Here is an 84,824-nt window from a genome sequence, read left to right on the forward strand (position 1 = left end):
AGAGGCGCTGATCCGTCGCGCTTCCGAAATCTGTATCGATGCCGGTGCCGACTTCATCAAGACCTCCACCGGCAAGGTGCCGGTCAATGCGACCCCAGAAGCGGCACGCATCATGATGGAAGTGATCAAGGCCAAGAATCCGAAAGTCGGCTTCAAGCCAGCTGGTGGCGTGAAAGACGCAGCCGTTGCCGGTCAGTACCTGGCCATGGCCGAAGAGATCCTCGGCAACGACTGGGTGTCCGCCCGTACCTTCCGCTTTGGTGCATCCAGCCTGCTGGCCAGTCTGCTGGCCACTCTGGGGCATGGCGACAAGCCGGCCAACACCAGCGGTTACTAATAGGTTGATGAGAGGGCGGACTGCAGTCCGCCCTGTTAGCCCCCACCATGCGGTGTGCGGGCAAGGATTCAGGCTTGTGTAACGCCAGCAATGGCGGAGGGAATGAAAGATGTTTTTGCCTCAAGAAATTATTCGCAAGAAGCGCAACGGTGAAGCGCTCAGTACCCAAGAAATTCAATTCTTCGTTCAGGGCATTACCAATAACACCATCGGTGAGGGGCAGATTGCCGCGCTGGCGATGGCGGTCTACTTCAAAGACATGACCATGGATGAGCGGGTTGCCCTGACCTGCGCCATGCGCGACTCCGGCATGGTGCTAACCTGGGATCACCTCAATCTGGGTGGCCCGATTGTCGACAAACACTCCACCGGCGGTGTGGGTGATGTGGTCTCTCTGATGCTTGGCCCAATGGTCGCTGCCTGTGGCGGTTTCGTGCCGATGATCTCCGGTCGTGGTCTGGGCCATACCGGCGGTACCCTCGACAAGCTGGATGCCATTCCCGGCTACCAGACCTCGGTCGACAACGATCGTTTCCTGAAAGTGGTGAAAGAGGCGGGGGTCGCCATCATCGGTCAGACCGGCGATCTCGCCCCGGCTGACAAGCGTATCTATGCAGTACGGGACATCACTGCCACCGTCGAATCCATCGCCATGATCACCGGCTCCATCCTCTCCAAGAAGCTCGCCTCCGGGCTCGAAGCGCTGGTGATGGATGTGAAAGTGGGCTCCGGCGCCTTTATGCCAACCTTCGAAGCCTCCGAAGAGCTGGCCAAGAGCATTGTGGCCGTGGCCAACGGTGCCGGTTGCCGCACCTCTGCGCTCTTGACCGACATGAACCAGGTGCTGGCCTCCAGCGCCGGTAACGCGGTGGAAGTACGTGAAGCGGTGCGCTACCTGACCGGTGAATACCGCAACCCGCGCATCCACGAAGTGACCATGGCGCTGTGCGCCGAGATGCTTATCTCTGCAGGCTTGGCCAGCGACGAGCGCGATGCCCGTGCCAAGCTGCAGGCGGTGCTGGATAACGGCAAGGCGGCCGAGATCTTCGGTCGCATGGTGACAGGTCTCGGTGGCCCGGCCGATTTTATGGAGCGTTACGACGCTTACCTGCCCAAAGCCGCCATCGTGCGCCCGGTCTTCGCGGCCAACAGCGGTTTCGTGACCGCCATGGATACCCGCGAGCTGGGTCTGGCCGTGGTCGCCATGGGCGGTGGTCGCCGCGCTGCCGGTGACAAACTTGATTATGCGGTCGGTCTGACCGACTTTATCCGCCTGGGTCAAAGCGTCGATGCTGACAAGCCGATCGCGATGATCCACGCTCAGACTGAAGAGCAATATGCTCAGGCTGCCAGCATGGTGCAGGCGGCTGTCCGGATTGGTGGCGAGCGGCCGGAGGCACTGCCTGAAGTGTACCGCCGTATCACCCTGGCCGATTTGTAACAAGGGGAAGACCCATGAAACGTACCTTTATTCTGATGATGGACTCTTTCGGTATTGGCGCTGCTGCCGACGCCGACAAGTTCGGAGATGTGGGCGCCAACACCCTTGGCCATATCGCCAAGGCGTGTGCGGCAGGTGAAATTGAAGGCCGTGGTGCCCTCAATCTGCCCAACCTCAACAAGCTGGGTCTGGGCCACGCCTGCGAGCAGGCTTCCGGCTACTTCCCGGAAGGGCTGAAGAAAGATATCGAGGTGGTCGGTGCCTACGGCTTTGCTCAGGAGCTCTCCTCCGGCAAGGACACCCCGTCCGGTCACTGGGAGATCGCCGGCGTGCCCGTGCTGTTCGAGTGGGGCTACTTCAAGGATCACCACAACAGCTTCCCGCAGGAGCTGCTGGACGCCATCGTCGAGAAGGCTGGTCTGCCGGGCTATCTCGGTAACTGCCACGCTTCCGGTACCCAAGTGCTGGACGATCTGGGCGAAGAGCACATGAAGACCGGCAAGCCGATCCTCTACACCTCTGCCGACTCCGTGTTCCAGATTGCCTGCCACGAAGAGACCTACGGCCTCGAGAAGCTCTATGAGCTGTGCCACATCGTGCGCGAGTTGCTGGAGCCCTACAACATCGGCCGCGTGATTGCGCGTCCGTTCGTAGGTACTGGCAAGGGCAACTTCAAGCGTACCGGCAACCGTCACGACTACTCAGTGCTGCCGCCGGCGCCGACTGTGCTGGATTACATGAAAGAAGCGGGTGGCCAGGTGGTCTCCATCGGCAAGATCGCCGACATCTATGCCCAGCAGGGCATCACCAAGCAGGTGAAAGGGACCGGTCTGACCGAGTTGTGGGATCGCACGCTGGAAGAGGTGAAAGCGGCCGGTGACAACACCATCGTCTTCACCAACTTTGTGGACTTCGACTCCTCCTACGGCCACCGCCGTGATGTTGCCGGTTATGCCGGTGCGCTGGAGTATTTCGATTCCCGCCTGCCGGAGCTGTTTGAGCTGCTGCAGGATGGCGACGTGGTGGTGCTGACTGCCGACCACGGCTGCGACCCGACCTGGGGTGGTACCGACCACACCCGCGAATACATTCCGGTGCTGTTCTTCGGCAAGCCGGTCAAGGCCGGCTCCGTTGGTCGTCGCGAGACCTTTGCCGATATCGGCCAGAGCATCGCGGCTTACCACGGTCTGCCGAAACTGGCATACGGTACCAGCTTCCTGTAATTTACCCGCCCGCCACTTCGGCGGCGGGCAATTTATAAAACAATAAAACTCAACCTAGTGTGAAGGAATCAAGAGAATGGCAACTCCTCATATCAATGCGAAAGATGGCGCCTTTGCTGATACCGTGCTGATGCCGGGCGACCCCCTGCGCGCCAAGTACATCGCTGAAACTTTCCTGGAGAACGTCGAGCAGATCTGCGACGTGCGCAACATGTTCGGTTTCACCGGTACCTACAAGGGCCGTCGTATCTCCGTCATGGGTCACGGCATGGGTATCCCCTCCTGCTCCATCTACGCAAAAGAGCTGATCACCGATTACGGTGTGAAGACCCTGATCCGCGTGGGCTCCTGTGGCGCTGTGCGTGAAGATGTGAAACTGCGTGACGTGGTGATCGGTATGGGGGCCTGCACCGATTCCAAAGTAAACCGTCTGCGCTTCAAAGATCACGACTTCGCTGCCATCGCCGACTTCGACCTGGTTGCCAATGCCGTGCAGGCCGCCAAGAACAAGGGCGTTGCCGTGCGCGTCGGTAACATCTTCTCCGCCGACCTGTTCTACACTCCGGACCCCTCCATGTTCGACGTCATGGAAAAATACGGCATCCTGGGTGTCGAGATGGAAGCCGCCGGTATCTACGGCGTGGCCGCAGAGTACGGTGCCAAGGCACTGACCATCTGCACCGTCTCCGACCATATCCGTACCGGTGAGCAGACCACCTCTGAAGAGCGTCAGCTGACCTTCAACGACATGATCGAAATCGCACTGGATTCCGTCCTGCTGGGCGACAAGTAATTCCTTCGCGAATAAGAAACGGCGGCCTTCTGGCCGCCGTTTTTGTATCTGCTCTCTGGTTGCGCCATCAGTTTTCCGGAGGTGGCGAGGGGGGCGTACTCTTTTTCTTGTGCTTGCGCACCCGCATGTAGTTGCGGCGTACCCCGTAGGAGATGAGCACCCCGGCCAGCAGGGCGACCAGCAGCATCAGCCGCTGTTTCTCCTGCACCACCTTGAGCCGGGTGTCCTTGTCTGCCAGCATCTGCTGTTCTTCCAGGGTGATGCGCAGGAAGCCGATGGTCTGCTCGCCATCCCGGATCTCCTGCACGAACTGGATCCGCCCCTTGCCCTGCTCCGGCAGCGACTTGTTATCGCTGCCGATGGGCAGCAGGCTCTCCAGCGGCACCGCCTGCTCAGACTGGGCGAGGGGAATGCCGCGTCCGTCGTAGAGGGTGGCATCGAGGATCTCCGGCTCCGCCGCCAGATCCCGAGCCAGCCGCTCCAGTTCGCTGCTCTTCTCCTCCTTGATCCAGCGTTTCATGTCTCGGGCGGCATAGGCGACCAGCGCCTGCGCCCGGTTGCGCGCTTCGCTGTGCAGCGAGGCCTGGCTTTCACCCTGCATATGAATAAGCACACCGAGCACCCAGCATCCGAGCAGGATACCGGCACCCAGGCTGAGAACACGTTTGATGGGAAGATGACGCTGCAAGCGTGAGACCTCATGGTAACAAGGAGTGGCGGGATCTTGGCGCTTGCCTGTACAAAAAGCAATACGCTACTCTGGGCCAGCATTGTTAACCCCCTGATCACCAAGGAAGGCGTATCCCTTATGTTGTTGTCCCGGCTCCCCCCTCTGTTATCCGATTGGCCCGCGTTGTTGTCCGGCTCACCCTGTTGGCAGCTCAGCGCAGATGCGTTGCAACCGACAGAGACCCCGCAGACGAGCGGCTGGTTGGTGCTGTTTGGCAAGGGGCTGGGCGCCTCCCATCTGGCGCGTCTGTCGCCACTGTTGGCTGCACAGGAGTTGGCGGCCACCCTCTATCCTCCTACCGAGGTGGCGGGCGTGCCGTTGCTGCTGCTTGGCTGCGATCGCTTCTCTGCCGAGTTGGTGGCCGAGCTCAAGAGCGGTGAGTGGGAGATCGATCTCTGCCATCTGCCCGCGCTACCGACCCTGAACGAGCCCGGCCTGCTGGTGATGGATATGGATTCCACCGCGATCCGCATCGAGTGTATAGACGAGATTGCCCGCCTTGCCGGGGTAGGCGAGCAGGTGGCGGCAGTGACGGCTGCGGCGATGCAGGGCAAGCTGGAGTTCTCCGACAGCCTGCGCAACCGGGTGGCCCTGCTGGCAGGGGCGCCGGTCACCATTCTCGACGAGGTGGCGGCATGGATGCCCTGGATGCCGGGCTTGCAGCTGATGGTCGATACCCTCAAACAGGCGGGGTGGCGTGTTGCCATCGCCTCCGGCGGTTTTACCCGTTTTGCTGGCCAGTTGCAGCGTGAGCTGGGGCTCGATGCCATCTTCGCCAACGAGCTGGCGGTGGAAGGGGGTCAGCTGACCGGCAAGGTGAGCGGGCGCATCGTCGACGCCAGCGTCAAGGCAGAGGTGTTGCAGCAGCTTGCTCAGGAGTACGGCATTGCTGCCGACCAGACCGTGGCCATCGGCGATGGTGCCAACGATCTCAAAATGATGGGGGTCGCGGGCCTTGGCATTGCCATTCACGCCAAGCCGCTGGTGCGGGCGCTGGCGGCGGCCACCCTCAATCATCACGATCTGGAGGGGGTGATCTGCCTGCTGGCGGCGCGGGCTTGCAGCGAGCAACGCTGGGACAAGCGCTGACAGTGTTTCAAGGAGGAAACCCATAAAAATGGAATTGTTGCAGCAGTCTCTGTTTATCCCCTGTGGTGGCCATCAATTGCATGTTCGCCACATCAAACCCCGGGTCGCCGTGCATGGAGAGCCGATCCTGATGGTGCATGGCGCCATCGAGAATGGGCGGATCTTCTATACCGAATCGGGCAAGGGGCTAGCCTGCTTTCTGGCCCGTCACGGCTATCAGGTCTATGTGGCTGATTTGCGGGGGCGGGGGCTCAGCACTCCTGCCATCGCCGAGCAGGCAGAGCACGGTCAGCATGAGCTGATCACCGAGGATCTGCCCGCCCTGCAGCGCTGGATTGCCGAGCGCCATCATGGCTTCAAGGTGCACTGGGTGGCCCACTCCTGGGGCGGTGTCATCATGGCCTCGACCCTGGTGCGCTTCCCCGAGCTGGCGGAGCAGGTGGCCAGTCTGCTGTTTTTTGGCACCAAGCGCGGCGTGTCGGTGCACAATCCCGAGCGCTGGCTGAAGGTGGACCTGATCTGGAATCGGCTGGCCCCCTGGCTGGCTCGCCGCCGTGGTTTTCTGGCGGCTCGCACTCTGAAGATCGGTGCTGACGACGAGCCGCTGCGCTATTTGCAGGAGACCATCCCCTGGGTCAAGTGCGGCCCCTGGCAGGATCCTCACGACGGTTTTGCCTATGACGAGGCGGCGGCACGGGTCAACTGGCCACCGCTCTGGATGATTTCGGCCAAAGCGGACAAGGTGCTGGGTCACCCGACCGATGTGCGTCGCTTCAGCGACGAGATGGGTTCGGCCACGCGTCACACCCGATTGGGGCGGGACAATGGCAACCGCCTCGATTATGACCACATCAACATGCTGACCGCTCCGCAGGCCCAGGAGGATCATTTTCCCCAGATCCTCGACTGGCTGCTCAACCCGCAGGCGGCATGACAAAAAAACAGGGCGCCTCGAGCGCCCTGTTTCATTTCTGTCTGTTTCCGGATCTTCAGTTCAGCGGCGGCGTGATACCAAAGCGGAACAGGGTGGCCTGGGTGGTATCGGTCAGTTCGCCCACCCCCACCACGCTCCACAGCTCCTCTTCCAGCTTGCGCGCCTTGTGGATGGCGAACTTGGCGATGTAGTCCAGCTCGTTGGCGATGAAGTTTGTGTCGGGCCGTCCGGTACGGGAGATGCCGACCAGCACCGAGTAGAACTCCCCCTGTTGCTGCGCCAGCTCGATGAACTGACGCTTCTCTTTGAGGTTGGCAAAGCTGCTGGCCAGCCGGCTGCTGAAGATGGGCAGGCCGGCCTTGGTCTGGATGCTGGCGATATAGACCTCATCTTCTCTCGGTTTGTCCTCCCGCTCGATGGCGCGCAGCGGGTTCATCAGCAGCTCCTTGAGCAGCTCCCCCTGAAACAGCGGATAGAGGTTCTCCTGCTCCGGCAGCTCTGCACAGGCTTGCAGCAACCGCTGCAGACTGCGCGGTTGCATCGACTTGCCAATGGAGGCCGGTTTGGGCGCGCCTTTCAGCTTGTTGACGTAGACCGGCGAGTTGAACAGGTGGTGGGTGTAGATGTTGCGCAGTGCCCGCGCCAGCCCACGATAGCGGCGCTGCTCCTGCGCCGCCTTGAGCTTGTTCTGGTTGCTCTCGATCAGCAGACTGAAGAATTGGCGGCCGGTATGGCGATCCGAATCCCCTTCGATGCAGAGGTGCAGCACGGTGCGGGTCATGTTGAGGCTGACCAGCCGGTAGGAGAGGCGCTGCAGATCCATGCTCTTGGAGAGCTCCTGCAAGCGGGGCAGGGCGATGGTCACCACATCGTTCTTCTCGCCGATAAAGGCATCTTCCAGCTCGATTTGCAGGCCGTGAGTCGAGATGTCGCGGGTCCAGCCGATCCAGGATTTGCCGTTGTGATGGATGGCGACCGCGGTCTTGTGGATGTAGCGCGACTCCTTGCGCAGCTGAACATAGTGCAGGGTCTCGATCTCGAACGGAGCCACCCCCTGTTCGTGACCAAAGCGTTGCAGCTCGTTGGCGTTGTTGCTGACCCCTTCCTGATGGAACTCTTCCCGCTGGGACTCCAGGCCGATCTCCTGCAGCAGGCCGCAGTAGCCGATCTGCTTGAGCCGCTCGAGCAGCAGGATATCTTGCAACTGCGGGTTGTCCTGCCCCTGCAGTTGTCCCACATCCGCCTCGACCAGATCGCATGCCTCCAGCGTGAACTTGTAGACACGCCAGCTGGGCCGGCGTGAGCCCACTTGGAAGAAGAGGGCGGTGAGGCCACTCTGACGCAGCTCCTCGGCGGTGGCGGAGAAGAAGTAGATGTGGCTGCGCACCGTGTGGGTAAAGCAGTAGATGATGGTCTCGGTGGTGGTGCCGGGGGTCGGGCAGAGCCGTTTCATCCGCTCTGCGCTAAAAAGCCCCGCGAGGGCATCGCGGTTTTTCTCATCGCGCCAATACTCCAGCAGGTGCTGGTTGTTTTCCGTACGCAGGGCAATCTCGAGATTGGGGCTGTCGCCGGTGCCGAAGAAGAGCGGCATGCCGGTCATCCGCGGCAGGTAGAACTGCTCATACCCCTTGATGATGGCGGCGGAGAGCAGATAGTCGACGCTGACCCGATAGCGGATCTTGTTGGCGTCGATAAAGTCGCTGAGGAAGGCATCGAAGGCGGGCTGTTCGCCGGAGCGCACCAGCCGCAGCCAGTATTTCCCCTCTTTGCTCTCTTCGCCGAGGATCTGATAGCCGACCGGCTGGTGCAGCACTGGATTAGGGGTGTCCCGCTCCAGTCCGGTAAAGAAGACCTCTACTTGGGCGCCGGTGTGATAATTCGGCAGATAGGGCACCGAGACCCGCATGCCACCCAGCGAGAGATCGGAACTCTTGGCGAACAGCTTCTCCCCGTCCTGAAACTTGATCAGCACCGGTGAGCTGAAGTGCATCCGCTCCTGGCGGCGGCCATAGTAGCTGGCAAAGGCGATGGTGTTGACATCATATTGCCGGAAGGGGCTGGCCGGGGGAGACAGCTGACCATCCACGCGGGCGTTGTGGTGCTGTTTTTGCCACTGTTGCAGCGCCTCGTAGACACCGAGGGTATAAATATCGCGGTAGAGATAGCACTGGGACTGGAACAGGGCTATCGCATCGGCGGGCATGAAGTGAGTGATGCCGTCAAACTCATGCACCAGGCACTCATCCTCCAGCTCATCGCGCATGTCGATGACCCTGCGGCAGGGGGAGCACTTGCGCTTGAGCTCCATCTTGATCAGAAAACGGCTGTTGCTGTTTTCCTCTTGTGTCATGCGGTTGAAGATCTCCTCGAAATCTTTCTCCCGCAGCAAGGGGACGAGTTGTTCAATCAGATGTTGCTGGTGTTCTGAATCCATTTGTTCCTGCCACGGAAAGTCACTTTTCCGATTCTGGGTTTGATCTGTCGGTCGCAAACAAGTATATCAAGCAGGAATTCATCCTGTCCCCGAGTTATCAATGGCCAAAAATAAAACTGCTTATGTTTGTTCCGAATGTGGTGCCGACTTCACACGCTGGCAAGGTCAATGCAGCGAGTGCAAGGAGTGGAATACCATCACCGAGGTGCGCCTCGGCTCGGTGAGCCCCGCTGGCAAGAGTGCCCGTTACACCGGTTATGCCGGCGCGGTCGGCAGTCAGGTACAGACACTGGCAGAGATTGCCACCACCGAAATTCCCCGTTTTACCTCAGGTTTCAAGGAGCTGGATCGGGTGCTTGGTGGCGGTGTGGTGCCAGGCTCGGCCATTCTGATCGGCGGCAACCCGGGGGCGGGCAAGTCGACCTTGCTGCTGCAGACCATGTGTGGTCTCGCTGAACGGATGAAAACCCTCTATGTCACCGGCGAGGAGTCGCTCCAGCAAGTCGCGATGCGGGCCAACCGCCTTGGGCTACCCACCGACAAGCTGCGGATGCTCTCCGAGACCAGCGTCGAGCAGATCTGCCTGATTGCCCAGCAGGAGCAGCCGCAGATCATGGTGATTGACTCCATTCAGGTGATGCATGTGGCGGATGTGCAATCGTCCCCCGGTTCTGTCTCACAGGTGCGCGAAGCGGCGGCGCTGCTGACCCGCTATGCCAAGCAGAATCATGTGGCCATCTTCATGGTGGGTCATGTGACCAAGGATGGCAGTCTGGCGGGCCCCAAGGTGCTGGAACACTGCATCGACTGCTCTGTGCTGCTTGATGGTGGCCATGACTCCCGTTTTCGGACTCTGCGCTCCCACAAAAACCGCTTCGGCGCGGTCAACGAGCTGGGGGTTTTTGCCATGACCGAGCAGGGGATGCGCGAGGTGAGCAACCCCTCCGCCATCTTCCTCAGCCGAGGGCAGGAGCAGGCGCCCGGTTCCATCGTCATGGTGATCTGGGAGGGCACCCGGCCGCTGCTGGTGGAGTTGCAGGCGCTGGTGGACTACTCCCAGCTCTCCAACCCGCGCAGGGTGGCGGTGGGGATGGATCACAACCGGCTCGCCATGTTGCTGGCGGTGCTGCACCGTCACGGCGGGTTGCAGATGGCGGATCAGGATGTCTTCATCAACGTGGTTGGCGGGGTCAAGGTCGAGGAGACCAGTGCGGATCTGGCGCTGCTGCTGGCGATGGTCTCCAGCTTCCGGGACCAGGCGCTGCCCAAGGATCTGGTGGTGTTCGGCGAAGTGGGCCTTTCCGGTGAAATTCGCCCTGTGCCGTCCGGCCAGGAGCGGTTGCAGGAGGCGGCCAAGCACGGTTTCCGCCGTGCCATCGTGCCGCACGCCAATGCCCCCAAGCATCCCATCGAAGGGATGGAAGTGGTGCCGGTCAAGAAGCTGTCTGAGGCACTCGAGGCGCTGTAATCCCTCAGCATTGCAATCGATACAACAGCCCATAAAAAAGAGCGCCTCGGCGCTCTTTTTTATGGGCTGGAACCTGCCATCAGGGCTGGCTATGTTCCAGATGTTCGCTCAGCAGTTGTTCCAGCTCGCGGTGGAGCAGCTCTTCGTCGCCGACGTTAAGCTCGATCATCCGCTTGAGATGGGTAGCACTGTCGATATCGATGTGGTGGCAGTAGAAACCCAGCTTCTTGCTGGCTTCGTGGGTCAGCTCGACCTGCATTTTGATCTCGATATCGCTACCGCTCAGGATAAAGCTGAGCTGGTACTCCTTGTTGTCACGGCTCTCCCAGTCGTCGGGGCGGATCAGCAGGGCTCCCTGCAAGGAGACGTCGACAAGCTGGGTCTGCCACTTCTGTTCCCCCTGGGTGAGTTCTGCCATGGTCAAGTAGAGGATCCGTGCAAAACGGCGGCGCTCAGACATGCTCATCTCCTGTATGCAATAAGTGTGGACGCTAGGGTCATTGCTCTGAGTGTAATCCACCTTGGTTGCCAGTATCTTGAACTTGCTCCGAAAATGGCATTCAGGCTTGCTGGGTACTCAAGGATTCCACCACATGAAGCGCCTTGACCAGGCGGTCTTCCTGTTTGAACCGCTCTTCCAGAACTGGGCCCAACTCGTTGAGATCATCATCCAGTAGCAGCAATTGGGCCTCGTCGGCATCACTGTATTTGTCGTTGAACTCGAGGGCGAATTCAGTGCTGTTACGAATATGGGGATAGATGCGTTTGGCCAGCTCCAGTGTTTCGCCGCTGGCTTGCTCGAAGGCGGTGACGACGTGGTGGTAGATCTCGAAATGGCCTGCACTGACATAGTCGACCAGGCGGTCGCAAAACTGATGCAGCTCTTCTGTTTTGGGCAGGCTGCGTTGCTTGGTCCGCGCCGGAGTGAGGCCTGCCAGCTGCATGTATCCAACCAGCAATGCTTGCCTTGCATCCAGCCAGTCGTCGATAGCTTTATGCTTGCCTGCCAGCGCCTGCTTGGTCTGTTCCAGTTTCGTCAACATAATCCCTATCCCTCCATGGGGCAAAGGCTGGCCGATTGTTCGGTATTCCGAGCCGTTTGAGCAGTGACACAACCTATAACTAGGGAAAATCTGGGCAAGCGTCAATAGCCATGGGGGGATAATGTTAAGTGGCGAAGAAATAGTCAGTGGATTGTGTCTGCGTGCTAGCAGGTTTCAGGCCTGCTCACGGTTTTTCGCGTGTGGAATGTGACTATTTCCGCAGATCTTGATGAAAACCCCAGCGTTTGACGCGTTCGGCTCGATAAAGGCTTTGCCTGTGCGTTTTTTTTTGCATAGAGTGACCCAGCGCTAAATGCCCGATCATAAAGGAAATGTTATGAACAAAGCTCAACTTGTCGATGCGATTGCCGCCAAAGCAGATCTGAGCAAAGCTCAGGCCAAAGTGGCTCTGGAAGAGATCATCAATGGTATTACCCAGAGCTTGAAAGAAGGCGATGCTGTGCAACTGGTCGGTTTTGGCACCTTCAAGGTCACCCACCGCGCAGGCCGCACCGGTCGTAACCCGCAAACTGGTAAAGAGATCCAGATTGCTGCTGCCAACGTGCCTTCATTCGTGGCTGGCAAGGCTCTGAAAGACGCCGTCAAGTAAGTCCGAAAGTCTGTTTTGTCCAATGCCAGTCAGCTCGCTGACTGGCATTGTTTGTATGGGATTCTCCCATCCTTCCTAGTTAGTCCTTCCTGACTTTTCCTTCTGTCAGCCTCGTTGCGGCTGAGGCCTTATGCCGTCTGCGGGTTGGATGGCAGCGGCCAGATCCGCTCATAGGCCCAGGTAAAGACCATGATGTAGACGAGGTAGAAGGCGACGAAACCGAGATCCAGCATCAGGGCGTCCCACACTCCCAGATCGAGCCAGAACATGACGCAGGGGAGGGAGAGCATCATAAAGCTCGCCTCATAGCCAAACGCGTGCAGGAAGCGGTCCAGTGGTCGCTTGTTGGTGCGCCCGCAAAGTTTGAGCAACCCCTTGTCGAACAACAGGTTCCAGCCATAGGTCCAGGCGGTGGCGACGATGGAGAAGAAGATGGCCAGCGAACCGACCTCGGCGACGCCCTGACCGAACAGCTGGCTGATCAGCGGTGCGACCAGTGCCAGCCCGATGCCTTCGTAGAGAACCAGATAACGAAGTCGATCCGGGGTGGTGCGTAGTTGGGTACTACTCATGGGTGATGTGCCTCCTGTGGGAGGCGCATTCTAATAAGGGAGTGGTTAAAAGAGAAGCATCGGCCCGTCATGACTGACGTTGAGGGGCATGATGATGCCCCCTCATTTGCGATACATCTCTATTGCCAATTTGGGCGTTAGCCCTGAGTGGTCAAGTCTGCGACTCAGGCGCCGGTTGGCGTGACCCGGGTCAGCATGGCAAAGCCCTCTTCCACTTGAGTGAGCTCTACCTTGACCTCTCCCAACTCGGCGAGCGAGGCAACATGGGTGCCGCCACAGGGGATGGTGACCTCCTGGCCTTCCAGCATGCAGTGCCAGTAACGGGAATCGATGATCGCCTCGCCAGCGCGGCTGCGGCGAATCTCGCTCCCGGCGGCGATCCAGTCGGCCAGCTGCTGGTTGGCCTTCTCTTCAATCAGCGCCAGATCTGCCAGCAGCGCCTCGCTGTTGACCCCTTTCTTGCGTAGGCTCTTGCCGATGCGGTACTGCTCCCGCGATCCGCAAGGCTCGACCCGAGAGCTTTGAATAGCAAGACGATCGAAGTCGGGCTGGTCCAGTGCATCACGCTCGCTTACCTCCTTGCGCCAGTAGGGGATGAGTACCCGGTTGAGGGCTAGTGCCGCCAGATGGCAGCCGCTATGGCCCAGACTCAGGGCGTGGCGGGCAGCGCTATCTACTTGTAATTCGACCTGGCTGCCAACGGCCAGCTCATGGTCACCGGTCAGCGGGTGGACCACCACGAAACGCCACCCTTCAGCCCCCCGTTTTACCGGAATGGCTGTATCGACAAACAGCTTGCCATCTGGGCTGATGGCCCCCATCCGGCAAGGGCCAATGGCGGCTTCGCCCCCTTCCCAGCGAGCATGGCCCACGTCCCCCGGCTGATCGGGCCAGAGGTGACTCTGGGGATGAAAGGGGGTGAGGTCGGTGACCAGCAGCGTGGTGTCACCGCGCTGGCAGCAGACCACGCTGGCCTGCTCTTGATGATGGCCCAGTACGAAGCTGGCTCGGGTGTGTTCCATGGCAAGGCTCCCGCAACGATAAATGAGAAAAGAAAGCGGCAGCATACGCCAAAGTGCGAAGAGGCTCATTAACCAGAGTTAATGAGCCTCTCTTCTCGGTTTTACGGTTCGCTAGATCATGGCGACCAACAGATAGGCATTGAGCCCGATTACCAGCGCAACGATAAGGCGTCCTACCGCCTGGGTGACGGGGTGGTTACGATGTTGCCCCATCAGTGCCCGATCGCCGGTCAGCATCAACAGCGGGATCAGGGCCAGCGCGATGCCAAAGCTCAGGATCACCTGACTCAACACCAGAATTTCGGTGGTGTTGAGCCCCATGGCGATTACCACGAAGGCGGGAGCCATGGTGATGGCGCGACGTAGCCAGAGCGGGATGGTAAAGCGGACAAAGCCCTGCATCACCACTTGCCCGGCCAGGGTGCCCACCACGGTAGAGCTGATGCCGGAGGCGACCAGCGAGAGGCCAAACAGGGTGGCTGCCGCCTGACCCAGCAGTGGAGTGAGGGTCTGGTAGGCGGATTCCAGCTCCGCTACCTGCTGGTGGCCCGAGCTGTGGAACGCGGCGGCCGCCATCGCCATCATCGCCAGATTGACGAAGCCGGCGATGGTCATGGCAATCGCCACATCGACCCGGGTGGTGTGCAGCCGCTGGCTGACCGAGCCCTGATCCTGTGTGTGCTGGGTCAGTGCCGAGTGCAGATAGATAACGTGGGGCATCACGGTGGCACCGAGCACACCGGCGGCCAGATAGACGGCATCGCTATTGGGCAGACCAGGGAAGAGGGCGCCCTCCAGCAGGCTGGGCAGATGGGGGCGGGAGAAGATCAGCTCGACGATGTAGGCCGCCGCGACAAACAGCAGCAGGCCACCGACTACGAACTCCAGCGGTTTCTGACCACGAGATTGCAGCATCAGGATCCCCCAGGTCACTACGGCGGTGATACAGGCTCCTTCAAGCAAGGTCACGCCAAGCAGCAGCTTGAAGCCGACTGCGGCGCCGATAAATTCGGCGAGATCGGTGGCCATGGCGATGATCTCTGCCTGCACCCAGTAGGCCCAGACCGCCGGTTTTGGCAGTCGGTCGCGGATGTGCTCCGCCAGATTCTTGCCGGTGACGATGCCAAGTTTGGCCGAGAGGGTCTGCACCAGCATGGCCATCAGGTTGGCCCATACCACCACCCAGAGCAACTGGTAGCCAAAGGTAGAGCCCGCCTGAATATTGGTGGCGAAGTTGCCCGGGTCGATATAGCCGATGGCGGCGATAAAGGCTGGCCCGAGCAGGGTCAGTTTTAATTTGCGGGCTGGAATCGTAGTCGTCAGTGCGGGTTGCATGGCATCACCCTCCATAAGGATATGGAGAGAGAATAGATCTAAGTGATAATCATTATCAATTGTTGTTTCTGATGATTTCCATCGGGAAAAACATTTAAGGCAGTCAGTTGCAGTGAGGGATGTGATTTCGTACAATACGCCGCCCTAGAAAAGCAGCGACTAAACACCTTTATGTTCCTTGCCTCCGAGGTCTGGCTGCACCTGGGCGGAGGCTGAATTAATCCGTAAGGAGCTAAAATGCGTCATTACGAAATCGTCTTCATGGTTCATCCGGACCAGAGCGAGCAAGTTCCCGGCATGATCGAGCGTTACACCGGCGCCATCACCACCTCCGGTGGTACCATTCATCGCCTGGAAGATTGGGGCCGTCGTCAGCTGGCTTACCCGATCGACAAACTGCACAAAGCCCACTACGTTCTGATGAACGTAGAAGCAGAGCAAGCCGTTATCGATGAGCTGGAAACCAACTTCCGCTTCAACGATGCCGTTATCCGCAACATGATCATGCGCACCAAGCACGCCGTGACTGAAGTTTCTCCGATGGCCAAGGCCAAAGAAGAGCGCTTCACCCGTCGTGACGACGAGCGCCGCGAAGAAGCTACTGAAGCTGCTTCCGAAGAGTAATTCTGGATCACTGACTAGAGGATAAAGGCCATGGCACGTTATTTCCGTCGTCGTAAGTTCTGCCGCTTCACCGCCGAGAACGTTACCGAGATCGACTACAAAGATATCGTTACTCTGAAAAACTACATCACTGAATCTGGCAAGATCGTACCGAGCCGTATCACCGGTACCCGCGCCAAGTATCAGCGTCAGCTGGCACGCGCCATCAAGCGTGCTCGTTACCTGGCTCTGCTGCCGTACACCGATCTGCACAACAAGTAAGAATCGGCCCGGCACTTAAGCCTAACTCAACGAAATTTATAGAGGAAAGGTAATGCAAGTTATCCTGCTCGACAAAATCGCCAAACTGGGCGGTCTGGGTGACCAAGTTTCCGTGAAATCTGGTTATGCCCGTAACTACCTGATCCCGCAAGGCAAAGCTGTTATGGCCACCAAGGCCAACATCGAAGCTTTCGGTGCTCGTCGCGCTGAGCTGGAAGCCAAACTGGCTGCCAACAAAGCTGCTGCTGAAGAGCGTGCTGCCAAGCTGGCCGAACTGGCTTCCGTGGTTATCGCTTCCAAGTCTGGCGACGAAGGCAAGCTGTTCGGTTCCATCGGTACCCGTGACGTGGCTGAAGCCATCACTGCTGCCGGCGTAGCCGTTGCCAAGAGCGAAGTCCGCATGGGCAACGTTCTGCGTAACACCGGTGACTACGAAGTTGCTGTTCAGCTGCACGCTGACGTTAAAGCAACCGTACAGATCCAGGTTGTTGCCCTGTAATAGCGCTTCGCTTTTGCAGAAAAAACCCGCGCTTTTGCGCGGGTTTTTTATTTTCCGGCCCGAGGGTAGAGTGAAGGTCTGTTCCACTGGAGGAGATCCCTATGGCTTGGGTAGAAGGTCGCGTCATCGAACGCATCGAATGGACACCCACCCTGTTCTCCCTGCGGGTAGCGGCCGAGCTGGCCCCCTACAAGGCAGGCCAATTCACCAAGCTGGCCCTCGAGCAGGGCGATCGCCGCATTCAGCGCGCCTACTCCTTCGTCAATCCCCCCTCTTCGCCATACCACGAGTTCTATCTGGTCGAGATCCCGAGCGGTGAGCTGACTCCGTCCCTCGGCTCGCTGCAAGCAGGCGATACCCTGCTGGTGCAATCCCAGGCGACCGGCTTTCTGACGCTGGATGAGGTGCCCGCCGGGCGCGATCTCTGGCTGCTCTCGACCGGCACTGCCATCGGCCCCTTCCTCTCCATGCTGGCCGATAGTGAGGCGTTCAACCGTTTCGAGAATTTGGTGCTGGTGCATGGGGTACGTAAAGGCGAGGAGCTGAGCTATCAGGATTTGAACGCCAGCTTTGCCGAGCAATATGGCGAGCGCTTTCGCTATGTCCCCTTTGTCAGCCGCGAGCCCTGGCCCGATGCAATGGCAGGGCGGATCCCGGCGGCGATTGCCAATGGTCAGCTGCAGCAGCGGGTGGGATTGGAGTTCTCACCCGAGCTGAGCCAAGTGCTTATCTGCGGTAATCCGGAGATGGTGAAAGAGACCCAGCAGACCTTGCTGGCGCTGGGGTTGGCCAAGAATCTGAGGCGTGCGCCGGGCAATATCAGTGCGGAGAATTATTGGTAAACAATCAGCACAGGGGCGCCAAGCCCCTGTTGCATCAGGAGAGGGCGTTCAGTTCTTCTTGCTGTTGCCCTTGTTTTTATCCTTCTGTTTGTCGTGACCTTGCCCGGGGTTATTGCCGCTGTGGATACTGCGGTTGTAGTGATCCCGGTACTTGCCATCCATCTTGTCGCAGTTGAGTTTGATCCGGCTGTCGCCAATGCCAAGATCCAGGCAGTTGTCCTGCCACCAGTCGTACTCTTTGTCATCCCAGTCGAGATTGATCTTGATGTCATCACCGGAGATCTTGATGCTATCGCCATTTTTGCTTGGCGGTGCCGCAACCGCGATGCCATGCGCCATCAGCAGGGAGAGCAGCAGGGCGCCACGCTGGATAACGGGGTTGTGTTTGGCTTGGGTCATCGCAAGGGGACTCCTGTCGTTATTGGCCACTCTGCGAGTTGGCAGGGATCTGGTTGGTTTGCGGTGGCTGGTTGCGGTTCTCTTCATCTTCCAGATTGAATTTGACCGCCCTGCAGTCGGCCGGGGCGGTTTCGCCGACCCCCAAGTCGAGGCAGTCGTTCTGGGTCCAGCCAAACTGCTTGTCATCCCAGTCCAGGTTGAATTTAAGCTCATCGACGGAGAATTCGGAGCCACTGCTCTCTTGATATTGCTGTGTCGCTGCGGCGCTGCCGGTAACCAGAAGAAGGGAGAGTAGCAAAGTGGTCTTACTGTTCATGATGGCCTCGGATAATTGCAACGGTGGATGAGTGTACAGACCGGAGCTGAACCCGGGCGGAACTGTTCCCCATCTCACTACATGATCAAGTCAGGGAGGGATTGTATCGCTTTTCTGCTGCCGATTTGTCCGTTTTGGTCGCACTCTGGGCAGCTGGTCGCCAATCTGAAGGAATTCAGTCATTTGCCCTTCTCTGGGCGAGTCTGGCGACTATAATCGGCAGCCAACTTTTCCTGCACAGCACACCCCTTCATCATGACCACACAGGACTCCTCTACATTGCGCTACCCCAAGGGGTGGTTTGCTCTGACGACGGTATACAGTTTCACCGGGTTGGCTATTCTGGCCTCCATTATCTTCTCCCTGCTGCTGTTCCTCTCCATCGATGACAACCCGCTGATGAAGTGGCTGTTCGGCGGCTTGGCCATCATCTTCGAGCTGGGCAAGTTTTACGTCTGGTACGAGTACGGCGAGCGCAAGGCGCGGCGGGATTTGAGTGGCGCTTTTTGGTCGCTGTTGTTCTACAGCGTGCTGGCGGCCATCTCCATCGGCGGCAGTATTGGTGGCATCAACAGCGCCACCAACACGGTACTGAGCCAGCAGGCGCGCCACGAACGGGAGCTTGCCCGTTTCGACGAGCAGATCGCCAGCATCGAGCGGCAGATCCAGCTCAACGAGGAGGCGGCCCGCAAATATATCGAGCTGGAGCGTATCTCCAGTGGCGTCTCCTCGTTGCAGCACGCCAACACCAAGCTGCGCTTGCAGCAGGATGAGCTGCGTCAGCAACGCGATGCCAAGCCGGTCAACGAACAATCTTCCATGCTGGGGCTGATGAGCAGTCTGGCGGACGGGGTAGGGATGAGCATCAGTCAGGTGCAGTTCCTGCTGGTCTGCTTCCTCTCGGTGCTACTCGACGTGTTCGGTGCCTTTTTCGTCAGCCTGATCGGCGAGGAGAACCGCTTTCGCCGGATGTGGCGCTGGCAGCAGGATCAAGCTCGCAGAGAGGCGCAGGCAGCGTTGGCGATGGCTGCCCAGCCCGAGCCCATCATGCCCCCCGAGCCCGCCCCCGAAGTGCTGGCACAGGTGCGCGGTGCGCTGGTGAGCGGTGAGCTCAAGTGCAGCAAGCGCTCGGTGGCACAGGCGCTGTCACTCTCGCTGGAGGAGGTGGACCGGGTGTTCCACCATCTGCTGTCGCAAGGGGTGCTGGGGCAGGGGAGCAATCGACACTACTACCTCAATCCGGCGCTGGAGCAGCAACCCGGATAGTGAGAAGGCCACCGAAACTCGGTGGCCTTTTTCGTTATCGAGTGGCTGTGGCACTCAGTGAGTCAGCACCATCATCAGGCTGAGGAAGGCGGCCAGCCCGCCACCGATGCCGATGATCCAGTAAAACCCCTTGGCCCCCTGTTTGAGCGGGATGCGGAAGTAGAGCAGGAATGCCCACCACCCCAGCGCCAGCAACAGAGGAATAAGAAACATTCGAGCCATGGTCTCCTCGCTGTTATTCTGTTGACCCTCGATGCATCAACAGGATGGCTTGTGCAATGACGCAACTACAGATTACCGCATTCGGCGACCCCTCGGTACTCAAGCTCAACCCCTCTCTCGACAAGGTGCCTGCCGATGGCGAAGTGCGGGTGCGCATCTGCTTTGCGGGGGTTAACCCCATCGATGCCAAGACCCGGGCCGGTCTTGGCTGGGCGGCGGCCCAGAACAAGGACAAGCTGCCCTGGACACCGGGTTATGACGTCTCCGGCGTGGTGGAGAAGCTGGGCCCCGGCGTGACCTCGCTGGTCGAGGGGGATTTGGTGTGCGGCATGGTCGGTTTTCCCCTCGCTGCCGGTGGCTACGGGGAGTCTGTGGTGGCAAGCGAGAGTGAGCTGGTCAAGCTCGACGGGGTGAGCCTGCAGCAGGGGGCGGCGTTGCCGCTGGCCGGTCTCACCGCTTGGCAGGGGCTGCTTGAGCACGGCGGCCTCCAGAGCGGTCAGCGGGTCTTGATCCTCGCCGGTGCCGGTGGCGTCGGCCATCTGGCGGTGCAGTTTGCCAGTGCCTATGGCGCCGAGGTGGTGGCTACCGCCAGCCCCGACAACCATGGCTTCCTGCACGCTCTGGGGGCGAGCTGGATGGTGGATTACCACGACGCAAACTGGCCAGCAGCTGTGGTGGCAGAGGCCGGCCAGGTCGATCTGGTGCTGGATCTGGTAGGCGGCGAGAGCGGCAAGGCGGCGCTCGCCTGCGTCAAGTCGGGTGGCCGCCTGGTGACTGTGCCTACCATTACCGCCCAGCAGATCAAGGATGCTGGGGCTGCGGCGGGGATCGAGGTGGTCGGCATGCTGGTGCACCCCGACCAGAAGCAGCTGGGGCAGATGTTGGTGCTGCTGCGTCAGGGGGAGGTAAAGGTTACCCTTGCCGGTGAATTCCCCCTGGCCGAGGGGGCGCTGGCTCATCAGGCCATCGAAGGGGGCCATGTGCGCGGCAAGCTGCTGCTGCGGATGCCTGCGGCCGATGGCCTGCCCGGATGAATGGCATTACCGAGATGGGGCTGGGGTGGCTCTTTTTAAGCGCATTCACCTCCGCTACCCTGCTGCCCGGCAGCTCCGAAGTGCTGCTGGGGGCCATGGCGGCCAAGGGGGAGTGGAGCATGACGAGCCTGTTGCTGTGGGCGACGCTGGGCAATACCCTCGGCTCCATGACCACCTGGTGGCTCGGCTGGCTCGCCACCTTCAAGAAAAAACCGGAAGATTTTCAAGGCCGTGGGGAACAAAAAGCCTTAGGCTGGCTCAAACAACATGGTCACTGGTGTCTGCTGCTTGCCTGGACGCCGGTGGTCGGTGATGGTCTCTGTCTGTTGGCCGGTTGGCTGCGCCTCTCCTTCTGGCGCTCTCTCATTTTGATCGGGCTCGGCAAATTGTTCCGTTATGCCCTGGTTTTTCTGCTGGCCAGTCACATTTTCTAGCCTGTTTTTGTCACTCACGAGGTTACCGTGAACAAAGTCATACCTTTAACGATTCTGCTGGGCTTCACCCTGCCGGTGCTGGCGGCACCGACCCTGATCGCCGAACAGGGCAAGGAGGAGGGCAAGCTCGCCATCCCCTACCAGATGTACAAGCTGGACAACGGCCTGACCGTGATCCTGGCCCCCGACCGCTCCGATCCGCTGGTGCACCTCGATGTGACCTATCACGTCGGTTCATCCCGCGAGACGGTCGGCAAGTCCGGTTTCGCCCACTTCTTCGAGCACATGATGTTCCAGGGTTCGAAGCACGTTGGTGATCAGGAGCACATGCGGATCATCAACGAGGCCGGTGGCGATATGAACGGCACCACCAACAAGGATCGCACCAACTACTACGAAACCGTGCCGGCCAACCAGCTGGAAAAAGTGCTCTGGCTGGAGGCGGATCGGATGGGCTTCCTGCTCGATGCAGTGAGCCAGAAGAAGTTCGAGATCCAGCGCGCCACCGTCAAGAACGAGCGGGCCCAGCGGGTCGATAATCAGCCATACGGGCTGGTGAGCGAGAAGGTAGGGGAGGCGCTCTATCCGCGTACTCACCCCTACTCCTGGCAGCCTATCGGTTACGTGGAAGATCTCGACCGGGTCGATGTGAACGACCTCAAGCAGTTCTTCCTGCGCTGGTATGGTCCCAACAACGCCACCCTGACCCTGGGCGGCGACTTTGACAGCAAGCAGGCCCTCGAGTGGATCGAGAAGTACTTCGGCGCCATCCCGCGCGGCCCGGACGTGGCCGAGCCGACGCCAAAGCCGGTGACTCTGCCCGAGACCCGCTACGTGACGCTGCAGGACAAGGTGCACCTGCCGCTGCTCTATATCAGCTACCCCACCGTCTCTCTTGGCGATCCGCAGGAGCCGGCACTCGACATGTTTGCCGACGTGCTGGGCGGTTCCGCCAGCTCCATGCTCTACCAGTCGCTGGTGAAAACCGGCAAGGCGATCGATGTGGGGGCGTCCCACTATTGCGAAGAGCTGGCCTGTACCCTGACCGTCTACGCCTATCCCAATCCGTCGCAGGATGGCAGCCTCAAGACCCTCAAGGGGGAGGTGGACAAGGTGATCGGCGAGTTCGCCCAGCGCGGCCTCAAGCCGGAAGATCTGGAGAAGGCGATCGCCAAGTACCGCGCCTCTGCCATCTGGGGTCTGGATAGCGTCTCCGGCAAGGTGAGCCAGCTCGCCATGGGTCAGGTGTTTGCCCAGGATCCCAACTATGTGTTCAAGACGCTGGATGCCATCGGCAAGGTGACACCTGAGCAGGTGAAGGCCGCCTACGACAAGTTCATCGCCGGCAAGCCTGCGGTGGTGCTGAGCGTGGTGCCCAAGGGCAAGACCGAGTGGCAGGTTGCCACCCCGAACTTTACCCCCGCCAAGCGCGAACTGCCGGATTACAGCAAGCATGACGAAGCGCTGGCCGAACGACCGGTAAAAGACAATTTCGATCGCAGCGTGCAGCCCAAGGCGAGCGAGGCGGTGAGCGTCAAAGTGCCCGCCATCTGGCACGGGAAGCTCGACAAGAACATCGAGATCATCGGCACCAAGAGTGACGAGATCCCGGCCGTCTCCATCATGATCGCCCTGCCGGGCGGTATTCGTGCCGAAGATAAAGGACAGCTTGGGCTGGCCAATCTGACCGCCGCCATGATGGGACAGGGCACGGTGCGCCTGACCGAGGCTCAGCTGAGCGACGAGCTGCAAAAGCTGGGCTCAAGCATTGATGTCTCCAGCGCCCAGTACAACAACCTCATCACCGTCAGCTCGCTGGCGGACAAGCTGCCCCAGACGCTGGCGCTGGTGCGCGAGGTGCTGGAGCGTCCGGGCATGCGGGAGGCGGACTTCGAGCGGGTCAAGGCGCAGTTGCTGCAGGGGATGCAACAGGCCCAGCAACAGCCCGAGTGGCTGGCCGGGCAGGCGTTCCGTGAGCTGGTCTACGGCAAGCAGAACCGCCTCGGTCAACCTACCAATGGGGTGGCGGCCGATGTGGCCAAGCTGACCCTGGCGGACGTGAAGCACTTCTATCAGGCCTACTACAACCCCACCAACGCCAAAGTGGTGGTGGTCGGTGATGTGGGCCAGAAGCAGATCGAGGAGCAACTTGGCTTCCTGACCGAGTGGAAGGGGGCCACGCCGACTCTGGGGGATCTCAAGCTCAAGGGTGAGCAGGCCAAGCCGGGTATCTATCTGGTCGACAAACCGGGGGCGCCCCAGTCGGTGATCCGCATCGGTCGTCGCGCCATGCCGTTCGATACCACGGGGGATTACTTCACCGCCGGGCTGATGAACTTCAATCTGGGTGGCAACTTCAACAGCCGCATCAACCTCAACCTGCGGGAAGACAAGGGTTACACCTACGGCGCCAGCTCCGGCTTCTCCGCCAACCGCGAGGTTGGCACCTTCGCCACCGGCGCCAATGTGCGGGCCGATGCGACTGTGGATGCCATCCGCCAGTTCCTCAAGGAGATGGACAACTACCGCAAGAGCGGCCCGACACCGGTGGAGCTGGCCTATATGCGCAGCGCTGTCTCCCAGCAGGATGCCCTCTCTTACGAGACCTTGGGCCAGAAGGCGGGCTTCCTGCTGCAGATGGTGATGTATGACCTGAAACCGGACTATGTGCAGGCCCAGAACAACCTGATCAAAACGGTGTCGCCCGAGGCGCTGAAGGCCAGTGCCGCCCGTTGGCTCAATCCGGCCGACATGGTGATCGTGGTGGTGGGAGACAAGCAAAAGCTTGAAAAACCCCTGAAGGAGCTTCATCTTCCCATCTATCCGCTGCAGTTGCCGTAACTGACGCTTTATAAAAATCAAGAGCCGCCCCGGATGGGGCGGCCTCACATGAGCCGTGAATATGACTACAACAAGCTTGTCGCTCACCGAGTTGCTGAATGCGTTGGGATCACCGGAGCGCCTCACCGCGCTCAAGGGGATCCGGCGCGGGATCGAGCGTGAATGCCTGCGCATCACGCCGGATGGCCGACTCGCCCAGAGTGACCATCCCCGGGCGCTGGGCTCGGCCCTGACCCATCCCAATATCACCACCGACTACTCGGAGAGTCTGCTGGAGTTCATCACCCCGGCCACCGACTCCATCGACAGCCTGATGGAGCAGCTCGGCGACATCCATCACCATGTGATTCAGCATCTGGGTGACGAGCGGATTTGGCCGCTCTCCATGCCCTGCTTCGTCGGCGGGGAAGAGAGCATCCGGCTGGCCCAGTACGGCAGCTCCAATATCGGCAAGATGAAGACTCTCTACCGTCAAGGCTTGAAGAACCGCTACGGCAGCCTGATGCAGGTGATCGCCGGGGTGCACTTCAACTTCTCCATGCCCGACAGCTTCTGGAGCGAGTGGCAGGATCTGGTGTGCGAAGGGTGCTGCAGCCAGCGCTTTATCTCCGACAAGTACATGGGGCTTATTCGCAACGTCTACCGCTTCGGCTGGCTGGTACCCTATCTGTTTGGTGCCTCTCCGGCCATCTGCGAATCCTTCCTCAAAGGGCGCAAGAGCAACCTGCCGTTCGAGAAGACCGGCAAGGGCACCCTCTATCTACCTTACGCCACCGCGCTGCGTCTCTCCGATCTCGGTTACACCAACAGCGCCCAGGCTGGGCTCAAGATCAGCCACGACAATCTGCCGGCCTATGTCAGCAGCCTGCGCCGCGCCATCAACACCCACAATCCTGACTTTGCCAAGATCGGGGTCAAGGTGGATGGGGAGTATCGTCAGCTCAATGACAACGTGTTGCAGCTGGAGAATGAGCTCTACGCCCCAATCCGCCCCAAGCGCACCCCGCGCAGCGGCGAGAAGCCCTCGGATGCGCTGGATCAGCGCGGCATCGAATACATCGAGCTGCGTACCGTGGACGTCAACCCCTTCACCCCGCTCGGTATCGATGCCGACCAGATCCGCTTCTTCGATCTGTTCCTGGTCTGGTGCCTGCTGCGCCCCTCTCCGGTGCTGAGTGACGAAGAGATTGCCCGCAACCGCCGCAACCAGAACAAGGTGGTGCTGGAAGGACGTCGTCCCGGCCTGACGCTGGAAGATGAGCAGGGCAATGCCATTGGCCTCAAAGAGTACGGCCTCAAACTGTTTGACGAGCTGGCTCAGGTGGCCGACCTGCTGGATCGCTGCTGTGGCCGCAACCGCTATCGCGAGACGCTGGCGATGCACCTCGAGAAGCTGCTCGACCCCGAGCTCACCTACTCCGCCCGCATGCTCAGGGAACTGCTGGAGAGCGGCAAGGACAACGGCTGCTATGGTGACAAGCTGGCGACCCGCTATCGCGAGGAGCTGCTGGCAGGGGAGCTGCAGTACTGGGATGAGGCCTACTTTGTCGGTGAGGCGAAGGATTCCTTGGCCAAGCAGCGCGAACGCGAGCGCAGTGACAGCCTGTCGTTCGATGACTTCCTGGCCGACTACTTCGGTACCACTACCACTACGGCTTGAAGGCGGGTTCGTACCAACCAAAGTGCCAACAAAAAGCCGCTCGAGTGAGCGGCTTTTTTATTTCTCTGAACCTGAGCGATATCAGACGTGGTTGTACTCAGACATGGTTATACATGGCCTCGATTTCACTCTGGTACTTGGCCTCGATGATCTTGCGGCGCAGCTTCATGGTGGGGGTCAGTTCACCCAGCTCCATGGAGAAGGCGCTCGGCAGCAGGGTGAACTTCTTCACCTGCTCGAACTTGGCCAGCTCTTTTTGCAAGTCGGCGATGCGTGCTTCGAAGAACTCCATCACCCGGGAGTGGCGCAGCAGCTCGGTCTTGCACTGGTACTGCAGGTTGATGGAGCGGGCGTACTCCTCAAGCGACTCGAAGCAGGGGACGATCAGCGCCGAGACGAAGTGGCGGGCATCGGCGACGATGGCGATCTGCTCGATAAAGCGATCCTTGCCGATGGTTCCTTCCACCAGCTGCGGAGCCACGTACTTGCCGTTGGAGGTCTTCATCAGCTCCTTGAGACGCTCGGTGAAGTAGATATTGCCCTGGCTGTCGAGCTCACCGGCATCGCCGGTACGCAGGAAGCCATCCTCGGTCATCACTTCTGCGGTCGCGTCCGGCTTGTTGTAGTAGCCGCGCATCACGGTGGGGGAGCGCACCAGCAGCTCGTTGTTCTCACCCAGCTTCACCTCGATGCCGTTCAGTGCCGTGCCGATGGAGCCCAACTTGAACTGGCTGTCTTCGTAGCAGCAGACGGTGGCGGTGGTCTCGGTCATGCCGTAGCCGTACTTGAGGTTAAGCCCCATCGCCTGGAAGAAGAGGTTCACATCGTCGGCCAGACGGGCGCCCGCCACCGGCAGGAAGCGGGTACGACCGCCAAAACGGGCGCGCAGCTTGCGAAACACCAGTCGCTCGGCGAGCCAGCGCTGGCCGTAGAGCAGCGGGGAAGCGGACTTGCCAGCCTGACGGGTGGCAACCATCTGTTTTCCGACCTTGGTCGCCCAGCCAAACAGGGCGCGACGCAGAGCCGGAGCCTGAGCAACTTTGGCCTGGATCATGGCATAGGCCTTCTCGTATAGGCGCGGCACGGCGCACATCACGGTCGGCTGCACCTCGCCAATCACATCCATCACCTTCTGCGGATCGCGGATATAGACGTTCTCGGCACCACAGTAGAGCACGTAGTAGCTCCAGGCCCGCTCGAACACGTGGCTGAGTGGCAGCATGCAGAGCGACACATCCTGCTGATTGAGGTCGAGGCGGCTGTTGTGCATCTCGAAACAGGCGGCGATGTTGCTGAAGTCGAGCATCACCCCCTTGGGCTCGCCTGTGGTGCCGGAGGTGTAGATCAGGGTCAGCAGATCATCCATCCGGTACTGGGTTTCCCGTACTCGCAGTTCCTGCTCGCTGGGCTGATGGTTGCCGGAGACCAGAAATGTCTGGAAGTGGCTCGCCTGCTCGCAGCCGCGCAGGTTGACGCTGCCGTCGAGGGCGATGAGCTGGCGGATCTCGCCGCTTTCAATCAGTTGCAGCGCCTGATCGAACTGGGGTTGTTCGCCAACGAACAGCACCTTGATGCCGGCATCTTTGACGATGTAGCGCAGCTGATCGAGTGTGCTGGTGGGGTAGATAGGGACGCTGACGCCGCGGGCGGCAAGGATGCCGAGATCGGCCTGGGTCCACTCCGGCATGTTGCGGGCATAGATGCCGACCATTTCGGTTGGCTGGTGGCCGGCACGGATCAGCGCCTGTGCGCAGTAGTCCATGGCTTGGCCCAGAGTACGCCAGCCGATGGCGCGCCACTGGCCATCTTGCTGAACCCGCAGGGCAGCCTTGTTGCCAAGCTGGGCAATACGTTCACGCATCAGTCGAACCAGATGAAGCTTCGGCATCAGTTAAACATCCTTTAATTACAGTTGTACGCCCGCGAGGGCACTAAAAATCGGGCTAGAGTTTAAACTCCAACATTACAGCTTACAAGTGTGCGCTGTTTGTCTTGGATCACAAAGAGCGCAAATAGCTCTCCCTTTGTGCAGACTGGCCGATACTGCTAGGAGGCAGAGAGAGGGTTAACGATATGAATCTGTGGGTGAAAGGGGCGTTGGCCGCGGTCGGGCTGATGGTGGTGGGGGGCGCTGCGTTTTGGTTCTTTGCTGGAACGTCATCACAGGGGCCCGCCAATCCCTGGTATCAGGGGGCCGAGGGGTATCAGCAGGCGCAGCAACAGGCGCTGGCGTTGGGCTATCCGCTGCTCTATGTGCTGGAGACCCCCAAGTGCCGCCGCTGCGGCGATCTGGAGAAGAAATTCTGGCAGAGCAAGGAGATGGCTGGCCCGCTTGCCCGGCTGGTGAAGGTGCGGCTCAACCCGGGCAAGGGGGATGGCAGCGAGCAGATCCTGCGCCGCTTTCCCAAAGTCGCCACGCCGCCCGGTATCTATATCCAGCAGCCGGGCCAGCCCCTCAGACCCATCAAGATAGTGGTGGATATCGATCAGATCTGGATGCCGGGAAAAACCTGGCAGCGTGGCTTCTATATGCCGCTCTCCGGTGCCGGATTCGAGGCGGTAGTGCATACCACCCTGGCCTTGCAGGATCCCGCACTGGACAACGCCCCCCTCGATTGAGGGGGGACAAAAGGCTTGGGCGCTACGAACAGGCTGGATCAGCCGAAATCGAACAGTCGCGACATCAGCACCGCATCTTCCCTGTCGTTGCCGGTGCCGTAGTAGTCGGCGCGGCGGCAATATTCGGCAAAACCGGCACTCTCGTAGAGGTTGATGGCGGTCTGGTTACCGGCCCGCACCTCGAGAAACCAGGCCTCTGCCCCGGCTTGCTTGCTGCGCGCCAGATAGGCCTGCAGCAGTGTCCGTCCCAACCCCTTGCCCTGAAACGCCGGATGCACACAGATATTCATTAGCGAGCTGTCACCGGCCACCAGATCCGAGATATAGAAGCCCGCCGGGGAACCATCGACCAGCATCAAGCCGTTGAGATAGCGAGGGCCGAAGCAGGAGAGCAGGTTGGCCTCACTCCACGGCTCCTTGTGAGCGGCTTGCTCGATGGGGTAGACAAGGTCGAAATCGCTCTCGAGCAGGGGACGAAACTCAGGCATGGGGGCTCCGGATGGCAAGATATTGGGCACTGGGGTTGGCAGAGGCGGCATTTGTAAAATCAGGTAAAAAGAGCAGCATCACAGTGGGTCTTGGCGGCATGATGCAGGGTCACGCCGCGTTGGCCGCAAGGTGTTGGCGCAGCTGTTGCCACAGGGCGCGCTTTTGCGCGGCGCTGGGGGTGAGCGGGCAGATCAGCGCATTTGGCCGCGCGGGGTTGGCCTCCGTCAGCCAGAGCAGAGGGGAGGCGCCCGCCGTTTGCATATCGGCAGGCGGCAGCTCGCTGAGCAGTGAGACCTCGTCGGGGGTCATGCCGAGCAACTGGCAGATATCCGCCAGCAGCGTGGTGGCAGGCAGCTGAGGCGCCAGCAACCAGAGTTTGCCGCTAGGCAGCGGAGCGCGGGTGGCCGGTGCCGTCTGGCCGGGTTGTGCGGCATCTTGCTCCAACTCAGGCTCGGGTGCTGCGCCCAGCAATGCCGGACGACGCAGTTGCCAGCTTTGAATGCCCATGCGGGCCAACATGCTCTGACGAACGGGATCTTGCATTTGAGGCGACTCACTCTTGATCTGCATTGGGGAAAATTGTGTTGCGCAGGGTACACTCGAACCGCTTTTGCTGCACCCTTTGCAACGCATCATCTGGCGCATGCGGGCATGGTGCTCATCACGACACTGGCTATGCATGGGCGCAGCACGCTGCCGATATGGTATCGCACTGCCTTTGCGTTTTTTCCTGCCAGAGGCGGGTATTGTGCGGCAAGAGATACCAGAATAAACATCATAACAAGACAAAACCCAAGGTCGAGCAAATGGATATCGCGCCTTGGGGCTAACATCATCCCAGCTTCGGAACACTCTCTATGTCGTCTTTAGCTCAAGCCCAGAATCCTGCGCGTCTTATTCCCATCCAGGAGCGGCTGCCCCGGCTGCTGGCCGCCCTCGGTGAGGGGCTCTACGAACGGCAGGATGCCTTGCGCCTCGGTCTGCTGGCTGCCCTCAGTGGCGAGAGTGTCTTCTTGCTGGGGCCACCCGGTATCGCCAAGAGCCTGATTGCCCGTCGCCTCAAGCTGGCCTTTCACGACGCCCGCCACTTTGAATACCTGATGACCCGTTTCAGTACGCCGGAGGAGGTGTTTGGCCCCCTCTCCATTCAGGCGCTGAAAGAGGATGGCAAATACCTGCGCCTCACCACTGGTTATCTGCCGGAGGCCGAGGTGGTGTTCCTCGACGAGATCTGGAAGGCAGGTCCAGCCATCCTCAACACCCTGCTCACCGCCATCAACGAGCGGCAGTTTCGCAACGGCGACAGCCAGCACCCCATCCCGATGCGCTTGCTGGTGACTGCCTCCAACGAGCTGCCGGCGCCGGACAGCGGGCTGGAAGCGCTCTACGACCGGATGTTGGTGCGGATCTGGATGGACCGGGTGCAGGAGAAAGCCAACTTTCAATCCATGCTGGCCAGCGATGGTCACGCCCACCAGAATCTGCCGGAATCCCTGCAGATCCGGGGGGATGAGTACGAGCAGTGGCAGAACCAGATTGAACAGGTGCGCCTGCCGGATGCCTGTTTCGAACTCATCTATCAGCTGCGTCAGCAGCTCGACAGCCAGCTGGCCCATCGCTGCTATGTGTCGGATCGCCGCTGGAAGAAGGCGGTACGGCTCATCAAGGCGAGTGCCTTCTTCAATGGCCGCGATGAGGTCGCACCGGTAGATCTGCTGCTGTTCAAGGATTGTCTCTGGCATGACGAGGAGTCCCGCACCGCCCTGCTGGAGATGATGACCGAGTTTTCCCGCCTTTACGGCTATCAGCAACTGGCGATGACCCGTCAGCTGCTGGCGTTGCGGGATCAGTTCAAACAGCTCAAACAGAGCGTGGCTCAGCGCCTTTGCACAAAGGCCCGGCAACGCAAGCAGTGGTTTGGTCGGCGGGCCCGGGGTATCGAGATCCCGCTTGCCAATGCCAGACCCTTTGGCAAGCAGGTGCACTTCCATCTGCTCACCCCGGCGCCGCTGGATGGCGGCGATCCCGAACGTCTTACCCGCACCCTGGTGTTCGATCGCACCTTGCTCTCCCATTGGCATCCCAGCGGTGAGGCGCTGGTGGGTTATGAGTTCGGCAACCCGAAAGAGGGGCATTACGAGCTGGTGCTGGACGATGAGCTGCGGCTGCAGGTGCTCGATATCCAGCGCCAGCAGATCCCGTTGGTGCTGATGGAGCGCAACGCCATCCCCGAGGTGGTGCTGGCGCCCTGGTTGCAGTCGCTCGACGAGCAACTGGTCCAGGTCGGCAAGGTGATGCAGGAGCTCAAGCAGCAGCGCAGCCTGTTCGAGCGTCATCAGCAACACCTCTTTATCGACTCACGCTGGTTGCAGCAGGTGGAAGACAGCTTCTTCGTGCTGAACCGGGATCTCGAACTGCTGCGCAGCGAGTTGGTGCAGTGGCGAGAACGGTTGCCAAGGCTGGACGAGTAAGGAGCGCTCATGCTTGAGATCGGCATGCTGGATCTGGGCCTTCTCATGGGAGAGGGTGAGCTGGCGGGAGAGGTGGTGGCGCTGCTGGCGGCCTCACCCAAGATTTCCGAATTTATCAAACGCTCCCCGCTACAGGGCAAGCTGCTGAAAAAGCGCCTGCAGAGTTGGGGTGAGCAGCTTGGTGAGGAGATCCGTCACAAGCCGGTGCCGGTGGCGCTGGAGCAGGAGTACCTGCTCTATCAGGCGCATCGGCAACTGCCGATGACCGAGCTGATTGGTCGCCTGCCCGGCTTGCTGGAGTCGCTGGAGCAGTACAGCTCCTTCGCCGGTGAGGCCCGCTCCTTGGTGCGCCAGTTGATGGCTCACCCCACCGAGGGGCTGCGCCAGCTCTTTATCGAAAAGTGGCGCGCCAGTCTGGTGGGGAGCCTGTTGCAGTTGCAGCAGCAGATCGCCGAAGCGGAGCGGGAGAAGCAGCGTCAGGAGATTGAAGATCAGCTGCTGGCGAGCCGCACCCTGGCCGATGCCCTCGATCCCAACCAGATCTCCGCCGGTGGTCTTTGGGATCTGGCGCAGGGGCACTGGCACAAGCGCAGTCTGGTGCTGATCAAACAATATGCCCGCATGTTGCAGCGCGAGCCCTTGCTGGCGGAGATTGCCAGCCTGCTCGGGCGCAGCGAGCGGGATCGGCGGGCGCAGGAGCAACCTGTGCCGCCGGTGCAGGTGCTGGAGCTGGAGCCCGCTCCCAGCGACGATGTGCCGGACGATCTGGTGGGGATCCATCAGGCGAACGATCTGATGAGGTTACTGCCAAGTGAAGCTGTGATGCTGGGGCTGCCGGAGCTGGAGCTGGAGTTCTATCGCCGCTATCTGGAGCGGCGTCTGCTCAGCTACCAGTCACGTGGCACCTTGCCGCGTCAACGCATCATGCTGCGCACTCCGGAGCAGGGGGGGCAGCAGTTGCAGCAGCGAGGCCCCTTTATCGTCTGCGTCGATACCTCCGGCTCCATGGGGGGTTATCCCGAGGAGTGTGCCAAGGCGCTGTTTCTGGCGTTGCTCAAGGTGGCGATGGATGAGAAGCGCGGCTGCTACCTGATGCTCTTCTCCACCGAGGTGGCGACCCTCGAGATCACCGCGGATACCGGTCTGGACAAGGCGGAGCGCTTTCTCTCCATGAGTTTTCACGGCGGTACCGATCTGGTGCCCTGCCTGGAAAAAGCGCTGGCCAAGCTCGATGATCCCGCCTTTGCCAAGGCGGATGTGCTGGTCATCTCCGACTTTATCGCCCAGAGCCTGCCTCATCCCCTGCTCGATCAGATGAACCGCTATCGCCAGCGCCAGACCCGTTTTCACGCCGTCGCCATGTCCCGCCACGCCAAGCAGGCGCTGCTGCGGGTATTTGACAATAGCTGGCTGCTCGATTGCGGCCTGCGTGGTCGGCTGCTGCGGCGCTGGCAGCATCACTAGTGACCGGGAGGGGGCAACCCCTCTTGAGTTGTTATCCCGCCCCCTCTTTTTCGCTGTGCGTCCCCGCTTTATTCCAACGCGATGATATCGCAGTAAAATGTGACTAGCCTGCCATTCGGGCTCTCTGTCCGGGTGATAGCCTTTACAACCATTGTTACAGGGCAAAAGATGATGATTTTCCGGCATCGGCTTGCCCGATGATCTTTCCCATTGATCCGGAGTGTGTATGAGCCGACTTGCCTTGCTGCTGTTGCTGGCGGCGTTCGGGCTGGCAGCCAAACCCTTGTCCCCCGAGCAGTTGGAAAATGAACTGGGAGGGATGGAGCGGGTCTACCAGCCGATCGAGTTGCTGCGGGAGCGCGTTGCCCGTTTGCAGCGGGACGGCAACGCCTATCCGCCGTCGCAGCAGATGCGGATCAGTCGTCTGGCTTGCTGGGCCCAATCGGCCGATGACATGCAGGAGTCCCGAACCGCCATCGCCAATGCGGAGCGGATGCTGGTCATTGCGCGCGAGCAGGGTGATGACGCCGCCGTGGCGGAGCTGACGATTTGCCGCGGCTGGTTCAATCAGCTGCTCGGCGAGGTAGCGAAGGCTCGTCACGATTACGAAGAGGGGCTGCGGCTGGCAAGAGAGGCCGCCTTGCCAAAGCTGGAGGCGCTGGCGCTGGCCCGCCGGGGGGCCATGCTGTCTTTTCAGGGGGTCTCAGGCCAGGGGCTGATGGATCTCACCAAGGCTCACAGTATCTATGAGCAGCTGGGGTTGCCCACCTGGTATCACCAGGCGCAGCTCGAGATTGCAGCCACATTTCGTCGTATGGGCCTCTATGCCGAAGCGCTCGCCACCCTCAACCGGTTGAGCGAGCATTTTGCCAGGAGCCACGATGGATTTGGCTCGGCAAGGCTAAGTGATCAACTGGCGATGGTCTATCTGCAGACCGGGCGTTATCAGGATGCGCTGGGCGAGCTTGAACGCAGTGCGGCCTTTTATAATCAGCCTCAATATCTGATTGAGCATGCCGAACGCATGGTGATGCAGGCCGAGGCTCTGCTCGGGCTGGATCGCCCCGCTGATGCCGGACGCTTGTTGGCACAAGCGGCGAAGGTGCTCTCTCCCGATGTTGACCCCATCCTCCATGCGCATCTCGAGCTGGTGCGGGCGAGGTTGAGAGTCGAAGAGCAGGAACCTGTGCCAGCCTTGCGTGCGCTTGAGAAGATTGAGCCGATTTTGAAGGTGGAAGGGCACGTGCGCTTTTTGCTCGAGCTCTACTGGGTGCGCAGTCGGGCGCTCGAGTTGCAAGGTGACTATCCGGCGGCCCTGGCCGCATTGCGGGAGCATCTGGTGCAGGAGCAGCGGCTCGATCAGCTGTTACGGGAACAGAGCACGGCCTGGGTTCGCGGCGAGTTCGAGCTGGCCCGTCAGGAGGGTGAGAACGAGCGACTGCGAGTCGAGCAGCAGTTGCAGCAGCAGGAGCTGGAGCAGGTCAAGGAGCGTCGTTTCTGGCTGCTGGTGGTGATGGTGCTCTGCGGGGTACTGGCGCTGCTGACGATGGGGTGGCTGCTTGATCGCAACCGTCGGATGCGTCGTCTGGCCTTTACCGATGAGCTGACCGGCATCAACAACCGCCGTCGGGTGCTGCGGCAGGGCAGCGATATGTTGGCGCAGGCTCGCAGGCAGGGCTCGCCATTTTGTCTGCTGGTGTTCGATATCGATCACTTCAAGCGGATCAACGATACCCTGGGCCATCATCAAGGAGACAGGGTGCTGCAATGGGTCTCTCGGGCGGCAGATCGACAGCTGCGGCACCAGGATCAGTTGGGGCGTACCGGCGGAGAGGAGTTCTTGATCCTGCTGCCGGATACCAGCCTTGAAGAGGCGTGCCGGGTGGCTGAGCGGATCCGTCACTCGGTCGCCAACCGGGCGCTGCCCGGCATGTCGTACCCGGTAACCATCAGTATCGGATGTGCCTCTCTGCGAGACGATGATCAGGATCTGGCGGCCCTGATCCAGCGTGCCGACAATGCGCTGTATCGTGCGAAAGAGGCGGGGCGCAACCGGGTGGAGACAGACGAGTGACGGGCCGGGTATTGTCACTCACCAGGGTGTCATCGCTATTGGGGAGCACTCTGATACGGCGATGATGCTCGTCCCCTGCGCTCGTTCTTGCCTGCGATGACAGATTGGCAAGCCCGAGCGCAGAAGACCGTCAGAAGGGCGTTATGCCCAGGCGCTGCCGCCATTGAGGTGAAGCACCTCACCATTCATGTTGTTATTGCTCATCAGGAACAGTGCGGCCTGCGCATAATCCTCTCCCTCACCCAAGCGTTTCAACGGCAGGCTTTGCGCCACGGCTGCCACTTTTTGTGGGTCATTGCCCAGTGCTTTAAGCAGCATGGGAGTGCGCATGGGGCCCGGGTTGATGACGTTGATCCGACGGGGGGTCAGCTCGGTAACCAGACTGTGAGCCAGCGTTTCAACCGCGCCAGCTGCAACGGCAGGGAGTGCCTTACCTAGTTGTGGGCGGCGCGTCACCATCCCGGACGTGAGCACGATGGAGCCGCGTTCGGTCAGTTTGGGTGCTGCGGCGCGGATCGCATGAACACTTCCCCAGAAGCGGCTGTCCATGTTGATTTTCAAATCCTCGATGGCAGAGGTGAGAAAGCTGCCTGGTCGCATGACGGCGGCGGTGATGACGAGATGATCCAGCGAATCCAGCTGGTTGAAAAAGTGATTGACTGAGTCGACGTCGAGAATATCCAGTTGATGGCCACTGGCACTTGGGCCCAGTTCAGCCAGTGCAGTGGCAAGCTGCTCACGGCTGGAACCGCCGATAATGACCTTGGCGCCTTGCTCGATCGCTTGCTGGGCGGTGGCCAGGCCAAGACCCGAGGTACCACCGATAATGACGATCTGTTGATTGTGCAGGGTGGAATGTTTCATGTAATGACCTCTCCATTATGTAGATACGATTTACATATTTGTAGCTGGATAGGGAAAGTCCAAGTATGAAAATTTATCAAGAGTGGTTGTTGCTGGCATGGGGAGGGGGCCAACTCCACGTGGTCCGGATGCTGCCATCCGATTCGGAGTGTTTGATTTTCTGTTCAGTTGGAACCCGCGGAACGGAGGAGCGGCCAAATTATCATCTCTTGTCAGGCTGGGTATTTTTCACTCGCGCGGGTATAATGTCGCGCAATTTTGCTTTGACTCAGGCGAGAAGACCCATGTAACGCAACCCTCCTCCCTCTCTCCACCAGGTTGGCAATACGCCAGCTGGCGTGGCTTTCGTTGCGTATACATGTGCCGTGAGCGGCATTCCGGATTTATTCCCACGGTGGCTGATGCCACCGCTCAATAGAAGAACGTTGAATTATGTCAGCTGAATTTCTGAGTGAAGTCTCCAAGAGACGCACTTTTGCGATCATTTCGCACCCGGATGCGGGTAAAACCACCATCACTGAAAAAGTCCTGCTGTTCGGACAGGCCATTCAGCGCGCCGGTACCGTCAAGGGCCGTGGCTCGGGTCAGCACGCCAAATCCGACTGGATGGAGATGGAGAAGCAGCGTGGTATCTCCATCACCACCTCGGTGATGCAGTTCCCCTATGCCGATTGCCTGGTCAACCTGCTCGACACCCCGGGTCACGAGGACTTCTCCGAAGATACCTACCGTACCCTGACCGCGGTCGACTGCTGCCTGATGGTCATCGATGCCGCCAAGGGTGTTGAAGACCGGACCCGCAAGCTGATGGAAGTGACCCGGCTGCGTGATACCCCCATCCTCACCTTCATGAATAAGCTGGACCGCGAAGTGCGCGATCCGATGGAAGTGATGGACGAGGTAGAGCGCGAGCTGAAGATCATGTGCGCCCCCATCACCTGGCCCATCGGCTGCGGCAAATCCTTCAAGGGGGTCTATCACCTCTACAAGGATGAGACCTATCTCTATCAGAGCGGTCAGGGCCACACCATCCAGGAGAAGCGGGTGGTCAAGGGGCTGAACAACCCGGATCTGGATGCCGCCGTCGGCGAAGATTTGGCCCAGCAGCTGCGTGACGAGCTGGAGCTGGTGCAGGGCGCCTCCCCCGAGTTCGATCACGATGCCTTTATCGCTGGCGAGATGACCCCGGTCTTCTTCGGTACTGCGCTGGGCAACTTTGGTGTCGACCACATGCTGGATGGCCTGACCGACTGGGCGCCGTCTCCCATGCCGCGCAAGGCCGAGAGCCGCGAAGTGGTGGCGACCGAGGAGAAGTTCTCCGGCTTCGTGTTCAAGATCCAGGCAAACATGGATCCGAAGCACCGCGACCGTATCGCCTTTATGCGTATTGTGTCAGGTACTTACAGCAAGGGCATGAAGATGCGCCATGTGCGCATCGGCAAGGATGTGAACATCTCCGACGCCGTGACCTTTATGGCCGGTGACCGTGAGCAGGCGGAAGACGCCTTCGCCGGTGACATCATCGGTCTGCACAACCACGGCACCATCCAGATCGGCGACACCTTCACCCAGGGTGAAGATCTCAAGTTCACCGGTATCCCGAACTTTGCGCCGGAACTGTTCCGCCGCATCCGCCTGCGCGACCCGCTCAAGCAGAAGCAGCTGCTCAAGGGGCTGGTGCAGCTCTCTGAAGAGGGGGCGGTGCAGGTGTTCCGTCCGCTGATCAGCAACGATCTCATCGTTGGTGCGGTCGGTGTGCTGCAGTTTGACGTGGTGGTTTCGCGCCTCAAGAGCGAGTACAACGTCGAGGCCATCTACGAGGCGGTCAACGTCTCCACCGCCCGCTGGGTGGAAGGGACCGACGTCAAGAAGTTCGAAGAGTTCAAGCGCAAGAACGAGGTCAACCTGGCCCTCGATGGCGGTGACAATCTCACCTATATCGCGCCGACCATGGTCAACCTGCGACTGGCTCAGGAGCGCCACCCTGACGTGGAGTTCCGCCAGACTCGCGAGCACTGATACTGCTTACCAAATCCCGCCAGATGGCGGGATTTTTTATGCATCAAGGAGAGGTGATGGTTGAATCGATGAATCCTGCCTGCTCGGCTCTGGCTGAGAGTTATCTGTTATCCCTGCCCGTGGCTGCACGGGCTCGTCATGTATCAGCGGACTACTTCTGTGCTGATGAACACAATGCCAACCTCTGTGCCGCGCTGGTGGTAGCAGGACGCAAGCGAGCGACCTGTAGCCTCGCTTACTGGTATCTGGAGAAGGGCGAACGGATGCCGGAACAGGGGGACCTACTGGTGGTAACCGACTGGAGTGGTCTGCCCAAGGCGCTGGTTGAAATAGTCTCGGTCACCTTGTGCCCATTCGATGAGGTTGATGCTGCGTTTGCTGCCGAGGAGGGGGAGGGCGATGTCTCTCTGGCTTGGTGGCGCGAGGCGCACAAGGCCTTTTTCGAACACGAGATGAAGGCGGAAGGGAGAGAATTTGATGAGCACGCCACGCTGGTGCTGGAGCGATTCCGGGTAGTGGCGCTGCCGCAGTAAACGAAGCGGCAAGCTAGGGAGACTTCTGCTCGCCGCTATCACCTTAGAGCGCCAGGTCTAACACCATGCAGATCTCGCAATCCCCGTGGCCGGTGCAGCCAAGGGGGCTGGGCAGGTGTTCAAAGCCCAGTGATTCATAGAGGCTGGTGGCTTCGCGCAAGACTTCGGTCGTTTCCAGATAGCAGCGCTGATAACCAAGCGCGCGCGCCTCGTCCAGTGCCTGCAACACCAGCCGCTTGCCAAGGCCCAGTCCGCGCAGGGCGGGCATAAAGTACATCTTCTGCAGCTCGCAGACTCCCTCTTCTCCCGCCAATGGCGCGATACCGCCACCGCCGAGGATGGAACCGTCTGGTCCTTCGATGACCCAGTAGCGACTCTTCTCCCCCTTATAGCTCTGGGAGAGGGTATCGAGATTGGGATCCGAGACCCCATAGCCCTTGTCTGCGGTGAGGCCATATTCGGCCGAGACGGCGCGGATCACCAAGGCGATCTGGGCATTGTCCGCCGCCGTGATGGGGCGGATCCGGTAGCCCCGCTGGCGACGGGCGCGGGAGAGGGCGCTGCGATAGAGCCGCAGCCCTTGCCACAGCTGCTCCCGCTCGGGCAGGCTCAACTGCGCCAGCATCTCTTCCATCGCCCCGTCCATCTCCCGGTGCAACTCCAGCAGCATCCCCTGACCGTTGACGGTGAGGCGGGCCTCCTTGCTGCGGCCGTCGGAGGGGTGCGGGTGCCAGCTGATGAGCTCCCGCTCGGCGAGGCGGGCCAGCGGACGGCTGGCGTTGGATTTGTCGATGTGCAGCTTTTCTGCCAGCTGCTGATTGGTGGCCGGGGCGTTCTCCAGCTCGATCAGCAGGTGAGCCTCGATGGGGGTGAGGGCCAGATTGCCGCACTGCTGGGAGAGCATGCCGAGTTCGCGAACCAGATCGCGCGACAGGGCGCGCAGGGGACGGGGATCCATATCGTGGTTTCCTGTTTAGTTGTGTATGACAACTAAAATAGCGTAAAAGTTGTAATTCGCAACCTTTTGCTGTGATGACTTGCAGAATATGGTGTGAGCGGCAGCCCCGTTGATTGGGCTGCCGTAGGCATGGGGGGCGTCAGGCAGCGGCTCTGATGGCCAGCTCCGGTTGGCGGGAGAAGCAGCGGGCCAGCAGCAACATGGTGGCGACGCCTATGGTGCCCAACACCAGCCAGGGGAGGGCCGGTTGTCCTTGTTGCAGCGAGAAGTCATAGAGGGAGCCGCCGCCCACATAGCCGGTCATACCCCCCAGCGCCAGTCCGAGCCGGCTAAAACCCATGTAGCTGCCCCGGGCTGCCGGATTGGCCAGCCGGGTCATCAGGGTCTCCCGGGCCGGTTCGCAGATGATGATCCCCAGATAGAAGCAGGCCAGCAGTACGAAGATGCCGGAGAGGGTGCTGACGAAGGCGACCAGTCCGATCCCCACCGTCATCAGCAGGATACCCGCCATCAGCCGGCTCTCCAGCCGATAGCGCCGCTCGCTGAAACGGGCGATAGGGTAGAGCAGTGCCAGTGACAGCGCCGTTTCCAGGCTGTACATCCAGCCCACTGCCGTGGTGGTGCCAGAGAGCTGCTTGACCAGAATGGGGAAAATCAGCATCACCTGTACCCACAGCATGTAGTAGCCGCTCAGGATCAGTACCAGTCGGCAGAAGGCGCGATCCGCCAGCACCTGTCCCAACCCTTCCCGCATCGGGGTCGGTTTGACCGAGAGGCGGTAGGCGGGCAGCAGGGTCCAGTTGCAGAGAGCTGCCAGGGTGAATAGCCCTGCCCCCAGCAGGCAGACATAGGTGAAGTCAAAGCGCAGCAGCCAGCTGCCGAGCAGGGCACCGGTGACGGCCCCTGCGCTCTCCAGCATCATCAGCAGGGAGATAAAGCGGCCCCGTTCATGGGGACGGGTAAATTTGATCACCAGTGCGGCCCGTGGCGGGTCGAACAGGCAACCGCCCAGTCCGGAGAGGAAACAGGAGAAAATCAGCATGGCGCCGCTGTCGGCCCAGGCCAGGGTGGCAAAGCCGACGGCGCGCAACAGCATGCCGGTGACAATGAGCGGGCGGGCACCGAAGCGGTCGGCCAGCGAACCGCCAAAGATCCCCAGCCCCTGCTGGGTCAGCTGGCGCAGGCCGAGGGCCAGCCCCACCAGACCGGCCGCCCAGCCGAGTTGATCGACGAAGCGCAGGCTGATCATCGGCATCACCACAAAGAAACCCAGGATCACCAGTGTGGTATCCAGCGCCAGAAACCAGCGCCCCCAAAACCTCGCCCTATCGACCATAACGCCCTCTCATTCACAGATACCTTCATTCTGGAGAGGGTTTAGATATAGTGGTAGACGACAACTACCTATATTTCATATCAGGATTATTTATGTCTATGGATCTGGACGATCTGCAACTGCTGCTGGATGTGGCCGAGCTGGGCAGCTTCAGTCAGGCGGCGGCCATTCGTGGCTGGTCACAGCCGCTGGTGAGCCAGCGGATTGCCCAGCTGGAGGAGAGCCTCGGGGCGCCGCTGTTTCAGCGTCATCGGCGCGGGGTGACGCCGACCCGTGCCTGCGAGGAGTTTCTCCCTGCCGCCCGCTCGGCGCTGGCCACTCTGAGCGAAGGGCGACTGGCACTGCAGGGGGCGCCTGCGCTGCCTTGTATCCGTCTCTCCAGCTTGCCATCCCTCACTTCGGTGGTGTTTGGCTCGTTATTGATGGAGCTGGTGGATGAGCCGTTCGAGATCCGCTGCACCACGGATCACTCCGGCGAGATCATGCAGTCGCTGCTGACCGGGGAGGCCGATATCGGATTTGTACTCAAGCGTCCGCCGGTTGCGGGCCTGCAGATGGAGCTGCTCTGTTGCTCCCCCATTATCGCTATCGCCTCGCCATTGCATACGCTGGCCGGTTGTCACGGCCTCACCCTGGAGGATATTGCCGACCAGCGGCTGGCGCCTCAGGTATGGGGGCCGGGGTGTGACGTCTTTATCCAGCAGTTGCGGCGGCTGCGGCGGGCCGCCAGCCCCCTGCATGCGGTGCAGCCCGCCAGTGCGGCGCGGGATCTGGCGCTGGAACACGGGTTTATCACCCTGATGCCGGAGCTGGCCATCAAGCGGGATCTGGAGGTGGGGCGGCTGGTCAGGCTCGATGTGCGCAATCTGCCGCAAGAGCATTGGGATGTGATGATGGCTTGGCGAGGTGGCAAGCGGCCCAACCCGGCTCGGGAAACCGTGTTGGCCACCGCCCGCACGCTGGCGAAACGGTGGCGCAATGAGTAGAGCGATGCGGGACAAGGCCCGCATCGGGTGGATCAGTAGCTGGCCTTGAGGGTTACGCCACTGAACGCGGAAAACCCTGACAGCTGCACATGCCAGGTGCCCGCCTTGGGATTGGTGAACGAGCAGCTTTCGTTATTGCCCCCCTTGTAGGGGCGGCAGTCATAACTGCTGCTGGTGGGGGCGCTGCCAAAGCGGACGTAGAGGTCGGCATCTCCGGTGCCGCCGTTGCTGCTGATCTGCAGCGACCTGGTGCCCGCCGGTACGTTCAGGGTGTAGTTGAGCTTGCCACCCTTGCTGGCGGCGAGGTTGCTCACCGGCACGCCGTTTTGCAGTACGTTGTCACTCGGTGGCGGTGTGGTGCCGCAACTGGCATCAACCCCGACGGTCTGGAAGGCCCGTGCTACATCCGCCTGATTGTAACCCAGATCGGCGGTCGCCCGGCTGACGCCGCAGGCCCCTTGCTGGTAGTTGGTGTTGGCGCCCCAGTAGAGGCGGTTGGCCAGCAAGAACACTTCAAATGCCTTGCGGGTGTTCCAGCCACTGCTGGTGGCGAGCAGGTAGAAGGCGCGGTTATAGACCCCTGAGCTGTGGTGTACATCCATCCCCTCCTGATAATCCGCGGCATGGCCGATGGATCTGCCATCCCGGGTCGGATCCTCGAAGTAGCGCAGGGAGCCGTTGCCCTTGAAGATCTGGGCGCCGACCAGCCAGTCGTTGCTCCCCTTCATGTAGAACTCGGCCGCTTCCCCCGCCATATCGGAGAAGGCCTCGTTGATGCCGCCGGATTGTCCTGAATAGATCAGCCCGGAGTTCTGCTCGGTAAAGCCGTGGCTCACCTCGTGGGCCGCCACATCAAGGCTCACCAGCGGGTGGAAGGTGGTAGCGCCGTCACCGAAGGTCATCTGGCTGCCATCCCAGAAGGCATTTTCGTAATTCTTGCTGTAGTGAACCCGCATCTTCAGTTTGAAGGTGAGGGGCGCCGTGTTGTACCAGTTGCGGTACATGTCGAACACCACGTTGCCGAAGTAGTGGGCGTCGTTGAGGGGCGAGTAGGCGCCGTTGATCTCCTTGACCCGGTTCTCCGGACAGGTGAACTGGTGGATGGCACCGCCTGAGGTGGCGTGGTTGAGGTTGATGGTATCGACGTTGGGGCTGGTCATCCGGCAGTTGTCATCCACGATGAGCGGGCCAAAGTCGGTGCCGTAAAAGTATTTGCCGGTCTTGATGTTGCCCCCGGGGCCGGTGGCGTCCTTGTGGTTGATCCCCTCCCAGCGTTTGAGCTCCTCACCGCTCTGGGCATCAAGAATGACGAAGGGGCGGCTTGGCTTGTCACCTTCCGCAACGAAGGAGACCTGATAGACCAGTCGGGCCAGACCGTTCTCGTCCTGCATCACGTAAAGCTTGATCTGCTCGTTGCTCCCCTTGCTGCCCGCCTTGGCCTTGCTGGCGGCATCCTGTGGCGAAAGGGTGGCGACCGGGCTTGCCACATCCTGATCGATCTGGCGCAGCATGCGTCCACTGGCCTGTTGCAGCTGGCCGTTCAGGCTCTTGTCAGCCACCACCACCTGACCCATTACCGGGATGCCGTTCCAGACCTGCTCGTAGCGGATCCGCTGCTGGCCGTTGGGCAGCTTGACCACCCGCACCTGACGAAACTCGCCATCTTCCAGCTGCAAGGTACCACTCGCGGCACTGAGACCTGTCATGGCCCGGATGCCGTTTGCCGTTACGTTGATCTCTACCTCTTGCGCCGCCAGTGCGGCGCTTCCCCAGCAGGCCAGCGCAACGGCCAGATAAATTTTATTCATCTCTTCTTTCCTTAAATCGATGAGGTTGATAAACCGACCGAAGGTCGGGCGTTTTGAAGCTAGTGCCGGTGGGGGAAAGTGCCCCCTGTCAAAAGTGACAGCGCAGCACAAAGGGGTAGCAGGATCTGCCAAAGTGCCGTTTGGGGGCATTTATCGGCGTCATGTGGAGAGCATTATCCGGTTTCAGACACCCACCCTCCTCTTTTGAGGGAGGAGAGATCGTGCGCAGTCACCCTCTGCGAAGCCTGCCGGAGGAGGGCCGTAAAAGTGGCTGGCGCGGCCAGTGGCGATTGGCTACATTGGGTGCTGGTTCGCGATTTGATCACTGATTTGAAAGGAGAATCCCATGTTTTCATGGCAGTTGGACGACGAGCTTGCGCTGCTCTTCTTGCAGCCCGATATGGCGAGCGAACTGTTTGCCCTCTGCAATGACAACCGGGAGTACCTCTCCCAGTGGCTACCCTGGCCGCCACTGATCCAGCGCCCCGTCGACAGCGCCCTCTTCATTCGCAGTGCCATCGAGAAGTTCGCCCGGGGTGAGGGGCTCACCACTGCCATCGAGTATCAGGGGGAGGTGGTGGGGGTCATAGGTTACAACAGCATCGATCATGACCTTGGCAAGGTGGTCATCGGTTACTGGCTGGCGGAGCGCTGGCAGGGTAACGGCATCATCACCCGGGCCTGTCAGGCCCTGATCCACCACGCCTTCGAGGAGATGGGGATGGAGAAGGTGGAGATCAGCGCCGCCACCGATAACGAGCCCAGCAGGGCTGTTTGTGAACGGCTCGGGATGCAGCTTGAGGGGGTGACCCGGCGCGCAGAGCGGCTGGGCAACCGGATTGTGGACCATGCCCACTACAGCTTGCTGCGCGATGAGTGGTTAAGGCAGAGGGAGTCCTGATGGCGCTGCCACATATCAAGACGGCCCGCACCCACCTGACCATACTGTCGCCGGATCAGGCCCCCATGATGCTCGACTTCTACCGGCGCAACCGTGCCCATCTCGCCCCCTGGGAGCCGCTGCGCGATGACCATTTCTACACGCTTTCTTACTGGCATAACCGGCTGCAGGATAGCTACAACCAGTTCTTCAACGGCACCGGCGTCAATCTGGTGGCCCTCGATCCGGCTGGCGAGCGGGTGATCGCCACCTGTAACTTCAGCAATATCCTGATGGGGGTCTTCAAGGCGTGTCATCTGGGCTATGCCATCGACCAGCAGCATCAGGGGCAGGGGGTGATGGGAGAGGTGCTGTCAGCCGCCATCGACTATCTGTTTCGGGAGCACGATCTGCATCGCATCATGGCTTGCTATATGCCTGCCAATCAGCGCAGTGGCGCCCTGCTGGAGCGGCTTGGCTTCGAGCGGGAGGGATTCGCGCGGGCGTATCTGATGATCAATGGTCGCTGGGAGGATCACATCCTCACCTCGCTGATTAATCCGGCTCCCTGATCGTCAGATAAAAAAACGGGCCCGCAGTTGCCTTCGGACCCGTCTTCGAATGAGGTGCAGGCTTAGTTGGCCTTGGCATCGCTCACTGCAGCTTCAACCTTGGTAGCGGCTTCGGTAGCAGCTTTTTCTACGGTTGCAGTCGCTTCGGAGGTGGCCTTCTCTACGGTAGAGGTGGCTTCGCTAGCGGCTTTTTCTACAGTGGCAGCAACTTCGGCGGCCGGAGCAGCAGCAGGAGCGGCAGCTTTTTCTTCTTTCTGACCGCAAGCAGTCAACATCAGACCCAGGATACCGGCTACCAGTACTTTGTTCATGTGCATTCCCTCAAAAAAAGATGGAGAGATGGTCTGTGCAACCATCACAGCGCCCACCGTTGCCCGGTATTGAAACAAGAAGCCGGGAGGCAGCAGGCGGGCGCAATATAGCCCCATTAGTTACCGATGAAAACGGATATCACAATGACATTTTTTCGTGCCGTGGATAAAAAGCTCCACTGCAACGACTGATATCAATACAAGATGCCGTCAAATGGCACTAATTGCACAATAAAACACCACTTCGTTGCCATCTTGTGGCGGTTTAACAAGGTCAAGGTTGCTCAAGCGCGGTCGATGGCCCACACCTTAGTCAGACAGCTTCTGACAGGGCAGCCGTTTTCCCTCAAGGTGGCTCTGACGGGCCAGATCCAGCAGCGCCATCACCGCCAGCGCTTCACTTGCTGGCACCGGATTGCTTCCCTCACCCTTGATGGCGGCGCAGACACCGCGATAGTAGGCGCCATAATCCCCCGCCTCACCCACCACGCTCTGCTGCTGTAACTGACCATCCACAATGCGGCTGAGCTGACCGGGTTCACTATCCACGCCCCAATCCGCCGCCGGTGGCCGCTTGCCCAGTTTGAGCTGATCTTCCTGCACATCCATACCGAATTTCACGAATGAGCCCTGGCTGCCGTGAATGACAAAGCGCGGCATGGTGGCCGAGACCAGACAGCTGCCATGCAGAATAACCCGCAGAGCACCGTAACCCAGCACCACATGGAAGTAGTCGTCCGCCAGTGCGCCGGGGCGCTGCTCGGCCAGATCGGCCTGCAGCCAGTCCGGCTGACCGAACAGCTGCAGCGCCTGATCCAGTACATGGGGGCCGAGATCGAACCAGAGGCCGGAACCCGGGCCACCCGCTTCGCGCCAGCGCTGGCGCACTTCGGGGCGATAGCGATCGAAGTGGGATTCGAACTGGGCGATCTGCCCCAGCGTCCCTTCGGCAATCAAACGGCGCACGGTAAGGAAATCCCCGTCCCAACGACGGTTGTGGAAGATGCTGAGTAGTCGCTGCTGCTTTTCGGCCAGCTCGACCAGCGCTTGCGCCTCGGCCAGATCCAGTGCAAAGGGCTTGTCGATCACCACATGTTTGCCTGCCTGCAGCGCCTGGCGGGCTAGAGGCGCATGGGTGTCGTTGGGGGTGGCGATCACCACCAGATCGACGGTCTCATCCCTCAGCACCTCCTCCAGTGAGCCGACCCGGCAGTCGGGCAGATCGGCCTGCACCTTGGCGGCATCGCGGCTTACCACCCAGCTCAGGGACAAGCCCGGGGTGGTGGAGAGGAAGGGGGCGTGGAAGGTCTTGCCTGCAAAGCCATAGCCCACCAGGGCTGCGTTGAGAGTGTGGCTCATCGGGAGTTCTCCGCTGACATCGAGTGAGTGGGGTTGCCATCGCAGGCAATCTGCCGGATGGCCATGTGCTGTAAAGGCGATACAAACGAGAAGGGGGCCGATGGCCCCCTGAGTGTGCCCATCAGAGCACAGGATTTATTGCAAACACAAGCGGCGACCGCGTCGGGTCATCAGCATCACCAAGGGCGGCAGCAGCAGCCACATATGCAGTGCCAGCTGGCTCAGCGGGTCGTGCATCAGGGCGCCGGTCAGACCAACCAGGGCGCCGGAGCCGCTCATCTGGAACAGGCCGAGCAGAGCCGCGGCGGTACCGGCGCAGTGGCCGAACGGTGCCAGCGCCATCCCGGCAGCCGAGCCCAGAATCATGGCAAAGCCGATGCTGGAGAGGAATACCGGCCCCATCATCGCCAGCGGATGTTCGATGTGCATGGCCAAAGTCAGGATGATGGCCGAGAGCATCAACACCAGCAGACCGATGCGCAGGGTGCGTCTTGGCCCCACCTTGGCGATAAAGCGCGGCGCCATGAAGCAGGCCAGGATGTTGAGGGCTGCGTTGGCGGTAAACCAGTAGCTAAAGCCGCTCATGTCCAGCCCCAGTTTCACCATCAGCTGCACTGGTGCGGCGGTGACATAAGCGAGGATCACCGCCATCGCCAGCATGCACAGCGCCGCATTGAACAGGAAGCTGGGGGAGCGCAGCACCGGGCTGTAGCGGGACCAGCTGATGAGGGCTCCTTCACTGCGGGTCTCCTCCGGGCGGGTCTCCGGCATCCGCCACATCAGCCAGCTGCCGACGATAAGCGCATAACCGGCCATAAACCAGAAGTTGGCAGACCAGCCCGCCTTGGCGGTGAGCCAGCCACCGAGCAGGGGCGCCAGCGCAGGAATAAAGCAGATGGCGCCATTGAGGTAGGAGATCATCTGGCCGCTCTTTTTCGGGCCATAGCTGTCACGCACTACCGAGAAGGCGGCGACCGAAGTAGCGCAGGCGCCGAAGCCCTGCAGCACCCGGGCCAGCATCAATTCGCCGAGGCTGGCGGCAAAACCGGCCCCCAGCGCGCTCAGGCCATAGAGCAGCACGCCGCCCAGCGCGATGGGCTTGCGACCGTAGCGATCGGCCAGCGGGCCAACAAGCAGTTGCCCCAGCCCCATGCTGAACAGGAACCAGGTGATGGTGCCCTGCATCAGCGTCACTTCGGCGCCCAGCTGCTCGGCCATCTGCGGAATGGCGGGCAGGTAGATGTCGATAGCCAGCGGACTGAACAGCACCAGTAGTACGAGTAAAAGTATCAATGGCATCTGTCACCTCTTTAGTCAGCCAGGTTAATGAATTGGGGCGCGAGTCTACTGACTCACAGTAATGAATAGAAATGGTATTTAATCACTTTGGTTATTCCATTATGGAAACATGTATTAAAAAGCTGGTTATTCGATGGCGGCACATCCCCCGTAACCCCATCACAGCGGGTGTAATTGACGCTTTTACTAAACGCTTGCGCCGCATAGAATGCGCAGATTATTTTTGCGGAGGTGCTCGATGAACAAGCTTGTCCTGGCAACAGGTAACCAGAAAAAGGTGAAGGAATTGGCCGCCATGCTGGCCGATATGAAGATCCAGGTGATCCCACAGAGCGAGTTTGCGGTCTCCGATGCCGATGAGACCGGTACCACCTTCGTCGAGAATGCCATCATCAAGGCCCGCCACGCCGCCCGCATTACCGGTCTGCCCGCCGTGGCCGATGACTCCGGTCTGGAAGTCGATCTGCTGCAAGGGCGCCCCGGCGTCTACTCCGCCCGCTTTGCCGGTGTGGGTGCCGGCGACAAGGCCAACATCGAGAAGCTGCTCGGCGAGCTGCAAGGTGCCCCCGAGTATCTGAAGAGCGCCCGCTTCTGGTGTGTGCTGGTCTATATGCGCCACGCTGACGATCCCACTCCCATCATCTGTCAGGCGAGCTGGGAAGGGATGATCATCGACGAGCCGCGCGGTCAACATGGCTTTGGCTATGACCCGGTATTCTTCGTGCCGGATCACGACTGCACCGCCGCCCAGATGCCAGCCGAGCTGAAGAACCAGCTGAGCCATCGCGGTCAGGCGCTGGCGAAGCTCAAAGCGGCGCTGGCTGCGGCGCACTGAGTCACTTCGCCACCTTGTCGGTTACACACGGTTAATTACACATAGTCATCTACAATGGGGGCCTTGAGCCCCCGTTTTATTGGAAGCCCCATGCTGCAACTGCCGCCGCTCTCTCTCTATATTCATGTGCCCTGGTGCGTCCAGAAGTGCCCTTACTGTGACTTCAACTCCCATGCCCAGAAGGGGGAGTTGCCTCACCTCGAATATGTCGCTGCCCTGCTGGAGGATCTGGATCAGGATCTGAAGTGGGCGCAGGGGCGGCCGCTCTCCTCGATCTTTATCGGCGGCGGCACTCCCAGCCTGTTGACGGTGGAGGCGATGCAAACCTTGCTGGACGGGGTGCGGGCCCGCATTCCGCTCACTGCAGATTGCGAGATCACCATGGAGGCCAACCCGGGCACGGTGGAGGCGGACAAGTTCGCCGGTTTCCAGCGCGCCGGCATCAACCGTATCTCCATCGGGGTGCAGAGCTTCCAGCAGGAGAAGCTGACCCGCCTCGGCCGCATTCACGGCCCGGAAGAGGCGCGCAAGGCCGCCGCACTGGCCCATGCCATCAAGTTGCCGACCTTCAATCTAGATCTGATGCACGGCCTGCCGGATCAGAGTCTGGATGATGCCCTTTATGACCTGCAACAGGCTATCGACTGCGCGCCGCCGCACCTCTCCTGGTATCAGCTCACCATAGAGCCGAACACGGCGTTTGCCTCCAAGCCGCCCAAACTGCCTGAAGATGACACCCTGTGGGATATCTACGAGCAGGGCCACGCCATGCTCACCGCCAGCGGTTATCGCCAGTACGAGATCTCGGCTTACGCCAAAGAGGGCTATCAGTGCCGTCACAACCTCAACTACTGGCGCTTTGGCGACTATCTGGGTATCGGCTGTGGCGCCCACGGCAAAGTGACTGATCTCGCGCATCAGCAGATCCTGCGTACCGCCAAGGTTAAACATCCGAAAGGGTATCTGGACAAGAGTCGCCCCTATCTGGACGAGCAGTGGCAGGTGACGGCAGACGATTTGCCGCTCGAATACTTTATGAACCGCTTCCGCCTGTTTGAACCGGCCCCCAAGGCGGAGTTCGAGGCTTATACCGGCTTGCCGCTGGAGCGGGTGGAGACGGTGCTGACCATTGCCCAGAGCAAGGAGCTGATCGAGGATTTGGGCGACAGCTGGCAGCTTACCTCCCTCGGTCATCGCTATCTCAACGTGCTGCTCGAACTGTTTATGGATGAGTAAGCTGCCTGTTGAGGCGCAACTTTGAGGCGGTGAGTTGGCGTTGCCAAATCGCCTCTTCTGTCAAAACAATCAGGGCGCCATTGGCGCCCTGATTGTTTATGGTCGGTAGAAACCCGCTCAGCAGCTGACGCGGATCATCTGCTGTTGGCCGGGCTCCCACCGCTTGCCAAATTTGGCCTTGCGCTGGTAACTCCCCTTGCCCTTCTTGTTGCGCTCGACCCGGCTGCGAAACAGCGGATCGGAGAGCAGGGCGTGCAGATGGTTATCCTTTATCTCGCCGCGCTGATGGGCATAGTTGTCCCCTTGCGCATGCTCCTCACGGGGGAGGGCGGGTTGGTTGACCCGAATCTTGGCCATGATGGCTCCTCTTCTTGCTCTTGCTGTGTTGACGCTTGTGTCTGGATGGCGGTTTTCGCAGCGGGCGCCTCTTCAGATGAGTGCCCGGTAACCGGATGCACTGGCACCGGTTAAAAACGCGGCGAGTTTGTCACCAAATCGCCGCTGGTGCAATGAGCGGGCTGGTGCCGTCAGCCAACGTGGTCATGCTCATCGTGGTTATGATGCTCGTGATGAGCGGGTGCTCCCGACTCCAGTGTTTCCAAAATGGCGCAGTGCTCCGCCGAGCGCGGCCCGCCACAGCAGATGTTGGAAAGCTCGCGCAGGTTGTCGCGAAAGCGGGTCAGTTCGATGATCTTCTGCTCCACCTGGGCCAGCTTGGTGTCAGCTACCGCTTTTACCTCCTGACAGGTGACCTTGGCCTTGTTGGTATCGAGATCGAGCAGCTCGCCGATATCGGCCAGCGAGAAGCCCACCGACTTGGCGCGAATGATGAACTCCAGCCGCCGCTTGTCCTGTTCGCTGTAGAGGCGGTAGCCAGATTCGTTGCGGATCCCCGGCGAGATGAGTCCGTTCTTCTCATAAAAACGCAGGGTATCCGCCTTGACCCCGCACGCCTTGGCCAGTTCACCGATCCGGTACATGCTCTCTCTCCCCTTGAATGTATGCCGCCACAAAAACCGGAATCCACTATCACCCCTTTGCCCATGGATTGCCAGCCAAGGGCATAAAAGGGGCAGATAAACATCTCCTGGCGACCCTTTTTCCCATAAAACACTGAAAGTGCAAACGTTTCGAGGAAATCAAGTGGAAAACGTTTAACGCCGCGCCAAATAAGGCTTTGCTGTTTCAAAAAATCCACCACAGGTCACATTTTTTGTGTAGAATACGCGCCCATAACAGAGCGCCGCACCAAGCGGGCATTTCCTAAAACGCTTTTGCCGGATGTCGGGGCGAGAGTGGTTTGCGAAATCCCCCCACTTCCATTTATTTGGGGACTCTCTGTGTTGAGCCTCGCCTCCCATGGAACGGTCCCCGTTATGTTGAGGACGATAGTGTGATGGAACAAGCTCGACCCATTCGCCGTGCACTGCTGAGTGTGTCTGACAAAACCGGCATTCTGGAATTTGCCAAGGCACTCAACGAACGCGGCGTCGCCCTGCTTTCTACTGGCGGTACTGCCAAGTTGCTCGGCGAGGCGGGTCTGCCGGTGACCGAGGTCTCCGACTACACGGGTTTCCCTGAAATGATGGATGGCCGGGTCAAGACCCTGCATCCCAAGGTTCATGGCGGCATCCTCGGCCGTCGGGATCAGGATGACGCCATCATGGCTCAGCACGCTATCTCCCCCATCGACATGGTCGTCGTCAACCTTTACCCCTTCGCCGCCACCGTGGCCAAAGCGGGCTGCACCCTGGCCGATGCGGTCGAGAACATCGACATCGGCGGCCCAACCATGGTGCGTTCTGCCGCCAAAAACCACAAAGATGTTGCTATCGTCGTCAAAGCTGCTGACTATGATCGGGTTATTCGCGAGATGGATGCCAACGGCAACAGCCTGAAACTGGCGACCCGTTTCGATCTGGCCATCGCAGCCTTCGAGCACACCGCCGCCTACGACGGCATGATCGCCAACTACTTCGGCACCATGGTTCCTTCCTACGGTGACAACAAGGAGGGTGACGAGGAGTCCCGTTTCCCGCGCACCTTCAACAGCCAGTTCATCAAGAAGCAGGACATGCGTTACGGCGAAAACAGCCATCAGGCAGCCGCCTTCTACGCCGAAGAGCATGCCGCTCCGGGTTCTGTCTCCAGCGCTACCCAGTTGCAGGGCAAGGCGCTCTCCTACAACAACATCGCCGATACCGATGCGGCGCTGGAGTGTGTTAAGGAGTTCGACGAGCCGGCCTGCGTCATCGTCAAGCATGCCAACCCCTGCGGTGTGGCTATTGGTAGCGACCTGCTGAGTGCCTACGATCGTGCCTACCAGACCGACCCCACCTCCGCCTTTGGCGGCATCATCGCCTTCAACCGCGAGCTGGATGGTGCCACTGCCGCAGCCATCGTGGCCCGCCAGTTTGTTGAGGTGATCATCGCCCCGACCGTCAGCCAGGAGGCCCGCGATGCAGTCGCCGCCAAGCAGAACGTGCGTCTGCTCGAATGCGGGCAGTGGACGGCTCCGGCGCAAGGGTTTGACCTCAAGCGCGTCAACGGCGGCCTGCTGGTACAGGAGCGGGATCTCGGCATGGTGACGCTGGGCGACCTGACCGTGGTCAGCAAGCGTCAGCCGACCGAGGCCGAGCTGCAGGATTTGCTGTTCTGCTGGAAAGTGGCCAAGTTCGTCAAATCCAACGCCATCGTCTATGCCAAAGATGGCCAGACCATCGGCGTCGGCGCAGGCCAGATGAGCCGTGTTTATTCGGCCAAAATCGCCGGTATCAAGGCGGCGGACGAAGGGCTGACCGTGGCGGGCTCCGTGATGGCCTCCGATGCCTTCTTCCCGTTCCGCGACGGTATCGATGCTGCCGCGCAGGCCGGTATCTCCTGCGTGATCCAGCCGGGTGGCTCGATGCGCGATCAGGAGGTGATCGACGCCGCCGACGAACACGGTATGTGCATGGTCTTCACCAACATGCGCCATTTCCGTCATTGATGGGTCAGGGGCTGCCGATGGCGGCCCTTTTGTTGTCTCTTTTCAACTGACTATTTCCACTGACTGACGGCCCGGGTGGCCGTCCAGTGACCACAAATAGAAGCGAGCGATACGATGAAAGTACTGATCATTGGCAACGGTGGCCGTGAACACGCCCTGGCCTGGAAGGCCAAACACTCCCCACTGGTACGTCACGTTTTTGTGGCGCCGGGCAACGCAGGCACCCAGCTTGAGCCGGGTGTCGAGAACGTCGCCATCAATGCGACCGATATCGAAGGGCTGCTGGCCTTTGCCAAAGAGAAGCAGGTCGGCCTTACCATCGTCGGGCCGGAAGCGCCGCTGGTGAAAGGGGTGGTGGATGCCTTCCGCGCCGCCGGTCAGCCGATCTTTGGCCCGACCGCTGCCGCTGCCCAGCTGGAAGGATCCAAGGCTTTCACCAAGGATTTCTTGGCCCGTCACGCCATTCCGACCGCCGAGTACCAGAACTTCACCGAAGTGGAGCCAGCACTCGCTTATCTGCGCGAGAAGGGCGCCCCCATCGTCATCAAGGCCGATGGTCTGGCGGCGGGCAAGGGTGTGATTGTCGCTATGACCTTGCAGGAGGCGGAAGACGCGGTGCGCGACATGCTCTCCGGCAATGCCTTTGGCGAAGCGGGCTCCCGGGTGGTGATTGAGGAGTTTCTGGAGGGGGAAGAGGCGAGCTTCATCGTCATGGTCGATGGCGAGCACGTGCTGCCGATGGCCACCAGTCAGGATCACAAGCGGGTTGGCGACGGTGATACCGGCCTCAACACCGGCGGTATGGGGGCTTACTCCCCGGCGCCTGTAGTGACCGCCGAGGTACATCGACGCGTGATGGAGCAGGTGATCATGCCGACTGTGCGCGGCATGGCGGCCGAGGGCAACGTCTACACCGGTTTCCTCTACGCCGGTCTGATGATCGACGGCGCAGGCAATCCCAAGGTGATCGAGTTCAACTGCCGTTTCGGCGATCCCGAGACCCAGCCCATCATGCTGCGGATGCAGTCCGATCTGGTGGAGCTCTGTCTGGCCGCTTGCGCAGGCAAGCTGGATCAGAAAGAGGCCATTTATGATCCCCGCGCCGCTATCGGCGTGGTGTTGGCGGCGGGAGGCTATCCTGGCGATTACAGCACCAACCACCCCATCAGTGGCTTGCCGGTGGATGAAGTGGCGGGAGAGAAGGTGTTCCATGCCGGTACCCGCCTGGAGGGCGATACCAGCCTGACCGCTGGCGGCCGCGTGTTGTGCGCCACCGCCCTCGGCCACACTGTGGCAGAAGCCCAGCAGCGTGCCTATCAGCTCGCTGGCCGCATCAAGTGGGATGGCGTCTTCTACCGCAAGGATATCGGCTGGCGCGCCATTGCTCGCGAACAGGAGTAACTGACGCACGCAAATGGCCAGCTGATTCAGACCCCGCTACGGCGGGGTTTTTTGTCCCTGTTGACCGCTTTCAACCATCCTCATGGTGCGCGTCAACTGCGTTCAATCAGTTACCAAGCGCAAACAAGCGCGGCATATCTGTCACTATTTGCCACAAAAAACAGCATTTTTCACAAACGTTTCACCATGAGTCATGGCATCATGCTGGTGATGAATTCTTGTTTGGATTCATAAGTACCCCTAACAATTCGAGCATGTCGTTATATAAGGAAATCCCATGTTGAAAACCGTCCGCCCCCTGCTGCTGCCCCTGATGTTTGGCCTGATGACCCTGCCTGCCGTGGCGGGTGATCTGGAACAGCCGATGAAGAAGATTGGCTTCAACTACAAGCAGGCCGTCAAGGCTGATGATGCAGCCACCATGGAGAAGCACATCAACGAGATGAAGGCCCAGCTGGATGTGGCCAAGCAGAAGAACATGCCGGCCGCCAAGAAAGAGAAATTCCTTGAAGGGATGAACGAGGTACAGACCGAGCTGGACGCCAGCCTGGCCGCACTCAAGGCGGGTGATGAGGCCAAGGCGCGCGAACATCTGGCCAAGGTCAACGACCTGAAGAAGGAGTACCACAAATATGCCAAGCAAAAAGGGTGAGCCCTTTCGCTGGGATCCGCTGGTTCGCCTGACCCACTGGGGCTTGGTGGCGGTCTGCATCAGCAATCTCTGGGTTAACGAAGCGGGCGAGGAGTGGCATGAGTGGCTGGGTTACGGCGCCATTGGGCTGATCTCCTTGCGTCTGCTCTGGGGGCTCACTTTCGCCCGTGGCTACGCTCGCCTTGGTGCCCTCATCCCCAGCGGTGAGGATTTTCGCCAGCAAGCGCGCGAGATGCGTGAGCGGCAGCCTCCGGCACCGGGTCATCACGGCAGCGGCAAGCTGGCCGTGTGGGCGCTCTGGCTGGTTGTGCTGGCCACTGCTGGCAGCGGCTGGTTTCAAAATACCGAGACGGGATTTGAACTGGGGGCTGACGAGTGGCATGAGTGGTGCGTGGTGGCGCTGCAGGGACTGATTGGTCTGCACCTGCTGGCCATCGCCTTCACCTCCTGGCGTCAGCACAGCAATCTGGTTGCCCGGATGTTGCCCGCCGGGCGTCGCTCGTCCATCCAGAGCGGCAGCAACGAGCAAACCTGAGGCTCAGCATTAGGCTCCTTGTCTCTGAGTGAGGCGCCTGATCCGGACCCTGCCCAGACCCGCCCATGGCGGGTCTTTTCTATGACCTCATCCAGCTCATCACAGGGCATTGCCCGATCCGCAGATGCAAAAAGGCCGCTCATTATGAGCGGCCTTTTTCAATTTGGTGGCCCTGGGGGACTTGAACCTACGACCAATCGATTATGAGCGTGGGGAAAATGCATTTTACTGTATTTGCGTACAGTATATGATGTTATATAAATCAATACGTTAGATCGTTCCGCTCATTTTGTGACCTTCTCTGGTCTTCCCCTATATTCTCCCTCTGTCATATCCTATAGGTATCCTTTTTCGACCAATCGATTTCTATGATACCTGGATCGATTGGTCGGCCAAGAGCAGGCTAGCCAGGGAAAGGAGCCGCAAACGCCACTCCCCCCTTGGGCCAAAAAAGGTCGCATAGGGTTTAAATATTGAGGTTACAGAGGTTACAAGGTTACATCTCTCTACAGGCCACGGTTTTACAGGGTTTGTTTGTAACCTCACCATAAATAGTCAGAGGTTACAGAGGTTACAAGACCCGTCTTGCCTGCCCTTCCTCTGGCTAGCCTGGTTTGTGGGAGGAAGATGAAAGCGTTCAAATTCACCAAGGCCACGATCGATGCACTGCCCCGCGCACCAGAGGGGAAGCAGGTCGAGTACTGTGATGCCATGGTGCAGGGTTTGAGGCTTCGGGTCGGGGCCACTGGAACCAAGTCGTTTAGCGTGGCCAAGAGGAAAGAGGGGCGCTTTATCAGGGCGACCTTGGGGCGCTATCCGGCATTGACCATCGACATGGCCCGCGCCAAGGCGCTGGAGATCCTGGGAGAGGTGGCCATCACTGGCCAGAACCCCAACGTGATCCGCCGCGAACAGGACAAGCTGAAAGTCACCCTGGGCGAGGCGATAGATGCCTACCTTGCCAGCCGTGGCGACCGGATCAGAGCAGAGACGGCCAAGCACTACCGCGCCGATCTCAACAACTATTCCGGTGACTGGATGACGATCCCCCTGGTCAAACTCACGCGGGAAAAGATCGAAGTTCGCCACAAGGCCATCACCGAAGGGTTGCCCAGTGCCTGGCACGGCGCATCGCCAGAGTTTCGCAAGGCGGGCACCGGCAAGGGCAGCAAGGCGCAGGCCGACCGCTGGGCGCGCACACTGCGGGCCGTGTGGCGCTTTGCCCGTGATCACTATCGGGATGCCAATGATCGGGTCATGCTGCCCGAGCCACCGACCGAAGTCCTGAGCAGCAAGCGACTTTGGCACAACACCCCCAGACGCAACGACCGGATCCGAACCCATGAACTGAGACGCTGGCTGGATGCCGTGGAGCAGGTCAGACAGCACGCTATCGACTGGCGGGACGATACGACCGCCACCGTCTGCGATGCTATCGACATGGCTCTGTTTACGGGGTTACGCCGCGCTGAAGTATTCCAGCTCACCTGGGATCGGGTCAGCATGAGCGGCGGTTACTTCTGGATTGACCAGACCAAGAATGGTGATCCGCTGGAGCTTCCGATCACCGATACCCTGCTCACCATTTTCCGCCGCCGTTGGCACTGGAACCTGAAACAGAGCCGGTTTGTGTTCCCTGGTCGCAATCCGGAGCGCCCTATCCATGAGCCGCGCCGTGTCATAGCCAAGATCTGCGCGGCCACTGTACCGAACCCCAACCCTGACGGCCTGCCGCCGCTCGAGTTCAAATGCCACGATGCCCGCCGTACCTTCGGCACTGTGGCCGAACTGGCCGAGGTCGGTCAGTACACCATCAAGCGCCTGATGAACCACCGCACCCTGCGCAGTGCCGATGTCACCCAAGGTTACATCCACTTCACCGCAGACGAGCTGCGTAAACCGGCAACCAGGATTGAACGGGATATTTTGGAATATGCGGGCCGCCTGGACAGTAAAAATAATGCCAATAGTAATCTGTTGACTATTTTTGCCACGTTGCCAGAAGACGAGCAGCGCCGCTTGCTTTTAAGTATTAGCAATGCTGGCAGCAAATAAAAAGGATTGAATTCATGAGTATGATTGTGGATATTGACGATCTGATTTCCCATGCAGAGAATAACGGCGATGATAAAGAGCACAAAGGGAATTTTTTAAAAATTCATGCATCAGGGAAGTACGAAAAGGTTAGTAATCTTAGCGCCTTTGATTTTATAGAACAGTTGCGCATAAGGGCTGATATTATGGAAATGCTTAATATTGGCTCCCCCTGTTTGCCCCATTACTTGCCTAATTGGTTAGCGGTTTATTTATCTGATGATATTTATATCTCTGAGCCAGAGGAGTTACTTGTTGACGTGTCCGCAATGTTATCACCTGAAGCTAAGGCGGAAATGGTAGAGAGGGAGTTTTCTTATAGCAGTGATGACCATGGAGAGGAGTTGTCATCACTGAATAGTATCACCCCAATACACGTTCGGAATATTATCGCGATGGCCGAGGTTGCCAAGAGTTATGGCTTTAATGGTAACGACTCCTACAGCTACAGGATGCCCAAGATGCCTTTCGCTACACTGCTTGCAGAGCGTTATAAAGAGAGTATGCCAAAGCTGGTAGCCGTAAACATTAATATTGAGAGCTTTTCTGACAAAGAAATCCTTGATGATATGGCCAGCTTGCTTAAAAAATGGCGGAGTGAATTGTCAGTTAATGAGGAAAAAGATTGTAAAGGTATTAGCTCAAATGCACTAAGGAAAGCTGTCAACAACAAATATCTGCCATTGCTGGATGCCATGATTGCACATAAATTGTTTAATGGTGCAATAAGTGATTTAGTAATTCTGGATGCACTATATCCATCTCTTGATATTGAATTAGATGCACTCAGGAAAACATATAAACATCAAGCAATGAGGTTTTCTGATGTGCGTCATGTTTCCGCTTGGAAACGAACTCTGGTGAAGTCAGGAGTAGAGCATCTCACAATAAAAGATGCGTTAACAAAAAAATTCTAATATCGCAAGGGTAGTTTACTGCTTGCCAGTTATACCTTACATCCTAAAAGCCCCCCAGAGAAAATCAGCACCGTCAAAGCAATACTGGGGGTGCCAAGATGAAATCAGTAATAAACCAGAACACTCCGCAACGCCTCACCCGCCGTGAGGCTGCCGCCTACCTTGGGTTGTCCGAGAAAACCCTTGGGGTCTGGGCCAGTAATGGCCGCTATGAACTCCCTTACTACAAGATTGGCAACCGTACCCTCTACGAACGCGCCGATCTCGATGCGTTCCTCGCCTCCCGCAAGATGCTGCATTCCAGCAAACCTGCAAACCCCATCCAATAACCCTGGAGGTACTCACATGCGCGTGATGTGTACCGAGTGCGGTCAGTTGGGCCGCATTACCAAGACCAACCGCCTGACGGCGGGGGTCGCCAATCTTTATTGCCAGTGTACCGATGCCGAGTGTGGTCACTCTTGGGTGTCCACCCTGGCCTATAGCCACACCTTGAGCCCATCGGCCAAGAACGCTACAGCGATGGCCATCACACTGGCGCAAGGGCTGTCGCCCGAGGCGCACGGCTCACTGTGCAAGAGCGTGAACGAGCGGCAGCAGCAGCTCGACATACTGGCCGCGCAAGAGCGCGAAAAGCCGGTGGTTACACTGCGGAGGGTGGTATGAGTAGCCAAATCAAAACCGGCTGGGTGTGCATCGCCACTGCGGGGCAAACACTGGACGGCCGCAATATCAGCCCTGAGAGCCTACGCCAAATGGCTGAGGCATATGACCCAAGTTTCTATACCGCGAGGCTCTGGCCAGAGGGGGCGCGCACTCGCCCGCTTGGCTCTGTGGATGCCTTGAAGGTGCAGGAAGAAGCGGGCCAGCTCAAGCTGATGGCAATACTTTGCCCGACCCTTGAGCTGATTGACCTCAACATCAGCGGCAGCCACGGCTTTTGCACCATTGAGGCGGCTGAAAACTTTGCAGGCACCGGCCAGTGGTATCTGGCGGGGGTCTCTGTCACCGACCAGCCAACCATCACGGGGCTGACCCAACTGCAATTTAGTGCCAAGCGGCCCGAGGCGCGCCCGCTCTTGGTGCCAGCTTCTTTGCCTGTGCCCGTCCCCACCAAACCGGTGAACCGGACACCAGACCCTGACCGCATGTTTAAGCAGCTGGAAACCTTGGTGTCGGATATCGACAGCATCAACAAAAAGCTCGCCAGCATGATGCCCTGCCCACCAGACCCGCCCACTGCTGGCCGCCGTGATAACCCCGACTCTGACAACACCTACCGCCTCTACTAAGGAGCCTTTCTGATGACTTTATCTGACCTGCTGCGCGATGTGCGCATGAGCTTTTCCCCCGCGCCGCAACCCAGTTTCGGCAACCTCGACAACGCTACCAGTATGGCCCTGACGGCGGCCATTTTGCAGGCCGTCCCGTTCCTGTGGATGGTCTCTATCTTGGGGGTGGATGACCCGCATGCCCCGCGCTTTGACCCGCTCAAGCCAACCCTGCGCAGTGGCCGCAAGGCGCAAGCGCGTTTCATGGTTCCGGCCAAGCCGAGCAAGCGCGCCCACCAATACGAAGAGATGGACAGCAGCGTTATCTGGACGTGGCAACAGCTGGCCCAGATGCTGGAAGGGCTCGACCAGCGCCAAGCCAACAACCTGCTCGAAGAGCTGGCCTTGGCCGCCTTTGGTGATGACTTGATACGGGTCGGCTTCCATGGCCAGTCTGCCGCCGTCAATACCGACCCCGTTGCCAACCCCAACGGGGAGGATGTGATGATGGGCTGGCCTGCCTTGGCTAAGGTGGCTGACCCCGAAGGACTGCGGGTGCTGCGCGATGCGGTCACCTTCTCCATAAGTGGCAAAGGCGATTTCGCCGACCTCGACAGCATGGTCTATGCCCTGATTGAGAAGCTGCCTGAGGCGTACCGCCAAGACCCGCGCTTGGTGGTGATGGTCGGCGGCGACCTGCTGCGCGCCCACCAGAAAGCCCACCTCAAGGCCGGACAGGTACGGGATAAAACCCAGCGCATGAAGATTGCGGATTTGGGCTTTGTCTCGCACCAGCATATGCCAGGCACCTATCTGGCCATCACGCTGGTCGAGAACCTGCAAGTGCTCACCGTCAATCATACCCACCGCCTCACGGCGGGCGACATTGACGACTTGGCCAGCTGGGGCATTCGCTACAACCGCGCCCAGACCTACGCCTTGGGCGAGCCGACCGCCTACGCCGCTTTTGACGCCATCACCCTTGCCACCGAGGAGTAACCCTATGCAACAGCCCCCCACCTTGCAGGCCGTGCCGACCGCCCCCGCAGCCACCCGAGCCAGCCGACTGGATGAACATGTGGCCCTGTTTCAAAGCGAACACCGCAAGCTGATGGAACTCGACCAAGAGATATTGACCCTGCGCGAACAGCGCAAAAACCTGATGACCCAAATCCCGTCCGCCAAGGCGCGCCGTGAGGAGCTGCGCCAAGGACGGATTAACCAGCTAATGGGCGGGGTGGTGTCACTGGAAGCGGCGCGGGAGTACCGCGAGCTGACCGAACTGCTGGACGATGCCAACGCGGCGGCCACGTTGTCGGAGTGTCAGGAGAAGCGCTTGGCGTTGCCGCTTTATCAGACCCAGCTGGCGGTGAACAGCGCCCAGAGCATGGTCGCCGGATGTTATGAAAGCTACCTCGACCACAAGCTGGCGCCCGCCATCTTGCCCAACCTCAAGCAGCAGCTGGCCGAACTGGCGGCCCTGACCCGCGCCAAAGGTTGCATCATCGGAATGGAAGGTGCGCGCCGCTGGGCGCTGAACGAATTGGGTTCGGCACTCAAGGAGGCAATGAACGGCGAGCAGGTGGCGCTGGAGGGCGACAGCCCTGCCGCCCGTCAGGCGCTCGTTACCTCAACCCGCCCCCAGTGTGCCGATCTGCTGGCCCTGTGTGACAGTCCAGGCAAACGCCAATGCCTGCAACGGGAGTTGGAGGAGTAACCGCCCAGAAAAACAAAAGGGAGCCTGCCAGGGCTCCCTATTTGCTTACCCCACCCCCAAATCCAGAGGAGCAAGCCCATGCACCATAGCAAAGCCCCTGATCCCCAGCAAGAGTTGCATCCACAGATCAATTCGGATAGCCTTCCTCGTGTCGCCTTAAGCAAGCGACAAGGCTGGCAGATTAAGCACCCGCAAGCAGCGACTCACGTAGGAAAATTTGCGTCCCTTTCCCCCATTTCTGGCATCTTGCCGGAGATCTATCCTGTTTTGGGGGCATGGGTCGGGAGCCAAAGAAAACGCCCCCACTGTGCCTGCCTACGTGAGCACTGCTTTGCGGCTACCCGATCCGCCCTGCGTCAACTTCACGTAGGGATAACCCAAATGATCTTCACCTTCCTGATCGCCACCCATGGCAGGGTCTCTGACCTTCACCGTATACGCACCATTTCTGCCGTCGCTGATACCGAAGCCCAAGCGCGTGCCAATCTGCCTGGCTTGCCGCTCGTGTTTGTTGCCCGTATTCCCTGTGAGAAAAGGGGGCAAGCATGAACATCCATCAGAATCCCTCAAAAGAGCTTACCCGCGTCACTGCTGAACTGGATACGTCAGTGTGTGCCCTTCATACCCTTTCCCATTTGTTGTCCGCTAGCGTGGATTGGGAGCGTAAGAACCGCATAGAACATGAAGAGTTTACCTATGGCCTTTCCGGCCTGCTCAAGGTACTGGCGAAAGACATAGACACCAACTCTTGCCGGATCAGTGAGCTGAATGATCGGCTGCCTGGAGGTGAGTCATGACCTCTATTCGAATTGTCTCTGATGTCTCCCTGGCAGCTCGTGGTCAATGGCCCTTTATCCTAGCTGAACTTGGCCTATCGGTTCCCAAGCGTGGCCAGCATGGCCCATGCCCTGCCTGCGGTGGTAAAGACCGGTTTCGCCTAGATGACAAGGAGGGGCGGGGCACCTGGATTTGTTCCCAGTGTGGCGCCGGTGATGGCCTAACCCTTCTGGCCAAGGCCACCCACAAGAGCACCAAGGAGGCCGCCCAAGAGGTGGCCACCTTGCTCGGGTTATCCCCAGACGGTCTCGATGCAAACGAGGTCGCCGCCCGCCGTCAGCGAGCCGAGCAGGTAGCAGTCAAAGCCAGACAGGATGAAGAGAAAGCCAAGCGCAAAGCCTGCACCAGGGCCGCCTCAATCATGGGGGATTGCGTTAAGGGCCGTAGCCCCTATCTCTCCCTCAAGCACCTGCCCGACTGGCTGGCAGATACCAATCAGACCCTGATCCGAGAAGCGCGGCACAACTTCCCCCAGGGCTCCCTGGTTATCCCGCTCACGGATGAACATGATCAGCTGGTCAACGTCCAGCTCATCGACCCCCAGGGCGAAAAGCGCTATTTGGCCGGTGGCCAGAAAGCAGGCGCATTTCACCGGTTAACCGGCGGGTTACGGGTGGCAATCTGTGAAGGTTACGCAACGGGTGTCTCTGTCCATTTGGCGACAGGGGCAACCGTCTATTGCGCCATGGATGCAAGCAATCTGCTAGCCGTGGCGGAGATAGCCAAGCGCCGAGAAGGGGCAGAGCCGATCCTGATTGCCGGTGACAACGACGCCCATATTGATGGCAACCCTGGCCAAGCCAAAGCCCAAGAAGCAGCAACAGCGATAGGGGGGCTGATTTGCCTTCCTGGTGAAGCTGGTGACTGGAACGATTACCACCAGGCCCATGGGCTGCTCGATACCAAGAAGGCAATCATGACCTCTTTCGCAGATACCAAGACCCCAGCAGAGCAAACACCAGAGTCATCAGAACTCCCCGACAACTACAGCATGGGGAAAGAGCGCCTCTTTGCCATGGAGTGGCGCGGCAAGGGTGAGGAGGCCGAACGGGTGCCGGTGCCTATCAGTTCTCCGCTGCATGTCAGGGCGATCACCCACACTGAGCAGGGCCAAGGCTTTGGCCGGTTGCTGGAGTGGCGGGATACCAACGGCAAGACCCGCCGTTGGGCAATGCCCATGCGCATGCTGGTTCACAAAGGCGGCGAGGAGGTATTCGGCCAGCTGGCGGAGAGCGGGCTCAGTTACATCAACATGAGCAAAAAGAACCTGCTGCGCGATTACCTGATGAGCTGCCAGCCACAAGCCAGGATCACCTGTGTCGAGCGCACTGGTTGGCACAAGCGGGCCTATGTGCTGCCAAATTGCAACTTGGGGCCGGATGCCAACGAGGTGATCCTGCAAACCACCGGTTATGTGAATAACGACTTCACCACGTCCGGCACCTTGGCCGAGTGGCAAAACCAGGTTGCTGTTCTGGCGGTTGGTAATAGTCGGTTAGCCTTTGCCATGTCATGCGCTTTTGCTGCGCCCCTGCTATCGCTGATAGGGGTCGAGGGGGGTGGGTTCCACCTTAAAGGTGAGAGTACCGATGGCAAGACCACCGTAATGATGGCCGCTGCCAGCGTGTACGGCCCAGAGGCGTACGCGCACACATGGCGAGCTACCGGTAACGCGATAGAAGGGATCGCCAGTCGCCGCAATGATGCCTTGCTGTGCCTGGATGAAATCAAGGAGGTGGATGGGCGGGAGGCCGGTTTAGTCGCCTATATGCTGGCCAACGGACAGGGCAAGGGCCGGAGCCGCCAGGATGGAGAGCTGCGCGAGCGCAAACAGTGGCGTCTACTGTTCCTTTCAACGGGTGAGCTTTCACTGGAAGACCACGCCGAGCAGGCGGGGCAGCGCACCTTTGCTGGTATGGAGATCCGTACCATCCAGATCCCGAGTGATACCGGCAAACATGGCGCGTTTGAGGAGCTGCACGGCATGGCCGATGGCCGCCAGTTCGCCGATACCCTGCGTGAGCGCTTGCAAGGGCAACACGGCACCGCCTTTCGCGCATATGTGGAGGCATTGGCCAATGACCTTAACGAACACAGCGCATGGATGAAGGGCGAGATCCGTCGGTTGGTCACGGCCATGACTCCAGAGGGAGCCGGTAATCAGGTTGGGCGAGCTATTAACCGCTTTGCCCTGGTGGCGGCTGCTGGTGAGCTGGCCACTCGCTTGGGGATCACTGGATGGCAAGCCGGAGAGGCCACCAAGGCCGCACGAACTTGTCTTGATGCGTGGCTAGCCGACCGTGGCCATCTGGGCAACCAGGAAGATGCGGCAACCCTACGCCAGATCCGTCAGTTCTTCACTGCTTACCAGTACAGCCGATTTGCGGATTGGGATGATAGCAATCACCGCCCATCCCAGATGGTGGGCTACCGAAAGAATCCGAAAGCGGGGGCTGATGAAGGGGTTGTCTTCTTAGTTTTGCCTGAAGGTTGGAAAGAGATTAACCGTGGCCGCGATTTCAAAAAGGCTGCCAAATTGGCATTGGTCGCTGGTTGGATTATCAAAGCTGCACCAAACAAAACTCAGGCTCTCGTACGTCTTCCTGGCATGGAGAACAAACCGACAAGAGTGTATGTGTTAGGGCATCAAGTATTTGGTGACGATGGTAGTTAATGTCAGTTTATTATAGAAATGGCCACGAGGATCTCGTGGCCTTACCATCACTTACTAAAGACTAGTCTAAATTAGTAGCTAGCTCAACTAAGCTTTTATAAAATGAAAGTGTGGTGCAAGAGTTAATTAACTCGTATCTGATCAATGTAGGAGTCATGCTGTTGAAAGCCCCACGTCTGCTTGATAATGATGATGCATATCTAAAAATCTCATCATGTAATACGCTCGGGTCTACTCTACTATGATGCAAAGATAATAAGGAGCTAATTAATGTATCATATGCAAGCTTAAAGCTACCATCTGCAAATGGGTTTCTTACCATCTCGTCTGAATCAAATGAACGAGATTCATCATAATGCGGTCTTATTTTGTCCCCTAGCACTTGTTTTGGTCGCAACTCTATTGAAATTTCTTTAATATTGAATTGCGAGAGCCATGATGCAATATCATATGGACGACCTACCTGATTGAGCAGCGGTTTGTTATCAATGATATTAAGATATATATCGTGATACTTATCGTGTATAGCACAAAGAAATGTAAGCAAAACTAGATTTATCTTTGATTCGTTTTTTTTAGCACTTAGAATAATAGCAGTTAGTTTATCTATTAGCTGTTCTGTTTGACGCAAAGATAAATTAAAGATGTCTGAGGTGACAGCAATGATTTCTACAGATTGGGAGTAATAGTTCCCATCTTGGCTAGTGGTAGGCCAATAACTTTCTAACGGTAATGTATACGGTAATTTTTGGAAGTGGTCTTCAACAAAGTCAAATCGTGAAATGCTGTTCAATGAAAAGCGTCTTCTAAAAAAACGACTTAAATAACTTCTTGCATCAAAATCGTTTCCATATATAGCCTTAATGGCATGCTGCAATTGCTCTGTATCGGTAGCAACAACAAAAACAATTCCTGGTATGTCAAATATATGCTTGATTGTTTCAAGCATCTCCACCGCGTATGAAGGACGGCACCTATCAAGTTCATCAATAAAAATGAACGCTGGCAATTTTAGTTGTTTTTTTCCTCGGCAAGATTTAATCCATTCCAATATATCTTTTTTAATCTCTTGAATTGCTTCATGCTGCTCTTTATGTGAAGTGAATAAAATATCCACTATGTTGTTTACGTCATCATCTTTAATTGATAAGTCAATATCATCCATGTCTACATGAATTGATTTCAGGGCAGTTCTAGCAACGATTTTCCCAGTGCTTTTCAGAAGCTTAAATAACTTTTTACTAAATGCGGGGGGGATGTTTGGTATGTCACCTGATAAATTCTTAAGTTGATCTATTATAGATGATACAACTGTAAGTAAAGGGTCGTTGGAAAAATCTTGCTGCCATACATCAATATAAACACTGGGGTGTATATCTTTAACTGTATGATACCATCTTTTTATAAACCATGTTTTCCCAGCCCCCCACTCTGCATTTAGATTTAAAACGTAACTTCTATTCTCCCCTTCAGTTGATAAATAATTCGTTAGAAATTCTGCATAGCATGCTCTTTTGAATTTGTCTGCAGGTATAGATTCTGTGTGATTAGAACCAATAATAGACCAATTATTTATCTCACTCGCCCAGTCAAAAAAACTTGATTCCATCATCACTCCCTTAAATCATCACCTTTATTTTATATTCGTAATTTAAAATTAAAAATAATATTTTGTGTGTCTAAGCATAATAATTTTATTTTGGTGTGTCAATTATTGATGTATGTTTGTAACAACCGTTGCTGGTGCATTCAACTATATTTACATATGAAATGAATGGATAAAAGGGGATGTGACACTCGTAATGATAGTAAGTACATTATCAAAAAAACTGAGAGCCTATTAACTTAAAAATATCTACAAGGAGAGCGTAACATCACGGAATCCGCGCTCATCCGCTCCCGCCTGCGGGCTGCGTTAAGAAAATTTTTTGCAAAAATGGATTACCGCAGTTTCCTAGCTATAGGGCGCGCCGTTCTTGGGGGTTGGGGCCTTGGGAGGAACTGCACGAAGTGAAAGGAATTGCTGTTTTTTGCAAAAACATGATCTACTTGCAGCTTATTAAAAAACGTAACCATTTGATCTACATATAAAAAATTTAAATTTCGTGGGCATTCTATGACGTCTTTTATGGGGTGGTATACGGATTGGTATGAGGATTTATCATTTAAAAACAATGAACTATGAAGGTTTTCACGATTGGTCGAAATTGCAAGCCTTCAGTTTTTCACTTAGCTAGTCAGCATAGACGGCTAAGGCTGAATTCGACCACTACAAAACAAATCACTATGTATCAGGAGGGGGGGGGCGCTTGCATGATGGTAGGGCACATTAACAAATCAACTATAAAACCACATCTAGGCTGATGTGCTGCAACTATGTCCTGAGGTATTCAATGGAAAATTGTGTCGCTAATGTACTGCCTTGAATGTTCAAGTGCAGACGGATTTCAAGACAGTGTTGTGAGAGATGAGCTCAATGGGAGGCATGTTGATCAGTGGATACACCAAATGGATTTCTTCACATCAACTCAATAGCGCCCGCTGTAGGACTTGGTCTGGATTTGCTGGGGGGGGGAGGGATAAAGAGAGAAGATTTTAATAATGTCAATACTTTTTATGACTTTCTAGTTGATTTTCTTGTCAGACATGTTACAATGAGTAGTTGCTAAATTTTTTGCAACAAAAAAATCACCACACAAAAGGTAGTGAAAGCATGTCTACAAAAAACGCATGGCTAAAAACCATTTTGTCAATAAATCAACTAAGGAGGCTTTATGCCCCAAAAGAAAGGCAATGTAAAACCTACGGAAACCACTAGCTCTATCGATTCTAACGTGATGCTAACTAGGTGCAATCTAGTTAGCAGCATCACTCAGAATCTGCTAAAGGTCTATTTTTATGCGAATAAAATAGACTGGCATGAGCTGGCGGAGCGAGTGCTAAACATTATCAGTAATGTATAAATCCACAAGGGGGTTGCCGCCCCCTTTTTTCTACCCAATAATCATGCCCTGATTTTTTAAAAATGTCAACATTAGAGCTAGATGTTGTGTGCAAAAAACACACTCCCTTAATTATTGCATTGATTTTATTGAGTTTTTAATCTTAACAATGCAGGCTTTGAGTGGATTCGCTTTCCGTGCTTATGGGTTTTTCCATTAATGTATCATGCTGTTGTAAGTCGATTTCTAATGTGGAAGATGGGGGGGGGGTGAGAGTTGTAACCTCTGGGGTTACAGGTTACAGCATCAAGAGAAATGGCTGCAGCCCGCACCAGACAAGGGCTACAGGCTTGTAACCTCCTGCCTCTTTCGGAGCGTGTAACCTCAATCCGCTTTTTGCGCTCTGAGTGGGGTTACAGCTCAAAGCCGTGCCAGTAATGGGCTAGAGCCGAGTTGTAACCTCGTAACCTCTGTAACCCCGCTTTTTTCAACATATAGAGATAGAAAAGGGAAATCTGGGGAGGAGAAAAAAATTTTAGCGAAGGTTCTCAAAAGAGAACATTTCGAAGAGGCTGATCATTTTTCTTCCTGGTGGAGAAAAAATTTTTTGAGGGGATGGGGAGTGGTTTTAGAGTGGTTACTCTACAGGCTGAGATATCCTATAGGTATCCTATTGAAAAGAGGGTTAGCGAGTACTATCTCGCTAACCCTCTGGAATTGGTGGCCCCTGGGGGACTTGAACCCACGACCAATCGATTATGAGTCGACTGCTCTGACCAACTGAGCTAAGGGGCCAAATTGTGCGTTTAGCGGCGTGGATTATAGGGGAAGAGGAAAGGGCAGTCTATAGGCATATCAACCACTTGGCGACTAATTGTCCAGCTTGATTGAGGGCGCAAAGAGGGTTGCAAGGGTAAATGCCAGACAAAACAAAGCCCCGCATGGCGGGGCTTTGGCAGAGTAGTTTGACACAGGGTCAGGACTATTCGTCCAGGAAGCTGCGCAGCACTTCCGAGCGGCTCGGGTGGCGCAGTTTGCGCAGTGCCTTGGCTTCGATCTGACGAATACGCTCACGGGTAACGTCGAACTGCTTGCCCACCTCCTCGAGGGTGTGGTCAGTGTTCATGTCGATACCGAAACGCATCCGCAGTACCTTGGCTTCGCGAGCTGTCAGTCCGGCCAGCACTTCGCGGGTGGCATTGCGCAGGCTTTCGCTGGTCGCCGCATCCGCTGGCAGAGCCAGGGTGGTATCTTCGATAAAGTCGCCCAAGTGGGAATCTTCATCATCACCGATGGGCGTCTCCATGGAGATAGGCTCTTTGGCGATTTTCAGTACCTTGCGGATCTTGTCTTCCGGCATGCCCATGCGCATGGCCAGCTCTTCCGGGTTCGGTTCACGACCCATCTCCTGCAGCATCTGACGGGAGATTCGGTTGAGCTTGTTGATGGTCTCGATCATGTGTACCGGGATACGGATGGTACGGGCCTGATCCGCGATGGAGCGGGTAATGGCCTGACGGATCCACCAAGTTGCATAGGTCGAGAACTTGTAGCCACGACGGTATTCAAACTTGTCTACTGCCTTCATCAGACCGATGTTGCCCTCCTGGATCAGATCCAGGAACTGCAGACCGCGGTTGGTGTACTTCTTGGCGATAGAGATAACCAGACGCAAGTTGGCCTCAACCATCTCTTTCTTCGCACGGCGGGCTTTGGCCTCACCGATGCTCATACGACGGTTGATATCCTTGATCTGGGCAATCGACAGACCGGTCTCTTCTTCAATCTGCTGCAGCTTGCCGATGGCGCGCTGAATATCCTCGTCCATTTCAACCAGACGGGGAGACCAGGCTTTGCCAGCCTGCTTCTGGTATTCGAACCAGGCAGTTTCACACTCATTGTTGGTGAAAGCCGCGACGAAGGTTTTCTTCGGCATCTTGGCCTGCTCAACGCAGAGCTTCATGATGATGCGTTCCTGCACGCGGACGCGCTCCATCATTTCACGCATGTTGTTGACCAGGCGATCGAACTGCTTGGGCATCAGGCGGAATTGACGGAATACATCGGCCAGCTGTGCGATGGCGGCCTGGGTATCTTCGTGCGCGCGACCATTCTTCTGAATGGAGAGGCGAGTCACTTCATACTGGGCACGCAGTTCGCCGAACTTTTCACGAGCGACTTCCGGATCCGGACCACCGTCACCGTCGTCGTCAGAGCTGTCGCCATCTTCGTCTTCGTCTTCTTCGTCTTCTTCATCTTCGTCGGCCAGATCGTCTTCGCCGAGCTCGGAACCGATATGCGTGGCGGTAGGTGCCATGTCTTCGGTTTCGTTCGGGTCAATAAAGCCAGAGATGATGTCAGAGAGACGGAGCTGCTCGGCTTCATACTTGTCGTACTGTTCGAGCAGGTAAGTAATTGCTTCAGGGTACTCGGCTACGGAGCTTTGTACCTGGTTGATACCGTCTTCGATCCGCTTGGCGATGTCGATTTCGCCTTCACGGGTCAGCAGTTCGACGGTACCCATTTCCCGCATGTACATGCGGACGGGATCGGTCGTGCGACCAATCTCAGATTCAACAGATGCCAGAGCCTGGGCCGCTGCTTCGGCAGCGTCCTCATCGGCGGTACCACCTTCAGCCATGATAAGGTCATCGGCATCCGGAGCGTTTTCAACCACTTGAATGCCCATATCGTTGATCATCTGAATGATGTCTTCGATCTGGTCTGAATCGACAATGTCTTGCGGGAGGTGATCGTTCACCTCGGCATAGGTCAGGTAGCCCTGTTCTTTACCTTTGGCAACGAGGAGTTTAAGCTGAGACTGCGGGGTTTGCTCCATAGAACTCATCCGGTTGGTGTTGCTAGGTTGCGCGTACAGTGCGCTGCTGCGCAAATAGCCAATTCTAATAGAAAACCGCCAGACATGCTATGTCTGGTTGCGGCGTCGGTCATGAGAAACCCCTGCCCGCAGTATTGTCGGGGCCAGGCGGTTATAAAAATTTTGCTTTTCATCCCGTCGATTCGGGCAACGCTATCCATATTGGGACTAATCACTCAAATATCAAGCCCCACTCTCATTTCTTTTCTCAATTTGCACCTCTCTTATCAGCATCATCAGCTCTTGGGTTTCTTCGGAGCTTAGTCCTTCCTGAGCCACTTTGGCCTGCAATTCTTCGATCCGCTGTTTCAGAAACTGGTTGATGAAGCCGACAAAGGTGTCCTGCAATTCTCCCAGAATATCCGGCTCCTGATCGAGTTTGATCTCCTCGAACAGGTCGTGCATGGCCAGCTGAGCAAGGATCTCTCCCTCCTTGGTACCACGCCAGTGTTCCAGTAGGATACCGGTTGTGATACCAGGCTGTGCCAGGATCTGCTGGTGCAGTTGCAGCAGGAACTTGATGCCCTGTACGCGTAGTCCGGCCAATTCCGGCATGGCGGGAAGCTCAGCCGTTACTGCCGGATATTGCACCATCAGTGCCAGCGCACGCCGCAGTGGCGTCAGCTTGGCTGCCTTGGGTTTGTTGACCTCGGCCTTGGGCTGACTGTTGCGGGCAAAGAGCTCGGCGATGCGCTGCTTGTTCTCGCCCCAGCGCATCATGCTGGAGAGACGAGTGATCAGCCCTTCGCGGGTAAACCCTTCCGGAACGCAACGAATAAGCTCGGCGGCCTTGTTGGCCACTTCGAACTTGCCTGCCTCACCGGAGAGCGCCGCATCGCGACCGAGACGCTCGAACATGAAGTCGGCGAACGGCTGGGCTTCATCGAGCAAGGCTTCAAAGCCCTCCTTGCCGATCTGGCGTACCAGCGAGTCGGGATCCTCGCCATCGGGCAGAAACACGAACTTCAGCTCGCGGCCATCCTGCAGATGAGGGAGGGCATTATCCAGCGCGCGCCAGGCGGCTTCACGACCGGCGTTGTCACCGTCGTAGCAGCAGACTACCTCGGCGGTGGTGCGAAACAGGGTGTGGATATGGTCGCTGGTCGTTGCAGTACCCAGCGCCGCCACCGCATAGTCGATGTCGTACTGACCGAGTGCCACCACATCCATGTAGCCTTCCACCACCAGGATCCGGCGTGGATCCTTGTGTGCCTGTTTCACCTCGTAGAGACCGAACAGCTCCCGTCCTTTATGGAAGATGGGGGTCTCCGGCGAGTTCAGGTATTTGGGGGTGCCATCACCCAGCACCCGGCCACCGAAACCGATGACCCGGCCACGCTTGTCACGGATCGGGAACATGATGCGATCGCGGAAACGGTCATAACTGCCCGGGCCATTGTCACGGGTGATCAGCATGCCGCCCGAGATAAGCAACTGCTCGTGATCCCGGCTGGCGCCAAAGCGACGGCGTACCTGATCCCAATCGCCGGGTGCATAGCCAATGTTGAATCGTTTGACCACTTCACCGGTCAGGCCACGTCCCTTGAGGTACTCCACCGCGTGGGGGGCACTCTTGAGATTGCTCTCGTAGAAGCGGGCAATCTGGTTCATCAGCTCGAACAGATCCTTGCTGACGGCGGGCTGGCTATTGGCCGAGCCGCCGATGCTCTGCTCGCGAGGCACCTGCATGCCCTGCATGCTGGCGAGCTCTTCGATGGCATCGGGAAATTCGAGACCGTCGTACTCCATGACAAAGCCGATGGCGTTGCCGTGGGCGCCACAACCGAAACAGTGGTAGAACTGCTTCTCCTGGCTGACGGTAAAAGAGGGGCTTTTTTCGTTATGAAAAGGACAGCAAGCCTGGTAGTTCTTACCGGCTTTTTTCAGCCGCACTCGCGAGTCGATCAGCTCGACTATGTCTGTGCGTACGAGCAGATCGTCGATAAAGGATTGGGGGATCCTGCCTGCCATAACCGTCCTGTTTCATTGCGGAGAGAATAAAAAAGCCGCGCATTCCAAGGGAAGCACGGCTTCTTCGACCAAACAAGAGAGTTGCCTGTTACGCCAAGCGGGTTTTCACCTGAGCACTGACGGCGCCGACATCGGCACGCCCCTGAATTTTCGGCTTCAAGACAGCCATGACCTTGCCCATATCAGCCATGACGGCAGCACCACTTTCAGTTATGGCTTGCTCGATCAGGGCTGCAATTTCATCTGCGGTCAGCTGTTGCGGCAGGAATTCCTGCAACACAACGATCTCGGCGGACTCTTTGTCGGCGAGATCCTGGCGACCGGCAGCTTCAAATTGGCTGATGGAATCGCGGCGCTGTTTGACCATTTTGGTCACGACAGCGAGGATATCCTCATCATTCAGCTCGATACGGGTATCGACTTCACGTTGCTTGATTTCTGCCATCAACAAGCGGATCGCTCCCAGACGTGCCTTATCTTTGGCAAGCATGGCGAGTTTTTGCTGATCCTTGAGTTGATCCTTCAGAGACACGGCAATATCTCCCGATTAGTACAGGCGGATACGACGTGCGTTTTCGCGAGACAGCTTCTTGGCGTGACGCTTGACAGCAGACGCTTTGGCGCGCTTACGAATGGTAGTCGGCTTCTCGTAGAACTCACGGCTACGAACTTCGGACAGGATACCGGCTTTTTCGCAAGAACGCTTGAAACGACGCAGAGCAACGTCAAACGGCTCATTTTCACGGACTTTGATTACTGGCATGTGCCTTTCACCTCAGTGATAAATTGTTAGCTGACCTTCAATCGATCAGCATGTCTTAAAATGGTGCGAAATTATACTCTGGACAGGGAATGAAAGTAAACCCGCAGAGATCGCTCTGGTTTAAAAAACCCGCGAAGGTTACCATAGCCGTCTCATTTTAGCAGTGAAATTTTTTAGCAATGCGTGTATTGGGCATAGAGACATCCTGTGACGAAACCGGGATCGCGATCTTCGACGATCAAAAAGGGATCCTTTCCCATCAGTTATACAGCCAGGTCAAGCTGCATGCGGACTACGGTGGCGTCGTCCCCGAACTCGCCAGCCGGGATCATGTTCGCAAGACGATCCCGTTGATCCAGGCCGCATTGCAAGAGGCGGGACTGGGCAAAGATGACATCGACGGCATCGCGTATACCGCGGGTCCGGGTCTGGTTGGCGCCATTCTGGTGGGGGCGACCATTGGCCGTTCGCTGGCGATGGCATGGAACAAGCCTGCTATCGCTGTCCACCATATGGAAGGGCACCTGCTGGCCCCCATGCTGGAAGAGAAGGCTCCCGAGTTCCCCTTCGTGGCGCTGCTGGTATCCGGTGGTCACTCCATGTTGGTACGGGTTGATGGCATCGGCAGTTATCAGCTGTTGGGGGAATCCATCGATGATGCCGCTGGCGAAGCGTTTGACAAGACCGCCAAGCTGATGGGGCTGGACTATCCGGGTGGTCCGCTGCTCTCCCGTCTGGCCGAGAAGGGCACTAAGGGGCGCTTCCACTTCCCCCGTCCCATGACTGATCGCCCAGGGCTCGACATGAGCTTCTCCGGCCTCAAGACCTTCACCGCCAACACCATCGCCGCCAATGGTGATGATGAGCAGACCCGTGCCGATATCGCTCGGGCGTTTGAAGATGCTGTGGTCGATACCCTGGCCATCAAGTGCCGTCGTGCCTTGAAAGAGACCGGTCTTAAGCGTCTGGTGGTTGCTGGCGGCGTCAGTGCCAATCGTCATCTGCGAGCCCAGCTGGCCGAGCTGATGGAGAGCCTCCAGGGCGAGGTGTTCTATCCCCGCACTGAATATTGCACCGATAACGGCGCCATGATCGCTTACGCCGGTATGCAACGCCTGAAAGCGGGCGTGTTCGAACCACTGGCGGTCAAAGCCGTGCCGCGCTGGCCGCTGGATACCTTGGATCCGGTCTGATCCGACGGAGCCCGCCTTCTGGCGTGGTGATGAGTACCATGGTGGCCTACGGCTCCTGCAATCAGGCTGCGGCGGTTATAGCGCTGCTGGCACGCTGTTGCTTTGGCTGCTGTCGCCGTGGTTGAGCCATCCGGATAAGGCGTCAGGTCTCTTGCTGCCAGACAGCAAAACACAGAGTAAATAGATAAAAAAATCCCCGCCAGTTGGCGGGGATTTTTGTTTGGCGATCGGCAGGCAATGCGATTACAGCAGGATGCCGCCGAAGAAGAAGCCCAGTGCCACAGCGATGGCGATGGTTGCTGTGCCTGGTACGAAGAAGGGGTGGTTGAACACCGCTTTACCGATACGGGTTGAGCCGGTGTCGTCCATCTCTACCGCGGCCAGCAGAGTCGGGTAGGTCGGCAGTACGAACAGGGCGCTCACGGCTGCGAAGGAGGCAATCGCAGTCAGCGGGCTGACACCCAGTGCCAGAGCAGCAGGCATCAGGGCTTTGGTGGTTGCACCCTGTGAGTAGAGCAACATGGCGGCAAAGAACAGCACCACAGCCAGCAGCCAGGAGTACTGGTTCAGCAGGTCGCCAGCGATCAGCTGGATGGTGTCCATGTTGCCTTTAACGAAGACGTTACCCAGCCAGGCCACACCCAGTACGCAGATACAGGCGGACATACCGGACTTGAAGGTCGGCATGTTGGTCACTTGGGTGGCGTCCAGTTTGCACACCAGGGTCATGATGGTGGCCGCGGCCAGCATGATGCCCATGATGGCGCCGTCACGGGGGATCGGCGGGTTGGTGATCAGGCCCACTTTACCGGAGATGGCAGTGGCATAAGCCATGACAGCAACGATGGCGGCGATGAAGATCCAGACCGACAGCTTGGCGTACGGCTTGATCTCGAGCTTGGTAGTACCACGCAGTTTGATCAGGCCCTTGGCTTTGCGCTCCAGATAGACTTCGTCCTGCTCCAGCGGCTTGCCCATCATGTTGGCAATGAAGGCGCCCAGGATACAGGCCAGGAAGGTAGAGGGGATGCAGATGGCCAGCAGGGTCAGGTAGTCAACACCAAACGGCTCGAGCATGCCGGAGAAGGCAACCACAGCGGCAGAGATCGGAGAAGCTGTGATGGCGATCTGGGAGGCGACAACCGCGATGGAGAGCGGACGGGATGGGCGGATCCCTTGCTCTTTGGCCACTTCAGCGATCACCGGCAGGGTGGAGAAGGCGGTATGACCGGTACCGGCCAGCATGGTCATCAGATAGGTAACCACCGGAGCGGCGAAGGTGATGTATTTGGGGTTCTTGCGCAGCGCTTTCTCAGCCAGAGAAACCAGGTAGTCCATCCCGCCAGCCAGTTGCATACAGGCGATGGCACAGATGACGGACGCGATGATCATGATCACATCCCAAGGGATGTAGCTGACCAGTTGATCGCTCGGGATGGGCATGCCCAGACCCCACGTCAATACCAGTACCCCCAGACCACCGGCAAAGCCGATGCCGATGCTGCCTATCCGGGCCCCCAGATAGATAGCGGCGAGCACGACAAGTAACTCGATTCCAATCATAGCGATAACTCCATTTTTTAGTTTTTGGTTTTTATTTGGCAAAAAGCCAATTCCCGATCGGGCTGGGGATAAAGACCAATCGGGAACTGACTTTATGGGCCGGGAAGATCCCAGCCCACACTCGCTTATACGGCAGCTTCGCGGGTGAAACGCTTGGCTTTGTATTGCGGGTTCATCAGGTTCTCGATGGAGAGAATTTCGTCCAGCTGCTCGGCGCTCAGCAGACCGCGCTCAAGAACGACTTCACGGACGTTCTTGCCGGTCTGGGCACAGATCTTGCCGACGATATCCCCTTCGTGGTGGCCGATGAAGGGGTTCAGGTAGGTCACGATACCGATGGAGTTCAGCACGTGATTCATGCAGATTTCCGGGTTGGCGGTGATACCTTCCACGCACTTCTCGCGCAGGGAAATACAGGCTTTTTCCATCAGACTCAGGGATTCGAACATCGCCTGACCAATCACCGGCTCCATGACGTTCAGCTGCAGCTGACCGGCTTCGGCGGCGAAGGTGATGGTGATGTCGTTACCGAATACCTTGAAGCAGGATTGGTTGACCACTTCCGGGATAACCGGGTTGACCTTGGCCGGCATGATGGAGGAACCCGCCTGCATTTCCGGCAGGTTGATCTCTTTCAGTGCAGTGCGCGGGCCGGAGGAGAGCAGACGCAGGTCATTACAGATCTTGGACAGCTTCATGGCCAGACGCTTGATGGCGCCGTGCAGCATGACGTAGGCGCCACAGTCGGAGGTCGCTTCGATCAGGTCTTCTGCCGGCACATAGGCACGACCGGTGATCTCGGCCAGACGCTTGATAGCCAGTGCAGAGTACTCGGGCGGAGTGTTCAGACCGGTACCGATGGCGGTCGCGCCCAGGTTCACTTCCAGCAGCAGCTCCTGGCAGCGCTTGATGGACTTGATCTCTTCACGCAGGGTCACGGCGAATGCGTGGAACTCCTGACCCAGGGTCATCGGAACCGCATCTTGCAGCTGGGTACGGCCCATCTTCAGGATGTTTTTGAACTCTTTCGCTTTGGCATCGAATGCCGCGATCAGGTGCTCCAGCGCGTGCAGAGTCACGTCAGTGCTGTTGACCACAGCAACGCGGAAACCGGTCGGGTAGGCATCGTTGGTGGATTGGCACTTGTTGACGTGGTCGTTCGGGTTGATGACGTCGTAACGGCCTTTCTCCAGACCCATGATTTCCAGGGCGATGTTGGCCAGTACTTCGTTGGTGTTCATGTTGACGGAGGTGCCGGCACCACCCTGGTAAACGTCGACCGGGAACTGGTCGAAGCATTTGCCGGTGTTCAGCATCAGGTCGCAGGCTTCTACGATCTTGTCAGCAATTTCAGGACGGATGGTACCCAGTTCACCGTTTGCCAGCGCAGCGGCCTTCTTGGTCAGCACCATACCGCGGACGAATTCCGGAACGTCAGAAATCTTCTGAGAGCTGATCTTGAAGTTCTCGACAGCGCGCAGGGTGTGCACACCGTAGTAGAGATCATTGGAAACTTCTTTGGTGCCCAGCAGGTCTTCTTCAATGCGGACGTTCTTGATGTCGCTCATTGTAATGCCTCAGAAATCAGATAAATGGAAAAATCCTCACCGAGTGGTCGCGAGTTCCTTGCGCACAGCTCATCCTGAAGCACCACACATCGAGTGGGGCGGTTGGGAGAATGACCTCCCGAAAAACTAATCAATATACTACTCCAATTGAGGTATCGGTTATTAGAGGTGGATCACTAAATTTGCGACATTTTCAAATTACTTTGAGGAAAGTACACATATGTTATGAAGTTTTTATCATGATGATTTTTATAAATTTTTGTGACTTTTTGCTGGTTTTTTAGATTGCTGATGACGTAGGAGTCAGTTGACCAACTTGAAAAGAGGGGGGCTGCCCCCATTTATTCAGGGCAGAAAGTGGTGATGACGGGGCGGCAAAATCGCCTCTGGCCATCGTTGGATGGGCGCCACTTTTTCTCAATTTACCGGTGCTGGAGTGGATATGGGCAAGTTGTTTTTGTTGTTGGTGGGTCTGGTTGTGCTGGAGCTCACCGTGATGATCGAGGTCGGCTCGGTAATCGGGGCGCTGCCGACAGTCGGCTTGCTCATACTGACTGCGGTATTGGGCTCCTCGCTGGTGCGAAGTGAAGGGATCAAGACCCTGTTCAGCGCCCAGCAAAAGATGCAGATGGGCGAGATGCCGGGCCGTGAGGTGATGGGGGGCATGATGCTGGCATTGGCCGGCTTGCTGCTGATTATCCCGGGCTTCGTGACCGACATTTTCGGTGTGCTGTTGCTGCAACCCTGGCTGCGCAACAAACTGGCTGACAAGCTGATCGGCAGCAACCAGTTCCGGATGCAGATGGGCGGTTTCCAGCGTACTCAATCGCCGTTTGGCAACGCACCGTCCGATGATCATCTGGGGAACGCCAAGCAGGGCGGCACCACTATCGAAGGCGAATTTGAGCGTAAAGAGTAATCGACGAGACGAAAACCCGAGGCGAGTGACTGAATCAGGGTTTGCCCTGATGGCACAAGGCCTCGAAGCGGTGTCGGGCATACCACCATGCGAGGGTGCCCGCCGCCAGATTGGCCAGCAGTATCCCCAGATATATCCCCTGTTCTCCTCCCAGCTTTGCCCCCAGCCAGGCTCCTGGCAACAGAAAACCAAACAGCCGCAATCCGTTGAACAAAAACGAGATACTGGATGCCCTCACGCCATTGAGTGCCGAGGCCAACAGCATCACCATGCCCTGAAAGCCGTAACCGATCGGCACCAGATGCAGATAGAGAATGATGAGGCGAATGACCTGCGGATGATCGCTGAACAGGTTGGCGATGAGTGGCGCCAGTAGCCAGGTCAGGCCATAGATGGCGAGCTGGAACAGCAACGCAAACCTCATGCAGCTCTGCAGTGCAGCTTTGGCCCGTGCCGGATTGCCAGCGCCGCAGTTTTGCGAGATGAAAGGGGCCAGTACGGAGGCGAGGGCCATCATCACAATTAGCAACAGCGCCTCGACCCGCGACGCGGCACCATAAGCGGCCACCACCTCGGTACCCAGGCCCGCAAAGATCGTCATCAGCACCGCATTGGCCAAGGGGTTGAGCATATTGGTAAAAGAGGCGGGGACGGCGACATGGAGTAACGCCCGCCAGTGGGACAGCAACCGGGCCCGCGGCGAGAGGCACCACAGCAGCAAGCCTTCCCGATGACGCAGGATATAGAGGCTGACCAGCATCGCCATCAACCAAGAGATAGAGGTGGCGATGGAGGCCCCGCGGATCCCCCACTCGGGAAAGGGGCCGATGCCGAAGATCAACAGAGGATCCAGTACTCCGTTGACCAACCCGGCTACGGCCATCACCAGACTGGGGGTTTTGGTATCGCCGGTCGCCCGGATGGCGGCATTGCCCACCATGGGCAGCACCAGCATGGGGACGGTGAGATACCAGATCAGCATGTAGTCATGGATGAGGGAGATAAGCTCGGCACTGGCCCCCAGCAGAGTAAACAGGGGTTTGATGGTGAGAGCGCCCCCCGCGGAGAGCAGGGCCACCATGATCACCGCCAGAAACAGGCTGTCGGTGGCGAGATGGGCCGCCTCATCGTGTTTGCCCTGCCCCAGGGTATGACCGATCACCGCTGACAATCCGGCGCCCAATCCCATCGCCAGCGAGGTAACCACAAAAGTGACGGGAAAGGTAAAACTGATGGCGGCCAGAGCTTCGGTTCCCAGCATACCGATAAAAAAGGTATCGACCAGATTGAAGGCCAGAATGGCGATGATGCCGAAGATCATGGGGCCCGTCATCTGGCGCAGTACGACCGGAATAGGGGCAGTCAACATGGGGTTGGTGCGGGTCAAGGGCTCGTCTCTACAGCTGGCTTTGAAGGTTCTGGCATCGAAAACGGGCGGCTTGAACCGACCTTGCACCAGGGTGCAGACATGGCTGAACCATCGAAGATGTTTATAGTACGTGAAAAAATTTTTTTTGTATTTGCCCTTGAAGGGTTAGCAACTCTGCCCCACATCAGGGACATATCTAATTTGGCCTGGAACGGCCATTCCTCAAAGCAACAATGAGACTCATTTTGGGAGAGTTATCGATGAAAATTCGTCCACTGCACGACCGCGTCATCATCAAGCGCATCGAAGCTGAAGCCAAATCTGCCGGCGGTATCGTCTTGACTGGTACTGCGGCCCAGAAGTCCACCCGTGGTGAAGTGCTTGCCGTGGGGACTGGTCGCATCCTGGATAATGGCGAAGTCAAAGCGCTGGCCGTGAAGGTTGGTGACAAGGTGATCTTCAACGAAGGCTACGGTGTGAAGACCGAGAAGCTGGATGGTCAGGACGTCCTGATCCTCTCCGAAACCGACATCCTGGCGATTGTCGAAGAGTAATCCATCCTCCTTTTCCCCGAATTGATTTAAGGATTGAAGAAAAATGGCTGCTAAAGACGTTAAGTTTGGTAACGAAGCCCGCATCAAGATGCTGGAAGGCGTAAACATCCTGGCTGATGCCGTCAAGGTGACTCTGGGCCCGAAAGGCCGCAACGTGGTGCTGGACAAGTCCTTCGGCGCCCCGACCATCACTAAAGATGGTGTGTCTGTTGCGCGCGAAATCGAGCTGGAAGACAAGTTCCAGAACATGGGCGCCCAGATGGTCAAGGAAGTGGCTTCCAAGGCGAACGATGCCGCCGGTGACGGTACCACTACTGCAACCGTTCTGGCTCAGGCTATCGTCAACGAAGGTCTGAAAGCCGTTGCCGCCGGTATGAACCCGATGGATCTGAAGCGCGGTATCGACAAGGCCGTTGTGGCTGCTGTTGCCGAGCTGCAAGCGCTGTCTCAGCCTTGTGCCGACAGCAATGCCATCGCTCAGGTGGGCACCATCTCCGCCAACTCCGACGAGAAAGTGGGCAAGCTGATTGCCGAAGCCATGGATAAAGTGGGTCGCGATGGCGTCATCACCGTTGAAGATGGTCAGGGTCTGGAAGATGAGCTGGCAGTTGTTGAAGGTATGCAGTTCGACCGCGGCTACCTGTCCCCCTACTTCATCAACAAGCAAGAGACCGGTTCCGTTGAACTGGACGACCCGTTCATCCTGCTGGTTGACAAGAAAGTCTCCAACATCCGCGAAATGCTGCCGGTACTGGAAGGCGTTGCCAAAGCTGGCAAGCCGCTGCTGATTGTTGCTGAAGACGTAGAAGGCGAAGCCCTGGCGACTCTGGTGGTCAACACCATGCGCGGTATCGTGAAAGTGGCTGCCGTCAAGGCGCCTGGCTTCGGTGACCGTCGGAAGGCCATGCTGCAGGATATCGCCGTACTGACTGGCGGTACTGTCATCTCCGAAGAAGTTGGCATGGAGCTGGAAAAAGCGACTCTGGAAGATCTGGGTCGTGCCAAGCGTATCGTCATCACTAAAGAGAACACCACCATCATCGATGGCGTGGGTGATGCCGGTGTGATCGAAGGCCGTGTTGCCCAGATCCGTCAGCAGATCGAAGAGACCTCTTCCGACTACGATCGTGAGAAGCTGCAAGAGCGTGTAGCCAAGCTGGCTGGCGGTGTTGCCGTGATCAAGGTTGGCGCAGCCACCGAAGTCGAGATGAAAGAGAAGAAAGCACGCGTGGAAGATGCCCTGCACGCTACCCGCGCCGCGGTTGAAGAAGGTGTGGTTGCCGGTGGTGGTGTTGCGTTGGTTCGCGTTGCAGCCAAACTGGCGGGTCTGCGTGGTGACAACGAAGACCAGAACGTCGGTATCAAAGTTGCCCTGCGCGCCATGGAAGCCCCGCTGCGTCAAATCGTCATCAACGCCGGTGAAGAAGCCTCCGTCATTGCCAACGCAGTGAAGAACGGCGAAGGCAACTTCGGTTACAACGCTTACAGCGAACAGTATGGCGACATGCTGGCCATGGGTATCCTGGATCCGACCAAGGTAACCCGTTCCGCCCTGCAGTTTGCCTCTTCCATCGCCGGTCTGATGATCACCACCGAGTGCATGGTCACCGAACTGCCGAAGAAAGATACCCCTGCAATGCCTGACATGGGCGGCATGGGTGGCATGGGCATGATGTAATCATCCCCCCTTGCTCTGTTTGACAAACGGCTCGCTCAAGGCGAGCCGTTTTTTTATATCTGGCTAAACTGAGTCTGTTGAGACAGCAAATTTGGGGGTGATATGAAAATGTTTGGTTGGCTGACACTACTGTGTTCATTGGTCATCATGCCGGTGATGGCTGCTGAGGCGCTGACTGGGCCGGTGATCCTGAAAGTGGGTGGCAACATCAGGTCGGCAGACGAAGTTGATGGCAAGGTGTTGTTTGATCTGGCAAAACTACAGGCTCTGCCGCAACATGAGATAGTGACCGGCAACCCGTGGGTGGATAAGCCGCACACCTACAGAGGCCCAAAACTGGCCGATGTATTGACTGCAGTCGGTGCGGATGGCAAGACCATTACGTTGACGGCACTGAACAGTTTCCAGATCCGCATTGAATGGGACAAGGTTGCCAAATACGAGCCCATTCTTGCATGGGAAGACAATGGGGCTGTCATGCGGGTGCGTGACAAGGGGCCGGTCTGGTTTATGCTGCCTCTTGATCAATATCCGGAATTGAAGCGATCTGAATATACCGACATGATGATTTGGCAGCTGGATTTGATAGACATTCAGCACTGATAAAAACAGCACGGGAGCATGGGGTGAAAGGAAAGACCAGGGCGTGGCCACTGCTCGTCATTCTGTATGTATCCATCCTGTCGTTTACCGGGAGCACCCTCTATTGCCTGATGCAGATCCAGAATGCGACCAGAGCGATGGAGAAATACACCTATGATGTCTCCTGGGCGCTGATGCAGTTGCAGCTGGAGCTCGGGCGTTTCCTCAATGCGGTAGAGGTCTATCACTATGGCGGGATTGATCATGACACCTTGATGTTGCGTTATGACATTCTCTGGAGCAGAACGCCCATCCTGTTGAGCGGCCAGCTGCGCAAGAGCATGCAGGACAAGCAGAAAACCTTGCGTCTGGTGCAGTTGATTGAAACCAATATTCGCCAAATAGAGCCCGACATCACCAAGTTGCAAAGCGGGGCATCTGACTATCAGCAGATCATGATGCGCCTTGCCCCGCTGCAAGAGCCGCTCTCCTACTCCCTCGCTTCTGTGATGCAGAAGAACATCAACGTCTATTCCGAGAACGATCGCCATTTTGGCCAATTGCGCAATGCCTTGTTGCTGATGGTCTCCGGTCTGGTCATGTCAGTGCTGCTACTCAGCATGCTGCTTATATATGAAGGGCGTCGTCATTTCAGAGCTGCCAGACGGGATCCGCTGACCGGGTTGTCCAATCGGGTTGCCCTACTGGAGCGGATGGAGCTGTACGCCACACAGGAAGTGCCGTTTGGGCTGGTGCTAGTCGACATCAACGACTTCAGAGATATCAACAGCAAGTTTGGCTATGACACCGGTGATTATCTGCTTTGTGAGTTTGCCACCCGGATCAGAGTGCTCTGTGAAGAGGGCGAGTGGAGTGGACGTCTGGGGGGGGATCAATTTGCCATTATCCAGCGTGGCAGCAGCGATCTGCGTCAGGTCAGGGAGCTGGTAGCGCGATTGTTGCATGCGCTGAAGCAAGATATCGTCTATGACAACTATCCCTTCCGGCTTGAAGTCGGGATCGGGATTGCCTTCTATCCGATGGACAGCGACAAGACTCAGGAGTTGTTGAGTCGTGCGGAACAGGCCCTGTTCCATAGTCGCAAGACCCATGTCCCCTATGTGATTTACGATAACTCCCTGCTCAACGAGACGGCGCGGCGCAAACATCTGGCATCGGACATGATCATGGCGCTGGAACACAATGCGTTGGAACTCTATTACCAACCCATCGTCAATCTAGAGAGTGGCCGCTGTGAAGCTGTCGAGGCTCTGCTGCGCTGGCGGCATCCGGAACTCGGCTTCATTCCGCCAAACGAAGTGATCATGGTGGCCGAGGAGTTCCAGCTTGCCGAACGGGTTGGCAGCTGGGTGCTGAATACAGCTTGCGAGCAGCTCTATCAGTGGCACCAGCTTGGTATGGTTGATCTGCAAATGTGTGTGAATATCTCGCCAGGCATGTACCAGCGCAATTTGCTCAAATTGGTGGCCAAGGCATTGATGGAGCACCACCTGCCTGCCCGCAGCCTGGTCTTGGAGGTCACGGAAGACACCACCATGCGCGAAGTGAAGAACTCGCTGCAACTGATGCAGGATCTTAATCAGCAGGGGGTACTGCTGGCATTAGACGATTTTGGGACTGGTTATTCCTCTTTGAGTTATCTGCAAAAGTTACCGGTCAGCAAGGTGAAGATCGACCGCTCCTTTATACAGGGCATTGACACTTCAATGGAGGCATCCGAACTGGTCGCCAATATTTGCCGGATGGGGTCGATGCTGGGCAAGAGTCTGGTGTGTGAAGGGATTGAGACACAGGCCCAGTTGGATGTGCTGCGATCCCTGACCGATATCCACTTGTATGGACAGGGCTATCTATTCAGCCGACCGGAGCAGGCGGAGAAAATCTATCAGACCTTGTTGGAGATGGAGGAGCTTTGGCTGGCGCGTCAACAATCCGAAATAGCTTATATGAGTTGAGAGGGGGCTTGCCTGTCATCTACCTCCAGAATGTGTGATTTAGCTCAAACTTTCTTCATTTCGTTTGTTGTTTGAACGGTTGTGCGGTTTTATCAAAAAAACATGCAATTTAGCCTTGCCAGAAAGAATTCACTCCCTATAATGCGCCTCCATCGACAGGGCAAGCGGCAACGCAGAAAGCCAAGTCGATAACCTCGAAAAGCCTTTAAAAATAAGGCTTGACTCGAGAAAGCGGTTGA

General features: G+C 58.0%; 76 protein-coding genes, 1 tRNA gene and 2 pseudogenes. 48 read left to right on the forward strand and 31 right to left on the reverse strand.

The genetic code is table 11. The annotated features are described in order from the left end of the window. The 4 genes and pseudogenes from AB5Y83_RS16040 to deoD form a co-directional block, all read left to right on the forward strand. Positions 1-337 (forward strand): annotated as a pseudogene (locus tag AB5Y83_RS16040) (deoxyribose-phosphate aldolase); the annotation flags it as partial. Positions 338-446: 109 nt separating this feature from the next. Beyond that, positions 447-1,778, forward strand: a complete 1,332-nt coding sequence (deoA, locus tag AB5Y83_RS16045) for a thymidine phosphorylase (RefSeq protein ID WP_005341327.1) — start codon at positions 447-449, stop codon at positions 1,776-1,778. Positions 1,779-1,792: 14 nt separating this feature from the next. Continuing rightward, positions 1,793-3,001, forward strand: a complete 1,209-nt coding sequence (locus tag AB5Y83_RS16050) for a phosphopentomutase (RefSeq protein WP_005348962.1) — start codon at positions 1,793-1,795, stop codon at positions 2,999-3,001. Between the two features lie 76 nt (positions 3,002-3,077). Further along, positions 3,078-3,794: a purine-nucleoside phosphorylase gene (deoD, locus tag AB5Y83_RS16055; RefSeq protein WP_005340471.1), complete on the forward strand. Its 717-nt coding sequence runs from the start codon at positions 3,078-3,080 to the stop codon at positions 3,792-3,794. A 67-nt stretch (positions 3,795-3,861) separates the two neighbouring features. Here deoD and AB5Y83_RS16060 read toward each other — a convergent pair whose 3' ends face one another. After that, entirely contained in the window at positions 3,862-4,482 is a 621-nt protein-coding gene (locus AB5Y83_RS16060) for an AhpA/YtjB family protein (RefSeq protein ID WP_005340472.1), read from the reverse strand. A 120-nt stretch (positions 4,483-4,602) separates the two neighbouring features. Here AB5Y83_RS16060 and serB point away from each other — a divergent pair, with 120 nt between their 5' ends. Together serB and AB5Y83_RS16070 are read left to right on the forward strand one after the other, a co-directional pair. After that, complete coding sequence (gene serB, locus AB5Y83_RS16065; RefSeq protein ID WP_213387687.1) at positions 4,603-5,613, forward strand: phosphoserine phosphatase SerB; 1,011 nt, start codon at positions 4,603-4,605, stop codon at positions 5,611-5,613. Between the two features lie 28 nt (positions 5,614-5,641). Continuing rightward, complete coding sequence (locus AB5Y83_RS16070) at positions 5,642-6,547, forward strand: alpha/beta fold hydrolase (protein WP_110304068.1); 906 nt, start codon at positions 5,642-5,644, stop codon at positions 6,545-6,547. Positions 6,548-6,602: 55 nt separating this feature from the next. Here the strand turns inward: AB5Y83_RS16070 and AB5Y83_RS16075 are convergent, their stop codons facing one another. Beyond that, the gene (locus AB5Y83_RS16075; RefSeq protein WP_368175507.1) at positions 6,603-8,981 is read right to left on the reverse strand and encodes a PilZ domain-containing protein; all 2,379 of its coding nucleotides are present in this window, start codon (positions 8,979-8,981) and stop codon (positions 6,603-6,605) included. Between the two features lie 100 nt (positions 8,982-9,081). Between AB5Y83_RS16075 and radA the strand changes: the two genes are divergently transcribed. Next, positions 9,082-10,449, forward strand: coding sequence for a DNA repair protein RadA (radA, locus tag AB5Y83_RS16080; RefSeq protein WP_005340481.1), 1,368 nt, complete (start codon positions 9,082-9,084; stop codon positions 10,447-10,449). A 79-nt stretch (positions 10,450-10,528) separates the two neighbouring features. Here the strand turns inward: radA and AB5Y83_RS16085 are convergent, their stop codons facing one another. Next, positions 10,529-10,909 carry a PilZ domain-containing protein gene (locus AB5Y83_RS16085; protein WP_005340482.1) on the reverse strand — a complete coding sequence of 127 codons (381 nt, stop codon included), beginning with the start codon at positions 10,907-10,909 and terminating at the stop codon, positions 10,529-10,531. A 100-nt stretch (positions 10,910-11,009) separates the two neighbouring features. Continuing rightward, positions 11,010-11,492, reverse strand: coding sequence for an Rsd/AlgQ family anti-sigma factor (locus tag AB5Y83_RS16090; protein WP_005348975.1), 483 nt, complete (start codon positions 11,490-11,492; stop codon positions 11,010-11,012). A 337-nt stretch (positions 11,493-11,829) separates the two neighbouring features. On the opposite strand from AB5Y83_RS16090, the gene hupA reads away from it, so the two are divergent. Continuing rightward, positions 11,830-12,102 carry a nucleoid-associated protein HU-alpha gene (gene hupA, locus AB5Y83_RS16095; protein ID WP_005340484.1) on the forward strand — a complete coding sequence of 91 codons (273 nt, stop codon included), beginning with the start codon at positions 11,830-11,832 and terminating at the stop codon, positions 12,100-12,102. Positions 12,103-12,230: 128 nt separating this feature from the next. Here the strand turns inward: hupA and AB5Y83_RS16100 are convergent, their stop codons facing one another. From AB5Y83_RS16100 to AB5Y83_RS16110, 3 genes are all read right to left on the reverse strand, one after another. Continuing rightward, entirely contained in the window at positions 12,231-12,674 is a 444-nt protein-coding gene (locus AB5Y83_RS16100; protein ID WP_005358045.1) for a PACE efflux transporter, read from the reverse strand. Positions 12,675-12,838: 164 nt separating this feature from the next. Continuing rightward, a complete protein-coding gene (locus tag AB5Y83_RS16105; protein ID WP_279488844.1) occupies positions 12,839-13,696 on the reverse strand; it encodes a hypothetical protein in 858 nt (285 codons plus the stop codon). Between the two features lie 111 nt (positions 13,697-13,807). Then, a complete protein-coding gene (locus AB5Y83_RS16110) occupies positions 13,808-15,031 on the reverse strand; it encodes an Nramp family divalent metal transporter (protein WP_279488845.1) in 1,224 nt (407 codons plus the stop codon). 237 nt (positions 15,032-15,268) lie between these two features. Here AB5Y83_RS16110 and rpsF point away from each other — a divergent pair, with 237 nt between their 5' ends. The 4 genes from rpsF (at position 15,269) to AB5Y83_RS16130 (ending at position 17,257) form a co-directional block, all read left to right on the forward strand. After that, entirely contained in the window at positions 15,269-15,655 is a 387-nt protein-coding gene (gene rpsF / locus AB5Y83_RS16115; protein ID WP_005308887.1) for a 30S ribosomal protein S6, read from the forward strand. 30 nt (positions 15,656-15,685) lie between these two features. Further along, entirely contained in the window at positions 15,686-15,916 is a 231-nt protein-coding gene (gene rpsR / locus AB5Y83_RS16120) for a 30S ribosomal protein S18 (RefSeq protein WP_005308890.1), read from the forward strand. Positions 15,917-15,968: 52 nt separating this feature from the next. Next, positions 15,969-16,415 (forward strand): 50S ribosomal protein L9, encoded by a 447-nt coding sequence (gene rplI, locus AB5Y83_RS16125; RefSeq protein ID WP_368175508.1) that lies wholly within the window; start codon positions 15,969-15,971, stop codon positions 16,413-16,415. A 101-nt stretch (positions 16,416-16,516) separates the two neighbouring features. Beyond that, positions 16,517-17,257 (forward strand): ferredoxin--NADP reductase, encoded by a 741-nt coding sequence (locus AB5Y83_RS16130; protein ID WP_368175509.1) that lies wholly within the window; start codon positions 16,517-16,519, stop codon positions 17,255-17,257. Positions 17,258-17,305: 48 nt separating this feature from the next. On the opposite strand, the gene AB5Y83_RS16135 is transcribed toward AB5Y83_RS16130, so the two are convergent. Together AB5Y83_RS16135 and AB5Y83_RS16140 are read right to left on the reverse strand one after the other, a co-directional pair. Beyond that, the gene (locus AB5Y83_RS16135; RefSeq protein WP_021229025.1) at positions 17,306-17,656 is read right to left on the reverse strand and encodes a hypothetical protein; all 351 of its coding nucleotides are present in this window, start codon (positions 17,654-17,656) and stop codon (positions 17,306-17,308) included. Between the two features lie 19 nt (positions 17,657-17,675). Next, positions 17,676-17,972, reverse strand: coding sequence for a hypothetical protein (locus AB5Y83_RS16140; protein ID WP_021229026.1), 297 nt, complete (start codon positions 17,970-17,972; stop codon positions 17,676-17,678). Positions 17,973-18,227: 255 nt separating this feature from the next. Between AB5Y83_RS16140 and AB5Y83_RS16145 the strand changes: the two genes are divergently transcribed. Then, positions 18,228-19,238, forward strand: coding sequence for a Preprotein translocase subunit SecY (locus AB5Y83_RS16145; RefSeq protein WP_127006914.1), 1,011 nt, complete (start codon positions 18,228-18,230; stop codon positions 19,236-19,238). A 54-nt stretch (positions 19,239-19,292) separates the two neighbouring features. On the opposite strand, the gene AB5Y83_RS16150 is transcribed toward AB5Y83_RS16145, so the two are convergent. Next, positions 19,293-19,460: a hypothetical protein gene (locus AB5Y83_RS16150; RefSeq protein WP_005308905.1), complete on the reverse strand. Its 168-nt coding sequence runs from the start codon at positions 19,458-19,460 to the stop codon at positions 19,293-19,295. Positions 19,461-19,516: 56 nt separating this feature from the next. On the opposite strand from AB5Y83_RS16150, the gene AB5Y83_RS16155 reads away from it, so the two are divergent. From AB5Y83_RS16155 to gshA, 4 genes are all read left to right on the forward strand, one after another. After that, positions 19,517-20,494, forward strand: coding sequence for an NADP-dependent oxidoreductase (locus AB5Y83_RS16155; RefSeq protein WP_368175510.1), 978 nt, complete (start codon positions 19,517-19,519; stop codon positions 20,492-20,494). Then, complete coding sequence (locus AB5Y83_RS16160) at positions 20,491-20,928, forward strand: YqaA family protein (protein ID WP_040067497.1); 438 nt, start codon at positions 20,491-20,493, stop codon at positions 20,926-20,928. Before AB5Y83_RS16155 ends, AB5Y83_RS16160 begins: the two co-directional genes overlap by 4 nt. Before the next feature lie 27 nt (positions 20,929-20,955). Further along, positions 20,956-23,769 (forward strand): M16 family metallopeptidase, encoded by a 2,814-nt coding sequence (locus tag AB5Y83_RS16165; RefSeq protein ID WP_368175511.1) that lies wholly within the window; start codon positions 20,956-20,958, stop codon positions 23,767-23,769. A 61-nt stretch (positions 23,770-23,830) separates the two neighbouring features. Then, a complete protein-coding gene (gshA, locus tag AB5Y83_RS16170; RefSeq protein ID WP_368175512.1) occupies positions 23,831-25,429 on the forward strand; it encodes a glutamate--cysteine ligase in 1,599 nt (532 codons plus the stop codon). Positions 25,430-25,526: 97 nt separating this feature from the next. Here gshA and AB5Y83_RS16175 read toward each other — a convergent pair whose 3' ends face one another. Continuing rightward, complete coding sequence (locus AB5Y83_RS16175) at positions 25,527-27,317, reverse strand: long-chain fatty acid--CoA ligase (protein ID WP_368175513.1); 1,791 nt, start codon at positions 27,315-27,317, stop codon at positions 25,527-25,529. A gap of 185 nt (positions 27,318-27,502) precedes the next feature. Here AB5Y83_RS16175 and AB5Y83_RS16180 point away from each other — a divergent pair, with 185 nt between their 5' ends. Next, a complete protein-coding gene (locus AB5Y83_RS16180; RefSeq protein WP_005340504.1) occupies positions 27,503-28,048 on the forward strand; it encodes a hypothetical protein in 546 nt (181 codons plus the stop codon). Positions 28,049-28,086: 38 nt separating this feature from the next. Here the strand turns inward: AB5Y83_RS16180 and rimI are convergent, their stop codons facing one another. After that, positions 28,087-28,536 (reverse strand): ribosomal protein S18-alanine N-acetyltransferase, encoded by a 450-nt coding sequence (gene rimI, locus AB5Y83_RS16185; RefSeq protein ID WP_139494903.1) that lies wholly within the window; start codon positions 28,534-28,536, stop codon positions 28,087-28,089. 109 nt (positions 28,537-28,645) lie between these two features. Continuing rightward, on the reverse strand, positions 28,646-29,080 hold the full coding sequence (locus AB5Y83_RS16190; protein WP_368175514.1) for a DNA polymerase III subunit psi: 435 nt from the start codon (positions 29,078-29,080) through the stop codon (positions 28,646-28,648). 314 nt (positions 29,081-29,394) lie between these two features. On the opposite strand from AB5Y83_RS16190, the gene AB5Y83_RS16195 reads away from it, so the two are divergent. From AB5Y83_RS16195 to AB5Y83_RS16205, 3 genes are all read left to right on the forward strand, one after another. Continuing rightward, positions 29,395-31,008, forward strand: coding sequence for an ATPase RavA domain-containing protein (locus AB5Y83_RS16195; protein ID WP_368175515.1), 1,614 nt, complete (start codon positions 29,395-29,397; stop codon positions 31,006-31,008). A 9-nt stretch (positions 31,009-31,017) separates the two neighbouring features. After that, a complete protein-coding gene (viaA, locus tag AB5Y83_RS16200) occupies positions 31,018-32,472 on the forward strand; it encodes an ATPase RavA stimulator ViaA (protein ID WP_368175516.1) in 1,455 nt (484 codons plus the stop codon). 226 nt (positions 32,473-32,698) lie between these two features. Next, positions 32,699-34,546 carry a diguanylate cyclase gene (locus AB5Y83_RS16205; protein ID WP_368175517.1) on the forward strand — a complete coding sequence of 616 codons (1,848 nt, stop codon included), beginning with the start codon at positions 32,699-32,701 and terminating at the stop codon, positions 34,544-34,546. A gap of 141 nt (positions 34,547-34,687) precedes the next feature. Here AB5Y83_RS16205 and AB5Y83_RS16210 read toward each other — a convergent pair whose 3' ends face one another. Next, a complete protein-coding gene (locus tag AB5Y83_RS16210; RefSeq protein WP_368175518.1) occupies positions 34,688-35,410 on the reverse strand; it encodes an SDR family oxidoreductase in 723 nt (240 codons plus the stop codon). A 429-nt stretch (positions 35,411-35,839) separates the two neighbouring features. Between AB5Y83_RS16210 and prfC the strand changes: the two genes are divergently transcribed. Further along, positions 35,840-37,429, forward strand: a complete 1,590-nt coding sequence (prfC, locus tag AB5Y83_RS16215; protein ID WP_085942998.1) for a peptide chain release factor 3 — start codon at positions 35,840-35,842, stop codon at positions 37,427-37,429. 56 nt (positions 37,430-37,485) lie between these two features. Next, positions 37,486-37,962 carry an ASCH domain-containing protein gene (locus AB5Y83_RS16220; protein ID WP_368175519.1) on the forward strand — a complete coding sequence of 159 codons (477 nt, stop codon included), beginning with the start codon at positions 37,486-37,488 and terminating at the stop codon, positions 37,960-37,962. Positions 37,963-38,005: 43 nt separating this feature from the next. On the opposite strand, the gene AB5Y83_RS16225 is transcribed toward AB5Y83_RS16220, so the two are convergent. Both AB5Y83_RS16225 and mdtH read right to left on the reverse strand, forming a co-directional pair. After that, entirely contained in the window at positions 38,006-38,920 is a 915-nt protein-coding gene (locus AB5Y83_RS16225; protein WP_368175520.1) for a GNAT family N-acetyltransferase, read from the reverse strand. Positions 38,921-39,059: 139 nt separating this feature from the next. Further along, complete coding sequence (gene mdtH, locus AB5Y83_RS16230; protein WP_075116284.1) at positions 39,060-40,256, reverse strand: multidrug efflux MFS transporter MdtH; 1,197 nt, start codon at positions 40,254-40,256, stop codon at positions 39,060-39,062. 92 nt (positions 40,257-40,348) lie between these two features. Between mdtH and AB5Y83_RS16235 the strand changes: the two genes are divergently transcribed. Continuing rightward, positions 40,349-41,242: a LysR family transcriptional regulator gene (locus AB5Y83_RS16235; RefSeq protein ID WP_368175521.1), complete on the forward strand. Its 894-nt coding sequence runs from the start codon at positions 40,349-40,351 to the stop codon at positions 41,240-41,242. Between the two features lie 32 nt (positions 41,243-41,274). Here the strand turns inward: AB5Y83_RS16235 and AB5Y83_RS16240 are convergent, their stop codons facing one another. Then, on the reverse strand, positions 41,275-43,050 hold the full coding sequence (locus AB5Y83_RS16240; protein WP_368175522.1) for a M4 family metallopeptidase: 1,776 nt from the start codon (positions 43,048-43,050) through the stop codon (positions 41,275-41,277). A 346-nt stretch (positions 43,051-43,396) separates the two neighbouring features. Here AB5Y83_RS16240 and AB5Y83_RS16245 point away from each other — a divergent pair, with 346 nt between their 5' ends. Together AB5Y83_RS16245 and rimJ are read left to right on the forward strand one after the other, a co-directional pair. After that, entirely contained in the window at positions 43,397-43,951 is a 555-nt protein-coding gene (locus AB5Y83_RS16245; protein WP_005340529.1) for a GNAT family N-acetyltransferase, read from the forward strand. Then, positions 43,951-44,502 carry a ribosomal protein S5-alanine N-acetyltransferase gene (gene rimJ / locus AB5Y83_RS16250; RefSeq protein ID WP_368175523.1) on the forward strand — a complete coding sequence of 184 codons (552 nt, stop codon included), beginning with the start codon at positions 43,951-43,953 and terminating at the stop codon, positions 44,500-44,502. Before AB5Y83_RS16245 ends, rimJ begins: the two co-directional genes overlap by 1 nt. Positions 44,503-44,564: 62 nt before the next feature. Here rimJ and AB5Y83_RS16255 read toward each other — a convergent pair whose 3' ends face one another. The 3 genes from AB5Y83_RS16255 to AB5Y83_RS16265 all read right to left on the reverse strand — a co-directional run bounded on the left by AB5Y83_RS16255 (position 44,565) and on the right by AB5Y83_RS16265 (position 47,471). Next, positions 44,565-44,813, reverse strand: coding sequence for a hypothetical protein (locus tag AB5Y83_RS16255; protein ID WP_005340533.1), 249 nt, complete (start codon positions 44,811-44,813; stop codon positions 44,565-44,567). Between the two features lie 309 nt (positions 44,814-45,122). Next, a complete protein-coding gene (locus tag AB5Y83_RS16260) occupies positions 45,123-46,172 on the reverse strand; it encodes an oxidoreductase (protein ID WP_368175524.1) in 1,050 nt (349 codons plus the stop codon). A gap of 135 nt (positions 46,173-46,307) precedes the next feature. Next, positions 46,308-47,471 (reverse strand): multidrug effflux MFS transporter, encoded by a 1,164-nt coding sequence (locus AB5Y83_RS16265; protein WP_162506388.1) that lies wholly within the window; start codon positions 47,469-47,471, stop codon positions 46,308-46,310. Positions 47,472-47,709: 238 nt separating this feature from the next. On the opposite strand from AB5Y83_RS16265, the gene rdgB reads away from it, so the two are divergent. Beyond that, positions 47,710-48,306, forward strand: coding sequence for an RdgB/HAM1 family non-canonical purine NTP pyrophosphatase (rdgB, locus tag AB5Y83_RS16270; protein ID WP_005340539.1), 597 nt, complete (start codon positions 47,710-47,712; stop codon positions 48,304-48,306). 90 nt (positions 48,307-48,396) lie between these two features. Then, positions 48,397-49,542, forward strand: a complete 1,146-nt coding sequence (gene hemW, locus AB5Y83_RS16275) for a radical SAM family heme chaperone HemW (protein WP_368175525.1) — start codon at positions 48,397-48,399, stop codon at positions 49,540-49,542. A 117-nt stretch (positions 49,543-49,659) separates the two neighbouring features. Here hemW and AB5Y83_RS16280 read toward each other — a convergent pair whose 3' ends face one another. After that, positions 49,660-49,899, reverse strand: coding sequence for an alternative ribosome-rescue factor A (locus AB5Y83_RS16280; RefSeq protein ID WP_368175526.1), 240 nt, complete (start codon positions 49,897-49,899; stop codon positions 49,660-49,662). Positions 49,900-50,069: 170 nt separating this feature from the next. Next, a complete protein-coding gene (gene zntR / locus AB5Y83_RS16285; protein ID WP_041209144.1) occupies positions 50,070-50,522 on the reverse strand; it encodes a Zn(2+)-responsive transcriptional regulator in 453 nt (150 codons plus the stop codon). 416 nt (positions 50,523-50,938) lie between these two features. Between zntR and purH the strand changes: the two genes are divergently transcribed. The 14 genes and pseudogenes from purH to AB5Y83_RS16355 all read left to right on the forward strand — a co-directional run bounded on the left by purH (position 50,939) and on the right by AB5Y83_RS16355 (position 64,629). After that, a complete protein-coding gene (gene purH, locus AB5Y83_RS16290; protein WP_005340545.1) occupies positions 50,939-52,531 on the forward strand; it encodes a bifunctional phosphoribosylaminoimidazolecarboxamide formyltransferase/IMP cyclohydrolase in 1,593 nt (530 codons plus the stop codon). A 114-nt stretch (positions 52,532-52,645) separates the two neighbouring features. Beyond that, positions 52,646-53,932 carry a phosphoribosylamine--glycine ligase gene (purD, locus tag AB5Y83_RS16295; protein ID WP_144715063.1) on the forward strand — a complete coding sequence of 429 codons (1,287 nt, stop codon included), beginning with the start codon at positions 52,646-52,648 and terminating at the stop codon, positions 53,930-53,932. Positions 53,933-54,209: 277 nt separating this feature from the next. Continuing rightward, a complete protein-coding gene (locus AB5Y83_RS16300) occupies positions 54,210-54,584 on the forward strand; it encodes a cytochrome b562 (protein WP_005349056.1) in 375 nt (124 codons plus the stop codon). Then, complete coding sequence (locus AB5Y83_RS16305; RefSeq protein ID WP_368175527.1) at positions 54,565-55,119, forward strand: cytochrome b/b6 domain-containing protein; 555 nt, start codon at positions 54,565-54,567, stop codon at positions 55,117-55,119. The genes AB5Y83_RS16300 and AB5Y83_RS16305 overlap by 20 nt, the downstream gene beginning before the upstream one ends. A 627-nt stretch (positions 55,120-55,746) precedes the next feature. Next, positions 55,747-57,174, forward strand: coding sequence for a tyrosine-type recombinase/integrase (locus tag AB5Y83_RS16310; RefSeq protein ID WP_368175528.1), 1,428 nt, complete (start codon positions 55,747-55,749; stop codon positions 57,172-57,174). A gap of 14 nt (positions 57,175-57,188) precedes the next feature. Continuing rightward, a complete protein-coding gene (locus tag AB5Y83_RS16315; RefSeq protein ID WP_368175529.1) occupies positions 57,189-58,130 on the forward strand; it encodes a DUF6387 family protein in 942 nt (313 codons plus the stop codon). A gap of 98 nt (positions 58,131-58,228) precedes the next feature. Next, entirely contained in the window at positions 58,229-58,459 is a 231-nt protein-coding gene (locus tag AB5Y83_RS16320) for a helix-turn-helix domain-containing protein (RefSeq protein ID WP_368175530.1), read from the forward strand. 16 nt (positions 58,460-58,475) lie between these two features. Beyond that, positions 58,476-58,640: pseudogene (locus AB5Y83_RS16325) on the forward strand (ogr/Delta-like zinc finger family protein); the annotation flags it as partial. Positions 58,641-58,792: 152 nt separating this feature from the next. After that, the gene (locus tag AB5Y83_RS16330) at positions 58,793-59,422 is read left to right on the forward strand and encodes a GPO family capsid scaffolding protein (protein ID WP_368175531.1); all 630 of its coding nucleotides are present in this window, start codon (positions 58,793-58,795) and stop codon (positions 59,420-59,422) included. Between the two features lie 12 nt (positions 59,423-59,434). After that, complete coding sequence (locus AB5Y83_RS16335) at positions 59,435-60,400, forward strand: P2 family phage major capsid protein (RefSeq protein ID WP_368175532.1); 966 nt, start codon at positions 59,435-59,437, stop codon at positions 60,398-60,400. A gap of 4 nt (positions 60,401-60,404) precedes the next feature. Then, positions 60,405-61,118, forward strand: a complete 714-nt coding sequence (locus tag AB5Y83_RS16340; RefSeq protein ID WP_368175533.1) for a hypothetical protein — start codon at positions 60,405-60,407, stop codon at positions 61,116-61,118. A 381-nt stretch (positions 61,119-61,499) separates the two neighbouring features. Next, entirely contained in the window at positions 61,500-61,667 is a 168-nt protein-coding gene (locus AB5Y83_RS16345; protein WP_368175534.1) for a host cell division inhibitor Icd-like protein, read from the forward strand. Next, positions 61,664-61,915 (forward strand): hypothetical protein, encoded by a 252-nt coding sequence (locus tag AB5Y83_RS16350; protein ID WP_368175535.1) that lies wholly within the window; start codon positions 61,664-61,666, stop codon positions 61,913-61,915. Before AB5Y83_RS16345 ends, AB5Y83_RS16350 begins: the two co-directional genes overlap by 4 nt. Next, positions 61,912-64,629 (forward strand): DUF927 domain-containing protein, encoded by a 2,718-nt coding sequence (locus tag AB5Y83_RS16355; protein ID WP_368175536.1) that lies wholly within the window; start codon positions 61,912-61,914, stop codon positions 64,627-64,629. Before AB5Y83_RS16350 ends, AB5Y83_RS16355 begins: the two co-directional genes overlap by 4 nt. A 61-nt stretch (positions 64,630-64,690) precedes the next feature. Here the strand turns inward: AB5Y83_RS16355 and AB5Y83_RS16360 are convergent, their stop codons facing one another. From AB5Y83_RS16360 to rpsU, 6 genes are all read right to left on the reverse strand, one after another. Beyond that, positions 64,691-66,241, reverse strand: coding sequence for a P-loop NTPase fold protein (locus AB5Y83_RS16360; RefSeq protein WP_368175537.1), 1,551 nt, complete (start codon positions 66,239-66,241; stop codon positions 64,691-64,693). A gap of 2,048 nt (positions 66,242-68,289) precedes the next feature. Continuing rightward, positions 68,290-68,366, reverse strand: a tRNA-Ile gene (locus tag AB5Y83_RS16365). 187 nt (positions 68,367-68,553) lie between these two features. Then, positions 68,554-70,449 (reverse strand): RNA polymerase sigma factor RpoD, encoded by a 1,896-nt coding sequence (rpoD, locus tag AB5Y83_RS16370; protein WP_263718854.1) that lies wholly within the window; start codon positions 70,447-70,449, stop codon positions 68,554-68,556. A gap of 183 nt (positions 70,450-70,632) precedes the next feature. Further along, positions 70,633-72,420, reverse strand: a complete 1,788-nt coding sequence (gene dnaG / locus AB5Y83_RS16375; protein WP_368175538.1) for a DNA primase — start codon at positions 72,418-72,420, stop codon at positions 70,633-70,635. An 88-nt stretch (positions 72,421-72,508) separates the two neighbouring features. Next, the gene (locus AB5Y83_RS16380) at positions 72,509-72,952 is read right to left on the reverse strand and encodes a GatB/YqeY domain-containing protein (protein ID WP_005349081.1); all 444 of its coding nucleotides are present in this window, start codon (positions 72,950-72,952) and stop codon (positions 72,509-72,511) included. A 15-nt stretch (positions 72,953-72,967) separates the two neighbouring features. Beyond that, positions 72,968-73,183 (reverse strand): 30S ribosomal protein S21, encoded by a 216-nt coding sequence (rpsU, locus tag AB5Y83_RS16385; RefSeq protein WP_005309452.1) that lies wholly within the window; start codon positions 73,181-73,183, stop codon positions 72,968-72,970. Positions 73,184-73,362: 179 nt separating this feature from the next. Here rpsU and tsaD point away from each other — a divergent pair, with 179 nt between their 5' ends. Next, the gene (gene tsaD, locus AB5Y83_RS16390) at positions 73,363-74,376 is read left to right on the forward strand and encodes a tRNA (adenosine(37)-N6)-threonylcarbamoyltransferase complex transferase subunit TsaD (protein WP_279488868.1); all 1,014 of its coding nucleotides are present in this window, start codon (positions 73,363-73,365) and stop codon (positions 74,374-74,376) included. Between the two features lie 243 nt (positions 74,377-74,619). Here tsaD and AB5Y83_RS16395 read toward each other — a convergent pair whose 3' ends face one another. Together AB5Y83_RS16395 and aspA are read right to left on the reverse strand one after the other, a co-directional pair. Beyond that, complete coding sequence (locus AB5Y83_RS16395) at positions 74,620-75,939, reverse strand: anaerobic C4-dicarboxylate transporter (RefSeq protein WP_005340568.1); 1,320 nt, start codon at positions 75,937-75,939, stop codon at positions 74,620-74,622. Between the two features lie 125 nt (positions 75,940-76,064). Further along, a complete protein-coding gene (aspA, locus tag AB5Y83_RS16400; RefSeq protein ID WP_005340569.1) occupies positions 76,065-77,507 on the reverse strand; it encodes an aspartate ammonia-lyase in 1,443 nt (480 codons plus the stop codon). Between the two features lie 442 nt (positions 77,508-77,949). Here aspA and AB5Y83_RS16405 point away from each other — a divergent pair, with 442 nt between their 5' ends. Then, positions 77,950-78,426 (forward strand): FxsA family protein, encoded by a 477-nt coding sequence (locus AB5Y83_RS16405; protein WP_100654513.1) that lies wholly within the window; start codon positions 77,950-77,952, stop codon positions 78,424-78,426. A gap of 34 nt (positions 78,427-78,460) precedes the next feature. Here AB5Y83_RS16405 and AB5Y83_RS16410 read toward each other — a convergent pair whose 3' ends face one another. After that, positions 78,461-79,795: an MATE family efflux transporter gene (locus tag AB5Y83_RS16410; protein WP_279489138.1), complete on the reverse strand. Its 1,335-nt coding sequence runs from the start codon at positions 79,793-79,795 to the stop codon at positions 78,461-78,463. 260 nt (positions 79,796-80,055) lie between these two features. Here AB5Y83_RS16410 and AB5Y83_RS16415 point away from each other — a divergent pair, with 260 nt between their 5' ends. The 4 genes from AB5Y83_RS16415 (at position 80,056) to AB5Y83_RS16430 (ending at position 84,585) form a co-directional block, all read left to right on the forward strand. Beyond that, complete coding sequence (locus AB5Y83_RS16415) at positions 80,056-80,349, forward strand: co-chaperone GroES (protein WP_005340573.1); 294 nt, start codon at positions 80,056-80,058, stop codon at positions 80,347-80,349. 43 nt (positions 80,350-80,392) lie between these two features. Beyond that, complete coding sequence (gene groL / locus AB5Y83_RS16420) at positions 80,393-82,027, forward strand: chaperonin GroEL (protein ID WP_005340575.1); 1,635 nt, start codon at positions 80,393-80,395, stop codon at positions 82,025-82,027. Between the two features lie 102 nt (positions 82,028-82,129). Then, on the forward strand, positions 82,130-82,630 hold the full coding sequence (locus AB5Y83_RS16425) for a molybdopterin-binding oxidoreductase (RefSeq protein WP_005358155.1): 501 nt from the start codon (positions 82,130-82,132) through the stop codon (positions 82,628-82,630). A 23-nt stretch (positions 82,631-82,653) separates the two neighbouring features. Continuing rightward, positions 82,654-84,585 carry a bifunctional diguanylate cyclase/phosphodiesterase gene (locus AB5Y83_RS16430; protein ID WP_064337296.1) on the forward strand — a complete coding sequence of 644 codons (1,932 nt, stop codon included), beginning with the start codon at positions 82,654-82,656 and terminating at the stop codon, positions 84,583-84,585. Positions 84,586-84,824: the final 239 nt, after the last annotated feature.

Source organism: Aeromonas sp. R5-4 (genome assembly GCF_040908215.1).
Lineage (GTDB): Bacteria > Pseudomonadota > Gammaproteobacteria > Enterobacterales > Aeromonadaceae > Aeromonas > Aeromonas veronii.

Coding starts and splice junctions, on each gene's coding strand:
- AB5Y83_RS16070 (WP_110304068.1), top strand. CDS start 5,642: ATGGAATTGTTGCAGCAGTCTCTGTTTATCCCCTGTGGTGGCCATCAA.
- AB5Y83_RS16360 (WP_368175537.1), bottom strand. CDS start 66,241: ATGATGGAATCAAGTTTTTTTGACTGGGCGAGTGAGATAAATAATTGG.
- aspA (WP_005340569.1), bottom strand. CDS start 77,507: ATGAGCGACATCAAGAACGTCCGCATTGAAGAAGACCTGCTGGGCACC.
- groL (WP_005340575.1), top strand. CDS start 80,393: ATGGCTGCTAAAGACGTTAAGTTTGGTAACGAAGCCCGCATCAAGATG.
- AB5Y83_RS16180 (WP_005340504.1), top strand. CDS start 27,503: ATGAATCTGTGGGTGAAAGGGGCGTTGGCCGCGGTCGGGCTGATGGTG.
- AB5Y83_RS16265 (WP_162506388.1), bottom strand. CDS start 47,471: ATGCCATTGATACTTTTACTCGTACTACTGGTGCTGTTCAGTCCGCTG.
- AB5Y83_RS16260 (WP_368175524.1), bottom strand. CDS start 46,172: ATGAGCCACACTCTCAACGCAGCCCTGGTGGGCTATGGCTTTGCAGGC.
- AB5Y83_RS16355 (WP_368175536.1), top strand. CDS start 61,912: ATGACCTCTATTCGAATTGTCTCTGATGTCTCCCTGGCAGCTCGTGGT.
- AB5Y83_RS16190 (WP_368175514.1), bottom strand. CDS start 29,080: ATGCAAGATCCCGTTCGTCAGAGCATGTTGGCCCGCATGGGCATTCAA.
- AB5Y83_RS16100 (WP_005358045.1), bottom strand. CDS start 12,674: ATGAGTAGTACCCAACTACGCACCACCCCGGATCGACTTCGTTATCTG.
- AB5Y83_RS16150 (WP_005308905.1), bottom strand. CDS start 19,460: ATGGCTCGAATGTTTCTTATTCCTCTGTTGCTGGCGCTGGGGTGGTGG.
- hupA (WP_005340484.1), top strand. CDS start 11,830: ATGAACAAAGCTCAACTTGTCGATGCGATTGCCGCCAAAGCAGATCTG.
- rpsF (WP_005308887.1), top strand. CDS start 15,269: ATGCGTCATTACGAAATCGTCTTCATGGTTCATCCGGACCAGAGCGAG.
- AB5Y83_RS16315 (WP_368175529.1), top strand. CDS start 57,189: ATGAGTATGATTGTGGATATTGACGATCTGATTTCCCATGCAGAGAAT.
- rplI (WP_368175508.1), top strand. CDS start 15,969: ATGCAAGTTATCCTGCTCGACAAAATCGCCAAACTGGGCGGTCTGGGT.
- gshA (WP_368175512.1), top strand. CDS start 23,831: ATGACTACAACAAGCTTGTCGCTCACCGAGTTGCTGAATGCGTTGGGA.
- AB5Y83_RS16110 (WP_279488845.1), bottom strand. CDS start 15,031: ATGCAACCCGCACTGACGACTACGATTCCAGCCCGCAAATTAAAACTG.
- AB5Y83_RS16135 (WP_021229025.1), bottom strand. CDS start 17,656: ATGACCCAAGCCAAACACAACCCCGTTATCCAGCGTGGCGCCCTGCTG.
- radA (WP_005340481.1), top strand. CDS start 9,082: ATGGCCAAAAATAAAACTGCTTATGTTTGTTCCGAATGTGGTGCCGAC.
- AB5Y83_RS16105 (WP_279488844.1), bottom strand. CDS start 13,696: ATGGAACACACCCGAGCCAGCTTCGTACTGGGCCATCATCAAGAGCAG.
- AB5Y83_RS16410 (WP_279489138.1), bottom strand. CDS start 79,795: ATGTTGACTGCCCCTATTCCGGTCGTACTGCGCCAGATGACGGGCCCC.
- AB5Y83_RS16175 (WP_368175513.1), bottom strand. CDS start 27,317: ATGCCGAAGCTTCATCTGGTTCGACTGATGCGTGAACGTATTGCCCAG.
- AB5Y83_RS16235 (WP_368175521.1), top strand. CDS start 40,349: ATGTCTATGGATCTGGACGATCTGCAACTGCTGCTGGATGTGGCCGAG.
- serB (WP_213387687.1), top strand. CDS start 4,603: ATGTTGTTGTCCCGGCTCCCCCCTCTGTTATCCGATTGGCCCGCGTTG.
- AB5Y83_RS16205 (WP_368175517.1), top strand. CDS start 32,699: ATGAGCCGACTTGCCTTGCTGCTGTTGCTGGCGGCGTTCGGGCTGGCA.
- AB5Y83_RS16050 (WP_005348962.1), top strand. CDS start 1,793: ATGAAACGTACCTTTATTCTGATGATGGACTCTTTCGGTATTGGCGCT.
- rdgB (WP_005340539.1), top strand. CDS start 47,710: ATGAACAAGCTTGTCCTGGCAACAGGTAACCAGAAAAAGGTGAAGGAA.
- AB5Y83_RS16425 (WP_005358155.1), top strand. CDS start 82,130: ATGAAAATGTTTGGTTGGCTGACACTACTGTGTTCATTGGTCATCATG.
- AB5Y83_RS16090 (WP_005348975.1), bottom strand. CDS start 11,492: ATGTTGACGAAACTGGAACAGACCAAGCAGGCGCTGGCAGGCAAGCAT.
- AB5Y83_RS16405 (WP_100654513.1), top strand. CDS start 77,950: ATGGGCAAGTTGTTTTTGTTGTTGGTGGGTCTGGTTGTGCTGGAGCTC.
- AB5Y83_RS16075 (WP_368175507.1), bottom strand. CDS start 8,981: ATGGATTCAGAACACCAGCAACATCTGATTGAACAACTCGTCCCCTTG.
- mdtH (WP_075116284.1), bottom strand. CDS start 40,256: ATGGTCGATAGGGCGAGGTTTTGGGGGCGCTGGTTTCTGGCGCTGGAT.
- rimI (WP_139494903.1), bottom strand. CDS start 28,536: ATGCCTGAGTTTCGTCCCCTGCTCGAGAGCGATTTCGACCTTGTCTAC.
- rimJ (WP_368175523.1), top strand. CDS start 43,951: ATGGCGCTGCCACATATCAAGACGGCCCGCACCCACCTGACCATACTG.
- AB5Y83_RS16220 (WP_368175519.1), top strand. CDS start 37,486: ATGGTTGAATCGATGAATCCTGCCTGCTCGGCTCTGGCTGAGAGTTAT.
- AB5Y83_RS16395 (WP_005340568.1), bottom strand. CDS start 75,939: ATGATTGGAATCGAGTTACTTGTCGTGCTCGCCGCTATCTATCTGGGG.
- AB5Y83_RS16305 (WP_368175527.1), top strand. CDS start 54,565: ATGCCAAGCAAAAAGGGTGAGCCCTTTCGCTGGGATCCGCTGGTTCGC.
- purD (WP_144715063.1), top strand. CDS start 52,646: ATGAAAGTACTGATCATTGGCAACGGTGGCCGTGAACACGCCCTGGCC.
- AB5Y83_RS16245 (WP_005340529.1), top strand. CDS start 43,397: ATGTTTTCATGGCAGTTGGACGACGAGCTTGCGCTGCTCTTCTTGCAG.
- AB5Y83_RS16160 (WP_040067497.1), top strand. CDS start 20,491: ATGAATGGCATTACCGAGATGGGGCTGGGGTGGCTCTTTTTAAGCGCA.
- purH (WP_005340545.1), top strand. CDS start 50,939: ATGGAACAAGCTCGACCCATTCGCCGTGCACTGCTGAGTGTGTCTGAC.
- AB5Y83_RS16340 (WP_368175533.1), top strand. CDS start 60,405: ATGCAACAGCCCCCCACCTTGCAGGCCGTGCCGACCGCCCCCGCAGCC.
- AB5Y83_RS16240 (WP_368175522.1), bottom strand. CDS start 43,050: ATGAATAAAATTTATCTGGCCGTTGCGCTGGCCTGCTGGGGAAGCGCC.
- rpsR (WP_005308890.1), top strand. CDS start 15,686: ATGGCACGTTATTTCCGTCGTCGTAAGTTCTGCCGCTTCACCGCCGAG.
- deoD (WP_005340471.1), top strand. CDS start 3,078: ATGGCAACTCCTCATATCAATGCGAAAGATGGCGCCTTTGCTGATACC.
- hemW (WP_368175525.1), top strand. CDS start 48,397: ATGCTGCAACTGCCGCCGCTCTCTCTCTATATTCATGTGCCCTGGTGC.
- AB5Y83_RS16320 (WP_368175530.1), top strand. CDS start 58,229: ATGAAATCAGTAATAAACCAGAACACTCCGCAACGCCTCACCCGCCGT.
- deoA (WP_005341327.1), top strand. CDS start 447: ATGTTTTTGCCTCAAGAAATTATTCGCAAGAAGCGCAACGGTGAAGCG.
- AB5Y83_RS16335 (WP_368175532.1), top strand. CDS start 59,435: ATGACTTTATCTGACCTGCTGCGCGATGTGCGCATGAGCTTTTCCCCC.
- AB5Y83_RS16085 (WP_005340482.1), bottom strand. CDS start 10,909: ATGTCTGAGCGCCGCCGTTTTGCACGGATCCTCTACTTGACCATGGCA.
- AB5Y83_RS16350 (WP_368175535.1), top strand. CDS start 61,664: ATGAACATCCATCAGAATCCCTCAAAAGAGCTTACCCGCGTCACTGCT.
- AB5Y83_RS16130 (WP_368175509.1), top strand. CDS start 16,517: ATGGCTTGGGTAGAAGGTCGCGTCATCGAACGCATCGAATGGACACCC.
- tsaD (WP_279488868.1), top strand. CDS start 73,363: ATGCGTGTATTGGGCATAGAGACATCCTGTGACGAAACCGGGATCGCG.
- AB5Y83_RS16415 (WP_005340573.1), top strand. CDS start 80,056: ATGAAAATTCGTCCACTGCACGACCGCGTCATCATCAAGCGCATCGAA.
- rpsU (WP_005309452.1), bottom strand. CDS start 73,183: ATGCCAGTAATCAAAGTCCGTGAAAATGAGCCGTTTGACGTTGCTCTG.
- AB5Y83_RS16330 (WP_368175531.1), top strand. CDS start 58,793: ATGAGTAGCCAAATCAAAACCGGCTGGGTGTGCATCGCCACTGCGGGG.
- AB5Y83_RS16280 (WP_368175526.1), bottom strand. CDS start 49,899: ATGGCCAAGATTCGGGTCAACCAACCCGCCCTCCCCCGTGAGGAGCAT.
- AB5Y83_RS16225 (WP_368175520.1), bottom strand. CDS start 38,920: ATGGATCCCCGTCCCCTGCGCGCCCTGTCGCGCGATCTGGTTCGCGAA.
- AB5Y83_RS16140 (WP_021229026.1), bottom strand. CDS start 17,972: ATGAACAGTAAGACCACTTTGCTACTCTCCCTTCTTCTGGTTACCGGC.
- AB5Y83_RS16145 (WP_127006914.1), top strand. CDS start 18,228: ATGACCACACAGGACTCCTCTACATTGCGCTACCCCAAGGGGTGGTTT.
- zntR (WP_041209144.1), bottom strand. CDS start 50,522: ATGTACCGGATCGGTGAACTGGCCAAGGCGTGCGGGGTCAAGGCGGAT.
- AB5Y83_RS16345 (WP_368175534.1), top strand. CDS start 61,500: ATGATCTTCACCTTCCTGATCGCCACCCATGGCAGGGTCTCTGACCTT.
- viaA (WP_368175516.1), top strand. CDS start 31,018: ATGCTTGAGATCGGCATGCTGGATCTGGGCCTTCTCATGGGAGAGGGT.
- AB5Y83_RS16255 (WP_005340533.1), bottom strand. CDS start 44,813: ATGAACAAAGTACTGGTAGCCGGTATCCTGGGTCTGATGTTGACTGCT.
- AB5Y83_RS16195 (WP_368175515.1), top strand. CDS start 29,395: ATGTCGTCTTTAGCTCAAGCCCAGAATCCTGCGCGTCTTATTCCCATC.
- AB5Y83_RS16210 (WP_368175518.1), bottom strand. CDS start 35,410: ATGAAACATTCCACCCTGCACAATCAACAGATCGTCATTATCGGTGGT.
- AB5Y83_RS16300 (WP_005349056.1), top strand. CDS start 54,210: ATGTTGAAAACCGTCCGCCCCCTGCTGCTGCCCCTGATGTTTGGCCTG.
- AB5Y83_RS16310 (WP_368175528.1), top strand. CDS start 55,747: ATGAAAGCGTTCAAATTCACCAAGGCCACGATCGATGCACTGCCCCGC.
- dnaG (WP_368175538.1), bottom strand. CDS start 72,420: ATGGCAGGCAGGATCCCCCAATCCTTTATCGACGATCTGCTCGTACGC.
- AB5Y83_RS16155 (WP_368175510.1), top strand. CDS start 19,517: ATGACGCAACTACAGATTACCGCATTCGGCGACCCCTCGGTACTCAAG.